Source organism: Formivibrio citricus, from assembly GCF_900115065.1.
GTDB classification, from domain to species: domain Bacteria; phylum Pseudomonadota; class Gammaproteobacteria; order Burkholderiales; family Chitinibacteraceae; genus Formivibrio; species Formivibrio citricus.
Genome location: NZ_FOVE01000012.1, coordinates 1 through 101351 on the forward strand (window position 1 = coordinate 1; position 101351 = coordinate 101351).

Sequence of the window (101351 nt, forward strand, 5' to 3'; positions counted from 1 at the left end):
GCGCTGGTGGCCTGGGTTGAACAAGGCAAAGCGCCGGATGCGATTGTCGCCACAGCACGAGGCAAAGGCTCCAACCTGCCCAACCCGGAAGTGCCTGCATCCTGGTCTCCCACCCGTACCCGTCTGCTTTGTGCCTACCCGCAAGTCGCCCGCTACGACGGCAAAGGCGATCCCGAAAAAGCAGCCAGCTTCAACTGCGTAGCACCTTGATGCAATCCAAATCAAAGGAGTGAGGTCATGAGCAAGGAACAAGGTATGCGAGAAAAGGGCATGGATCGCCGCAGTCTGTTGCTTGGCGGTGTGGGGCTGGCTGTTGCTGCGGGCTCTTTGTCTGCCGCTGAGCCTGTCGCTTCAAAAGTCAAAACACCCACATCAGACAGGATTCCAATGTATCTCCCCCGCACTGAGTTTGTGCTGGAAGCAATCGTGGATATAGGCAGGAACTCGGCCTTGGGTAATGGCCCGCTGGGTGAACGCCGCATGGTGGAGATCACTGGCGGAACCTTCGAAGGCCCCGGCTTGCGCGGAAAGGTCATTCCGTATGGCGGCATGGATCGCCAATTGATCCGCCGAGACGGCATCAAACGGATGGATGCGCTTTATGAGCTGCAAACGGATGATGGTGCTGTGCTGACTATCCGTAACCAAGTCATCGTCGATGATGGCAAAAAGCCGCGTTATGCCTTTTCTGCGGTCGAAATCTCTGCGCCGGATGGCCCCTATGCCTGGTTGAACCGGGTGCAACTGGTCGGCATGCATGCCGGCAGTTTGCGGCCGGAACGACAGGCTGTCGTGATCCGGGTCTACAAGCTGGTTTGAGGTCCATCTAGGCCTCTCTAACCAGAGATCCCCAATTAAGCCCAAGGGAACTGCTCCGCTGCCAGCCGGATTGCCGGCTGCAGCGGGTAGGGGCTTGTTCGCGCCGTTTTTTGGCGTTGTTGTTGAGAAGGTGAAGTTGAATTTATTTCAAGTGATTGTTTCTTTTGATATTTAGGCGAGGGTAAATCTCATGAGTAGAATTCTGGCAGTCGCCGTGGCGTCGGCGTTTGTTGTGCCGAGCGCAATGGCAGAAGTCACCGTATACGGTTCTTTGCGTACGTTTGTCGAATACGCGAAGATCTCTGACAACGGGACCAACGATCTGACCCGTACCCGCTTGGGGCCGGATGGCAATTCCCGTCTCGGCTTCAAGGGGACTGACAAGCTGGACAACGGCTTGCAACTCTATTGGCTGGTTGAAAACCGCGTTCAGATCGGCGAGCCCAATGCGATGAATGGTTTCAATTCCCGCGATACCTATGTCGGTGTGCGTGGCAATTTCGGCGAACTGCAGGTCGGCAAACAGAGCGATCTGGGCGATTCGTTCCCGAGTGCCATAGCGCCCGCCTTTACCCGCTGGAATGCCAACGGTGCCGATCCGTATCCTTTCCTCGTGAGCGGCGACTCAACCCGCTTGAATAATGCAGCCAAATATTCGTCGCCGGTTTTCCTGGGAGGGCTCCAGGCTCTTGCCCTGTATGACTTCGGCGCCAAGACTTCGACGTACAACTACTATGGCTATCAGGCGTCGCTGATCTACAAGTCGCCGATGTTCCGCTTGGGCGCCGTTTACAAGCGCAATGACGATACCAATGTCATGGGGGGGACGAATGTCGCCGGTTCTTCTGCGACCGGCTATGCGCCGACCGCAGCCTTTGCGCCGGAAGCGTTCTACAAGACATATCGCCTTGGCGGCAACCTGACGCCGGTGGAAGGGGTGGATATTTCGGTATTGTGGAACCGCTATGTGCGACGTGCCAGCGCGACGGCAACTGAAGTCAAGCAAGATTCGTGGGGTTTGGGGGCCGGATACAAAACCGGCAAGCATCATTTTACTACCCAGTATGTCAAACTCAACGATCGCAAGGATAATGGCCAGTCCCAGAGCGATACCGGGGCTTATACGGTCATTGGTCAATACAAATACAGCCTTAGCAAGCAGACCAGCGCCATCTTGACGTTGAGCCGCGTGAAGAATGACGGTCAGGCTACCTACAATCTTGATCATCCTTCGGCGCAGATTGGAACAATCAATAAAGGTGCGTCCATTACGGCAATTGCCGCAGGGATTCAAACGGACTTTTAAGTCACCTTCATTGACAAAGCCCTCATCCACATTGTGGATGAGGGCTTTGCGCTGGTTTGAACAACCTGTTGGAAGCTGATTATCTGTGCCTGTTGTGCCAGAAGCGTTTTTCCGCCTCCACTGCAAGCAAAATCAAGACACCCGCGATGACCACCCTGATCCAGCTTGCGCCATCCAGATCGTCGGTTCCGAACAGGTCTTGCTTGAACGGCAGGTGCGTGATGGAAAACTGCAGAACCATCAGCACAGCAATGGCCTGCAGTGCATAGCGGTTGCCCAGAAAACCTTCCCGCGAAAGGACGGGCGCAGTCAGGCGCCGGCAGTTGAAGAGGTAGAAAATCTGCCCCATGACCAGGGTGTTGACGGCCGCCGTGCGGGCAAACTCCAGTTCCATGCCGCGATCGAGTTCCCACAGGAACATGCCGAAGGATGTGGCCACCAGAAGGGTGGTGACAAACACGATCCGCCACAGCATGAATCCGTTAAGCAGCGGTTCTTTCGGATCGCGCGGCGGGCGTGCCATCAGGCCGGGCTCGGGGCGCTCGAACGCAATGGCGAGCGAAAGCGTGACGGCAGTGACCATGTTGACCCACAGAATCTGCACGGGCGTGATCGGCAACGTCATGCCCGAAAGCACGGCAATCAGCACCATCGTGGCCTGGCCGATGCTGGTCGGCAGCACATAGACCACCGCCTTGCGCAGGTTGTCGTAGACGGTTCGGCCTTCTTCGACCGCGGCGGCAATCGAGGCAAAATTGTCGTCGGCCAGAACCATTTCCGCGGCCTCCTTGGCGGCTTCGGTGCCCTTGTTGCCCATGGCAACGCCGACATCGGCGCGCTTGAGTGCCGGGGCATCATTGACGCCGTCTCCTGTCATTGCAACCACTTCGCCGTTGGCCTGCATGGCTTCCACGAGCCTGAGCTTGTGTTCGGGGCTGGCCCGCGCGTAGACATCGACTTCCTGCACGATTTGCCGCAGTTGCTCATCGCTCATGGATTCGATTTCGGCGCCGGTCAGCGCGCGTCCTTCGCCGGTTGCCAGACCCATGGCGCGAGCGATGGCTGCGGCTGTCACTGCATGGTCGCCGGTGATCATTTTGACGCGGATGCCGGCCGAATGGCAGGCCGCAACGGCCCGTTTGGCCTCGTCGCGCGGCGGGTCCATGATTCCGGCCAAGCCGAGCAAGGTCAGCCCGGTTTCGACGTCGCCAAAGGTGAGCTCCCGTTTGCCTTTTTCTACGGGCATGCATGCCAGTGCCAAGACACGGAAGCCACTGGCTGCCAGCGTTTCGACCTGCGCTTGCCATGCCTGGGTTTCCAGAGGCTTGTCTTCGCCCCCGGAACGCAGCCGGTTGCACATGCCGATGACTCGCTCCGGCGCGCCCTTCACGAACACCATGGCGTGCCCGGCATGGTCATGATGCAGGGTGGCCATGAAGCGATGATCCGATTCAAAGGGGATCACGTCGACTCTCGGCAGCCTTTCGGCTTCAAGATGCGGATTGAGCCCGGCCTTGAATGCCAGGGTCAACAGCGCGCCTTCCGTGGGGTCGCCTTCGAGCTTCCATTCGCCCTCATGCTCTCGCAGGGTGGCGTCGTTGCAGAGCAGGGCAATACGGGCGAGATCGGTCAGCTCGGCGGGATCGACATCCTTTCCGTCGGAGACGAACCCTCCGTGCGGGGCATAGCCGACTCCGGTGACCTCAATCGCTTGCTCTGCCGTGACCAAGCGCTGTACGGTCATTTCGTTTTTGGTCAGCGTGCCGGTTTTGTCGGAACAGATGGTGGTGACGGCTCCGAGCGTTTCAACGGCCGGCATGCGCCGGATAATCGCATTGCGTCCGGCCATCCGTTGTACGCCGATGGCCAGCGTGATGGTCATGATGGCTGGTAAGCCCTCAGGAATCGCCGCCACGGCCAAGCCCACGGCCGCCAGAAACATCTCGCCTGCCGGCTGGCCATGCACCAGCATCCCGAACAAAAGCGTGAAGCCTGCCAGCACGACAATGCCGCCGGTCAGCCAGTGCCCGAAGACCGACATCTGTTTGAGAAGCGGGGTTTCAACCGTATCGACTTCGGCCAGCAGGCGGCCGATCCGGCCGATTTCGGTGGCATCCCCCGTGGCGGTAACCACGCCGCGTCCCTGACCAAAAACGACCAGGGTCCCGGAATAGGCCATGCAGGTTCGATCGCCGATCGGGGCTTTGTCGGGGACTGCTTCCGGGGATTTTTCGACCGGCTCGGATTCTCCGGTCAGCGCGGCTTCTTCGATGCGCAGGGAGCGGGTTTCCACCAACCGAAGGTCTGCGGGCACTTTGTCCCCCGAAGCCAGCAGAACGATATCTCCGGGTACCACCTCGGCGGCATCGATTTCCTGTCTCCGGCCATCGCGCATGACGGTGGCTCGCTGCGAGAGCATGTTGCGAATCGCATCCAGCGATTTTTCCGCCTTGCCCTCCTGGATGAACCCGATCACGGCATTGATGAATACAACCCCAAAAATGATCAGCGTATCCACGGGTCGGCCCAGCATGGCCGTTACGCTAGCCGCGCCGAGCAGGACATAGATCAGCACGTTGTGAAACTGCAGCAGAAACCGCAGCCAGGCGCTTCTCTTTTTGGGCGGAGTCAGGCGATTCGGGCCGTGGCTGGCCAGGCGTTTTGCCGCTTCACCGGCAGAGAGCCCGCCCTCTGTTGTGGCATGCTTTTCAAGAGCGTCTTCAGGTGACTGAGAGTGCCATCTCGCATCGGTCATGGTTGTTCACCTCGTTGAGTGCAGAACGGTCATAGGGTGCCGCTTTCACTATAGCAACATGAGGCTTTGTTGTGGTAGTGCAAATCATTATCGTTTGGCGTTTATTGTTTTCTATACTGCGAGAAGATGCCGGGTGCTGTGAGAACCTGTTCACGATCTGTCGCGAGAAGCCGTCAGCGGGGCGAAGAGCAGCGCAGGAACCGGAGTTTATGCGGATAAATGAGGATTCCGAGCAGCACATGAGCCCCGATCACGGTTTCGCAGCAAGATCGTGAACAGGTTCTTAGGGCTTGCGCCGTGGCAAACCGGACTTTTCCCAAAGGGGATGCAAATGAACCAGAAAGAAACCAACTGCAGGGAAGTCCACTGTGAAGAGCAAGAAGACCGGGTGCTTGCTCTGTCACGAGCAGCAATACGCCACGCAGTGCGGCTTCTTGCCGTATTGATGGTGTTCGTGATCTGGTGGGGGGTGGCGGACGTGATCTATGTGCTGTACAGCCGTATCAGCGCCCATCCTCTTCATTTGCTTGAAATCAGGGATATTTTTGCCACCTTCGGCGCTTTCATGGCTGTTCTGATTGCGGTGGAAGTGTTTGCAAATATTGTCAGTTACCTGAAGGACGAGGGGCTCCAGCTCGAGATCGTGATGGCGACAGCCTATATGGCCGTTCTTCGTAAAATCGTCATCCTGGATTACAAGGAGGTGAGCCCGGAGTATGTGTACGCAACTGCGGCACTGGCGTTGTCATTGGCGATTGGCTATTGGGTAACGGTCAAGTATCCATGCGGGGTTCCCCTGGCGCCCGGCAAAAAAGACATGCCACCCGAATAACGCTCCTGGCAAGAGGTGGATATCCATTTCCATGGTTTACCTGTCTGCCTGTCAAGGCAGAGTGACCGGCGTAACCGGCGCCTTGCCCGCAAGCACTGCAGCCAGATTGTCCAGCGCGCAATAGCCCATCCTGTTGCGCGTTTCCGTGGTGGCGCTCGCAGCGTGCGGGGTCAGGAAGACGTTGCCAAGCTGGCGGAAACGCAGGTCAAAATCCGGTTCGGATTCGAATACATCGAGCCCGGCGGCGGCCAGGCGGCCGGAGCGCAGCGATTCGATCAAGGCTTCCTCGTCCACCAGCGCGCCCCGCGCCGTATTCACGAACACGGCACCTTCCGGCAGCAGCGCGAGCGTTTCCCGGTTGATGACATGGCGGGTTTGCGGGCTGCCCGGTGCGTTGAGCGACAGGAACCCGCAGTGCGGCAGCATCTCGCGGAAATCGGCGAAATAGGTCGCGCCCTGTTCGAGCTCGGACGGCAGGCGGGTGCGGTTGTGATAGAGAATCTTCATGCCGAAGCCGCGGGCGCGCTGGGCGACTTCGCGCCCGATGCGGCCCATGCCGAAGATGCCCAATGTCTTGCCGCTGACCTTGGTTCCGAGCATTTCGCCCAGTCCCAGCCGGCGGCGCCATCCGGCCTGCATCAGGGCGTGGTATTCCGTTGCACGCCGCGCGGCGCAGAGCAACAGCATCATGCACAAATCCGCAGTACATTCCGTCGGCCCCTCGGGCGCGTTGGTCACGACGATGCCGCGCGCTTGCGCTGCGGCGATGTCGATGTGATCGATGCCGGCGCTGACCGTGGCGATGATCCGTACATGCGCCGGCATGCGGGCGATGGTTTCCGAATCCAGTTTGACTGAGGCCCCGATCATCAAGCCTTCCGCTCGGTGGCGGGCAAGGCGGTTGAGAACCTCTTCGGTGTCGGGAACGCAATCCTGCGCCAGCAGGGCATCGAATTCCTCGCTGGCGCGTTGGGCGACGGCGGCGGGCATGGAGCGGGCAACGACGATTCGTGGTTTCATCTTTGTGTTCATGAGGTGACGGAGTCGATAGTGAGAATGCCGGTATCCGGAACGGATGCAAATATCCCGTTTCAATAAAAAATGCCGTTTCCGGCCCGTAAATACGGGCATTTGCACAAAGTTGCGTTGCCAGCCCCAAGGCAAAAACTGGCAAAATCGGAAGATTGCTCCTGGGGCGCTGTTCCCCTTCCCCGAAAGCCAAAATGTCGCGTTTAAGCAGTTCCGGGCCATTCTGGATGGTCGTTTCCTGTTTCAGCTTTTCCACGATGAGCGTGTTCGTCAAGCTGGGCAGCAGCACGCTCTCGACCGCGGAATTGATGTTCTACCGGGCATCGATCGCGTTGCTCGTGCTATTGGCGGCGATCGTGATTCCCGGCGGATATAGCCTGAAGATATCGCGCCCCGTTTTCCGCCTGCACGCAGGGCGCAGTTTTTGCGGCGCGATTTCCATGATGATGGCCACGTATGCCATGGCGCATCTGCCCTTGCCGACGGCCATCACGCTGCAAAACACCACGCCCTTGTTCCTGATGGTGTTGATTGCCGGCCTGCACCGGGTATTGCCCAGCCCGGCTCAGGTGTTCTCGATTGGGCTGGGTTTCATGGGCGTGATCCTGCTGCTGCAACCCACGATTTCTTCCGAGCTCCTGTTCCCGTGCAGCATGGGGTTGCTTTCCGGGCTTTTCAGCGCGGGCTCGATGTTCAACATCCGCGAACTGGGCCGGGCCGGCGAACCGGAATGGCGCGTGGTGTTCTATTTTCTGCTGACGAGCACCGTTTTCTCCGGTATCTGGATGCTGGTGCAGCCCTATGCCATGGCGCAGCTCGACTGGAACAATGCCGGAATCATCGTGGCGATGGGCGTGTTTGCCGGCATCGGCCAACTGACCGTGACTCGGGCCTATGGCAAGGGCAAATCGCTGGTCGTGGCGAGCCTGAGCTACCTGACCGTGGCGTTTACTTCGGTCTACGGCATCCTGATCTGGAAAGATAACCTGCCGCTGCTGAGCTATGCCGCCATGCTGCTGATCGCCGGGGCAGGGATCGTTTCGGCATTGCGTTCAGGCAGATCCTGAATTTTTTCAATATGCACTGATAAACAACGGAAATCCCATGAACCTGGAAAACCTCCCCATCCTGATCATCCTGTTCATCTCCGTGCTGGGCAATAACCACACGGTTTCGATTGCCGCGATGGCGCTGCTGCTGATCAAGTTGCTGGGGCTGCACCGCTGGCTGGATGTCATTGAGGCGAACGGGATCATGGTCGGCGTGACCATCCTGACCGCTGCCGTGCTGGTGCCGGTGGTGACGGGGCGGATGGATGTTTCCGCGTTTGCCAAAGTGTTCAAAAGCCCGACCGGCATACTGGCGCTGGGAATCGGCTTGGCGCTGGCGTGGATCGCCGCGCAGGGCGTGCCCTACATGAAAGCCTCGCCGGAAGCGGTTACTGCCTTGATGGTGGGAACGCTCGTCGGCGTCTGTTTCTTCCGCGGCTTGGCCGTGGGGCCGCTGATCGCGGGTGGCATGGTGGCGTTATTGGTGCGGTTTCTCAAGCTTTGAGCTGGCGTTTCGCGGATTGCATCCGCTCCCACAATCCTTGCAATGACCGCGGGTTTAGCTGCCCGCCATACCTTGAGCGTACCCCGTGCCATCGGCCTTGCGGCGCAACTCTTCCACATCTCGTTTGGGCGGCGCGCCGAAGAGGCGGGTGTACTCGCGGCTGAATTGCGACGGGCTCTCATAGCCGACCTCGAAGGCGGCGCTTGCCGCATCCAGGTCCTCGTTCAGCATCAGGCGGCGCGCTTCATTCAGCCGCAGCCATTTCTGGTACTGCAAGGGACTCATGGCGGTGAGTTGGCGGAAATGCTGATGCAGGCTTGAGGTGCTCATCTGTACATGGGCCGCGAGATCGTCGATGCGCAGCGTGGCGGTGTAATTCATTTTCAGCCAGTCGATGGCCTTGGCGACGCGATGGCCCTGGCTACCCACCGAAGCAATTTGCCACAGGCGCGTCGCCTGATCGCTCATCAGCAGGCGATAGTGGATTTCCCGCTCGATCAGCGGGGCCAGCACGGGAATCGCGCCGGGTTCATCGAGCAAATCCAGCAGGCGCTTGATGGGATCAAGCAAGGCTGGCGTGACCGCGCCAAGGCCTATCCCGATTCCTTTGTCGTTCGAACGCTCCACGGGCAAAGGCAGCCCGCCTTGCGCGATCAATTCCGCAATGGTGCGAAGGTTGAGCTTCAGGAGCAGCCCCAGGCACGGTTTGTCCGGGCTGGCCGTGACTATTTGCGAATTGGCTGGAATATCCAACGAAGTGATCAGGAAGCGGTTGATGTTGTAGGGGTAGGCTTCCCCGCCCACCAGCATTTGTTTCTCGCCCTGGACGACGAGAACGATACTGGGCTCTACCAGGCAAATGCACGGCGGCATCGGCGTCTCGCGCCGAAAGAAAAACAGGCTCGAAATCGGCGTCGCACTATCTGTATTGCCAACAGTCCTGCGCCCGATGCTTTCAACCATGGACTCCCGCAGGGCGTTGAGCATTGCGGCATCCTGCATTCCAAGCGGTTCTTGCGTTGGCATGGCCAATCTCCAAACAAATCCTGCCCGAAGAATATCCGCCCACAGCGCTTGCGCCAACCAACAATCCTCAAGCTTGGAGGATCAGGCAATAAAAACGGAGGATTTGTATATCGATGGGCGGCCCATATCGCGAAAAATACACTTATCGATTCGGTCGGATTTTGTTTGAACTCGTCACCCCGGCGCAGGCCGGGGTCCAGTGGTTTGAGGCAACGTTGTCGCTGGATACCGGCCTGCGCCGGTATGACGGCAAAAATTCAAACATCACTGGGCCGGATCAATAGTCGAACAATTTACTTCGCATTCACAGAGGGCAGCCCCATGGAAAATTTCACCTTCTTCAACCCGACCCAAATCGAATTCGGCACCGGCAAGGAACAATTGATCGGCCAGCATCTGGCCGGGCATGGCATCAAGAAAGTGCTGCTCTGCTATGGCAGCGAGCGCATCAAGCGCGAGGGGCTTTTCGATGTCGCCAGCAAGAGCCTGGCCGAGAAGGGCATCGAACTGGTCGAATTCGGTGGCATCGTCAGCAACCCCGTCATCTCGAAGGTGCGCGAAGGCATTGCCCTGGCGCGGGCGCAGCAGGTCGATGCCATTCTGAGCGTCGGCGGCGGCTCGGTGCTCGACAGCGTCAAGGCGATTGCCGCGGGCGTCCGTTACGACGGCGACGTGTGGGATCTGTTTACCGGCAAGGCCCCCGTTGAATCGGCACTCCCCCTGTTCGCCATTCTGACGCTGGCCGCAACCGGCAGCGAGATGAACCCCGGGGCGGTGGTCACCAATGACGAGACCCAAGAGAAATTCTTCATCTCTGCTGCACCGCTGTTCCCCAAGGTGTCCATCGTCAACCCGGCACTGATGCAGGGCGTCACCCGCGACTATCTCGTCTATTCCGCATCGGATGTCATTGCGCATCTGATCGAAGCCTATTTCACTGCGACCGTGCACCCGAAACTGCAATCGCGCCTGGTCGAATCGCTCATCAATACCGTCATCGAGACGACCGAAGCGCTGCTGGCCAACCCGGCCGACTACGACGCCCGCGCCCAGTTCGCCTGGGCGGCGACGCTGGCGTTGAATGGCCTGACCTATTCCGGCACGGCAGGCTCCAGCTTCCCCAATCACGCCATCGAGCACTCGCTCTCCGCGTTGTTCAATGTGCCGCACGGCGCCGGCCTCTCGGTCGTCGTTCCGGCCTGGATGAAGTGGTACCTCGACCGCAACCCGGCCCAGTTCGAGCGCTTCGCGAAAAACGTGTTCGGTGTTGAGACCGGCGAACAGGGTATTGCCGCGCTGCAGGGCTGGTACGACAAGATCGGCACGCCGACACACCTGCCGCAACTGGATATCAACGAGGCGGACCTGCCGGCCATCGTTGAGAACGTGCAGAAAAACGTGCGCATCTTTGGCATCGCCGACACCTACACACCGGAAGTGGTGACGGCCATTTTGAAGAGCGCGCTGTAACCGCTCGACGATGGATTCGGCCAGATTTTTGTTTGAACTCGTCACCCCGGCGCAGGCCGGGGGCCAGTGGTTTGAAGCAGCTTTGCTGCTGGATACCGGCCTGCGCCGGTATGACGACAAAAATTCATACTTCATTTGGCCGGATCAACATGCCCCACCTGACAAGGAGTAGCCCAAATGCCCCACCTGCTTTCCCGCAAGAAAATCATCCAGGGCGCCATTGTCGCCAGTGCTGCCATATTCGTCGGCGCGCAGCCCGTTCTGGCGCAGACCAACTCCACCGCAACTGGCGGTAATACCCTGCGCCTGACCCAGGAATGGGACAAGACCTTCCCGAAAAGCAATAAGGTTGGCCATCAGAAAGTCACTTTCAAGAACCGCTACGGCATCACGCTGGCCGCCGATCTCTACCTGCCGAAGAATCGCGGCAACCAGCGCCTGCCCGCGCTGGCGGTAAGCGGCGCTTTCGGTGCCGTGAAGGAGCAATCGTCAGGGCTGTACGCGCAAACGATGGCGGAGCGCGGCTTTGTCACGCTTGCCTTCGATCCGTCCTATACGGGCGAGAGCGGCGGCGAGCCGCGCCATGTGGCCTCGCCCGACATCAACACCGAAGACTTCAGCGCCGCGGTGGACTTCCTCGGCCTGCATGCTTCGGTCGACCGCGAGCGTATCGGCATCATCGGCATTTGCGGCTGGGGCGGCCTGGCACTGAATGCGGCGGCGGTGGACAAGCGCATCAAGGCTGTTGTGGCCAGTACCATGTACGACATGTCGCGCGTTATGTCCAAAGGCTACAACGACAGCGTGACTGCCGAACAGCGCGCGCAGACGCTGGAGCAGCTGAGCCGGCAGCGTTGGCAGGATGCGGAAAATGGCGCGCCGGCGATGCTGCCCGAATTCAACGTGCTCAAGGGGGGCGAGCCACAATTCCTGGTGGACTACGCCGACTACTACAAGTCGAAGAAGCGCGGCTTCCACCCGCGCGCCATCAACTCGAACGGTTCCTGGACGATCACCAGCGGCTTGCCGTTCATGAACGCGCCGCTGATGACCAACATCGCGGAAATCTCGCCACGCCCCATCCTGCTGATCCACGGCGAAAAAGCCCACTCACGCTATTTCAGCGAAACCGCCTATGCGGCTGCGGCACAGCCCAAGGAACTCCTGATCATCAAGGGCGCCAACCACACCGATCTGTACGATCAAATGGACAAGATTCCGTTCGACAAGATCGCGGATTTCTTCGGCAAGAATCTGAAGTAATGGACTCCTTGCTTCCCCCTTTGCAAAAGGGGGATTGAGGGGGATTTCAGCAAAGTTGATTATGCCTGTGCCGCAAAATCCCCCCAGCCCCCCTTTGTCGAAGGGGGGGCTTGTGGTTAACGGAAATCTTGAATCATGTTCAAAACCTGGCTTTTTCTGTTTGTCGCCATCGTCAGCGAAGTCATCGCCACCTCGGCGCTGAAATCGAGCGAAGGCTTCTCGCGCCTCTAGCCGTCAGTCCTCGTGGTGGTCGGCTATTTGATTGCCACCGCGTCCGATTTGCGGGGCTGCCAGCCGCCACCAAGCGCCCTGAAGGCGGCGACCGCTGCGCGTGCCGATTCGGTTTGTGCTTGAACCCGCGCATCGGAGGCTCGCAACAAGTTTTCGTCGGCCTGCAAGACTTCAATCATGCTGACGACCCCTTTTTGATACGCTGCAAACGAAGCGCCGCGCGCGCGGCTGAGCGAGTCCACGCCCTGAGTCAGCACAGCAGCCTGCTCTTCGCGCTTGACCAGGGCCGAGAAGGCATTTTCCACGTCCTCGGTCGCCCGGAGCACTGCCAGCCGATACGCAGCCAACATCTCGGCCTCTTGCCCCTTGGCTTGCTCGATCTGCGCGTTGATGCGGCCGAAATCGAACAGGCGCCAGCGCAGACCCAACACACCCGCAGCCTGGCTGGCGCCGCTGGTGAACAGATTGCCGCTCGATACCGATGTCGCGCTGCCGATCAGACCGCTCAAGGAGAGTTTGGGGAAGTACTCGGCGATGGCGACGCCAATACGTGCGTTCGATGCGGCCAGGCGACGCTCGGCCACGATCAGGTCGGGCCGCCGCCGGAGCAACTCACCCGGCGACCCGGTGGCGGCGATCTTCGGTGCGACCGGGATGCTGCCTGCTTCGGTGAGTTCCGCCCGATGCGTGCCGGGCGGCGAACCGAGCATCACGTCCAGCGCGTTCATGGCTGCGTCCAGGCCCGCTTCAAGCTCGGGTACGGAGGCCCGGACCTGCGCAAGCGCGCCTTCGGCCTGCCTGACTTGAAGCTCGGCCGCCAATCCCTTGCCATGCAGAAGCTTGATGATCGAGAGCAGTTCCTGCTGCGTCTGCACCTGTTTTCGAGCCACATCGAGGCGGGCCTGCAATCCCCGGATGCTGATATAGATGTCGGCGGTCTGTGCTGCCACGGCGAGTCGCGTCGCCGCTGCGCCGGCTTCCGAAGCCTGGTACTCGGCGAATGCGGCCTCCCGTCCGCGACGCAGGCCTCCGAACACGTCCAGCTCCCAGCTCGCGCCGGCATTGGCCTCGTAGGCATTGCCGTAGCGCTCGAACCCGGGGGCTGAATTCAGGACTTGCCCCAACGGGGTTTCAACGGACTGGTAGGCTCTGGCAGCTTGGCCGTTGACATTGCCGGAGGGCAGCAAGGCGGCGTTGGCCGCGCCCAGTCCGGCGCGCGCTTGCGTCACGCGTGCCGATGCTTGCGCAAGATCGAGGTTCTGTGCCAACGCAAGCGTCACGAACCGCGTCAGCTGCGGATCGCCGAAACCTGTCCACCATGCGATGAGATCTGCGCTGGCTGTGGCGTGCCGTTGATCTACAGCCGCCTGGGCCATGAATCGTTCACGCATGGGTACGTCGGGCCGGACGTAATCGGGGCCGACAGCGCAGCCTGCAGAGAGGCTGACAGCAATGAGCATGGCAAGAGTGCGTTTTGGCAGCATGGGCTAGTCCCGGAGCAGGAGAAATGAATTTATGTGACTATAATACTAAACAGTCACTCATTGTCAATTCTTGAGACTGGCGGTAAGCTGGAACCCATGAAAAAGACCAGTACTACTTATCCCGTTTCGGCCCGGGGCCCGGCCGACCATGAGGTGCGAGACCAGATCGTCGCCGCAGCCACCGAGCATTTCAGTCGCTACGGCTACGAGAAGACGACCGTTTCCGATCTCGCCAAGGCCATCGGCTTTTCCAAGGCCTACATCTACAAGTTCTTCGAGTCCAAGCAAGCCATCGGCGAGATGATCTGCGCGAACTGCGTGGGCCGGATCGAGACCGAGATCAGGGCGGCCATTGATCAGGCAGATCGGCCGCCCGAGAAGTTGCGACGCATGTTCAAGGCTATCGTCGAGTCGAGCCTGCAGCTGTTTTCCCAGGACCGCAAGCTTTACGAGATTGCCGCATCGGCCGCGACAGAGCGCTGGCAGGTCACGCTCGCTTATGAAGAACACATCCAGAAAATGCTGCGCGAAGTCTTGCAGGAAGGCCGCCAGACCGGCGACTTCGAGCGCAAGACGCCGCTGGACGAAACAGCGATGTCGATCTACCTCGTCATGCGCCCTTATCTGAATCCTTTGTTGTTGCAGCATAGCTTTGACTACACCGAGCAGGCGCCGGCGCTCCTGTCCAGCCTGGTGCTCCGCAGCCTGTCGCCCTGACATGAATTGGTTTTGTGACCATTGACTAATTTAGTCACCAGTACCACAATGAAAGTCCTGAACATTTCGTCAAAGGGACTTTCATGCTCCGGCGTCGCCTCGTTACCCCCATAGTCATTTGCGTCTTGCCGCTGGCGTTGGTTGCTTGCGGCGAAAAGGCATCCACCGATCCACGCACCGAGGCGCCTCTGGTGCGCGCCGCAATCGTCCAGGGCGCAGGCTCTGCGTCACGCACGTTCACGGGAACCGTCGCGGCCCGGGTGCAGAGCGACCTGGGGTTTCGCGTCTCCGGCAAGGTGCTGGAGCGGCTCGTGGATGCCGGGCAAACCGTCAAACGCGGCCAGCGGCTCATGCGCATCGACCCCGCCGATCTGAAGCTCGCGGCGCATGCACAGCAGGAGGCGGTCGCCGCCGCGCGAGCACGGGCACAACAGACGGCGGAGGACGAAGCCCGCTATCGCGACCTGCGTGGAACCGGCGCGATCTCGGCTTCGGCCTACGATCAGGTCAAGGCGGCGGCCGATGCGGCCAAAGCCCAGCTCAACGCAGCCGAGGCCCAAGCCGATGTGGCCCGTAATGCGAGCCGCTACACGGAGCTGGTCGCCGATGGCGACGGCGTGGTCATGGAAACGCTGGCCGAGCCCGGCCAGGTCGTGAGCGCCGGGCAGACTGTGGTGCGCCTGGCCCACGCAGGACGGCGCGAGGCGGTGATCCAGTTGCCGGAAACGCTGCGCCCGGCCATCGGCTCGGTTGCGCAAGCCACGCTGTTCGGCAAAGAAGGCGTTGTCGTTCCGGCCAAGCTGCGGCAGCTCTCCAACTCGGCAGATCGACTTACTCGCACCTTCGAGGCGCGCTATGTGCTGGATGGGGAACAGGCCAACGCACCCTTGGGCACCACAGTCGTGATCCAGATTCCGGGTGGACATTCCCCAGGACAAGACGGTCTGCACGTACCGATTGGCGCCCTGTTCGACGCGGGCAAGGGGCCGGGGGTGTGGGTCATCACCGGTGAGCCGGCCAAGGTTTCCTGGCGTCCCGTCACTGTCCTGCGCCTCGAAGACGATGGCGCGCGCATCACCGGCCAGATCAGGCAGGGTGAACGCATCGTCGCGCTCGGCGCGCATCTGCTGCGCGAAGGCGGGCAGGTCCGGGTGGCCGATCAAGCTGCCGCCACGGCGAGCAAGGAGGTGCGTCCATGAGCGAGAGCCGTTTCAACCTATCTGCGCTCGCGGTACGCGAACGCGCCATCACCCTGTTCCTGATCTTCCTGATCTCTGCCGCCGGCATTCTCGCGTTCTTCAAGCTTGGGCGCGCGGAAGACCCGCCGTTCACGATCAAGCAGATGACCATCGTCACCGCATGGCCGGGCGCGACGGCGCAGGAGATGCAGGACCAGGTCGCCGAACCGCTGGAAAAGCGCATGCAGGAACTGCGCTGGTACGACCGCACGGAAACCTTCACCCGCCCGGGCCTCGCCTTCACCATGGTATCCCTGCGCGACAGCGCCCCGCCTTCGCAGGTTCAGGAGGAGTTCTACCAGGCCCGCAAGAAGATCAGCGACGAAGCCAGGAAATTGCCTGCTGGCGTCATCGGACCGATGGTCAACGACGAATATGCAGACGTGACGTTTGCGCTCTTCGCCCTCAAGGCCAAGGGCGAACCGCAAAGACGGCTGGTACGCGATGCGGAAGTGCTGCGCCAGCAACTGCTGCATGTTGCGGGCGTGAAGAAGGTCAACATCATCGGCGAGCAGCCCGAACGTATCTTCGTCTCTTTCTCCCACGACCGCCTGGCCACGTTGGGCGTCGCGCCGCAAGACATCTTTGCCGCACTCAACGGCCAGAATGTGCTGACCCCCGCCGGCTCGATCGAGACCAAGGGGCCGCAGGTCTTCGTGCGCATCGATGGCGCCTTCGACACGCTGGAGAAGATCCGCCAGACCCCCATCGTCGCGCAGGGGCGCACGCTGAAGTTGTCGGATGTGGCGAGCGTCGAGCGTGGTTATGAAGACCCCGCGACCTTCATGGTCCGCAACGGCGGCGAGCCGGCCCTGTTGCTCGGTGTCGTGATGCGCGACGACTGGAACGGGCTCGATCTGGGCAAGGCGCTTGGGGCGGAAGTCACCCGAATCAACGCGGAACTCCCGCTGGGCATGACGCTGACCAAGGTCACCGATCAGGCCGTCAACATCAGCTCGGCGGTTGACGAGTTCATGGTCAAGTTTTTCGTCGCCTTGCTCGTCGTGATGGTGGTCTGCTTTGTCAGCATGGGTTGGCACGTCGGCATCGTGGTCGCGGCGGCCGTGCCGCTGACGCTGGCGGCGGTGTTCGTCATCATGGCGGCCACTGGAAAGAACTTCGACCGCATCACGCTCGGCTCGCTGATCCTGGCGCTGGGCCTGCTGGTGGACGACGCCATCATCGCCATCGAGATGATGGTGGTGAAGATGGAGGAAGGGTATAGCCGCATTGCCGCGTCGGCCTATGCCTGGAGTCATACCGCGGCCCCCATGCTCTCGGGTACGCTGGTCACGGCCGTCGGTTTCATGCCCAACGGCTTCGCCCGCTCCACGGCGGGTGAATACACCAGCAACATGTTCTGGATCGTCGGCATCGCCCTGATCGCCTCGTGGGTGGTGGCTGTGGTGTTCACACCCTACCTCGGGGTGAAGCTCTTGCCCGACTTCAAGAAAGTCGAAGGGGGGCACGAGGCCATCTATAACACGCCGCGCTACAACCGCTTCCGCCAGGTGCTGGGGCGCGTCATCGCCCGCAAGTGGATTGTCGCCGGTACGGTGATCGGTCTGTTCGTGGTGGCAGTGCTGGGTATGGCGATGGTCAAGAAGCAGTTCTTCCCGACCTCCGACCGGCCGGAAGTGCTGGTCGAGGTGCAGATGCCTTACGGCGCCTCGATCGGGCAAACCAGCGCCGCGACGGCAAAGGTCGAAGCCTGGCTGGCAAAGCAGCAGGAGGCCAGGATCGTGACGGCCTACATCGGCCAGGGTGCTCCCCGCTTCTTCCTGGCCATGGCGCCCGAACTGCCCGACCCTTCATTCGCCAAGATCGTGGTGCTCGCGGGCAACGACAAGGAGCGGGAAGCCCTCAAGTTCAGACTGCGCCAGGCCGTGGCCGACGGCCTGGCGCCCGAGGCGCGGGTACGCGTCACCCAGATCGTGTTCGGGCCGCCTTCACCCTTCCCGGTGGCCTACCGCGTCACAGGGCCGGACCCGGACAAGCTGCGCGAGATTGCCGCCGAGGTCGAGGGCGTCATGCATGCCAGCCCGATGATGCGCACCGTCAACACGGACTGGGGGGCGCGTGTCCCGACCCTGCACTTCACCCTCGATCAGGACCGGCTCCATGCCTTGGGGCTGAGCTCCAGCTCGGTGGCCCTGCAGTTGCAGTTCTTGCTGAGCGGAGCACCGCTGACGGAGGTGCGCGACGATATCCGCTCGGTGCAAGTGGTAGGCCGTGCAGCCGGCGCTATCCGTCTCGACCCCGCGAAGATTGCCGGCTTCACGCTGGTCGGGTCGACCGGGCAGCGCATTCCGCTGTCGCAGGTGGGCAAGGTCGAGGTGCGCATGGAAGACCCGATCCTGCGGCGGCGTGACCGCACGCCGACGATCACCGTGCGCGGAGACATCGCCGAAGGCTTGCAGCCGCCGGACGTATCGACAGCCATGACCAAGGAGCTTCAACCCATCATGGCCAAGCTGCCGAGCGGCTACCGCATTGTGGAGGCTGGCGCCATCGAGGAAGCCGGCAAGGCGACGGTCGCCATGCTGCCGATCTTCCCCATCATGCTGGCGGCCACCCTGCTGATCATCATCCTGCAGGTCCGCTCGATCTCCGGCATGGTCATGGTCTTCCTGACCAGTCCGCTCGGGCTGATCGGCGTGGTGCCGACGCTGATCCTGTTCCAGCAGCCCTTCGGCATCAATGCGCTGGTCGGCTTGATTGCGCTGTCGGGCATCCTCATGCGCAACACGCTGATCCTGATCGGGCAGATTCGAGAAAACGAACAGGCCGGGCTCGATCCATACCGTGCGGTAGTCGAGGCCACCGTGCAGCGCGCGCGCCCGGTGATCCTGACCGCACTGGCGGCGATCCTGGCCTTCATCCCGCTGACCCATTCGGTGTTCTGGGGAACGCTGGCCTACACGCTGATTGGCGGCACGCTCGCCGGCACGGTGCTGACGCTCGTGTTCCTGCCTGCCATGTATTCCATCTGGTTCAAGATCAGACCAGCGGCCTCGCAAGGCTGAGCCCCAACCGGCCCCGACCTTTCAGCCGGTTGCAAGAAGTTTGGGGGGCTTGAAATGCAAGCGTTGGTGTTGTGCTTCTCCCGGCCCATTGCTTGTAGGTGCTGAGAAGAGAAAAGCACAAAAGGATCGGCTCCAAAGAGACAAAGGCCAGTCATTGAGACTGGCCTTTGTCGTTGATGTCGGCAGCAGTTCGGCCGGAGCGGTCACAGGCTCAGTCAGCCCCCAAAGCAGATATACCACTGCAACCAACTACGAAGAAAGCCCAATGGTAGGGCGGCCTCGCCACGAAGTGGCAGCCCGCCGAATTATAGATTGCCGAAGGCAAAACAAAGAACCACCGCAATTCAATTAAAGCGGGTTTGAATATCAAACATTATTCAGCACGGGTTAATCATGCGCTATGCATTCGACGCACTGCGCTACGCTTCGAGTGCGCCTTACGGCCTTGATGCGGCAGCAGTTCGGCCGAAGCGAAAGTTGGCTGGCTTCGCCTAATACTTCCGCTTTGTGCCCATTGCAGACATTAACGCCACGCTCTGCGGCAAATTTGGAGCGCAGCGGGAAATTTGTGATAGCCGCGTTTTGTTAGGCATGTTGCCCATTCTCGCTATCTAAGTCCAATTTCATGACTTCTTCAAAAAGAAAGAGCATTCCCAATAAAAACCGATCGAACTCGGAAGCGTAATCCCCATCATCAATATTTAGCCTTAAGATAGTCTTCTCATACTCCGTACCCTTTCTATGCGCTACGCCAGTTGATCTAACAGATTGAATGTCTTTCAATAGGCTGGAAAGCGCAGGCAAATGTGGCGATTTTAACTTTTCAAGAAGAGCTTCCATTAATGATATGGATTTGATCGACGTATCCGATATTATAAGGTGGTTTCTAAGACACCTTACATTTATAGAGTCTATCGTGATTTTTGTAAGAGCAAGTACTTGTGCATCAAATTCCGACTGCTCATTAGTTAGCATTGATCGCAACGACTCATAAAAATGCTCATCTTTGATAGAGAGAGGTAAGAAAAGAAGCCAGCTGTATTTTTTATTCCAATATTCTTGGATATCTTTGAATTTTTGTTTGAATCTGTGCCCCGGGCTTTCGGCATCGTAGAAATTACCTAGAAAGCTCCGTTCGAAATTTGTTCTGCTAATTTTCCTTCCGTCTGGCATTAAATTAAAACTCTTCCAATAAACTTGTTCTTTGCTTGGCAGGTCTCGACCAAGATCCCCAAGAAATACTGACACATGATTTGGCGAATTGTTATCCAATCTCAAATCCCACGCGCCCGTCCTACATAGGCGCCCATCTGCAATCTCATAGTCAGATGAGCTATAGTATTTCTGCATAACTTCTTTACGAAAAAAAACAGGGGTTAGATAATGTGGGGCATCAGGATTAGCACCAAAATAATTAGCTAATCCATCAGGGTCACACGAAAACATCTCGGGCTCATCGATATCGCCACCAATAATGAAGTCCTGATATGCCTTCTCTTGCTCAAATGGCCATACACCACACTTCTCCACTGTCTCACATTGGATTAGTTTTTTTCCTAATATCCTCGAAAAAGATGTGTATCCATCTGAATAAGAATCTCCTGAATAGATTGTATAAGTAAGTGATTCATTGCTTATGTCATCAGAAAAATTTGTTTTGTCCTTGTAGTGCCGAGTTAGCTCAAAGTATAGAAGCAAGTTCATCTGACGAGCGGCCAAAAAAGAACGTAAGTATCGCCTTCGAACTTTTACTTCATTGCGCTCCACTTTGATCACTTCAACTTCGTCACCGACTTCGTCGAAGCTAATAAATGAACCAGTTTTTTTATCATGATATAGATTGTGAAAAAGGCGAAACTCTTCAAGAATTTCTATGTAGTCCTCTTTTCTTCCATGAAAGTCACGAACTAGAATTAGCCTCAAAAAGTCATAATCTAAATTGGTGTAGTAAGTCGTAATTTCTTCACCAGATTGATATGACTTACAAAAACCTGGCCCCCCACTGCCTATCATCAAGTCCCAGCCAGGACGTTGCATAGCTTGTTCTGTTTTTTCTTTACTAACAAGGGCGCAATACATTACACCATCGTGGTCTGTATCATTATTAGGCTCGTGTTTATAGACGGTAACCCATAGCTCTTCGCCGTGTTTTTTGGATAAAAAATCGATAAAGTCTTCAAATGGATTTTGTGACATAGTTTATCTCGTGAGGTGCAATCACGTAGGATGTAGTTGAGCAAAGCGAAACGCACCGGATATTTATCCGTTTATTACTTCCAGCGCAATACGCTGCGCCCATTGTTACCCACGCCGGCATACGGCTTGTGTCTACAACCGTCCGCTTCTGGCCGATAGCTGTCATGCTAGCACGCAGTATGACCGACCGCTTTGGCCGAACTGCTGCCGACATCAACGACAAAGGCCAGTCTCAATGACTGGCCTTTGTCTCTTTGGTGCCGATCCTTTTGCGTTTTTCTCGTCTCAGCGTCTGCTCAAGCGCCAGGATTCGAGGCGGCACACGCGTCGTATTGGGCTTGCGCGAGCAGCACCGTATCCATGTGCTGTTCGGCCCAATGCGCGAAGGTATTGACCGTCTGAACCAGGGATTGACCGAGATCCGTCAGCGCGTACTCCACGGTGACAGGGACGGTTGCAAAGACACTGCGCGACAGCAGGCCATCGCGCTCAAGCTTTTTCAAGGTCTGGGACAGAACTTTCTGTGAGATCCCCTTGATGTCCCGGCGCAACTGGTTGAAGCGCACGGGTTCATTCTGGAGCCGGGCAAGGATAAGCAGCGCCCACTTGTCGGCCAAGCGATCCAGCACTTGCCGCGCGGGGCATCGATCTTCATAAACGTTGTAGGAGGGGGGCATAGTCAGGGTGTCAATGTCAGGGGTGGTTACCGCAAAGAAACGTGGTAAGGAAAAAGTGCCTTCTTGTGCCGGATTCTACCGCTGATTACTATTGTGTACCTAGTTTCTTTTTGATACCAACAAAGGAGTCCTCCCCATGTCCCAGAAGATCCTCGTTCTCGGTGCCACCGGCAATGTCGGCCAACCCCTCGTGCAAGCCCTGCTGCGCAAAGGCGAGCAGGTCAAAGCAGCCTCCCGCACGGGCAAGCCGGTGGCGGGCGCGGAAGCCGTGGTTTTTGATTATGCCCGGCCCGAGACTTTCCCCGCGGCTTTTGAAGGCGTTGATCGCGCCTACGTCATGCTGCCCGCCGGCTACGTCAATCAGAAGGAGCTGCTGCTGCCCGTGATTCAGGCGGCGGCCGAGCGCCGCGTGAAAGTGGTGTTCCAGAGCGCGTTCGGCGTGGACGCCGATGATTCGATTCCCTATCGCCAGGTCGAGATCGCCCTGGAGAAGTCCGGCACGCCTTACGTGATCCTGCGTCCGAACTGGTTCTCGGATAACTTCCACACCTTCTGGAAGGCGGGGATCGAGCATGGCCAGATCACACTGCCAGCCGCCGAGGGAAAGACGAGCTTCATTGATGTGCGCGACATCGCCGAGAGCGCGGCGGCGGCCCTGACGACCGACCGCTTCGATGGCCAGGCATTCAACCTGACGGGGCCGGAGGCGATCGGCTATGGGCAGGCCGCCCAACTGCTGTCCGAAGTCATCGGCAAATCGGTCGCCTACACGCCCATCGACGACCAGGCATTCATCGGGATGCTCACTGGCGCCGGTGTGTCCGCTGACTACGCCGGCTTTATAGCGTCGATCTTCTACCCGGTTCGGGAAGGATGGGCTGCTGCCGTCACGGATCACGTGCAGATTCTGACCGGCAAGGCTCCCCGCTCCCTGGAGACTTACGCCCGAGACAACGCGCAAGCGCTGCGCTGAGCCTTTTCAGATTGCGTAATAAACCAGCCCGGCGAGAGCCGCCCGCGACTGCGGGTACGGTGATCCGCCGGGCTTGCCTTCGCCTCGCGAATAGTCGCTTGGCCTCAAAGCAAGACATTGGGAGGAATAACAATGAGCAAAGCATTTAATGAAGAACTGGCTGCGATTGAAGCGGGTGCGGTCGCCTACTTGACCGCGTTCAGCCGCGTCGACGTTGCCGCCGTGTTGGCAACATACGCTGATGACGGTGTGCTGATGGCGCCCGGCATGCCTGCGGCCGTGGGCAAGGACGAGCTCGCCGTGGTCTATCCGAACGTCTTTGCAACAGTGGGCTTCGATATGACCTATGAAATCAAGGAGGTTGTGCAAATCAGCGCCGATTGGGGTTTCGTCCGGAGTGCCACCGAGGGTACCGAAACCAACAAGGCGACCGGCGTCGTCGTGCCCGCGGCCTATCAGGAGCTGTTCCTGCTACGCAAGTCGGCGGCCGGAGCGTGGCAGATTGCACGATACTGCACGTCCAAAATTTCTCCTGCGGGTTGAATCGCGCCCAACGGGGTTGCGACTTTTGAGTTGATCGAGCTGTCGGCATTGAGCATGCAGCAATGCCGAGTTGCCCCACTCAGTGGAGACGTCCGTCTCTTGCCCTGGTGGATTCGCGCATCCGTTTGATATCGCGATTTGGCGGCTCCCCGAATAGCCGGCTGTATTCCCGGCTGAACTGGGACGCGCTCTCATACCCGACACGCACTGCCGCACTGCCCGCATCCATGTTTTCGTTGAGCATCAGTTGCCGGGCATCCTGCAAGCGCAGGTTTTTCAGGTACTGCAAGGGGCTCATGCCGGCGACGGCACGAAAATGCTGCCGGAAAGTCGACGGGCTCATGTGCGCTTTGGCCGCAAGATCGTCCATCGGCACGTCCTCCGTGTAGTGCTGCTTCAACCAGGCGATTACCTTGGCAATTTGCTGGCTCGGGGAACCGACCGCAACGAGACGGCGCAGACTGGGGCCATGCCCGCCATTGAGCAGGCGAACGACGATCTCCTGCTGGATCAAGGGGGCGAGGAGGGGAATCAGCGGTGGTTCAGCCAGCAGCCGGACTAAGCGGGTCAGCGCGTCCTGCAGGCCTGCATCCAGTGTCTCGACGGACATTGCCCGCGTCGTTGCAACCTGAAGCGGCGTCGCAAACTCCATCTCTGCCGCCAACTGGGCGATGACTCGGGCATCCAGCTCCAGCCACATTCCGAGGAAAGGTTCGGCGGGGCTGGCGCGGGTGACATACGACACCACGGGCAAGTCCACGGTGGTGATCAGGGATTGCCCCGCCCCGTAGTCGAAGATCTCATCGCCCAGCGTGACCCGCTTGCCGCCCTGCACGATCAGCGCAAGGCCCAGGCCATAGATGCAAGGCATCGGATCGGTGGCAGAACTGCGCCGACCAAGCTTCAGTGCCGGAATCAGTGTGCTGCAATCTCCGTCGATTTGTGCAATGCCGCCGATCAGGCTGGCAAGTTCACCGACATTCGGCTTTGTCTGAATCACCATCCCATATCCTCTTGGATTAACGTGTTTGACTTGGTATTGCGAAGCTGAAGCTTAGCATTGCCGGACGCCAACAGACTCCGTTATTGATTGCATCTCGTCGAATCAGGCAAATATCAAGGCAGTTTTGGCAAACGGGTCCGGGGCATTCAGGGCCACACTGCGTGTCATCGGGCCCAAAACGGCCGCAGACCTTCTTTCCCAACAACGGAGATTCAATTATGACCCAAACCAAAACGAGGTTATTCCAACCTTTGACCCTCAAGAACGGTCTGATCCTGCGCAACCGCGCCGTGATGGCGCCTATGACGACGTGGTCGGCCAACCCGGATGGCACCGTCTCCGACCAGGAGGTGGCTTACTACCGTGCCCGCGCCAACGGCGTCGGCATGGTGGTGACGGGTTGCACGCACGTAACGCCGGACGGCATCGGCTTCGCCGACGAGTTCGCCAGCCATGAAGACCGCTTCATTTCCAGCCTTCGTCGCTTGTCGGAAGCCGCCAAGAGCGGCGGCGCTCCCGCCATCCTGCAGGTTTACCACGCAGGCAACAAAGCCGTGCCCCACCTCGTACCGGATGGCCGCGTGGTCAGTGCCAGCGCGCTGAAGGCGCCTCCCGGCCCGTTCAATGACGGCGAAGTGACCAGCCATGCCCTGACCCGGGAAGAAATCGAAGCGATCATCACAGCTTTCGGCGAGACGACCCGCCGCGCCATCGAGGCGGGCTTCGATGGCATCGAGCTGCATGGCGCCCATGGCTTTCTCATCCAGAACTTCTTCTCGCCCCTGTTCAACCAGCGCAATGATGAATGGGGCGGCTCTCTCGAAAACCGCATGCGCTTCCCGCTGGCCCTGGTGCGCGAAGTGCAGCGGGTCATCGCCGAACACGCCAAGGGGCCTTTCCTGCTTGGCTACCGCATTTCACCGCAAGAGTCAGACGAGGGAGGGCTGCGCATTGGCGATTCCTGCGTGCTGATTGATCGGCTGATTGAGGCTGGTGTCGATTACATCCATGCGTCGCTCTTTGATATTCCGAATGCCAAACCCGTGGGCGATACCGGCGAGCACACGATTGCCGAGCTGCTGGTTAAGCACGTTGGCGACCGTGTTCCCTTGATTGCGGCGGGACTTATCCGCACGCCCGGGGACGCCGAAAAAGCACTGACGACCGGCCTGTCGCTGGTCGCAATCGGGCAGGGCTTGGTGATGAACCCGACGTGGGTCGAACTCGCCGGTGAAGGCCGGGAGGCAGAAATTACCACGGCGCTCGATCCTGAGCGCGTACCGCTACTGGCGATTCCCGACAGTTTGTGGAATATGATCCAGGCTGCAAAGGGCTGGTTTACGCTCGCCAAGGAAGCGGAGGCCGTGGGTTAACTCGTACGGCGGAATCGGAGCGAAGCGACATTCCGCCATTACCCCGCTCATTGAGTAGCTACTCATGCCTCAACGCATCAATCGGATTCAACTGCGCCGCGCGCTTCGCCGGTACGAAACCAAAAGCGACGCCGATGGTGGCCGATACGCCGAATGCGATCAGGTTGATTTGCGCGTTGAACAGATAGGGCATGTTCAGTAGCCAGGTGAGCAGTAGGGACGAGCCTAGTGCCAGCGCTAGCCCAATCGCCCCGCCGAAAGACGACAGCGCCACCGCTTCGATCAGGAATTGCAGTAGCACCTCGCGCTCCAGCGCACCAATCGCCAGCCGCGTGCCGATCTCGCGGGTGCGTTCGGTCACCGAGACCAGCATGATGTTCATGATGCCGATGCCGCCGACCAAAAGGCTCACCGCGGCGACCGCGCCAAGCAGGGCGGTCATGATCTGCGTGGTGCTGGAGAGCGTGTTGGCGATCTGTTTGGTATCGATCACGCTGAAGTTGTCCACTTCGTTGCCCGAGATGTTGCGCCGGGAGCGCATCAGGTTGGCGATGTCGTTGACGACGGTTTCGGTGTTGGCGCCTTCGCGCACCGAGGTCATGATTTCGCCCACGCCTTGCTGGCTTTGCCGCCCGGCCAGCCTGCGCTGGAAGGTCTTGAGCGGCGTGATGACGACGGCATCCTGATCCTGCCCCATCGCCGACTGGCCCTTGGGCGCCAAGACACCGATCACTTCGCAGGACTGGGTTTTGAGGCGGATGCGCTCGCCGAGCGGGTTGCCGCTGTTGCCGAACAGCGATTTGCGCACGGTTTCGCCGATCACACACACGGCGCGGGCCGCGCGCTGTTCGGTGTCGGTAAACAGACGCCCGTTGGCGAGCTTCCAGTTGCCGATCTCGAAGTAATCCGGCGTGGAGCCGAGTACGCGCGTGGTCAGGTTCGATTGCATGTATTGCACGGTGAGCGAGCTGCTCGATGCGGGGGCGACAAGGCGTACGCCGCGAACGCTTTCCAGAATGGCGGCGACATCGCTTTCCTTGAAGTTGGGGGGCGGCGTGCCGCCCCCGCCCGGCCCCATGCGCGTACCGGGGACCACGATCACCAGATTGCTGCCCAGGCTGGAGAGCTGGGTCTTGATCATGGCCGTGGCGCCGTTGCCGAGCGTGACCATGGTGACCACGGCGGCGACGCCGATCACGATGCCGAGCACGGTCAGGAAGGCGCGCATCAGGTTGCGGCGAATCTCGCGCAGGGCGAGCAGGAAGGCATTGAATATCACGCGCAGACCTCTTCCCGGACGGTGTCATTCGCAATGTGGCCGTCGACGAAGCGCACGATGCGCTTGGCGTATTCCGCCATATCCGGCTCGTGGGTCACCATCAGCACGGTAATGCCGTTGTCGGTGTTGAGCTGTTGCAGCAACAGCATGATCTCGCGGCTGCGTTCGGAGTCCAGATTGCCGGTCGGCTCGTCGGCGAGCAACAGCGCCGGCCCGGTGACGATGGCACGGGCAATCGCGACGCGCTGCTGCTGACCGCCGGAAAGCTCGGCGGGCGTGTGGTCTTCCCACCCGTTCAGCCCGACGCGCTCCAGCGCAGCGCGCGCTTGCTTGTGCCGTTCGCTTTGCGATACGCCGCGGTAGAGCATCGGCAGCTCGACGTTTTCCAGCGCAGAGGTGCGCGCCAGCAGGTTGAAGCCCTGAAACACGAAGCCGATGTGATGGCGGCGCAGCAGCGCGCGCTCGTCGCGGCTCATGGTCTCGACGTGCTGGCCCAGAAAACGGTACTCGCCGCCGCTGGGTACGTCCAGGCAACCCAGAAGGTTCATCGCGGTCGATTTGCCCGAGCCGCTCGGGCCCATGACGGCAATGAATTCGCCTTCGTGGATGTCGAGATCGATGCCGCGCAACGCCTGGAAAGCAGCCTGGCCGTTGCCGTAGGTCTTGGTGATGCCGCGCAGGCGGATCAGTGGTTCGCGTTCCATTGGGTTATGTTCCTTTGAATGCATTTTCACCACAGAGGCACGGAGAACACAGAGAAAAACAGATCTCGCGCAACTGGTTTCTCGCAGTCTCTTTGTGGTGCTAGTGGTCTGCTTCGCAAATGAACGAACCGATAAAGCTTGTCTTCGATCCCCTGGCCGCGTTGCTCATCCTCGCAATAGCTACGGCTATTGCTGTGGTTCGCGCCTTGCCAGAAACTCGAATCCCTCGCTTTCTCGTGTCCGCTATTTACGAAGCAGACCACTAGAAAATCAATAAACATCCGTTTCGTCATGCCGGGGTGCAGGGTTCCCCCCTTTGACAAAGGGGGGCTGGGGGGATTTAGCGGCACAGGCATAAAACAGCATTGCCCAAATCCCCCTCAATCCCCCTTTTGCAAAGGGGGAAGCAAGTCGCACCCGCCCCCCGTTTTGGGCCACGCTTTGCCAAGCCATCGCGGGGATTTCTTCGCGCATCACAACGGATCAATGATGGCCGGCGCAAATCAGGATGGCTTCTTCACACTCGCCGTATCGGTGATAACCGCGTCGCCTTCCTTGATCTCACCGGATTCGATCTCGGTGTATTTGCCGTCGCTCAAACCGGTCTGGACGGTCACGGCGCGCGGGCCGGTTGGGGAGTCGATCCAGACGCGAGCCGCTCCTTTGCTGCTGCCGGCTTTGGCGGGCGCGCTCGCAGTGCGCGGCGCTTGTGCCGGCATGGGCGGGCGTGGCATCAGGAAGCTCAATACGCCGCCGCCGGGTTTGGCGCTGGGCGCAGCACCGGGCTCAAAGCGCAACGCGGCGTTGGGAACGCGCAATACGCCTTTTTTCTCGGCGGCCAGAATGTCGGCGGTCGCGGTCATGCCCGGCAACAGCGCCAGATCCTGGTTGTCGACCGCAAGCACGGTCTGGTAGCTCACCACGTTGTCGACGGTCTTGGAGGCCACGCGCACCAGCTTGATCGTGGCGGGGAAGGGCTTGTCAGGATGGGCATCGACGTTGAATTCCGCAGCCTGCCCGGCGCGGACCTGCCCGACATCGGATTCGGCGACCGAGACCACCAGTTCCATCTTTTTCAAATCCTCGGCGAGCGTGAACAGCGTCGTGACCGACAGCGAAGCCGCCACGGTCTGGCCCTTGCTCACGGCACGGCTGAGTACCACGCCGTCAATCGGGGCGCGGATGGTGGACTTGGCGAGATCGGTTTCGTTGGACTGCAAGGAGGCGCGCGCCTCGGCGACGGCGGCCAGCGCGCTGTCGAGATCGGCCTGGGCGCGCGCCAGCTTGGCACGGGCCGCATCCATTTCCGTGGGGGCCGGCACCTTGCCGCCGGAAAGGCGCGAGACTTCCTCGTAGCGTTTGACCGTGGCGCCGGTTTCGGCGACGGTGGCGCGGTTCTGGGCGATGCTGGCTTCGGCGGCTTTCAGTGCGGCCTGCGATTTGGCGATCTGCTGCCTGAGCTTGGTGGTGTCGAGCTCGGCTAGAACCTGGCCCTTTTTTACCCGGTCGTTGTAATCGACCAGGACGGCCGCGATGGTGCCGGAAAGCTCGCTGCCCACGTCGACCGAATTGGTCGGGCTCAAGGTGCCGGTCGCGGAAACCTTGAGCGCGATGTCGCCGCGCCCGACGGGTTCGGTCACATATTGCGTATCGCTTCGGCCGTGCTGGCTCCAGGCATAGCCGCCGCCCAGCAGCGTTGCCGTCAACAGGGCTCCGCTCCCCAGCTTGGCGAGCTTCAACCAGCTTGGCGCTGGCCGGATTTTTGAAAGAAAGGTGTCTTTGTTCGGCATGATGTCATCGCTCATGGTGAAGCTTTGTTGTCGGTCGGTCAGCAAGTAGCCCGGATGAAACAACGTGAAATCCGGGGCTTTCGTTGGAGGGCCACAAACCCGGTTTGTCTTTGAACCCGTGTTCCCGGATTCCGCTGCGCTACATCCGGGCTACCCGCTTGATACATTGCCCCCGCAAGGGGCGAGGGGAAACCAGGAAAGTGCGATTACCCCGGCGTCCACCCCCCGCCCAACGCCTTGTAGAGCTGGACCAGCGCCTTGGCGCGGTCTGCAGCGGCGCTCAGGCGGGAATCGTCGGCGCTGAGTTGGGTGCGCTGGGCCTCCAAAAGCGGCAGGAAGTCGATCAGTCCGGCCTGGTAACGGGCACGGGCCAGTGCCAGCGCCTCGTTCGCGGAAGTGTCGGCGGCTTGCAGGCTGGTTTCGCGTTCGCGGGTCTTGTTCAGCGCGACCAGCGCGTTTTCCACGTCGGCCAGTGCCTGCAACACGGTTTTTTCGTAAGTCGCCAGAACTTGCTCCTGTTGCGCGGTCTGGATGGCGATGTTCTGGCGGATGCGGCCGGCATCGAAGATCGGCGCAGTCAGCCCGGCGGCGATGCTGCCGGCCATGGCGTCGGCACTGAAAAGCCGCCCGGCGCGCAGTGCTTCCAGCCCGATTGAGCCGGAAAGCGTCAGGCTCGGGTAGCGCGCGGCTTCGGCTTTCTTGACGAGCGCTGCCTTGGCGAACAGTTGTTGTTCCGCGGCGCGCACGTCCGGGCGCTGGCGTAGCGTATCGGCGGGGATGCCGATGGCGAGCGAGGCGGGCGTTTGCGGAATGCTGCCGGCCTTTTCCAGTAGGGCTGCGAGCCTGGTCGGCGTCAAACCGGCCAGCACCGCCAGGCTGTTGCGCGTGCTTTCCAGCGATTTTTCGAGCGCTGGAATCGCCGCTCGTGCCTGTTCGACGCTGGTGCTGGCTTGCGCCACGTCCAGCTCGGTCACGAGCCCGGCCTGCTGGCGCCAGCGCGTGATGGCGAGCGTTTCTTCCTGGCTCTTGAGGTTGTCGCGCGCCACTTGCAGGCGGGCTTGCAGGCCGCGGTAGTCGATATAGCCCTGCGCGGTTTCCGCCAGCAGTGTCACCCGCGTGTCACGCAAACTCTCTATGCTTGCCTGTAGGCTGGCATCGGAGGCTTCGGCTGCGCTGCGCAGCCCGCCGAAGAGATCGAGCTCCCAACTGGCGTCGAGCCCTGCGGAGAACTGGTTGCCGGTCGCTCCGGAGCCGGTTTCCTTGCTGTTCTTGCTGCGGCTGGCGTTGGCCGTGGCGTTGAGCGAGGGCCAAAGGTTGGCATCGCTCACGCCTTTCTGCGCACGCGCCTCGCGTACCTTGGCTGCGGCCAGGCGCAGATCGGGGCTGTTCTGCAATGCGGATTCGATCAGTTGGTCGAGCACCGGATCGCCGAGCGTTTTCCACCACTGCGCGGGATCGGTTGGCTGGGCGGCGGCTACTGCGGCGGGATTGCTTTTCCAGAGGGCGGGAATGTCCAGCGTTGGCATCTTGTAGGGCAGACTGCCTGCGCAGCCTGCCAGCAGTAAAGCCATGGAGAGCACCAGAAGCTTGGTTTGACATGAACGGCGCACGGCTTGCTTTGCTGAAGGCATCGGGTGTTTGCATCGCTATGAAACGGGACTGGCGCAGTATCCGGCAGCTGCGTGTAAAACGCTCAAAGCGGCATGTAAAAAACAGTAAAATTTTGACGTAATTTTTTGTCCGATCCGGCAGAGACCCACTGCCTGCATTGCAGAAAACCTGCCGCAGGCCGATATTGGGCGGCGGCGGACCCACTTTGGCAGACCATGCACTCACCCAGACAGCACAACCCCTTTTTCGTCCAATGGTTGATTTTCGTTGCGGCGGTACTGATCCTTGGAGCCAGCACCGGCTATGAAATCTGGCGGGACCGTGTACGTGTCGAACGGCACGAACAGGAACGCTTGCTGGCCATGTCGCGCGTGGTTCAGATCAACGTCGAAAAAAACCTCGAATCGACCAATGAGGCCCTGGCCGAGCTGCGCAAGGATGTCGTTTCCGGTCATGTGGGACCGGATTTGAATGATCGTCTGCGTTTGCTGGTAGAAGCCATGCCTGGCGTGCGTACCCTGACTATCCTCGATGCGTCGGGGCGGATATGGGCCGCAAGCCGTCCTGAACTTCTTGGCCGAAGCGAGGATTTCAGTCAACGCGAGTATTTCCGGGTGCCGCAACAGCATGCCGACCCGGATACGTTGTACGTTTCGCCACCGTTTCGTACCGTGCTCGGCGCCTATTCACTTGTCGTGACGCGCATGATTCCCGGCCCACACGGGGAGTTTGGCGGAATCGTTGCCGCAACGTTGGCCCCGACCTATTTCAATCCTTTGCTCGATTCCGTGAATCATCTGCCGGACATGTTTGCTTCGCTGCAGCATGGCGACGGGGTCGTGTTCCTGGCCGTGCCGTCTTTCAGCCGGGATGTTGTCGGCATGAACCTGGCGCAGCCAGGCTCGCTTTTCTTGCGTCATAGGGAGAGCGGGCAGCCGGTCACGGTCTTTTCCGGAATGGCCTTGGCGCGGGAAGAGAGTCTCATGCTTGTCCAGCGCGATATCCGGCCAGCGGTTTTGAAGATGGACAAGCCGCTGGTCGTTGCGGTATCGCGTCCTTTGAGCGAAATCTATCGTGACTGGAATCGCAATGCCCGGATGACGGTCGGTATTTTTTTTCTGGCTACGATGCTCTTCGCTGCCGGGCTGTATGTTTGCCAGCGCCACAGTCGCCAGTTTCTGCAAAGGGAAGAGCACGCGGCCCGGCGGTTGGCCGACAGCGAGCAACGGCTGAAGACGATCGTCGATACCGAGCCGGAGTGTGTGAAGGTGCTGACATTGGATGGTGTGCTCGAACAGATGAACCGTGCCGGCCTTGCCCTGATGGAGGCCGATTCCGAAGAGCAGGTAACTGGCGCCAAGGCAGTCGATCTCGTCGTCCCCGAATGCCGGGCAGCATTCTCTGAGGCAGTCTTGCGAGCCGGACGGGGCGAGTCGGCAGTGGTTGCTTACGAGGTGGTTGGCTTCAAAGGGGCGCATCGCTGGCTGGAGATGTATGCCGTTCCCATGCGCGATGTGGACGGCGGGATCGTAGCCGTGCTCGGTGTTTCCCGTGACATCACCGCGCGCAAAAAGGCCGAAGCCCGTCTACAGCTCGCGGCAAGCGTATTCCTGCATGCACGCGAAGGTATTGCTATTACCGATCTCGACGGCACCATTCTGGATGTCAACGAGACTTTCACGACCATCACCGGCTACAGCCGCGAAGAAGCCATCGGCAAGAATCCGCGCATCCTTAAATCCGGACTGCACGATGCCGAGTTCTATGCCGACATGTGGAGGGCCCTGATCGAGGGGGGCTACTGGGCCGGCGAAATCTGGAACCGGCGCAAGAACGGTGAGATTTACGCCGAGCTCAACACCATCACTGCCGTGTTCGATGAGGCGGGTGTGCGGCAGCATTATGTCGTCTTGTTTGCCGACATCACTGAAATCAAGCAATACCAGCTCCGGCTTGAGCATCTGGCTCATTTCGACGTGCTGACGGGTTTGCCCAACCGCATGCTGCTTGCCGACCGCTTGCGCCACGCGATTGCCGAAGGCCAGCGCAATGGCAAGACCGTCGCCGTAGTCTACCTGGATCTGGATGGCTTCAAGGAAGTCAACGACCGCTACGGTCACGAGGCCGGCGACAAACTCCTGATCGCCATTGCACAGCGGTTCACGGGTGCATTGCGTGCGGTCGATACCGTGGCGCGCCTGGGGGGTGACGAGTTCGTCGCCGTGCTCGCGGACCAGGATTCCCCGCAAAGCTGCTTACCTGCGCTGGAGCGTCTGTTACAGGCTGCGGCCGAACCAGTCACTTTGGAAGATGCCGTGTTGCATGTCTCGGGTAGTGCAGGCGTTGCTTGCTATCCGCAGGACGGTGACGAGGCCGATGTCCTGATGCGCCATGCCGATCAAGCGATGTACCAGGCCAAGCAAATGGGCAAGAACCGGTTCTGCATGTTTTCCGGCGGGCAGGACGGGTTTTAACCCGTCATCTCCTGCGCCCGGAAACACTCCATCGACGGCAATGCTGTTCACTGAAGGATTTTCATGCGCCTGCGGCGCAGGGTTTAGGGCCGGTTCCGCCCGGCAAACGGGAAAGGGATTTGTCTCGCCAAATCCCCTTCACCCCTAGGCGAGCCCGCTCCGGCGCCCCTACGGGGTTCCCTGCGATGCTCGCAAGACACGGCGGCTGCGCAACTCGGCCTGCGGCCTCAAACAGTGCTCGCCGAATTCCCGCGCCTTGCTGTGCTTCTCGGCGCCTTCCAGGGCAGGGCGTGCTGCAAGCGATTCTGGTCAATGAAAATGTCGTAAGCGAGTAGCCCGGATGAAACAACGTGAAATCCGGGGCTTTCGTTGTTGGTCGCCACAACCCGATTTGTCTTTGAACCCGTACTCCCGGATTTCGCTGCGCTGCATCCGGGCTACCCGCTGCGGTTTGTTCCCCCCTGTGAGGGAGAAGGAACCATCTGCCGCCAATGAAATCATCCGGGCTCTCCCCCTTCGTTTTTCATCGAATTCCCCGATCAAAAAGATGTGCGTCTGCTCAATTGCGGGAAAACCCTAATAGGGATAGAATCTTGACCCTTTCTCTCGAAAAATCGAGAGGAAACAACGCCTCCGCCGAGTGCGGGGTTGGTTCAGGCTACTACACGGCCTCTGTGATACAAGGGTTGCATGACGATGGACAGACAAAGCTGGTTGCGGGGAACGCTCTATAACCCGCGCTTCGAACAGGATAGTTGCGGTTTCGGTCTTATTGCCCAGATGGACAATAAACCCTCGCACTGGCTGGTTTCCACGGCGATCAGTTCGCTCGCCTGCCTGACCCACCGCGGTGCGGTGGCGGCTGACGGCAAATCGGGTGACGGTTGCGGTCTTCTGTTCGGCAAGCCGGACAGCTTCCTGCGCGCTGTTGCGGCCGAAGCCGGCATTGCGCTGGCCGGTCAGTACGCGGCGGGTCTCGTGTTCCACTCGGCGGAAGATTCGCTGGCGCGCCTGCGTGAGGCCGTCGAGGCACAAGGGCTGGCCGTGGCCGGTATCCGTACGGTGCCGACCAACAATGACGCCTGCGGCGAATACGCGCTCAAGACGCTGCCGCTGTTCAAGCAGGTGTTCGTCAACTGTCCGGAAGGCATGGACGACCTGAGCTTCGAACGCAAGCTCTTCCAGGCTCGTCGTCTGGCAGAAAAGGCCAACGCTGCGGACAAGTCCTTCTACATCCCGACGCTCAACCCGCATGTGATTTCCTACAAGGGCCTGGTCACGCCGGACAACCTGCCGGTGTTCTACCCGGACCTGAGCGACAGCCGCTTCGAATCCGCTCTGGCTGTTTATCACCAGCGTTTCTCGACCAATACCTGGCCGCAGTGGAAGCTGGCGCAGCCGTTCCGCTTCCTGGCGCACAACGGCGAAATCAACACCGTTTCCGGTAACCGTCTCTGGGCCAAGGCACGTGAAGCGATTCTGGAAACCCCGAATCTCGATATGGATTCCGTGCGCCCGATCGTGCAGACCGACGGCTCCGATTCCATGAGCCTCGACAACATGCTCGAAGGCCTGCTGCAGGGCGGCATCGACATCTTCCGCGCGCTGCGCATGCTGGTTCCGCCGGCTTGGCAGAACGTGGACAGCACCGACCGCGACCTGCGTGCGTTCTACGAATACAACTCGCTGCACATGGAGCCGTGGGACGGCCCGGCCGGCATCGTCTGGACCAACGGCCGCTATGCCGGCTGCATGCTGGACCGCAATGGCCTGCGCCCGGCGCGCTATGTGATCACCAAGGACCGCCACCTCACCATCGCCTCCGAAATCGGCGTGTGGGATTACAAGCCGGAAGACGTGGTCAAGAAGGGCCGCGTCAAGCCAGGCCAGATCGTGGCGGCCGACCTCAAGACCGGTGAATTCCTCGATACCGAAACCATCGACAACCGTCTGAAGGCCGCGCATCCGTACCGCCAGTGGATCAAGCGTCATGCCATCCATCTGGAAGAAAGCTCCGATCCGGGCGTGGTGCGGCAGTGGAGCAAGAACGATCTGCTGGCCTACCAGAAGCAGTTCCTGCTGTCGTTTGAAGAGCGCGACCAGGTGATTCGCGTGCTGGCCGAATCCGGTCAGGAAGCGATTGGCTCGATGGGTGACGACACGCCGATGGCCGTGCTGTCGCAGAAAGTGCGCTCGCCGTTCGACTACCTGCGTCAGCAGTTCGCGCAGGTGACCAATCCGCCGATCGACCCGATCCGCGAAGCGATCGTGATGTCGCTCAATACCTGCTTCGGTTCCGAGCGCAACGTATTCCTGGAAGAGGAATACAACGCCAAGCGCATCGAAGTGCGTTCGCCGGTCCTGTCGGCGAAGAAGTTCGCGGTCCTGACCGAACAGATCGATCCGGACTACAAGAGCCGTTTCTTCGAACTCAACTACGATCCGGCTCAGGAAAACCTCAAGCAGGCGCTGCTGCGCTTGCAAGCGGATGTTGTTCGCGCCGTGAGTGAAGATGGCGTGGTGATCGTAGTGCTGTCCGACCGCAACATCGCCAAGGGCAAGCTGCCGGTCCACGCGCTGTTCGCTACGGGCGCGGTGCAGCATGCGCTGATCAATGCCGGTTTGCGTTGCAAGACCAACATCGTGGTCGAAACTGCGACCGCGCGCGATCCGCACCACTTTGCCTGTTTGCTCGGCTACGGCGCGACCGCTGTTTACCCGTACCTTGCCTACCAGACCGTCAAGGAGCTGATCGAACTCGGTCAGGTCGAATACACGCTGGACAAGGCTTGCGCCAACTTCCGCAAGGGCATCGACAAGGGCTTGCTCAAAATCCTGTCGAAGATGGGTATTTCCACCATCGCGTCCTATCGTGGCGCGCAGTTGTTCGAAGCCGTGGGCGTGAACGAGGAAGTCGTCGATCTGTGCATGGCCGGTACGACCTCGCGCATCTCCGGTGCTAGTTTCGCTGATTTCGAAGCCGATCTGCAGCAGCTCAACAAGCTTGCCTTCAACCCGATGCGCCCGATCTCGCAAGGTGGCCTGCTCAAATACGTCCACGGCGAGGAATACCACGCCTACAACCCGGACGTGGTGATGCAACTGCAAAAGGCGGTGCAGGGCGGCGATTACGCCGAATACCGGAAGTACGCCGAGCTGGTGAACCAGCGCCCGGTCGCCATGCTGCGCGACCTGATGGCGCTGAAGATCGATCCGGCCCAGTCCATTTCCATCGACGAAGTCGAGCCGGTCGAAGCCATCCTCAAGCGTTTCGATTCCGCCGGCATGTCGCTCGGTGCCCTGAGCCCCGAAGCACACGAAGCGCTCGCCGAAGCCATGAACCGCCTTGGCGCGCGTTCCAACTCCGGCGAGGGCGGTGAAGATGCCAGCCGCTACGGCACGGTCAAGATGTCCAAGATCAAGCAGGTGGCCTCCGGCCGCTTCGGCGTAACCCCGCATTACCTGGTCAATGCCGAAGTGCTGCAGATCAAGGTGGCGCAGGGCGCCAAGCCGGGCGAGGGCGGCCAATTGCCGGGCGACAAGGTGTCGCCGCTGATCGCCAAGCTGCGTTGCTCCAAGCCGGGCATCTCGCTGATCTCCCCGCCGCCGCATCACGATATCTACTCGATTGAAGACCTGGCCCAGTTGATCTTCGACCTGAAGCAGGTCAACCCGCAGGCGCTGGTGTCCGTGAAGCTCGTGGCCGAGCCGGGCGTGGGCACGATTGCCGCCGGCGTGGCCAAGGCTTATGCCGACCTGATCACCATTTCCGGCTACGACGGCGGCACCGGTGCTTCGCCGATTGCCTCGGTCAAGTATGCCGGCACGCCGTTCGAACTCGGCCTGACCGAAGCCCAGCAGGTGCTGCGTGCCAACGGTCTGCGTGGCCGCGTTCGCGTGCAGGCCGACGGTGGTCTCAAGACCGGTCTGGACGTGGTCAAGGCCGCGCTGATGGGCGCGGAATCGTTCGGTTTCGGTACCGGCCCGATGGTCGCGCTGGGCTGCAAGTTCCTGCGTATCTGCCATCTGAACAACTGTGCGACCGGCGTCGCGACTCAGGAACTGAAGCTGCGCACCAAGCACTTCATCGGCCTGCCTGAGATGGTGATGAACTACTTCACCTTCATCGCCCGCGAAACCCGCGAGTGGATGGCCAAGCTCGGCGTGCGCAGCATGGAAGAGCTGATCGGCCGCGCCGATCTGCTGCAAGTCATCGAAGGCGCGACCGAGAAGCAGCAGAAGCTGCAACTCGACGTGCTGCTGGCCCAGGGCTCAGTGCCCACCAGCGAGCCGCGCTACTGCGTCGAAGCCTCCAACCCGTCCTTCGACAAGGGCGAGCTGGCCGAGCAGATGGTCAAGGATGCCATTGCCGGCATCAAGGCCAAGACCCCGCAGGTGCTCGAATATCCGGTGCAGAACATTCACCGCTCGATCGGCGCGCGCCTCTCCGGCGAGATCGCCAAGGCGCACGGCGCCGACGGCCTGCCTGCCGATTGCCTGACCGTCAAGCTCAAGGGCTCGGCCGGCCAGTCGCTCGGCGTGTGGAATGCCAAGGGTCTGACCATCGAGCTCGAAGGCGATGCCAACGATTACGTGGGCAAGGGCATGTCCGGCGGCCGCGTGGTGGTGTACCCGCCCAAGGGCAGTGAGTTCGCTTCGCATGAAGCGGTCATCGTCGGCAACACCTGCCTCTACGGCGCGACCGGCGGCGAGCTCTTCGCTGCGGGCATCGCGGGCGAGCGCTTCGCCGTGCGCAACTCCGGCGCCACGGCGGTGGTCGAAGGGGTGGGCGATCACGGTTGCGAATACATGACCGGCGGCTGCGTGGTGGTGCTCGGCGATACCGGCTACAACTTCGGCGCAGGCATGACCGGCGGTTTTGCCCTGGTCTACGACCGCCAGCAGAAGTTCGCCTATCGCTACAACAACGAACTGATCGACATCAGCCTGATCAACTCCGAAGGCATGGAAGAACACCGCCAGTTCCTGCGCGAGAAGATCGAACAGCATGTGAAGCTCACCGGCAGCGAAATCGGCCGCCAGTTGCTCGAAGATTTCGATATGGCAGCGGATTACTTCTGGCTGGTGAAGCCGAAGGCCGCCACGCTCGACAGCCTGCTCAAGCAGTAAAGGAATACCAAGATGGCCAATGACGTCTTTCAATTCATGAATCTGGCCCGCGACGCGGGGGCGAAAGCCCCTGCCGAAACGCGCAAGCTCGTGTTCAAGGAAATCTACGCCCCGCTCGCCACCCCGGAGGCGCAGGAACAGGCCGCTCGCTGCCTGGGCTGCGGCAACCCGTACTGCGAATGGGAATGCCCGGTGCACAACTACATCCCGAACTGGCTTCAGCTGGTGAAGGAAGGCAAGCTTTTTGAGGCCGCCGAACTCAGCCACAAGACCAACAGCCTGCCGGAAATCTGCGGCCGCGTCTGCCCGCAAGACCGCCTGTGCGAAGGTTCCTGTACGCTCAACCAGGGCGATTTCGGCGCCGTAACCATCGGCGCCATCGAAAAGTACATCACCGATGAAGCCTTCAAGGCTGGCTGGCGTCCGGACATGTCCAACGTCGTGAAGACCGGCAAGAAGGTCGCGATCATCGGCGCCGGCCCGGCGGGCCTGGGCTGTGCCGACATCCTGGTGCGCAACGGCGTGACCCCGGTGGTGTTCGACCGCTATGAAGAAATCGGCGGCCTGCTCACCTTCGGCATCCCCGAATTCAAGCTGGAAAAAGACGTGGTCGTCCGCCGCCGCAAGGTGATGGAAGAAATGGGCGTCGAATTCCGCCTCAACACCGAAGTGGGCAAGGATGTCTCGTTCGAGAGCCTGCTCGCCAACTACGATGCCGTATTCATGGGTATGGGCGCGTACAAGTACATGAAGGGCGGCTTCGCTGGCGAAGACCTGCCCGGCGTGCTCGAAGCGCTGCCGTTCCTCATCAACAACGTGCGCAAGTGCATGGGCACGCTGCCTGCCGGCGAAGAATACCAGTCGATGCAAGGCAAGCGTGTGGTAGTGCTTGGTGGTGGCGATACCGCAATGGATTGCACCCGCACCTCGATCCGCCAGGGCGCACAAAGCGTGATCTGCGCCTACCGTCGTGACGAAGCCAACATGCCCGGTTCCAAGCGCGAAGTTGCCAACGCCAAGGAAGAAGGCGTCGAGTTCCTGTGGAACCGTCAGCCGGTCGGCGTGGAAAAGCTCGCCGACGGCAGCCTGGGCCTCAAGCTGGTGACCACGCAACTGGGCGAGCCGGATGAAAAGGGCCGCCGCAAGCCGGTGGTGGTTGAGGGTTCCGAAGAAGTGGTCGAATGCGACCACGTCATCGTCGCCTTCGGTTTCCAGGCTGAAGCTGCACCGTGGTTTACAGCCAACGGCATCGCCGTGGACACCGGCAACCGCACCGTCGCCCCGGCCTGCCAGCGCTACAAGTACCAGACCGGCAACCCGAAAGTGTTCGCCGGCGGCGACCAGGTTCGCGGCGCCGATCTCGTAGTGCGCGCCGTCTTCGAAGGCCGCCAGGCCGCCGAAGGGATGCTGGAGTTTCTTGGGGTTTGGTGATCCTTGCTCCTCTGCTGTCGATTGAACAACGCCCGCTATTGCGGGCGTTGTTGTTTTTCATCGACCTGAGCGCTATCGAGGGCTGGGATGTAAAACTTTCCTTATGGGGTTGAGCAGGTTGCTGCGTTCAATCCAGTCCTGAAGAGGGTTTGTTCTGATTGGGTCGCGAGCAGTTTTTCCGTGCCAGTGATGTCTAGTGGACGATGGAAGAAATATCCCTGGAACAGATGGCAGCCGTTTGTGCGCAGAAATTCAAGCTGTTGAGCGTTTTCAACGCCTTCTGCCACAATCGACAAATCCAGTGAATGTGCCAGCGAGAGGATGCCGTGGATGATTTTTTCACGGCGAGAATCCCCAGGAACGTCCTGCACGAATTCACGGTCGATCTTGATGGCATACACAGGCATGTATGCAATTTTGGAAAGCGAAGAATAGCCGGAGCCAAAGTCGTCAATGCTGATGCGAAAACCCAGTTCTTTCAGCTTGTTCAGGTTGTCCAGCCCCGTTTCTCCATTCACCATCAGCGCAGTTTCTGTAATCTCGAACTCCAGAAGATCAACAGAAAGATCGAGCTGATCCGTTCGCGAAACAACCTCCTGGACAAGGTTCGGAATTGAAAGATCGATGGCCGACAGGTTGATGGCAACAGGCCTGACCGGAATCCCTTTTCCCTGCCAGTTTTTGACCTGACTGGTTACCATCTCTATGACCTGCAGGGTGATGTCATGCACCATGCCACTGTTTTCGGCCACGGGAATGAATTCTGCGGGCGATACGGTTCCAAGCTCCGTACTCTGCCAGCGTACCAAAGCCTCCAGGCCTTGCAGGGTGCCATGACAGTCGACTTTGGGTTGGTAGGACAGGCTCAGGCTGTGTTCGCGCAAGGCCTTGCGCAGACCGACCTCGATATCGATCCTGCGTCGCATGGCGGCTGCCTGGGCGGGGTCGAAATAGACGGGGTCATCCGATTGATCGCTGCGCGCGTTTTGCTGGGCTTGTTCGCTGAAACGGATCAGATCCTCGGCTGTGCCCGCATCCTGGGGAAATGAGGCGGCTCCAATGAAGTAGCTAATCTCAAGGGAGTGCCCGTTGATGACATGCCGCCGTGGCAATTCCCGGGTGTGACGGGCGATATGTTCCTGGGCAGCATTGCTGTCTTGCGGCAGGTTGGTCAGCAAGAGGGAAAACGCGCCGCCGCGTGTTCGTCCAAGCCAGTCCCCGGCAGAAAGCCGTTTATGAATGCAGCGGCCAATCTGGTTGATGAGATTATCGCCATTGATGATGCCGTAACGTGTATTGACGGTATGCAGATCCCGGATCTTGATGTTCAGTACGGCCAGTGGTTTTCCGGATCGTTGAGCTTTTACGATTTGCTCGTTGAGGATTTCAATAAAATGCGACCGGTTAGGCAAGCCGGTAAGACCGTCATGGCGAGCAAGAAAGTGGGCTCGATCCAGGTTGCTGTTGAGTTCGGTACGCAACTGATGGATTTCAGACAGATCGCTCATGGAGATGATGAGATTGCCCGTATGAGCCATCGGGGTCACCTGCAGCAGCACCGGCCGAGAATTTTTTCTTATCTGCCAAATGCCCTCCAGCGTTGAACCTGGCTGGCGTGTCTCTGGTCGATCCAGGGAGGGCTCGGCTGTTTTTTCGAGCAAATCATGCAGGTCAAGTTTTTCAACTTGTGCTGGAAGGCGCCCAAGCAGCCGTGCGGCAAGCCGGTTGCATCGCAAAATGACGCCGTTCTGTTGGCAAAAAAGGGTGGCTGAGCCGCTGTGCTCAAAGACTTCTTCATGGATGGCCAGGCTGGTTTCCAGCGTTTGGTTCATCTGCAGGGCATGGCGAGTCGCACGGCTCAACGAGCTTAGCACTCTGGAAAAAGCCAATGGAATTCCGATGTTGAAAAACAGAAAAATCAGGGACTGAATGTAGGTGTGCGTTCCGGGCAGCGTGGCACTAAGTTGCAAAAAATTCGGAACGGGTTGGTTTCTGATCAGTAAAAAAAACGGAAAAAGATTGAGCCCCATGAAGATTAGCGCGGGCCTGCGCCCCAGCAAGATCAATGCAATCAATGGGGCTGTGTAGATAAAAATGAAGCCCAGCTTGGCGATTTCAACGATGTTGATGGCAGTCAGGATGCAAAACCCTGCGGCATAAACAATCAGGATTAGCGACCAGGAGCCCAGTTTGAGACTGCGGCTGCTCAGGTAGAGGGTGCCACTGATTACCACGAAAAAGAACAGCACCATGCCGATGACATCGTATAGCCCGGCTTGTGCAGCCTCCCAAGCGGTATGCAGGAAAATGGTTGATTCCAGCAGCAATCCAAAAACCAGGATGATCCGCAGCGCGCTCAAACGCCAACGTTTTGTTTGCTCTTCCGGGTGGGCTGCGTCCTGAAGCAGCAGGAAGCCATCAACACGGTCACGCAATGTTTGACTGAGGTGTTTTCTCTTTGACATGGTGCATGCTTGGATATCAGACCCGGGTTTGCGCGAATATTAGCTTTTAATTATATTGTTTTCTGTAAAATAAATACTGGAATTTGTCAGTTTTTACGGTGTTTTTTGGTGTTCTGAGTTTGTTTGTTTCTTGCGTGACGCTAAAATGTTTTATTTTTTAAATTATGAGAAAGAATTTGTTGGTTATTTATAATTTTTTGAAAGAATTTAGGCTTGGTCTGTTGGGGGCGTACGCCATGACCACAGTCTATGGTTGCGCCAATGAATTTCTGGCCCTTTTACCAATATTCCCGTCTCTTCCCGAGAGTACAATCACGGCCCCGATCCGTTTGTCCGGCAAGACCCCGAAACCGACATGAATATCCAGCGTTATCACCCGGTAATCTGCGTTCTCCACTGGCTGCTTGCCGCCATGATCATGGCGGCGCTCGTCATGAGCACCTTCGTGATGGCCCATATCCCCGATACCGATCCGGCCAAGATTTCGGCCATCCTGCGGCATATGAGCGTCGGCGTGTTGATTCTGGTATGCACCGCGCTACGGCTGTTTACCCGCAAGAAAACCGGCCGCCCGACTTCGTTGCCGTCCGGCATGCCTTGGGCCGACTGGCTGGCAGGAATCGTGCACCGTCTGCTCGACGTGCTGGTTTTCATCATGATCGGCAGCGGCATCTGCATGGCCGTATTCTCCAACCTGCCCAAAGCGATTCTGGAAGGACAGAGCGAGTTGCTCGCCAATCTGGATAGCCTGCCTTGGCATACGCTGCATGTGGCGGGGGCCAGGGTGCTGTTCGGCGTTCTGTTGCTGCATGTAGGCGGAGCGCTTTACCACCAGTTGATCCTGCGCGATGGCCTGCTGTGGCGGATGTGCTCCATCCCGCGCCTTGCCAAAAAGAAAAAGCCCTTCTGAGAACCTGCTCACGCTCTTGCTGCGAAACCGTGATCGGGGCTCATGTGCTGCCCGGAATCCTCATCCGCCCGCATGAACACCGGTTCCTGCGCGGCTCTTCACCCCGCTGACGGCGTCCGCGACAGATCGTGAACGAGTTCTGATAGGCGGTGGGCAGGGTTGATAATGAGACCCGCTCTCAGTTTTGATTGCGGCAGGGGCTGCGGGCAGCCACAATGGAAATCCGATCCATTGTTTACATCACGCGGAGATATCCTAATGGCTTCTGTTACCCTTGCAGGCAATCCTGTCAATCTCAATGGTTCCTTCCCCTCGGTTGGGGCGCATGCCAAGCCGTTTTCGCTCGTTGCCAAGGATTTGAGCAATGTGTCGCTTGCCAGCCTGGCTGGCAAGAGGAAAGTGCTGAACATTTTCCCGAGCGTCGATACCGATGTGTGCGCTGCCTCCGTGCGCCGCTTCAATCAGGAAGCCTCAGGTCTCGCCAATACCGTGGTTCTATGCATCTCGGCTGATTTGCCTTTTGCCCAAGCCCGTTTCTGTGGAGCTGAGGGCTTGGACAATGTCGTGACGCTTTCCACCATGCGTGGTCGTGAATTCCTGGCCGATTACGGCGTGGAGATCGCCAGCGGTCCCTTGGTTGGCATTGCCGCACGTGCGGTTGTCGTGCTTGATGAGCAGGACAAAGTCATTCACGCCGAGCTGGTGCCGGAAATTTCCCATGAACCGGATTATGCGGCGGCCCTGAAGGTGCTGGGCAAGTAATCGCCTTCTTCCCTGTTTTACAGCAGCCCCGGAAACGAACCCTGTTTTGTGTTCGTTTCCGGGGCTGTTTGCTTCCTGGCAATGGCCGGTCTAGTGTGACTCTATAAGAACCTGCTTACGACCTTGCTGTGAAGCCGTGTCGGGACTGAGGTGTTGCTCTTCACCCCGCTGATAGTCTCTCGCGACGGATCGTGCGCAGGTTCAAGTCCACAGAGAGGAGCCCCCCATGCCTGCCGTGCAAAACATCCGTACCCTTGCGTTTCTTGGTCATGCCGGAGCCGGCAAGACCACCCTGGTCGAAAGCCTTCTGGCTCTGTCCGGGGCGATCAATCAGGCCGGTTCCGTCGAGAAGGGCACGACGGTCTGCGATTACGACCCGCTCGAAAAAGAACATCAACACACGGCCAAGCTCGCCGCGGCTTACCTCGATCACGGCGACGTTCGCATCCACTTGCTGGATACCCCCGGCTTCCCCGATTTCGCTGGCCAGGCCATGGCCGCGCTCGATGCGGTGGAAACGGTCGCCGCAGTCATCAACCCGCAGAACGACATTGAAATCAGTGCCCGGCGCGCGATGCTCTGGGCGCAGACGCGCAAGCTTTGCCGCGTGGTGGTGGTCAACCGTATCGATTGCGAACGTCTCGAACTCGAACAACTCCTGAGTGACTTGCAGTCCGCATTCGGCCGCGAGTGTCTGCCGCTGAACCTGCCGGCTGCCGGCGGGACAAAAGTCGTCGACTGTTTCTTCAATCTCGATGGCGAGGCTACGGATTTCGGTAGCGTCGAGGCCGCGCACAATGCGATCGTCGAGCAGATCGTCGAAGTGGACGAGGCACTGACCGAGCGCTACCTCAACGGCGAGGAAGTCGCCCCGGAGGAGCTGCATGACGCCTTCGAGCAGGCGCTGCGAGAAGGGCATCTGCTGCCGGTGCTCTTCACCTCGGCGCGTACCGGCGCCGGCTTGCCGCAACTGCTGGATTTCATCGCCAGACTGGCGCCCAACCCGCTGGAAGGCAACCCGCCGCTGTTCGAAAAATGGCCCGGCGGCGATGCCGAGGCGGCCGAACCCTTCAATGCAAGCCACGACCCCGCCGAGCACGTGATTGCCCACGTGTTCAAGGTCGAGGTCGATCCCTATATGGGCAAGATCGGCACCGTGCGCGTATTGCAGGGTACGCTCACACCGGATTCGCTGCTCTACGCGGGAGAGGCGCGCAAGCCGTTCCGCGTGGCGCATCTCTATAGCGTGCAGGGCAAGACGCTCACCGCCATCCAGAGCGCGGGGCCGGGCGAAATCTGCGCAATTACCAAGATCGACGACATCCATTTCGATGCCGTGTTGCACGATGCGCCGGAAGATTCCGTGCTGCATTTTCACCCGCTGCCGCTGCCGCATGCGGTCTACGGTCTGGCGCTGCGCGTGAAGCGTCGCGGCGAAGAGCAGAAGCTTTCCGAAGTGCTGCACCGCATGGCGCTCGAAGACCCGGGGCTGGAAGTGGAAAGCGATCCGACCACGCGCGAGATCGTGATCCGCGGCTTGGGCGAACTGCATCTGGGCCGGGTGCTGGAGCGCATGCGTGCGCAGTACAAGCTCGAAGTCGACAGCCACCCGCCGTCCATCCCCTACCGCGAAACCATTACCGCGCCCGCCGAGGGGCATCATCGTCACAAGAAGCAGAGCGGCGGCGCGGGGCAGTTCGGCGAGGTCTATCTGCGCATTGCACCACTGGCGCGCGGCGAAGGCTTCCGCTTCAAGGATGCGGTCAAGGGCGGCACGATCCCCGGTGTATTCATCCCCGCCGTGGAGAAAGGCGTGCGCGAAGCGCTGGCGAGCGGGGCCATCGCCGGCTTTCCGATACAGGATGTAGAAGTGACGGTCTACGACGGCAAAACCCATGCGGTCGATGGCAAGGAAGTCGCGTTCGTGACGGCGGGCCGCAAGGCGTTCGTCGAGGCGATGCTGAGTGCGAGTCCGGTGGTGCTGGAGCCGTATGTGAACCTGGAAATCACCGTGCCGGACTTTGCGATGGGCGACGTTTCCGGCGAATTGTCTTCGCGCCGCGGCCAGGTCACCAACACGGGCGGCGGACGGGCCGGTATGCTCTCGATCAGCGCACGCGCGCCGCTCGCCGAGCTCTCCGATTTCCAGACCCGCCTCAAGTCGCTGACCGGAGGGCAGGGCAGTTACACGCTGGAACTGGCGGAATACGAGGAAGTGCCGCCGCAGGTGCAAACCCAGTTGAGCGCAGCGTTCCGCCCGCACGTGGATGAACAGTAGTTATTTCTGCGTTTTCCCCAAGGCCGTTTAGCCGCTTGCCAGGCTTGCGGCCTTTTTTCATTGTGCGTAATAAAATAAAGGGTAGACTCTTCGGTCAATCCCAATGGGGCGGATGTTCATATGCAAAAATTTGTTCTGCTGCTTTTGCTGGCATTGTCCTCAAGCTTTGGCGTGGCAGGGTCTCCTCGAGTGGTGTGTGCGGACATTGCTCCATACTGTTTTGTGTCTGATGGTGTTCCTCAAGGCTTTGCTTATGAAGTGGGGAAAGAAATCGTGCAGCGGCTGGGTTATGAAACGAAAATCGAAATCATGCCGTTGGCGCGGGCGCTGCATACGGTGCAGACCGAAGACAATGTGATTTCCCTGTGGGTTGGGCGAACCCCGGACAGGGAACGAACGGTGCAGTGGGTTTCGTTGCTGTTCACTGATGGCTTCTATGTGTACACCCTTAAAGGCAAGCCGGACGGGTCTACTTTGGAAAAAGCCCGCTTGCTCAAGGTGTTGGGCGCCAACATTGCAGCCGCCAATACTCAAGCGGCCCGAAAACACGGGTTGAATTCAATCGAGGCCATATCCTCGAATGACAACAACGGGCGAAAATTGTTGGCGGAAAGAATCGATGGCTGGGTGACGACGCAATCGGCCGCTGAATATTTCATCAATCGACACGCGATTGACCCATCCCTGCTGATTCGTGGCGTAATGCTGGATGATTATTTGGCATATGTAGCGGCATCGTTGGGTCTGGAGGCTACAGAAGTCAATCGGTGGCGTAATGCGCTTCAAGCCATGAAGCGCGATGGAAGTTTGGCCCGCTTGAAAACAAAATATCGAATCCGCCAGTAGTCAGTTACCCTGGTTTGCGTGACTGACTGCCAAATGCTTTATGAAATGCTTTTTGATGATGTGTGAATTGAAAGGAAACAAATGAGCTGGGATCCTGCGCAATACCTCAAATTCGGCAACCAGCGGCTGCGGCCGGCGCTTGACCTGCTGGCGCAGATTCCGCTCGAATCGCCCGCCACGGTGGTCGATCTGGGCTGCGGGGCCGGCAACGTGACGTGTTTCATTGCCGAACGCTGGCCACAGGCGCATGTCATCGGCGTGGACAATTCGGCAGCCATGCTGGCCAAGGCGCACGCTACCCTGCCGCAGGCGGATTGGGTGGAATCGGGTATTGCCGACTGGCAACCGGAGCAGCCGGTCGACCTGATCTATTCGAATGCAGCGCTGCACTGGCTGCCCGGCCATGAAACATTGTTCTCCCGGCTGATGGGATTCCTGAAACCGGGCGGGGTGCTGGCCGTGCAGATGCCGCGTAATTTCGCCGCGCCTTCGCATACCTCGATCGACGCGGCGCTCGATGCCCTTGAATTGCCCGCTGCGGTGCGGGCCGGCATCGATGCCAACAAGCTCAACAGCCCGGTTGCCGAACCGGAACAGTACTACGACTGGATCAAGCCGCTCGCCGCCAGCGTCGACATGTGGGAAACGCTGTATTCCCACGTGCTGAATGGCGAGAATGCCGTGGCCGAATGGGTCAAGGGTACGGCGTTGATCCCGGTGCTGAACGGACTGCTGGCGGCGGAAGATGCGGGGCAGATCGCGCCGGGGATGCGCGAGCGCTTCTGGGTGGACTACTGCGCCCGGACCAATGCCGCCTATCCGCGTCGCCCCGACGGTACGACGCTATTCCCCTTCCGGCGGTTGTTCTTCATCGCGATTCGCCAGGCTTGAGCATCTGCCCGATACGGGGGTCGAGCGAGGCCATGAAAGTCTCGACGGCCTCGGTATAGGCGCCGGGCAGGCCAAGGTCGCTATTGATTGCGCCGTGTGTCATTGCCTGAGGCAGCACTTCCACACGTACACCAAGAGGGCGCGCATGCTCGGCAAACTGCCGGGCTTGTGTGCAGGGCGCATCCGTGCGCTGGCTGGAACAGACCAGCAGCATGGGTGTCGCGGTTTTTGCGAGTTGATGCAGCGGCGAGGCGGCTTGCCAGTAGGCCGCATCCTGGCCGAATGCCCGATCATAGAGGCGCGGATGCTTGCCTTGCATGGTCTGCACGATGTCCATGGCGGCGGTATCGAGCGAGACGGTGCCCAACCAGCGCCGGGCGCCCATTTTTAGTGCCAGCCCCGGATTGGCTGTCAGCAAATCCACCAGATGCGCGCCGGCGGAATGGCCCATCAGGATAAAGCGGTTCGGGTCGGCGCCCCAGCCAACGGCTTGGGCCTGAGCCTTGGCTAGCGCTTGCGCGACATCGCTGGCCTGCTGCAGCGGATCGGCTTGGGGCAGCAGGCGGTAGTTCACTGAAATGAAAACAAAGCCGCGTGCGACCCAGCGCTGGACCTTGTTCTGGATAACGCGGGACATGGCCTTGTCGCCGATGCGCCATCCGCCGCCATGTGCCATGAAAATGACCGGCGCATTTTTCGCGCGGGCCGGCAGGTAGACATCCATGCGCTGCTTGGGATCGGCTCCGTAGGCTACGTCGCGCAACAGGCGCGCGCCTTGTGGCAAGGATTGAGCCGATGTGGTGTTTCTTCCCCGCTCAGCTTGCCGCTCGCCGCGATGCGCCTCAATGGCATCGCGGAGCGGGCCGGAGCTGGCCGTCTGGCTCAAGGCAAGCAGGATCGTCCAAGTGGCCAGACGGCTCATGGTGTCATTCGAACGGTTGGGCTATGACCAACCAATGCGATGGCCGGCCCGGTTTCGCAATTACCGATCATCGTCATGCCCGCGCCGATCTGGCCGGCGCCTCTCATCCTGTCCGGAACGGTATTTCCCGTCCCTGTCGGCACGGGGCTGGTTTTCATTTTCCTGCCGCTGGGGGGCGGCAACGGGAGTTTGCCGGCTGTCCCGTTCCACCCTCGCGGGCCGGGAGTCGTGCCTGATGGCTGGCGCGCTTTCGTAACGCGGCGGGGCGTTATGCTCTACGCGCGGTTTTACAGGAGCCGGAACATGCTGCGGCTGGGGGCGAGGCTGAGGTTGGGGCCGCGTATCGCGTTCCCAGCGTCCGCCGTGCGGGCGCCAATGGTCGCCGCTGCGCTCCCAGCGATGCGGAACATAAATGTAACCATGGCGCGGCGCTTCCCAGCGCCCCGGAACCCAGACGTGGCGCGTGCCGACCCAGTTCCAGTAGCCGCCAATCCAGATGTAACCGACTACCGGCGGCGGTCCGGGATATTCGACGCGCAACGGTGGCGGCGCGACTCGAACTGTCTCGACATAGTAGGGTTCCCCGCCCGTGGTGACCACGCATCCGCCCAGGAGTGCCGATGTTGCTACGAGTGTGGCCAGCAAGATTCTTTTCTTCATGATGCAGTCCTTCCCTCTCGGAAGATGACAATCGTATCTGCAGTATAGATACAGATGTCCGGATGTCCGGTGAAATAAGCCAATCTCGGATTGGGTGCGCCAATGCCGGTTTAGCATGCTACGTTGAAATGACAGGCTGCTTCCGGCTTGGCCAACCTGCATTGCGTAGCCCGGAGATTTTTCAGGATGGAATCAGACAACCCGACTTACAACACGCTGTACAACTACACCAAATCCTTGTCTGTCGCGCTGGGCTATCGGGATTTGATGACGCGGCTGCATTCGGAGAGGGTGCGCGATATTGCCCTGGAGCTGGGAATGCAATGCGGCCTGAACAAACAGGAACTGCTGATTCTGAGAATCAGCGCATCTTTTCATGACGTTGGAAAAATCGGCATCCCGGACAGTATCCTGCTGAAACCGACTCAGCTTGACGATGCCGAGTGGGAAATCATGAAGCGGCATGCGGAAATCGGCGAGCAAATCATGAAGTCGACCGAGCTTGAAGGTTCAGGGCAGGCAGCGCTGGAAATTCGTCACCATCACGAACGCTACGACGGGCATGGCTACCCGGACAGCCTTGCCGGCGAGGCCATCCCGATCGGCTCCCGCATCATTTCCATTGCCGACAGCTACGATGCCATGGCGGTGACACGGTCCTATCACCGAGCCAGGGCACACGCGGAAATCATGGATGTTCTGCATGCCGAAAACGGGGGCAAGCATGATCCGGAGCTCATGCGTGTTTTTGGCGGAATCATCGAAAAAAGCCGGCTCAAAGCGGCTTGCTGATCCAAGTGAAGTTTGAATGGCATGCCTGGCATAGCCCGGTATCCAGCAATAAAGCCGTCTCGAAGCACTCGACCCCGGCCTGAACCGGGTGGGCGAGTTCAAACAAGATCAGGGCTTGGGAAACAACTCATTCAGTTGGTTGTCGATCTGGTTGAGCCGTTTGTCGTCGGAGCAAAGGGAACGGGCATGCTGCAGGGTCTGTCGGGTCTCGTTCAGCAATGCTTCGTTGGCTCCTTGCTGCTTCATGCAGGAAATCGCGATCTGGGCGAAGTTGAGCAACACGCGCAGATTGGATGGCAGCAGCTTCTTGGCGTTGCGCATGGATTCGACGGCTTCTTCCAGTTTCCCGGCCTGGGCCAGCAGTGCCCCGGCGTTCATCAATTCCAGTGCTTCCTGGCGCGATAGCGCCACGAGTTGCGCGCCTTCTTCGTGCATGCCGGCCTGGTCGAAAATTTCCCCGACCTGGTTTGCCAGCTTGCGATCTTCGTGGTTGTTCATGACGAGTTTGTGCAGCAGTTCCGTCGCGGATTCCTTGTTGCCCGTATTGAGCAACAGCTCGGCGGCCTCAAGCCCGGCGGCGCCTTCGGGAATGGCGCCGGAAGTGGCCAGCAGGGCATCGAGTGCCTTGGCGGCTTCCCTGGCTTTGGCAGGCTGGTTGTTCTGCAGGTAGACCATGCCTTCCATTGCCTTGGCGCGCACCGTAATCTGTTCGCCATCGAAGTGTTTCTGCATGCTGCCCAGCGTTTTCAGCGCCTCTTCCGGTTGCTGCTTGTTGCTGCACACGCGCGCCAGCCCCACGTAGGCATCCGCGGTTTTCATGATCGAATGCTCGCCGACCGCCATGCTTTTGCGGAAGGCTTTCTCGGCAGCATCCAGATTCCCGAGTTTCAGCGCCAGTTCGCCCAGATCCTTCTGCCTTTGCGGCGAATTGGGCGAGAGCTGTACGGCCCGTTGCAATACCTGCTCGGCGGCTTCCAGTTCTTCAAGCTGTTGCAGGGTCTTGGCGAGCCAGTCATAAGCCTCGATGTTGGCGCGGTTTTCGTTGATGACTTGCTGCAGCAGATCGCGCGCGGCGACATAATCGCCCTGCATGAACAGGACTCTGCCCAAACCGACCTTGGCCCAGGGCTGATCGCGTTCGGCCAGTACCGCCTCAAGAAGCTGCCTGGCCTCGGCCAGTTCGCCGATGGCCAGCAGGAACTGGTATTTCAGGCGCTGCAATTCTGGGGCATTCAGCCTGTCCGTTGCCATTTGTTGGTCGCACAGCGCGATGGCGCGGGAATAGTCTTTTTTCCCCAGCGCGTTGTTGATGTCGATGAAGGTGCGTTTGCGCGCCCAGATCTTGGTCAGCCGGTTTTGCAGCAGGGCTGTCGTCAACGGTTTGATCAGGTAGCTGTCCGGCAGGTATTCCAGTGCGCCCATCACCGTTTCCAGCGATTTTTCCGCCGTGATCATGATCCAGGCGCAGGCCGGACCGACCCACTGGCGGAATTTGGCTTCCTCCAGCAATTGCTGGCCGTTCTTGCCCGGTCCGAGGTTGAAATCGCACAGCACGACGTCGTATTTGCTGGAAGACAGCAGCTTGATCGCATCCTGGCTGCTGCCGGCAGAGTCGATACGGGTGGCACCGCATTCGCGCAGCATGTCGCGCAACATGCGCTGCATGCCGTGGAAATCGTCGATTATCAGGAATCTGCGCTGGGAAAAATCAGAGAAAGTGTCTTGCAATCCGGCCATGGCGTTTGTGTTCCTGTGAATTTTTTCAGGGCTTGTTCATGGTCTTGCTGCGAGGCTCGCTCGCTACTGACTTTGAACCGGTTCTCAGGGGAGTTGCAGGATGCAGCAGCCGCCACCGTAGCAACCACCGTTTTCCAGGCGCAACCGTCCGTGGAGTCCCTTGTTCCTGTGCATTGCCGCAACCGTGCGGCCAAAATACAGGCCGAGCCCGGTGCTGCCGCTGCCGAAGCTGATGCCGCGTTGCTCCGATTCGATCGCCTGCAGCATGCTTGCAGGATAGCCGGCACCGTTGTCCTCGACGCGGATTTCCAGCATGTCGCCGACTTGGGCTGCGGACAGCCGGATTCGATCCCTCGTGTACTGGCTGGCATTGTTGATGGCCTGACCGATCACGCCGTTCACCAATTCTTCGTCGAAATACCAGATCAGATCGTCAGGGCAGCTTGTTTCCAGTTCGATCAGGCGCGAAGCCAGGAGCGGGCGGCATTGAGCTTCCATTTCATGCACGAAATCGTTGAGCAGGAACGGTTGGGGATCGAAGGGGTAGAGGTGGTTGCCAACCTTGTAGAGTGCAAGCAACTGGATCAGGTTGTGGTTGACCCGCTTGGTTTCATACAGCATCTGCGACAGGTCTTCGTAGCCGGGAAAGCTGTCCGGCGTGAGTTCGCCCAGAAAGTGCTCCATCCGGTTGCTGAGCAAGCTGAGCGAATTCTTCATGTCATGCACGGATGAAGCCAGAAAAAACGACATGTCCGGCAGGGAGTCTTTTTCTTCCATGACATCTTCCCGTTTGTTGGTCGAAGGGAAAACTGCTATGCGCCAATCTTGCCGGCGGCGTCTAAAACCATTTCTTGCTAATGGGCATTCGCCCTGAAACGAGCGAATTTTAGCATTTTCTTAAATACTATTTGTTATTGTTTTTATTGCTGGGACGGTTGGCACCAAATTGATTTTTAGGCGATCTCTATGATCGCAGCACGGTTTTCTGCCGGACAGGATGGTAAAGATACCATTACGCAGCCGGGACCTTGCTGCACAATTCCGTGCATGCAATTCACCGCCCGGAGCGTTATTCCATGAACATCCTCATCGTGCTGGCTCATCCGAAAACCGGCAGTTTCAACCATGCCCTGGCCAACAGCATTCGCGATGTGCTTCAAGCGCGTGGCGACCAAGTGACGCTACGCGACCTGTACGCGGAAAATTTCGATCCGGTGATGACGCCCGAAGAGCTGGAGCGCGACAACGTGGCGCCGCCCGTGATCCGCGAACATGCCGATGCCGTGCTGGCGGCCGACGGCATCGTGATCGTGCATCCGAACTGGCGCAGCCAGCCGCCGGCCATTCTCAAAGGGTGGATCGACCGGGTGCTGCGGGCCGGGGAGGCTTTCCGCTTCGTAGTGGATGAAAACGGCAAGGGGAAGGTTGTCGGCATGCTCAAGGCGCGCGCTGCACTGGTGATCAATACCTCCAATACGCCGGAAGAGGTCGAACGCGCGGTTTATGGCGATCCGCTGGAAACGTTGTGGAAAAACTGCACCTGGAGTTTCTGCGGTATTCCGAAGGTGGAGCGGCGCAATTTCAACCCGGTGATCGTCAGTACGCCGGAAACCCGCCAGGCTTGGCTGGAAGAGGCTGCCACCCTGGCGCTGGAAGCTTTTGTCTAAGAACCTGTTCACGCTCTTGCTGCGAAGCCGTGATCGGGGCTCATGCGCTGCTCAAAATCCTCATGTACTACTTGTACACTCCGGTTTTTGCGCTGCTCTTCACCCCGCTGACGTCTTCTCGCGACAGAGCGTGAACAGGTTCTAAAGCCAATGAACAACGCCCCTCGCGAAGAGGGGCGTTGTTGCGATTGTCGGTCATGGAACAAAGGCAGTATTCAGGTCAGAAAACGGATCAATACTTCGGGATGCCAATCCCAGCCAGCGAAAGCGGCGACGGTAAATGCCAGACCGCATGTGCCGGTGCCGGCGGAGGTCAGCAACATCCAGCGCTGGCGCGTGATGGCAGTGATACCGGCCAGGGCGATGGCGATGGATAACAATGCCTCGGCCAGATCGAGCTGGTCGTCGCGGATGTTGAGTTCCTCTGCTTTGCGCTCATGGCCGCGCGCAGCTTCTTGCAGGCCGGCCGCTTCCTTCGTGTAGCGGGCCACTTCCTTTTCCAGCGTGGCAATGGAACCACGGGTGTGCCCGGTCTGGGGCAGCGATTTCAGCAACAGGATATTGTTTTCTGCCAAGTGCAACTTGAGTTTCTTGGCCTGGTATTCATTCCAGGTGTCCACTGCCTGGATCTTGGATTGCTGGATGCTCTGGACGATGTTGTCATCCTTGATCTTGCCGAATGCCATGACGACGGACAGCAACAGCACGACCAGACCCACCATGTTGTTGAGGCGGGTTTCCTGCTGCTCATTGGCCGGGGTATTTTCCATTTCGCAATCCTCCTGACTTTCTCAATAGTGCGGCGGGATTTCCTGCGCGGGTGTACCGCGCGCGGGTAATTCGATGGTCTGGAGGTACTGGCACAGCGCCCGCAATTCCTGCTGCAACGCGATGATCTGCTTCTGCTGGGTGGCCACGGTGCGGTTGAGTTCGTCGAGCAGGTCGTCCTGCAGCGCTTGCCTGATTTCGAGTTCGGTGAGACGCGATTCCATGTGATTTTTCCCGGTCTGTATTGCGATGTCTGCCAAACCCGCAGTTTACTTGGCTTTGCATTTTCCTCTGTAGGAATTTTCCTACATCGTCATTCCTTCTCGCCTACATGAAAATCCGCCGTTGCTGATACCGGTTGCTTACGGGGCGGCCGATCATGGAACCCATGTTGCGGAGATCGATCCGCAGGCCAGAGAGGAATGCACCATGACTAGCCAGACTTTAGCCAAAGCCCCGTCGTTCAGCTTCCGCAGCATGTTCATGCGCGATGCCGAGCCGGGACTGAAGACTTCGGGCAACGAAGAATCGTTGTCTCCCGATGCGCCCGCAGCGGATTCGGATACGCTGGTCAGCTTCCGCCAAGTGCAGAAAAGCTACGACGGCGATTCGCTCGTGGTCAAGAACCTCAATCTGGAAATCCGCCGCGGCGAATTCCTCACCATGCTCGGGCCGTCCGGTTCGGGCAAGACCACCAGCCTGATGATGCTGGCCGGTTTCGAAGTGCCGACCTCGGGCGAGATCCGCCTCGACGGCAAGCTGCTCAACAACGTGCCGCCGCACAAGCGCAACATCGGCATGGTATTCCAGAACTACGCGCTGTTCCCGCACCTGACCATTTTCGAGAACGTGGCTTTCCCGCTCAAGGTGCGCAACGAAGGTTTTCGCGAGATTCGCTACCAGGTCGACAAGGCGCTGGAGATGGTGCAACTGGACAAGTTCGCCCAGCGCTATCCGGCGCAGCTCTCCGGCGGCCAGCAGCAGCGCGTGGCGCTGGCTCGCGCGCTGGTGTTCAAGCCGCAACTGGTGCTGATGGACGAACCGCTGGGCGCGCTCGACAAGCAATTGCGCGAACACATGCAGATGGAAATCAAGCACATCCACCAGCAACTGGGCGTGACCGTGGTGTACGTGACGCACGACCAGAGCGAAGCGCTGACGATGTCCGACCGCGTGGCGGTATTCAACAACGGCATCATCCAGCAGATCGACAAGCCCGAGGTGCTCTACGAGCGCCCGGCCAATTCCTTCGTCGCCAACTTCATCGGCGAGAACAACCGCCTCACCGGCAAGCTGCTGAGTCGCGACGGCGAGCAGTGCGTGGTCGAGATGCCGTACGGCGAGAAGGTGATCGCCAGTGCCATCAACGTCGGCGAGATCGGCGATCCGGTTTCGCTCTCGATCCGCCCCGAGCGCGTGGTGCTCAACGATGCCGCGCTTTCGGTGCAAAACCGCTTCAACGGGCAGATTCGCGAGTTCATCTACCTTGGAGACCATGTGCGCATCCGTATGGAAGTCTGCGGCACGCACGATTTCATCATCAAGATGCCTACCAGCCAGTTTGACAGCCGCTTGCGTGAGGGGGATGTCGTGCCGCTGGGTTGGGCGGCGGAATACGCTCACGCGCTCGATCCTGTTTGAACCATTGCTGCGAAGGCGCATGACTGCGTCGCGCGGTGCTCGGAATCCTCATGTGCCCATCCGCACATTCCGGTTCCTGCGCTCCGGGCTCCTTGTCCTGCACCTTCTCGCTGCTGGTTCTCTGTTTTAAATGCTTTGCCATTGCTGCGAAGGCGCATGACGAGGTCTTTCGCTGCTGGCCCCTAGTTGCAAATGCTGTGCCATTAAAACTCTACAAAGGAAACCTGCCATGAAACGTTTTGACATGAAACCGCTCGTTGCCGCACTGATCTGCCTGTCGCCGCTGTCCGCCTTCGCCAAGGATCTCACCGTGATTTCCTTCGGCGGCGCCAACAAGGATGCCCAGGTCAAGGCTTTCTACGAGCCGTACAAGAAGACCACCGGCAACAAGCTGATCACCAGCGAATACAACGGCGAAATGGCCAAGATCAAGGCCATGGTGAAAGCCAGGAACGTCGACTGGGATGTGGTTGAAGTCGAAACCCCGGAACTGATCCGCGGCTGTGAAGAAGGGCTGTTCGAGAAACTCGACTGGAGCAAGATCGGCAACAAGAAGGATTTCGTTCCGGCGGCCGTCAGCAACTGCGGCGTCGGTTTCTTTGTCTGGTCCACGGCGCTGGCCTACAACTCGGCCAAGCTCAAGGGCACGCCGACCGGCTGGAAGGATTTCTGGGACGTCAAGAAATTCCCCGGCAAGCGCGGCCTGCGCAAGGGCGCGAAGTACACGCTGGAATTCGCCCTCATGGCCGATGGCGTGAAGCCGGGTGATGTCTACAAGGTGCTGGCCACCAAGGCCGGTGTGGATCGCGCCTTCAAGAAGCTCGACCAGCTCAAGCCGCATATCCAGTGGTGGGAAGCCGGCGCACAGCCGCCGCAATTCCTGGCCTCCGGCGACGTGGTCATGAGCTCGGCCTACAACGGCCGGATCGCCAACGCCCAGAAGGACGGCAACAAGAGCCTGAAGATCGTCTGGACCGGCAACATCTACGACGTGGATTCCTGGGCCATCGTCAAGGGTTCCAAGAACAAGGATGCCGCGCACAAGTTCATCGCTTTCACCAGCAAGCCGGAAAACCAGAAGGTCTACTCGCAGAACATCGCCTACGGCCCGACCAACACCAAGGCCATCGGCATGCTCGATGCCAAGGTGGCCTCCCAGTTGCCGACCGCACCGGCCAACCTGAAGGATGCGCTGGCGATCAACGTGCAGTTCTGGGTGGATAACGGCGAAGAACTTGAACAACGCTTCAACGCCTGGGCCGCCAAGTAATAGCGCCCATTCATTAGGCGGCTGCGCCTTCGCATCTTGCAGTCGGGCGGTGCTCGGAATCCTCATGTACTCGCGTGTACATTCCGGTTCCTGTGCTCCGTCCTCCTGCAACCTGCTTTGGCTCGCTCGCCTACTGAACGGGCGCCAGCTGGGTACGGCCTGGCTCATTAACACCCTTCACCTATTTTTGGCGGAAGACCATCATGACCGACACGACTCTTTCTGCGCCACCCTTGCTGACGGTGGATGGCACCCCCCTGAAAACCCGGCTGCGCCACATCGAGCGCCTGAACCAGTTCAAATCGCTGCTGCTGATCCTGCCGTTGATCGCGTTCCTGGTGCTGACCTTCCTGGCCCCGATTGCCGCCATGCTGGTGCGCAGCGTGGACAACCCGGAAGTCGCGCCCGTGCTGCCGAAGACGGTGGCCGCCATCCAGCAGTGGAACAAGAAATCCCTGCCCGGCGAGGAAGCTTATGCGGCGCTCGCCAGCGATCTCACCGCGGCCAAGGAAGACCCGAGCCAACTGGCCGAAGCCGCCAAGCGGCTCAACATGGAGATCCCCGGTTTCCGCTCGCTGGTGCAGAAGACCGCGCGCAATCTGCCCATGGAAACCGAGCCGGAATCGTACAAGACGGCGCTGGTCGAACTCGACGAGCGCTGGGGCGACCCGGCCTACTGGCATGCGATTGAACGCAATGCTTCGACCAGCACACCGTTCTATCTCCTGTCCTCGCTCGACATGAGCGTCAACGACGAAGGCGAGATCGCCAAGGCCGAGCCGGACAAGGCCATCTATCTCGAAGTCTTTGCCCGCACCTTCTGGATCAGCGCGGTGGTGACCGTGGTCTGCCTGTTCCTCGGCTTTCCGCTCGCCTACCTGCTGGCGACCTTGCCGACCCGCCAGAGCAACCTCTTGATGATCCTGGTGTTGCTGCCGTTCTGGACTTCCGTGCTGGTGCGGGTGGCAGCGTGGATCGTGCTGCTGCAGTCGGGCGGCTTGATCAATGGCGCGCTGGAAACGGTCGGGCTGATCGACGAGCCGCTGGAACTGGTCTTCAACCGTACCGGCGTCTACATCTCGATGGTCCACATCCTGCTGCCGTACATGATCCTGCCGATCTACAGCGTGATGAAGGGCATCTCCCCAAGCTATATGCGCGCCGCCATCTCGCTCGGTTGCCACCCGATCCGCAGCTTCTGGAAAGTATATTTCCCGCAATGCATCGCCGGTGTCGCTGCCGGGGCCTTGCTGGTGTTCATCCTCTGCATCGGTTACTACATCACGCCAGCGCTACTGGGTGGCCCGAAGGACCAGATGGTGAGCTACTTCGTGGCGTTCTACACCAACACCACGATCAACTGGGGCATGGCCACGGCACTGGGCGCGCTGCTCTTGCTGGCTACCGTGGTGCTGTACGCGATCTATAACCGCCTCGTAGGCGCCAACAACCTGAAACTCGGCTAAGGGGAAAATCATGCCAGTCTACGCAACCCTGATCGAACGCATCTGGTTCTATGCTTTCCGCGTGCTTTGCGGCGCCGTGCTGCTGTTCCTGATCCTGCCGATCCTCGTGATCATTCCGCTGTCCTTCAATGAAGGATCGCTGCTGGTGTATCCGCTGACCGGCTTCTCGCTGCAGTGGTACCGCGAATTCTTCCTGGCGCCGGAATGGACGATGGCGCTGAAGAACAGCATCATCGTCGCGCCGGGGGCCACCGTGATCGCCATGACGCTGGGCACGCTGGCTTCGATCGGCCTGACGCGCGCCGATTTTCCCTTCAAATCGACGCTCATGAGCATCCTGATCTCGCCCATGGTCGTGCCGATCGTGATCGTCGGCGTGTCGAGCTACCTGTTCTTCGCGCCGCTGGGCTGGACCAACAGCTATCTGACGCTGATCGCCGTGCATGCAGCGCTGGGCGTGCCGTTCGTGATCATCACGGTCTCGGCCACGCTGCAGGGCTACAACAAGAACCTGAGCCGTGCAGCTGCGAGCTTGGGGGCTGACCCGATTACCACCTTCTTCAAGGTGACGCTGCCGCTGATCGCCTCGGGCGTGACCTCCGGCGGGCTGTTCGCTTTTGCCACGTCGTTCGACGAAGTGGTCGTCACCCTGTTCCTTGCCGGCCCGGAACAGACCACGCTGCCGCGCCAGATGTTCGGTGGCATCCGTGAAAACATCAGCCCGGCCATTGCCGCGGCGGCCACGATCCTGATCGTGTTCTCGGTGGTGATGCTGTTGACGCTGGAGTATTTGCGCGGCAAGGCGGAGAAACTACGTACCAGTGTGCCGGAGTAGGTTGCAGACGGGATAACAAGCGCGTTCCGTCGCAGGAAAACACCCCGCCGTATTTCAGTACGGCGGGGTGTTTTTCTTCCAAACGTAGGGTGCGCCGTGCGCACCGTGAACAGCATTTTTCTTGATCAGCACCGTATGCAGCACGCTCTGCCCTGGAAGGCGCCGAGAAGCACAGCAAGGCGCGGGAATTCGGCGAGCACTGTCTGAGGCCGCAGGCCGAGTTGCGCAGCCGCCGCGTCTTGCGAGCATCGCAGGGAACCCCGCAGGGGCGCCGGAGCGGGCTCGCCTAGGGGTGAAGGGGATTTGGCGAGAGAGACAAATCCCTTTCCCGTTTGCCGGGCGGAACCTGCCATAAATCCTGCGCCGCAGGCGCGTAAAAATTCTTAAGCACGTAGGTGCGCCGTACGCACCGTTCATCCCGGTTATTCTCCCGCGAAAGCGAAAGAACCCCGCCCCTGCGATTTGGCCGCATACATGGCCGCGTCCGACGACATGAGCAGCCTGGTTTCGTCGCCGGCATGCACCGGATAGAGCGAGATACCGATACTGGCGCTGGATTCGATGTTCCGCCCCTCCAGGAAAAAGGGCGGCTCGAAAATGGCGATGATCTTGCGGGCGATGTTTTCCGCGCTCTTGCGGCTGGAGAGATTGGGAAGGAGGATTGCAAACTCGTCCCCTGAAAGCCGGGCGACCGTATCTGATTCGCGTACGCATTTTTTCAGGCGCAGCGCCACTTCCTGCAGCAACAGATCGCCGGCATGGTGCCCCAGTGTATCGTTGACGTACTTGAAGTTGTCGAGATCGATGAAGAGCAGGGCGACCAGCTTCCTGTTGCGCCGCGCGTGCGCGAGCTCCAGTTCAAGGCGCTTTGAGAGCAGTACGCGATTGGGCAGGTTGGTCAGGGCGTCGTGGTGCGCCATGCGGTCGAGAATTTCCAGTTGCTCGCGGATCTCGGTCAGGTCCGTATAGGTATTGATATGCCAGAGCGGCTCACCCTCGCTGGTCGTGACCTGTGCAGAATCCAGCAGGACCGGAATGAGTTTGCCGCACTTGGCGCGGCGCAAAGCCTCTCCTTTGCAGAATTTGTGAAGACAGACGCGTTCATGCACCTGCTTGGGAGAAAGCTTGCTTCGAGCGTTTCCATCCGCCAGGATTTCCGTCGATTGGCCGATGATTTCATCGGGCCGGTAGCCGAAAAGATTGCAGAAGGCCGAATTGGTGTAGCGGAAGCGGTTTTCCCCGTCTACCAGGGCAATGGCCTTGTTGCTTTGCTTGAGTGCCTCGCTCATCACGCGCAACAACCCCTCCCTTTCTTTTTGTTCGGTGATGTCGATCAGGGTCGAGATTGCGCCGGTTACTTCGCCGGATTGGGAAAACAGCGGTGCATTTTGTCCGAGAATCCAGCGCACGCTACCGTTGCGGTGTATTCGCCGGTATTCCAGACGGCAGGGGTGCCCTTTCATGTTCTTTTCCATGCCGTCGAGCATGTTGCTGCGGTCGTCTGGATGGATGCTGTCAAACCATCCCATGCCCCGGACCTCTTCGAAGGTTCGCCCGGCAATGGCTTCATAGGTCGGATTGACGAAGATGCATTCCCCCTCAGCATTGCTTTCGATGACGCCCACCGGTGTCGCTTTCAACAGCGCTTCGAAGTGTTGCTTGCTGGCAAACAGTGCTTGCTCGGCTTCCTTGCGGCTGGTGATGTCCCGTCCTTCGGCCAGCAGGTAGTGGGGCTTGCCTGCTGCATGGCAAACGGGGCGCAGGTGGAATTCAACGTGCACAATCGTGCCGTCGTTTTTCAAATGCGTGGCCTCGAAGGTGTCGCTCAGACCTGCCTGGCAGCGCAGGAGGGCTGTCTTCAGCCGGGATCGTTGGGCCGGGTCATGGCTCCACCATGGCGTCTGTTCGAGCGGCTGGCCGATCACCTGTTCCGGCTTGGCGTCGATGATCTGCAGTGCGGCTGCGTTGGCTTCGAGCACGACCCCGTTGTTGTCCAGCAGACCGAGAAAAACCTGCGTGCTGTCCAGAATGGCTTTGCGTCGGGCCTCGGATTCACTCAGGGCCGCGGCGTCGGCGCTCATGCGCGCATGCAGGTCGCGAATGTGTTTCGCTTCCAGCAGCGTTTCAATTTCGCTGGCACCGATGATGCCGACCATCCGGCCGTCGTCGTCTGTCACGACCAGATGGGAAACGCCGAAACTGAGCATGGCCCGGAACGCATCGGGCAATGACGTATGGATGGGGATGCTCTGGATGGGCGGGATCGATATCTCGGCCACCGTGGTTTTTTCCGGGTCTGGATGCCGGAACTGCAGACGCATCAGGTCATCGGGAGAAAGCAGGCCGAGCGGGTGTTCCTGATCCACGACGATCACGCAATCGTTCTGCTCGTCGGAAAGGATTCGAGCCGTTTCTGCCAGCGTTGTTGCCGGAGAAACGGTCGGGATGTCGGGGCGCACGAATGCCCCCAGTTTTTGCAGCGGGGAGAGCAGGCTCGCGCCGAGCAGGCGGCACAGATCGCGCTCGCTGAGCGCTACCGGATTCTGTGCCATGCCGTCCGTGACGATCAGATGGCTGGCGGATTGTTCGGACAACTGGTTGTAGGCTTCGCGCCAATCGCTGTCACCGCATACGCATGTCACGGGAGTGTGCATCAAGTCGCGAACGGGGGTGAGCGGGGAGAGACCGCGCGCCCAGGCGAGCAATGCATCGCGTTCCGACAACACCCCAACGGGAACACCCTCGTCCAGAACAAGGGCCGTATTGGCATGAAGACGCAGCAGATTTTCGGTCAGAAAAGCCAGTACGTCGCCGGGGGCTATGTGGATTGCTTTTCGGGTAGATCGTTTAGCCAGCTCGGATATGCGCATGACTTCCCCTTGTACCTGCTCCTTTGGGTCAAGCAGGTCCGCGTTTGTTTTTTGCCGGCGGACTGGGTTCCCCAGTTTCTGCGGGCGATATTTTTATAACAACGGGGGTGGGGTTGTTTGACGTCTGCGGCGGGGATTGGGGCGCAAACCTTGGGTTAATTTACTTGAAGATTAAATATCTTTGCAAGGGGGTGTTGTCTGGCACCTGCTTAGGTTGACTAATTGCAATTGGTGACGATTTCCTGAGCGACTTCGTTGACCTTGCGGCGCTGGTTGCGTGCCTTGGCGCGCAAGTATTCGAACGCCTTGTCTTCGCTCACCCCCAACCGTTCCCGCAATACGCCGATGGCGACCGCGATATTGCGGCTGCTTTGCAGGGCGGTTTCAAGATGGAGGTTCTTCTCCCGCAGGCGCTGCATCGATGTGCCTTGCGCCAGGGCCATTTCGATGGCCGGGATGATCTGTCCGACTTTCAAGGGCTTGACGAGATAAGTCGCCGCGCCCAGCTTCTTGGCGGATTCCAGGAGATCGGAATCGTCATAGGCGGTCAAAAAGATCAGCGGGATATCGGCGATGGCCAGAATTCTTTTCGCCAGTGCAATGCCATCGAGTCCGGGCATACGAATGTCCAGCAGGGCAATGTCGCAGGTGTCTTGCTGGAAAATGGCCCACGCCGCCTCACCGTCGTCGGCGCAAATCACTTCGTAGCCAGCGGCCCTGAGCCCTTCGGCAAGCGTGTACTGGATGATGCGTTCATCCTCTGCCAGGAGGATTTTCGTTTTCTTTTCGGTCATGAATCGGTTATTTTATTACTGGATTGGTAATCGTTAGGTCAGCAATTGTTTTATTGCCACGGGCGATTATATCCAGTTTTGCACCTTTTCTGGGCAGCAATGCATGTGCCAGCTCCAGCCCGGTTCCATGGACGATCGGGGTTGATCCCGAGCGCTCGTTTTCGATACGGATGGCAATGGCATTTTGTCCGCCTCGGACAAAAAATTCGATGCTCCCCTGCTCGCGTCGACAATGCTTGATGGCGTTGGCAAGCAATTCGTTGATGATGAGTGCCAGCGGGGCGCTTTCCTCTTCCGCCAGGAAAAAATCGCGGGCCATGTCGATTCGCAGATCCAGCAGTACTTGGGGAGCCTCAGCATGCAGCCTGCGTTTGGCGAGAACCAGAATCTCCGACAACAGAAGATTCAGTGAGCAGCGGTTTTCTGTCTGGCCAGCCTGCAGCCCGTGAACGGAGGCGATGCATTCCAGTTGGGCGATCACTTCTTCGACGATCGTTCCCAATGCCGGGTTCTGGTTCGCATAAGGCCCCAGCCTTCTCAGCAGCAGCCCGACTGTTTGCTGGATATTGTTCTTGATCCGGTGGTTGACCTCGCGCACCAGCGCGCTGCGTTGCTCCATGATGCGCTGGTTTTGTTGCTGCTCGGCCTTCTTTTGATCGGAAATGTCCTCGATGATTGCCGCGATGTATTTTGTTTCCGAATTGTCGTCACAAATTTTGGCCGCCGTCAGTTTGGCCCAAAGCGTGCTACCGTTTTTGCGGCAATAGCGTTTTTCCAGATGGTATTCCCTGAGCGTCGTGCCCAAGAGTTTTTGGGAAAAATACTCGCCGGCCTCCCGATCGGCCGGGTGTGAAAGCTCCTGAAACGTCTTGCCCAGCAACTCGTCTTCGGAATAACCCAGCATGTTGCAAAAAGCGGCATTGACCCGGATCAGGTGGCAATCGCTGTCCGCAATTGCAAACCCCAATGGAGAGTGGTCGAACAGCAAACGCAGCAGCGCCTCGTTCTCCTGAACCTGGTCCAGCGCCGTATGCAATGCCTGCGTGCGAGCCTGTACCTTGCGCTCGAGTTTCTCATTATGGAGCCGGACCCTGTCGATAAGATGGCTGAAGGTGGTTGGGCCATCCAGTTCAAGCTGCCGCGCAGCCTTTTTATGATGCGGACGGAAAACAAGATTTTTGATGAAACGGATCATTTGTCATGAGGCCGGTGGTTTTGCCGTAGCATTTTACCCGAGTGGTGATCATGCAGTGGCGAGCGCAGGTTTATACCCAATAGGTGCCGTGCCATAATTGCAGACATGCGCCGACGCCCCAATTCCTGCCGCCGGCAAATCAGGAAATCCCATTCGCAACACAATAGGGGGCAGGGGTGCCAATAGCCGTTCCACAAGTCAATCCGCATTATCTTGACCGCATGATCGACAAGGGGCAGTCATGTGACATCGAAGCGGGCGAGGATATCTTCAGTGCCAGCGGCATCAAGTTGGTGGCAAAAGGGGTGCGCATTTCGGACGCAGTGCGGGAGCGCTTGCTGGTTCACAAATTGCGCAAGCCGCTCGAAAAATGCGTGGCTGTCCGCTGTGGCGTGAACCACAACTATCTGCTGACCCAGGCTGAAATATTGCTTGATGAATGCGCCGAGCTGCGTGCCTTGCTGGATAGCCGTACTTTGTTGAACCAGATTGCAGCCATTCCGCTGAATGCCGTGCTCAACGGGTTTTTATCGCTGGCCGACAACGAAGAGCAGATATTCCAGCATGGTTTGCTGGTAGCGCTGACCGCAGTAGGCTTGGGGCATAAATTGCAATGCCCCGACGATGAGCTGAAAACCATTGCCACGGCAGCCTTGATGCATGATTTGGGCGAGCTTTACATCGATCCCCGTTTCCTCGATAGAAAAAGACCATTGTCTCCCAAGGAGTGGCGGCATGTCTCTGTTCACCCGGTGATCGGTAGCAAGCTGGCGCGCGAGTTGTGCGGCATGAGTCAAGCCGTGAGCCGGGCCATTCTGGAACACCATGAGCGAGGCGATGGTTGTGGCTATCCGCGAGGGTTGCCGCTGGCGCAGCTGTCCTGGCCTGGCCACATCATTGGCGCGGCGGAGACTATCGCATCCATGGCGCGTCTTTTTGATCATCCCCTGGAGCGTGCTGAACTGGCCCTGCGATTGATCCCCGGCGAGTTTGACCGGCGGATCATATCCGCGGTGCGTGAAACGACAGCTCCGGCGGGCAGGAAAGAACGTCATCCAGCTGCGGCGATGGTCGATGAAACGGCCTGTCAGATGTATGAAAGGGTTTCGACCGCATTCGAGCTTCTGGAGAGTGCGCAGGACGATCTGGATCAATTACCGAAATCTACTCAGTCGCTGATCGGGCGTGTTGCCATGCGTTTTGGCCTGATCAAGCGCATTTTTTGCAGCACGGGCCTGGATCATCCTCTGGAAGACTTTCAATGCGGGAGTCTTTCCGAAGAGGAAGATGAACTGCTGATGCACGAGATCAATCTGATCCTGCACGAAATCCAGTGGCGTCTGGGTGAGCTGGCGCGGGATGTGTCCTGCCGCGCGAGTCAGTTGGCGGGCGTGGACAAATCTGTTTTTGATCATCTTTTATCCATTTTGAGTGGTGATGATCAGGGAAAACCCGTAGGCGCTGCGGATCAGGCAATATAATCTGGATACGCATCGGGTATGAGCGAACAAGAGAGGCTTTCTTGCCTCCGGCGGCACGACGCAGCTTGCAATTTGTATTAACAACATCTGCAAGGGAGAAAAAATGGCTTTTTTCAATTGGACCAACGATCTGGCTTCCAGCAATCCACAGATCGACAGCGACCACAAGCACCTCATTGATCTGCTGAACCAGCTGCACGATGCCATGAGTTCGGGCAAGGGCAACGCGGTGCTGGGGAATATTCTTGACGAGCTGATCAAGTACACCGCTACCCACTTCAAGCGCGAGGAAACGCTGATGCAACAGATCGGCTATGTGGATTACGTATCGCACAAGGCCGAGCACGACAAGTTCGTTGGCGAGGCGCTGGCGCTGCAGAACCGTTTCAAGACTGGCGCGGCCATGCTGACGGTTAGCGTGTTCAACTTCCTCAGCAACTGGCTGCGCGATCATATCAAGTCGCGCGACGTGAAGCTGGGTCAGGCCCTTCTGGCCAAGAAATGATCCTTCCTGCTTGGGCAGGAGCAAACAAAAAGGGCTTGCAATCTGCAAGCCCTTTTTTGTCGCGTGTGAGGCGGATTACTTGCCGGCCTTCATCGAAACAGCCTGGATCGCAGTCAGTGCGATGGTGAAGACGATGTCGTCCACCAGCGCGCCGCGCGACAGGTCGTTCACCGGCTTGCGCAGACCCTGCAGCATCGGGCCGACGGAAACTACGTTGGCGCTACGCTGAACGGCCTTGTAGGTGGTGTTGCCGGTATTCAGATCCGGGAACACGAACACGGTGGCTTGGCCGGCGACCTTGGAGTTCGGTGCCTTGGAACGGGCTACGTCCATGACGGAGGCAGCGTCGTACTGCAGCGGGCCGTCCAGTGCCAGTTCCGGAGCCTTTTCCTTGGCGATGCGGGTGGCTTCGGTGACCTTTTCCACGTCGGCGCCAGCGCCGGAAGAACCGGTCGAGTAGCTGATCATGGCGATCTTCGGATCCACGCCAAAGGCCTTGGCGGAGTCGGCCGATTGCAGGGCAATGTCTGCCAGCTCGGCGGCGGTCGGATTCGGGTTGATCGCGCAGTCGCCGTAAACCAGAACCTGGTCCGGCATCAGCATGAAGAACACCGAGGACACAATCGATTGGCCCGGAGCGGTCTTGATCAGTTGCAGAGCCGGACGTACGGTGTTGGCGGTGGTATGCACGGCGCCGGAAACCAGACCGTCCACATGATCCAGAGCCAGCATCATCGTGCCCAGAACCACGGTATCCTGCAGTTGGTCGCGAGCCTCGGTCTGGGTCAGACCCTTGCTCTTGCGCATTTCGCACATCGGATCGACATACTGTTCGCGCACTTCGTCCGGATCGACAATTTCCAGGGTCGGCGGCAGGATCACGCCCTGGGCCTTGGCTACGGCTTCGATGGCGTCGCGCTTGCCGAGCAGCACGCAACGGGCGATGCCCTTTTCTTCACAGATCGCGGCGGCCTTGACGGTACGCGGCTCGTCGCCTTCCGGCAGGACGATGCGCTTGTTGGCGGCGCGGGCTTTCTGGATCAACTGGAAGCGGAAGGCCGGCGGAGACATGCGGGTGGTGGCCGGCAGCTTCACGGTGGTCATGACGGAATCAATGCTCAGTTGTTCCGCAACGCTGTCCAGGACCGTACCCATGCGGGCATCGTCATCGGCAGCGACGGCGGTCGGCAGGCGGCTCAGTTGCGCAGCCACGGTAAAGGTGTCGCCCTTGGTGCGCAGAATCGGCAGGTCGCTCTTGAAAGCGCGCGGAGCGAATTCGATCAGCTTTTCGCTGATGAAGCTGTTGTGCGTCAGCAGCAGGCCGGCGAGTTGCACGCCGTTGCTGGCGGCCAATGCGGTGGCAAGGATCGCGTCGTCGCGGTCGCCGGCGGTCACAACCAGTGCGCCCGGCTTCAGGTTGTCGACCATTTCATTGGCCGAACGGGCAGCAATCACGGTGTCGAGTACGCGGCGGTTGGCGATGTCGCCTTCAACCACGATATCGGCCTTGAGGTGACGGGCGATATCCAGGGTGCGCGGCGCTTGCAGTGCCGGATCGAACTTGATCAAGCCCCACAGAGGGATGTCGCCCAGTTCCTTGATGGCGGCTTCCTTGTCGAAGTTATCCTGGGCCTTGTTGATGATCACGCCGGCCACGCTGCGGCCGTCGGCCTTGAGCTGGTTGGCTTGCAGTTTGGCTTCGGCAATCGAACCTTCGGCCGGCTTGGTCACGAGGATCATTTCAGCCTGCAGGCTGCGGGCGATGTCGGAATTCAGGCGCGTGGCAAAAGACTGGCCCGGCTCGTTGTGCAGACCTTCGATCACCAGGACGTCCATGCCTTCTGCGGCTTCCATGCACAGGCGGACCACGTCTTCCAGCAACTCGTCGTTCTGGTTGGCGGAAATGCGGGCCAGCACGTTATCGATGTCCAGCGGGTTCGGGCTGTCGATGCTGCAGAGCACGCGCGCGAAGTGCGCGGAACGCTCGATGTGCGAAAGATCTTGCGGAACAGGCTTGACGAAGCCTACGCGCAGGCCCTGACGTTGCAGGGCAGTGACGACACCCAGTGCTACGGAAGTAAGACCCACGTTTTGCCGGGTCGGGACAAAGAAGAGAGTTTGCATGGTCATTTGAGTCCGGTTGGTTGAGCCGAGGCCGCAATGGAAATCACGGCTAAAAAACTGCGCGATTTTACCATTGCGCGCTGCAGCAAGGGACCGGTGATTTCGATATATTTTGATCGTGGTCTGTTTGTAAGCATGGTAATTTTTGCGCTTGCAACGGGCCGTAACATTGCGAGTATTCAGGGCAAATACACAAAACAATGTCAGAATGCATCCATGATTGAACAACAGTATATCGACCAGGCGCTTTGGCAGATTGCCGTGGATTTGTCCACGTCGATGCCGGGCGACGTCCAGTTCCAGCGGCTGGTATCCGTGATCGGCACCGTGCTGCCTTGCGATGCCGTGGCCCTGTTCCGTCTGCAGGATGACGTGTTGGTTCCCGTGGCTTGCCACGGCTTGGCGCCGGAGCTGATCGGGCGGCGTTTCGTGCCGAACGAACACCCGCGCTTGTCGGCCATCCTTTCCAGCAAGGCGCCGGTGCGTTTCCCGCCCGATTCCGATCTGCCTGATCCCTTCGACGGCCTGCTGGCCTGCGACGGCGAGCGTTCCTGCCCGGTGCATGCCTGCATCGGCTGCAGCCTGCATATCGACAACGAACTGGTCGGCGCGCTGACCTTCGATGCGCTGGACCGCAACGCCTTTGCCTCGCTATCCGATTCGTCGGTGGCCGCGTTTGCCGCGCTGGCGGCGGCCACCTTGCGCAACGTGGCGCTGATCCAGGCGCTGGAACAAGCCAGCGAGCGCCAGCATGCAATTGCCAGCGACCTGATCCGCGAAGCGCGCCGCCGCGAAGGCGATCTGGTCGGAAGCAGTGGCCCCATGCAGATTTTACGCCGCGACATCGCCATGGTGGCCACCACCGATCTGGCCGTGCTCATCACCGGCGAAACCGGTACCGGCAAGGAGCTGGTCGCGCGCACGATCCACGCCCAGTCCTCGCGTGCCGAGCAGGCCATCGTGCAGATCAACTGCGCAGCGCTGCCGGAATCGGTGGCCGAGAGCGAGTTGTTCGGGCACTGCAAGGGCGCGTTTACCGGCGCGGTGGCCGACCGGGCCGGCAAGTTCGAACTCGCGCACGGCGGCACCTTGTTCCTCGACGAAATCGGCGAACTGCCCCTGAGTCTGCAAGCCAAACTGCTGCGCGCCCTGCAGCAGGGCGAAATCCAGCGCATCGGCGCGGATTACCCGATCAAGGTCAACGTGCGCCTGATCGCCGCCACCAACCGCGATCTGGAAAAGGAAGTCGAAGAAGGGCGCTTTCGCGCCGATCTTTTTCACCGCCTGCATGTCTACCCGATCCACGTTCCGGCCCTGCGCGAACACAAGGAAGACCTCGCCGGCCTGGCCGGGCATTTCCTCGAAGCCGGGCGCTACCGGCTCGGCGTGCGCCAGATCGACCTGCACCCCCTGGCGCTCATGGCCCTGCAAGGCTACGACTGGCCGGGCAACGTGCGCGAACTGGAACACCTGCTGCTGCGCGCCAGCCTGCGCGCCTGCCAGAGAGATCGGCAGCGCGTGATCGTGCGCGAAGAAGATTTGGGATTGCCTGCCGAAGAAGTCGTGCCGACCAAGGCCGCAGAAATTGCACAGGCCCAAGTCTTGCCGGAAGAAGGGTTGCGCGAGGCAGTCGATGATTTCCAGCGCCAGATGATTCAAGCTGCATTGCGTGTCAACGACGGCAACTGGACGCGCGCCGCCCGCCAACTCAAGCTGGACCGGGCCAATTTGCAACGACTGGCACAGCGGTTGGGGGTGTAGGGCTGGGTGTGTGTAAGGAATCGGAGCGAAGCGACATTCCGCCATGGCTTCGTTCACCGGGACGGAGCTTGGCGGATTGCTTCGCGAATCCGCCTTACGGGTTAATAGTCTTGGATGGTTCCCCGGAGACAAGGGCGTGGCCGAGGCCTGATATGCGCAGTGAATCGCAAGCTACTCTTCGCAATAATTGGCAATGACTCTGTTTCGTCCTGTAGCCTTTGCCTTGTAAAGTGCGGCATCCGAAATTGCCAGGACCTCAGATAAGCTCGAATGTTTCGATGAGCGCTCAGCCACCCCAATGCTCACGGAAACACTCAATGAACCACGTGGCGATAAGATTGTGGTGTTTTCCACAGACCGGCGCAGCCGTTCCGCAACTGCCATCGCTTTGTCCATCGTGGTGTTGGGAAGCAAGGCGATGAATTCTTCTCCACCATAACGGCACCAAATATCATTTGTTCGCAATGCCGCCTGAGCAGACTTCGACACTTGAACCAGAGCAACGTCACCAGTCTGGTGGCCGTGCTGATCGTTGAAGTGCTTGAAGTGATCAATATCGACCGTAAGAATCGAGAGCGGATAGCCATGACGCACGCTTCTTGCCCATTCCATGTCGGAAAACTCGATAAAGGCACGGCGATTGTAGGCTTGCGTCAATATGTCATGACGGGCTTGAGCGTGAATTTCCTCCTGAAGCCTTTGCGATGTATGCAAAGTCAGTAGCACCGTGATCATCGGGAAGCTGATCAGTGACGTTGCGATCCAAAGCAGGCGCGGTAGTGTTGGCGACAATGAGAACGTTAGATCAAAGACCCCGCCCGCCACCCGCCAAACGTTGGCTATTACCAGAACGATAAACAGAATTCCAATTATCCGGAACGTGTAGTTCCCTTTGGTTGTTCTCGCCCTCAAGCAGGCGTAGGCGGTATATAGGTCAAGCGTCAGAAACACCAGGTTTTGAGTCAACACGCTAGCCGGGTAATTCGGCGACACTAAGGTAAACCATGCCAAGAATCCATTGGCCACAGCACATAGCGCCAGTCCAAAATTGAACGGTGGTTTTCGGTCGGCGGCTTTGACAATTCCAAAATTGAAGAGCAGCAAGCCCGGTAGCAGGAATAGATTCGAAACGATCTCGGTCAGTACAACCGACGCCTGATTGCGTAGTGCGAACAAAAACAAACCGATGGCAAACATCAATGATCCGATAGCCCAGTCTTTTGCTGGTGGATAGTTTCGCTGAACACTCCACAAATAGACTAGTACCGCCGCCTGTCCGATATTAATGCCTACATAGATCAAAACCAGTGTTCTTATGTCAAGGACGGCGGGCATTCTTGTCTCTGGATCAGAAGAAATACTGAAGTTTATACCGAGATTGTCCGATCAGTTGTTAAGGGGTGGCACTTTTCTCGATCGCCGGTTTCGTGCCGTGATACCCTTGCAATATTCCCGATTTGCCAGAAGAGCAGGGCATGCACATCAAAACAGTTGCCGGCCGGAGCAGCAAAAAAGCTTGCTATCTCACTCAGCGATTGATGGTCGGTGCCTTGCTGCTGGCTTCGCTGTCCACCGCTGCTTTGGCGAGTGACCAAGGCTACTATCCCGTGCAGGAATTGCTGGTCACTGGTGAGACCGTTGCCGGCGAGAAGATCAAATACCCCACCACCGGTGCGCCCAAGATCACCGTTGCCGTGGTGACGGTCGCTCCCAACTCCCAAGCCGGCTTTCATCGCCACCCGGTACCGCTGGTCGCCTACATTCTGGAAGGCGAACTCACCGTCGATTACGGCGAAAAGGGGGTGAAAACCTTCCGCAAGGGCGATGCGGTAGTCGAGGCGATGAATTTGCCGCATCGCGGCATGAATCTGGGCAGTGGTGTCGTCAAACTTCTGGCCGTGTATGTCGGTGCGGAAGGCTCGGCCAACGCAACGCTGGAGAAGTAGCCATAATCCGGCCGAAGCCGGAGTTGGTTCCCCGATCAATCACAAACTTGGAGTGGTCAGGATGGACGATTTCATGCAAGCCGCGATAGCGGAAGCTCAAGCCGGCCTGGCCGAGGGCGGCATTCCGATCGGCTCGGTGCTGGTTCATCGCGGCGTGATCATTGGCCGCGGTCATAACCGTCGTGTCCAGCAGGGTAGCGCCATCCTGCACGGCGAAATGGATGCTTTGGAAAACGCCGGCCGGCAGTCGGCACAGGTCTATCGCGAGTCGGTGCTTTACACCACCTTATCGCCTTGCGCGATGTGTTCCGGTGCGATTCTGCTCTACGGCATCCCCAAGGTCGTCATCGGCGAGAACGTTACCTTCACCGGGGAAGAGGACCTTTTACGTTCGCGCGGTGTGGAGATCGAACTGCTTCAGGATGGCACCTGCATTGCCCTGATGCGCGAGTTCATCTCGCAACATCCTGCGCTCTGGCAAGAGGACATTGGGGAAACGGCCTGAAGCACCGCGTACGGTGCAAAACCCGTAAGGGAATCGGAGCGAAGCGACATTCCGCCATGGCTTTGTTCGCAAAAAACACGGTCTGGCGGATTGCTTCGCGAATCCGTCTCAGGCGTGCTTTTGTTAAACGGACAAAGTTTGATCAAGAACAATCCGCTGCGCGGATTCGTCGTTCATCCACCAGCCGGATCAAGCGCTGGTTCGCCGAGCCGCGCCAGGGTAGGGTGGTCGGCTGATCCTGCAGGTAGCGGCCGTCGATCAGCACATCTACATCCTGCAGTAATTCCAGATGCTGCACTTCTTCATACAGATACCCGGTCCACAGCCAGATGTCCTTGTGCGGATAGCGCTGCTTGAACGCACGGCACAGCGCGGCAATATCATCCCGATTTGCCGGTAGCAGCGGATCGCCGCCGGAGAGGCTCAGGCCATCGTGGTCCGCGCACAGGTCCAGTACGCGTTCGCGAATCTCGTCTGTAAAGGGCTGACCGGAAAGCCGATCCCAGGTGGAGCGGTTGTAGCAGCCCGGGCAGGCGTGGGCGCAACCGGTTACGAACAGGGTCACGCGCAGTCCTTCGCCATTGACCACGTCGCAGGCGTAGTAGCGGTCGTAGTTCATGCTGGTTCGGTTTCGAGCGGCTCGGGCTGTTTGATGCGGGGTGCCACCTCGGGCGACTGCGTAGCGAGATGCTTGACGCGACGCATCACTTCTTTCTGCTTGCCCGCATTGAAGGGGCGCGCATTCGGGCTGCCGAGGTAGCCGCACACGCGGCGAGTAACCGAGAGGCTGGCGCTGTCGTGATTGCCGCATTCCGGGCAGGTAAAACCGTCGGCGGTGGCCATCGCTTCGCCCATGAAGCCGCACTTGCCGCAGGAATCCACCGGGGTGTTGGTGCCGAAATAAGGTACGTGCTCGATCGCGTAATCCCAGATGCGTTCCAGCGCCTTCAGGTTGTGGCGCATGTTGGGCAGCTCGACATAAGTGATATGCCCACCGGAGGCGGAATCTGCAAACCCTTTTTCGAACTGGATCTTCTCGAAAGGACTGACCTTGCGCACGACGTCGAGGTGGAAGGAGTTGGTGTAGTAACCCTTGTCGGTCACGCCGGGCAGCTCGCCATAGCGGGCGGCATCGAGCTTGCAGAAGCGGTGGCACAGCGACTCACTCGGCGTCGAATAGAGCGAGAAGCCCCAGCCGGATTCCGCTTTCCAGCGCTGCGTGGTTTCCGCAAGATAGGCCACTACGCGGCGCAGGAAGGCTTGCAGCGCTTCATTGTCGAAGGGGTGTTCGCCGCCGGACATCAGCAGGGCCACTTCATGCAGGCCGATATAGCCGAGTGAGATCGAGGAGCGGCCGTTCTTGAACAGCTCCAGGATCTCGTCGTCCGGCTTCAGGCGCACACCGAAGGCCCCTTCGGTATAGAGGATGGGCGCAATGTTGGCCTTCACGCCTTCGAGCCGCTGGATGCGCGACATCAAGGCTTTGTGAGCCAGTACCAGACGTTCGTCGAGGATCTCGAAGAACCGCGCTTGATCCTGCTGTGCTTCGATGGCGATGCGCGGCAGGTTGATACTGACCACGCCAAGGTTGTTGCGCCCGGCCAGCACTTCGCGACCGTTCTCATCTTTCCATGCCGAGAGGAAGCTGCGGCAGCCCATCGGCGAGACGGGGGAGGAGGAGCCGGTCAACTGGCGATTGAGTTTCGCCGAGATGATATCCGGATACATGCGCTTGGAAGCACACTCCAGCGCCAGCTGTTTGATGTCATAGTTCGGGTCTTCCGGCTTGAGGTTGAGCCCCTCTTCAATGAAGAACACCAGCTTGGGGAAGACGGGCGTAATACCTTCCTTGCCCAAGCCCTTGATGCGCACCTGCAGGATGGCGCGTTGTACGGCACGTTCCTGCCAGCTGCGGCCCATGCCGAAAGAGAAGGTCACGAAGGGCTGTTGGCCATTGGAGCTGAACAGCGTATTGATCTCGTATTCGCAGGCCTGGATACCGTCGTAGGTTTCCTTTTCGGTGCGTTCGCGCGCATAGCGTTCCGGCTCGGTTATGCCGTATTGATGCGCGACTTCCAGGTTCTTCTCGTAGCTCTCCTGCACATAGGGCGCGAGCGTCTGGTCGATGTTCGGGATCGTTGTGCCGCCATATTGGTGGCTGGCCACTTGGGCGATGATCTGGGCGGTCACGGCACAGGCCACGCCAACCGATTTCGGGCTCTCGATGCCGGCATTGCCAAGGTGGAAACCATGTTTCAGCATGCCTTCCAAGTCAACCAGGCAGCAGTTGGTAAAAGGCAAAAAGGGTGAATAATCCAGATCGTGATAATGCAGGTCGCCACTGTTATGGGCTTGCAGAACATCCTTGGACAGGAAGTTGCTGGCGAACTGCTTGGAGACGATGCCCGCCATCAAATCGCGCATCACAGGGAAAACATTGGCATCCTTGTTGGCATTCTCAGTCACGGTTTCTTCATCGGTCTTGTCTACCAGGCCCATGAGCTGGGCATGCAAGACCGAGCCGCGCACGCGGATGCTGTCGCGGTCGTGCCGATATTCGATGTAAAAACGCGCCACTTCCGGGTACGAACGCATGAGCGTGTCTTCCACATACTGCTGGATGGTCGGGATATCAAGCGAAGCCCCACCATGCTGCCGGCACAGGGATTCCACCTCGGAAGCCACGGTAAGCGCAACGGCACTGGGATTGGGGCTCTGGGCGGCGGTGGCAGCCTTCTGGCAGGCTACGGCGACTTTCATGATATCGAAAGTCGCGCTCGTGCCGTCGCGCTTGAGAACATGCAGCATGGACATCTCCACGGAAATTGAATTTCAAAAGGGTGCGGATCATAACCGCCAAGGTGCGGTAGTGGCAAATACTATATATGGTGTTTTTTAAACTATATATGCACTACATGTGGTTGTTTTTGAGCGCAGTCAAATCTGGTGGTGATCCTGAGCCCAGGCAGGAGAAAATTGCACCAAGGCTATCATTGAAAGTGAACGGAAGAGGTCCGTGTCAATTTGCATATCCTGCGCCGGGCCGCGGCAGGGTTTGGCAAGTCAAAATGACGCACAGAGTCTTTTTGACACAAATCCCGCCGCGTCGATTTGACATGGTTTTTATGGTGTAAAATAATAATTGTTTATAAAACAACGAGTTGTATTCTGGCACACTTTTCGCTATCAAGGAGACAGGAAGTCATATCTCTCAATGAAAAGGAGCCTCACCATGTTTTGCGTACAGTGCGAACAAACCATCCACACCCCCCAAGGCGCCGGTTGTACTTTTGCCAAGGGCATGTGCGGCAAGACCGCCGAAGTATCCGATCTGCAAGACATGCTGGTGCATGTGCTGCAGGCCGTTTCGATCTATGCCAAGGCCGCCCGTACGGTGGGGATTGTCGATGCAGAAGTCGACGCCTATGTTCCGCAAGCCTTCTTTTCCACGCTGACCAACGTCAACTTCGATGCCGCGCGCATTCTTGACTTCACCAAGCGCGCCCAAGCCTACCGCGATCAACTGAAAGCCCGTTACGAAGCCGCTTGTGCCGAGCGCGGTGTTGCTCCGGCAACCCTCTCCAAGGCCGCCAATTACCAACTGCCGGAAAACAAGGCCATTATTCTTTCCGATGCCATGAGCATGGCGCTGAATCGCGACAAGGCCAAGATCGGCGAAGACGTGCTGGGCCTGCGCCTGTTGTGCCTCTACGGCCTGAAGGGCGCCGCCGCCTACATGGAACACGCCCGCGTGCTCGGCCAAACCGATGCCGACGTCGCCGCCAAGTTCCACGATTTCATGGCCTTCCTGGCTGAAGACCCGACCGAAGTCGCGCCGCTGTTCCAGTGCGCGATGGATATTGGCCACCTGAATTACCGCATCATGGAAATGCTCGACAAGGGCGAGACTGATACCTTCGGCCATCCGGTGCCGACCCGCGTCAACATGCGTCCGGTCAAGGGCAAGGCGATCCTGGTTTCCGGTCACGACATGCATGATCTGGAGCTGATCCTGCAACAGACCGAAGGCAAGGGCATCAACGTTTACACCAACGGCGAAATGCTGCCGGGGCATGCCTATCCGGCCTTCAAGAAATACACGCACCTCGTCGGCAACTACGGTACCGCCTGGCAGAATCAGCAGAAGGAATTCGCTGCCTTCCCCGGCCCGATCGTGATGACCTCCAACTGTATCATCGACCCGAACGTGGGCCAGTACGCAGACCGCATCTACACCCGCTCCATCGTCGGTTGGCCGGGCGTCACCCACGTTGAAGGTAGCGATTTCTCGGTCGTGATCGACAAGGCGCTGTCCATGCCGGGCTTCGTTGCGGACGAAACCCCGCACTACACCACCACCGGCTTTGCCCACAACGCGCTGATGCAGGCTGCCCCCGCCGTGATCGAACAGGTCAAGGCCGGCAACATCAAGCACTTCTTCCTGATTGGCGGTTGCGACGGCGACAAGAGCCAGCGCAGCTACTACACTGACTTGGCCAAGTCGGTACCGAAGGATAGCCTGATCCTGACGCTGGCTTGCGGCAAGTACAAGTTCAACGATCTGGAGTTCGGCGATATCAACGGCATCCCGCGTCTGTTGGACGTCGGCCAGTGCAACGATGCCTACTCCGCGATTCAGTTGGCACTCGCCCTGGCCAAGGAATTCAACTGTGGCGTGAACGACCTGCCGCTGTCGCTGGTGCTGTCCTGGTTCGAGCAGAAGGCCATCGTGATTCTGCTGACCCTGCTGGCGCTGGGCGTGAAGGATATCCGTGTCGGGCCGACCGCGCCGGGCTTCCTGACCGATAACCTGATCGGCATCCTGAACCAGCAGTTCGGTTTGAAGCTGATCACCACGCCGCAGCAGGATCTGGAAGAAATTTTGGCCGCCTGATTCCCGTTCCACTGGGCGGCTGCGCCTTCACATCTTGCAGTCGGGCGGTGCTCGGAATCCTCATGTACTTGCGTGTACATTCCGGTTCCTGCGCTCCGTCCTCCTGCAACCTGTTTCGGCTCGCTCGCCCATTGAAACGGGAACCTGAGTGAACCTGATTTGCCCGAACGCCGTCCATAACCAGACGGCGTTTTGTCCTTGAAAAGGAAAACATCATGAACAGCATCACCGATACGGGCTTGCTCCCGCTCTGGCAGGGTGAATCGCCGTTGCGCTGCATCGGGCGGCACGAGGAAACGCCGGACAGCGCAACCTTCGTCCTGGCTTCCGACCAACCCGTGCGCTTTGCCTATCGCCCCGGCCAGTTCATCCTGGTCAACGTGGAAATCGACGGCAAGAAGCATTGCCGCGCCTATTCGCTGTGCTCCAGTCCCAGCCGGCCGGACAAGCTGGCGATCACGGTCAAGCGCGTGCCGGGCGGGTTGGTCTCCAACTGGCTGCTGGATCATTTGCAGCCGGGCCAGCTCGTTGCCGCCGGCGCGCCGGCGGGCGAGTTCTACCTGCAGACCGAGGCTGTGCCGCAGGAGGTGGTGCTGCTTTCTTCCGGTTGCGGCATCACGCCCATGCTGTCGATGAGCCAATGGCTGCTGGATAACGGCGGCCGGACCACAATTCGCTTCATCCATAGCGCGCGCGATCTGGAGAACGTCATCTTCCGCGAAGAATTGCTGTCGCTGGCGAGCCGCTACGAGAACTTCCATCTGGAACTGGTGCTGTCGCGCGGCGGCCCCAATCCTTCCCGCCTTACGCAAGCGCGGCTTGCCGAGTTGGTGCCGAACGTCCAGGGTGCGCAAGCTTACCTGTGTGGCCCGCAGGAATACATGGATCAGTCTGCAGACTGGCTGCAGCAGATGGGCTTTCCGGCGGACCAGATATTCAAGGAGGATTTTTCGCCCGCCGCGGCCCAATCCTGTGCCGTGACGGATGCCTATTTCCAGCTTGAGGTGCCGAAGTTCGGCAAAAATACGACGATCAGCGAAGGCGAAACGCTGCTCGATGCGCTGGAGCGCGAAGGGCTGCCGATCATCGGCGCCTGCCGCACCGGCGTGTGCGGCGCCTGCAAGTGCAAGGTGACTTCGGGCCAGGTGACATCGACCAGCGAGTCTTCGCTGACCCCGGACGAGATCGCTGCCGGTTACGTGCTGGCGTGCAGTACCAGGGCGAAGAGCGATCTGAGTGTGGAGTTGTAGGTTTGAACTGTCGCCCCGGCGAAGGCCGGGGTCCAGGTTATTGAGTGGCGCAGGCATTGGATACCGGCCTGTGCCGGTATGACGGCAAAAGAGCGAGCCAGCGCCGGTGTTGTAGGACGGGATTCATCCCGTCGCGCCTTTGACCAAGGCTGCCATGACGGGATGAATCCCCTCCTGTGCTCAGCAGGTGGCACCTTCCCTGTCAGGAATTCTCCGGTTCCTCGGCGAAATGCGCCTGGATTTCCCGCACCTTTTCCATGTTGCCGACCAGCGCCTGCACGCAGTCGCGGTCCAGTTTTCCCGCCTCGGCCATTTCCAGCAGCACCGCGCAGGCTTTCTCGTTGCTCCATGCGGGTTTGTAGGGCCGCTGGTTGGTGAGCGCATCGAAGATGTCCGCCACCGCGCAGATGCGGGCTTCGATTGGAATTTCCGCGCCCTTCAATCCATGCGGGTAGCCGCTGCCGTCCAGCGCTTCGTGGTGGAATTCGACGATGTTGCGCAGCATCTCGATATGCAGGAAGCCGGAGAAGGCAAATTCCTTCACCATGTTGTCGATGATCTCGCGGCCGATGCCGGAGTGACCTTTGATCATGTCGAATTCATCGGGATCCAGCTTGCCGGGTTTGGACAGGATGTGATCGGGAATCGCGATCTTGCCGATGTCGTGCATGGGCGCGAACAGGTGGATGTATTCGATGAATTCGTCGTTGAACTTGTTTTGCTCGGCCAGCGCGGCAGCGATCAGCCTCGAATAGTGCGCCATGCGCTGCAGGTGGCAGCCGGTTTCCTCGTCCTTGTGTCGCGTGATGTTCTGCGCAGTGCGAATGGCCGCCGTCATGGTATGGACGAAGGTCGTCTCCCGGATGATCTGCGAAGCGACCACCTGGCTGAACAGGTTCAGCAGATCCAGCAGGGCCGGCGTGAACACGTTCTTCTGCCGGGAGTTGAAAAAGATGAAGCCGAACAGCGTGTCGTCGTGATAGACCGGATAGGTCAGGCTGGCGTGATAGCCATGCGCCAGAAGCCGGCGGCTATGCAGGCCGGGCTTGGCTGACTGTATTGCCAGGTCGTTGAGTACGCGCGGTTCCCCTTGCCGTGCTACGACCTGCAGCGAGGGCACCTCTTCCAGTTTGATCGAGTAGTTGAGCAGCGGGCTTTTTTCCGAGCTGCTGTACAGGAAGGTGGAGAGCTGGTCGGTTTTCTTGCTGTAGAGCGCAACCGCAATGCGATGAATGTGCGGCGAATGGCGCTTGATCGCTTCGTGGATGAGCGCGAGCTTCTGCTCAAGCGGAATGTTCCGGTCCAGCTTGCGTTGCAGGCTGGAATGTTTGTGGGCGGCAATATGCGGATGGATCATGATGGTCGGCAATGCAAAGTGGCTTCACGCGCCTTTTGTTTTGCGAGGACAAGCGTGCAGAAGAACAACCAAAGCATAGGCCGCCGGCATCGAATGGTAAACAGCTTACAAAGGGCGCCCTGTTCCAAATCAAGCGCGATCGATGTTGCAAGGCATCGGTTTCCGGAGTTCAGTGCGGTTTTACATCCACCCAGAAATCTGCGGTAAGGATTGTTCCGCCGCGATTGAACTGCCCCCAGAGCTTGTACAGGCCGGGCCGCGGAAAGCGCGTCATGAACTGGACGGCCGCCCCATTTCCCTCTTTCAACGCATGCGCGTGGATGTAGTCGGCGCCTGAGAGGGGGCTTGATTGCTTGATGATCACCAGATGCCCTTTTTCACCCAGATACGGCTGCAAATCAGCGACCGGCTGTCCGTTTTCCTTCTGCCGCAGATCAAATGTGACAAGCGTATCGGTAGCGGCCTTCAACTGCGCGGGAGATACCCCGAGGGTGACCGTGGTTTGGGCAAAATGTTTCACGGTTGTTGCCGTGTCGATGGCGGGGGTAACGGGCATGGCTCCGGGAACCGCCAGCTTGAGTACGGAAACCTGTTCGGCCCGGCCAGCCGGCTTGTAATCGCAGAACAGGGTGTATGCGCCCGGCGCGGGGAAGCGGGTCGTGACTTTGAAATTCCCGTTGCCGTCATGTTCGGGGTGAAGGTGGTTGAAGAACCGCAAATCGTCGCTGACGACGATCATGTGCATCAAGGCTTCCTGGAAGCGCTCGTAGGCGGTTATTCGCTGCCCTTGGGCATCCTGAACCTGAACGGTCAGCGGAACCTGCTGGTTCGGCCGGATTGAATCGGGGGCGGAGAGCTTGGCCTCTATGCGCTGACTGGCGCCAGCGGGCGCCGGTGCCCCGTGCTGGCCGTGCGCGTCGTGATCCTGGCTCTGGACGGGTGAGGCGAGGGTCAGCCAGGCGAATATTGCACCGATGGCGATCACAAATCCTTGGTTCGATTCTTTTGCCGGCATGGGAATTTCCTTTGCGAATGGTGACAGATCCCATCAGACCATGAACAGGTTCCAAGTGAAGTATAGTTGCCAGTCACGCAAATTCTGCGCTGTTCCGCATCCCCATGCGCCGGGCCATCATCCTCGCCGCAATACCGCCTGCGCAGCCATCACACCGCGATACTGCGCTTCTTCGAATATCGACAAGCCGGAAAGATCGGCATGGGCCAGCAGGATCGGCGCCTTGCCGGCGCTTGCCAGCTGCTGGCGAGCTGCACCGTGGACGAAGCCGACCGTGGGCCGGACCATGGCGTGGCCCCAGCGCCAGATGTCGCAACGCGTGACGAGTTGCGGCAGGTCTGCGTGGGCGGGGGTCAGGTCGGCCATCACTTGCCGTGCCAGGCTGGTGTAGTCGGCGGCGAGCAGGTCAGCGCGGGCGGCGGAAGGCGGTCGGTCGGACAGCGCACGGTAGTAGGTGAAGACGGTCGGCCCCTTGCGCACCTGCAGGTTCTGGTGGGTGGCGTTGATGTAACCCAAGCCGGGGCTGTTGTAGAGCACGTTGTCCCAGGCCATTTCCGCGCCGCCGTCGCTCGCCGGGTGAGCGGAAAGCGTGAGGTTGGCAATCAGCCATGGCGCATGGGTGAAAGCGCGCGCGCTGTGGCGGACTGCTTCCGGGGCGTCGGTCCAGACATAGGGTAACAGGAACATCGGCCCGGCCCAGATCAGGCGTTCGGCGTGGTAGCGCACGCTGCGATTTTCCTGCGCCAGATACACATCGGCCCAGGCGCGGCCGTTGTCCGTGCCGATGCGCCAGACCCAGTGCCCGGTGCGGATATGGGGGGCGACTTTTTCCTGCAGCCGCGTGGCCAGCCAGCCGTTGCCTTCCGGCCAGGTCAACACCGTTTCATGTTCGGCGTTGGACGCCTCGCCGGTGCGGGCGCAGAAATAATGCAGCCCGGCCCATGCGGAGGCTTCCTTGTGATTCGTGCCGTAATCGTCTCGGCAGGCATAGTTGGCGTACCAGTGCACCGCCGGGCTTTTCAGGTTGTGCGACATCAGCCAGTCGTGCATTGAAATGCGGTCCAGCGCCAGAATGTCCGGATCGCGCGAGGACAGCGCCATCGGCAGGGCGAAAGCGCGCTTGCCGTCGCGGCCCTTTCTGGCTCGCCAGCCACGGATCAATTCGTCGAAACGCGCGAACTCGGCGCGCTCGCTGCTGGGAACACCGTGTTGCGGCGTCAGCCCCTCCTGCCAGCGGCCATGGATGAACAGCCGCTCGGCCGGCGCGGCGCAGAGATAGCGTTCCTCGTATTCCGGTTTTGGAGCGCGCGGGTCGCCCTTGATGACGCCGAGTTCAGCCAGCAGCAGGCGCGTGTATTCGGCTTCCACGCCCGGAATCGGCAGGTAGTGCGCGGCCCACGGGTAAGCCGATACGGCGTTCTTGCCGCTGCGCGAATTGCCCCCGGCTTCGCGCTCGCCCTCTAGCAGCAGAAAATCGCTGAAGCCGTTGCGTTGCAACCACCATGCCGCTGAAAGCCCGGCAATGCCACCGCCGGCAATCAGCACCGGTACGCGCTTCTCTTCTGTTGGGGGCGGCATTGATCCATCGCGCAACTTGTGGCCCAGCGTGGCATCCTGCCCCAGCAGTTCGCCGGGCGGCAGGGGCGGGGCGGTGTTGCGGCAGGCGGTGGCGAGCAGCGTGGCGCCAGTCGCGGCGAGGAATTCGCGGCGGTTCATGCGTTTTGAACCACAGAGGCACAGAGGCACAGAGAGAAAAGCATCAAATCAGACATCCGGGTTTTATCATCGAGAGGCCAGCCCTTTGCCGTCATACCGGCGCAGGCCGGTATCCAGCAACGACGCCACTTCAAACCACTGGACCCCGGCCTGCGCCGGGGTGACGAGTTCAAACAAGAATTGACCCAATTTATAAGTTCGTGGCTGCATGCTGAATAGGGCCGTCTGTTTTCTTGGTGTTCTTCGTGGTGAAAGTTTTTAATTTAACGGATCACCTGCCGCCATTCGCTTTCAAACATCCGCACCAGTTGCTGGTTGTCCAGCCGGTTGACCTCGGCCGGCACGCGGCTCATGTCGGCGGGGAAGGTGAAGAGCGCGGGCCACAGTTCGGGTGTGATGAAACGTGTCGGCACCGGGATGCTCGCGGGTGGCGCGGCGAGCTTTTCCTTGCTGTCGCGCCCGACCAGGATATAGCCCCATTCGCCGAAGGACGGCACCAGTACATGATAGGGCGCGGCATTTAGCCCGACGCTTTCCACGGTCGTGACCACGGTCCAGAATGCCTTGCGCGCATAGAGCGGCGAGGTGGACTGGATGATGGCGCGCCCCTGCGCGACCAGATGGCGCTCCAGCAGGCGGTAAAAGAGGTTGGTGTAGAGCTTTCCCAATGCGTAGTTGGTCGGGTCGGGGAAATCGACCACGATGAAATCGAAGGTTTCTTCGGGGTGAGTATCCAGCCACTTGAAGGCATCGGCTTCGATCACCTTGACCTTGGGCGAGTGCAGCGAATCCTGATTGAGGCGGCGCAGGATCGGCGCATCGCGGAACAGCCGCGTCATGGCCGGGTCGAGATCGACCAGCGTCACCGACTGAATGTTGGGGTATTTGAGAATCTCGCGCACCGCCAGCCCGTCGCCACCACCGAGCACCGCAACCTTGCGCGCCCACGGCAGGCTCGCCAGCCCCGGATGCACCAGCGCCTCGTGGTAGCGGTATTCATCGCGCGAGGAAAACTGCAGGTTGCCGTTGAGGAACAGCCGGTAATCGTCCTTCCAGCGTGTGACCACGATGCGCTGGTAGGGCGTGGTTTCGGCCAGGATCATTTCATCCTGGTACAACTGGTGCTCGGCCAGATGCGTGAGCTTGTCTGCCCCGGCAAAACCACCCAGCAGCAAAACGGCCGACCCCAGACACAGCGCCAGCAGGTAGCGCGGGCGCGAAACCTTGGTTCGGAACAAAGTCCAGGACCAGATTGCCACGGCGATGTTCAGCAACCCGAACAGCAGCGCCGTGCGTGCCATGCCCAAGCGCGGCGCGAGTACCAGCGGGAACAGCAGCGATACGGCAAGTGCGCCGAGGTAGTCGAAACTCAGCACCTGCGAAACCAGATCCTTGAAACGAATCTCGCCCTCCAGCAAACGCATCACCAGCGGAATCTCCAGCCCGACCAGAATGCCGATGAGCATAACGAGTCCGTACAGAATAACCTTGAACGGTGCGGCGCTGGAGGCATAGGCCAGGAACAGCCCGCTGGCGGAAAAACCGCCCAGCACGCCGACCATGACCTCGATCTCGATAAAGCGGGCGGGCAGGTCGCGGGTGATGTACTTGGAAAGCCACGAGCCCACGCCCATCGCGAACAGGTAAACGCCGATCACCGTGGAGAACTGCGTGATCGAATCGCCGAGCAGGTAGCTCGACTGCGCGGCGGCAATCAGTTCATAGGCCAGCCCGCAGGAGGCGACGACAAAAACCGAAACGAGCAGGGCAAAGCGCATGGTGAGTGGTCCGAAAGCAATGGCGTGATTGTAGCCGCGATTTCAGGTTTTTCTCTCTGTCTTGCTGGTCATTCCGGCGAAGGCCGGAATCCAGAGATTTTTATGTGCCAGCGATGCGGCGCATGCAGGGCTCCCTCTCCCTTCATGGGAGAGGGTTGGGGTGAGGGTGGGATGTTTTCGTTGCCGTGGCAAGTCAAAAGCGGGTTTTCAGCGCCTGTGGCGCAGTGTTTTTGATGCGGGTTTCCGCCCCGCCTACGGGAAAGGGGAATTGTCTCGCCAATTCCCTTTCATCCCCAAGGCGACCCCGCCTTGGAAACCCCTGAACAATTGCTGCGAAGGCGCATGGCGGCGTCGCGCGGTGCTCGAAATCCTCATGTATACCCACATACATTGCGGTTTCTGCGCTCCGGGCTCCTTGCCCTGTACCTTCTCGCCGACTTGTTCAGCGTTTCCCTTGCGGCCCTCCGGGCTACCCTCGGTCGGTCGCGAGCCCGGGTCTCGCTCCGCTTCCTCGGCGCTGGCTGAGGGGATGAGGAAAGTCGTCTGCCATGGCGAGGGTCTGTGGGAGCGGATGCAATCCGCGAAGGAGTTGTTCAATAAAACAGCGCGCTGCCGAGGCGCATCCATGCCCTATCGCTTCAAGTGTTTATCAAGAAAATCCAGAATTTTGGCCGCGTTTGCAGGTGCGTCGAATTTCGGGCCGCCATGTCCTGCGTCAAGTGTTTCGAAAACAACTTTGTCCTGACCAATGGTGGAGACGAGCTTTTCGGCCAGCTGTTTTGATTGCGTAATCGGCACATTGCGGTCGGCTGCGCCATGCTGGATATACATCGGTGGAGTTTTTGCTCCAACATGGGTGATCGGATTGGCGAGAGCGGCAAGCGGTTGCGCTTCGGGTGTGCCCACGGTTTTGCCAAGGTATCTCGATTCAAACGAATTTGGTGAACTCGTCAGTCCCATCACTCCCGATGTGCCCTGCGCTGCGAATTGCGCATCCATGGTTGTGAAATCCAATGGGCCAAACCAATCCACTGCAGCCTGTACCGCATCGGAAACGTCAGCATGGCCCAATGCAGGATCCGTGAGTGCTGCGACACCGGCAGAAGTTGCTGCAAGCGCAGAAAGGTTGCCACCCGCCGAACCGCCCCAGGTTGCAAAACGATTCGAATCCAACCGGTACTGCGCGGCGTTGGCTCGCAGGAAGCGTATTGCTGCTTTCACATCATTGATGGCCGCCGGGAATTTTGCTTCGCCGCTCAGACGGTAATCGATGGATGCTACGGCATAGCCACGCTTCAATCCCTCCAGCATCGGGGCGATGTTGCCCGATTTCTTGCCAAGCGCAAAACCACCGCCGTGTATTTCAATGATCAAAGGGAACGGTTCGGCGCCTTCGTTAGGCAGGTAAAGGTCAAGCTTTTGCGAAGGCGATGTTTTTGCATAGGCAACATCAAGATGTTGGGTCTTGATCCATGAGGTGTCGGCCTTGACTGGTCTCGTCGGCATGACGCCCTGTTCTGGCAAAGGGGGCAGATTGCTGCTCGGGACTGTACACGCGACAGAGATGCATGCGACCGAAGCCAGCAAAAACATCGGGGGGATTTTTTTCATTTTTTCCATTCCTGTATTTTTTGAAAAATGTACCAGTAAAAACAGGACAGGAAACAGGCCCGTGGTGGAGATTTTCAGTTTTTTACGAATCCCTCTGAATAGCCGCCGAAAAGCAACCCAGCGCCTGCCTCTACACTCTCAACAACGCCTCCCGCCCCGGCAGCCAGCGGTCCAGATGCCGGATCGCGATTTCCGGCGCATGGGCGAGCAGGTGTTGGGCGGTTTCGCGGGCGGCTTCCAGCAGGTCGGTGTCGGCTTCGAGGTCGGCGAAGCGCAGCATGGCTGCGCCGGATTGGCGTATGCCGACGAGTTCGCCGGGGCCGCGGATTTGTAAATCCTGGCGGGCGATTTCGAAGCCGTCGGTGGTGTCGCGGATGACCTTGAGCCGGGTTTGGGCGAGTTCGGAGAGCGGGGCGGCGTAGAGCAGCACGCAGAAGGATGCATGCTGACCGCGCCCGACCCGGCCGCGCAACTGGTGCAGTTGCGCCAGCCCCATGCGTTCGGCGTGCTCAATCACCATCAGGCTGGCGTTGGGGACATCGACGCCCACTTCGATGACGGTGGTGGCGACCAGTACCTGGATTTCGTTTTTCTGGAAGGCGGCCATCACGGCGGCTTTTTCGGCGGGTTTCAGGCGCCCGTGTACCAGCCCGACCCGGATGCCTTCGAGTTCTTCCGAAAGCTGCGCATGGGTATCGACGGCGGTTTGCAGTTGCAGCGCTTCCGATTCCTCGATCAGCGGGCAGACCCAATACACCTGCCGCCCTTCCTGAACCTTGGCGGCGATGCGGCTGATGATCTCGTCGCGCCGCGCATCCGATACCAGCTTTGTGACGATGGGCGTGCGGCCGGGCGGGAGTTCGTCGATTACGCTGACATCCAGATCGGCGTAGAAGCTCATCGCCAGCGTGCGGGGAATCGGCGTCGCGCTCATCATCAATTGGTGCGGGCTGCCGCCCTTGCTGCGCAGGGCCAGGCGCTGCGCGACACCGAAGCGGTGCTGTTCGTCCACGATCACGAGGCCCAGCCGCTCGAATGCGACCTCCTGCTGGAACAGCGCGTGCGTACCGACGATGAGTTGCGCGCGGCCTTCAAGCGCATCGGCGAGCGCGGCTTTCTTGTCCTTCGATTTCAGACTGCCGGTCAGCCAGGCCACCTGGATATCCAGTGGCGCGAGCCAATCCGCGAGCTTGCGGAAATGCTGTTCGGCGAGGATTTCGGTCGGCGCCATCAGGGCCACCTGCCAGCCTGCTTCGATGGCGGCGCAGGCCGCGAGTGCGGCAACCACCGTCTTGCCCGCGCCCACGTCGCCTTGCAACAGACGCTGCATCGGGTGCGGCTCTCCCAGGTCGGCGTTGATCTCGGCCAGCACCTTTTGCTGCGCGCGGGTCAGGCCGAAGGGCAGGGCAGCGAGCAGTTTCGCAGCCAGTTCGCCCTTGGCGCGGATCACCGGCGCGTTCTGTTCGCGCCGCGCCGCGCGGGCCATGCGCAGGCTTAATTGTTGCGCCAGCAGTTCGTCGAATTTCAGCCGCCGCCAGGCCGGATGTGTGCGCTCGCGCAGCAGTATTTGCGGTACATCGGGCGGCGGGTTGTGCAGCAGGCGCACGCTGCCGGCGAAGTCGGGCAGGTTGAGCGGGTCGATGACCGAGGCGGGCAGGGTATCGGCCAGGTTGCAGCTTTTCAGTGCCTGGCCGATGTATTTGACGAGCTGGAATTGCGGCAGGCCGGCGGTGGTCGGGTAGACCGGCGTCAGTGATTCGTTGAGTTCGTTGTGCTTGCCGACCACGCGAATCTTCGGGTGCACCATCTCGTCGCCCCAAAAACCGCGCCGTATCTCGCCGAAAAGACGCACACGTTTGCCAACCGCCAGTTGTTTGGCTGCACTCGGGTAGAAGTTGAGCAGGCGCACCACCAGCGTGCCCGAAGCATCGGCCACGCGAGCCACCAGTTGCTTGCGCGGCTTGTACTGCACCTCGCAGCTTTGCACTTCGCCTTCGACCAGTACCTGCGTGCCGACCGGCGCATCGGTGATCGGCCAGAGGTGCGTTTCGTCCTCGTAGCGCAGCGGCAGGTGCAGCACAAAATCAAAAGCCCGCCCGATGCCGATCTTGGCGAGCTGGCTTTGGAGCTTGGGAGTAAGGGCAGCAAAATCCATGGATGGCGATTAGAACGATCGTTCTTGTTGCTGCCACTGTAGCGGGTTTGGCGGGAGATTGCCAGTGTTTCAGGTGTTGGGTATTGGGCGCAATGCGCCGCGCATTTATTACTGCCGGGCTGGCTTGGCCGGGCGCATGCCGTGCTTTTCCAGAATGGCTTTTACTTTGCCTTCCTTGATCAATGCCTTTACCGCGTTGTTGAACTGGATGGCCTGTTGTTCGCTGACTTTCTTGCGCGATAATCCGATGGTGAACTGTATTTTTTGCAGATCGCCAACCAGCTTCAAGTTCGTGATTTTTTCTTCTTTGAGCAGCGACAGGCCTACTTCACGGTTGACCAGTACCAATGCTTTATCGCCATACCGACCGCCAATCAGCTTTTTGATGGCTGTCAGGTTGGCTACTTCGATAACGATGTTGGTTTTTCCTTGTGCGACGTTTTCCAGGGCTTTGGATGTGGCTGATGGCCCGTATACGCCTACCGTGTAGCCATTCAGATCCTCAACTCGCTGGTAACTGAATTGGCTCGAAACGGGCGCAAAAAACGAATAGGCGGTGTCGAGGATGGGTTCGGACAAATAGAAGGCTTTTTCCCGTTCCGGTGTTTTTGCAACGCCGAACAAACCGCTGACCTGGCCTTCTTCAGCCATGCGCAGTGCGCGCCGCCATGGAAAAATTTCCATCGTGCATTCGACTTTTAGCCTGTCGCACGCAGCCTGGACTATGTCTGCAAAAGGCCCTGCGACCTTGCCGTTTTCCTTGTAGCTGTATGGATGAAACGGCTCGGTCACCCAGAGCATGGGGGCAGCTATCGTGCTTGAAGAGCAAACCAGACCAAGCAACAAACCCGCCAGATGTTGTCGTTTCACGAGGTAGACCCTTGTCGAAATTTGCACCGGAAGATGTGCGCGGCTTTATCGCGCAATTTACTACTTACCGCCCCGCCAGCATCTTCTGTTTTTCTTCCATCTTGCGTTTGATCTCCGGCAGCATTGCCAGCACGGCTTTTTCGCCTTCAAGAATCGCGACATTTTTCTGGTCGAAGTCCGCCGAGCCGATCTTGCCGACCTTGGGGCGGATCACGATGTCGGCGCGGGCGAGTTCCTGCTCTCCGAGCTTCTGGCCCATGATGGCGATGGACTGGTTGACGGTGCCCAAGAGGTTTTTGGCGTTGCCGTCGGCAGCCTTTTTCGAGATATCCACGGCGATCACGAAATCCGCGCCCATTTCGCGCGCGGAATCGACCGGGACCGGGCTGACCACGCCGCCGTCCACGTACTTGATGCCGTCGATCTCGACCGGCTCGAATACGCCGGGGATGCTGGACGAGGCGCGTACGGCTTGTCCGACGTTGCCGTGGTTAAAAGCGATGCGCTCGCCGTTGTCGAGCCGCGTGGCGACTGCGGCGAAAGGTTTGCCGAGTTTTTCCAGCGTGCGGTCATGCAGCAGCTTGTTCACGTAGTTCTGCAGTTTTTCGCCCTTGATGATGCCGCCGCTGAAGAGGCGTACGTCGCGGATCTGCGCTTCGTCCAGGCCGAAAGCGCGCTCCTGCAGGGCGAAGGCATCCATGCCGCCCGCGTACAGGCTGCCGACCACGCTGCCGGCGCTGGTGCCGGTGACCACGTCGGCCTGGATACCGTGCGCTTCAAGCATCTTGATCACGCCGATGTGGGCAAAGCCCTTGGCTGCACCGCCGCCCAGCGCCAGCCCGACCTTGAGCTTGGGCAGCGGTTTGGCTTGCTGCTGGGGCGGGTTGGATACGCAGGCGCTCAGCAGGAGCAGCGGCAGCAGGGCAGTGAGGAATAACTTTTTCATGGTTCTATCAACTCCAGGGCGGTGACGATGGCGGTCTGGCCGTCGCAACGCCATTTCACGTCAAAATCATACAGCCGCACGCCGTACAGGCGTTGCGGATCGTCGGCATACGCCGGGCGCGGGTCTTGCGCCAATACTTCCCCGATCAGCTCGATCAGGTGGGGGTAACGGGTTTGGGCGGCTTGGCAGGCGCCCATGGCCTCATCGCTGAAGGTCACGGCCAGTTGTTGCGGTGGCCCATCGACAAACCCGCCGCGCGCTTCCGGCTGGCTTTCCACGAAGGGAATGTAGGGCTTGATGTCGAGGATCGGCGTGCCGTCGACCAGATCGACACCCCTGAAGCGCAGCACCACGCCGTTGGCGGTGTCGACGCCGTCGAGTTCGACCAGCGAGAGGCCGATGGGGTTGGGGCGGAACGGCGCGCGGCTCGCGAACACGCCGACGCGCTTGTTGCCGCCCAACCGCGGCGGACGTACGGTGGGGCTCCAGTTGCCCACGGTTTCGTGGAATACGAACGTGAGCCAGACATGTGAAAACGCCTCAAGTCCGCGCACGCTCTCCGGCCGGTCGAACGGCGGCAACAGGCGCAGTTCGCCCACGGCATGCGGCGCAAGACGCGGCTGGCGCGGAATGCCGAACTTGTCCGGAAACGGGGTGGACAGATAGCCGATGGGCGGAAAGGTGAACGAGTCAGTCACGGGCGGGCGGGGCGGAGGGTGTTGCGCAAAAATGCAATTGTGCCAAATAGTTGGCATCTTCCCAAGGGTATTCGTGACGATGGCTTGCCAGATGCCCGCCAAGGCCGGAAACTACCGGCCTCTTGTTTTGACTGGGCGAAGATCATGGCTTTCTATATCCGTTCCGAAAACGTCCCCGAACTGGCAGGGCTTTCCAAGTGGGAGCGCCGCGTGATGCTGCGCGGGACTTTCATGAAGGAGCGCGCGCTGTCCACGCTGGTGCTGCTGGGTGTGGTGCTGGTTTCGGTGAGTTACCTGTTCAACCCGTTGTTGCAGTCCTTCGCGCCGCAATTGCGCAACAATTCCTTCCCCTACATGGTGATCCTGCTGGCTTGGCTGTTCCTGCTGATGTGGGTGCGCGACGTGGTGATGATGAACCTGCTGCGCCGGAAGATCGCCGCCAAGCGGGCGGTGCAGGCTGCAAAGCAGCAATCTGGATCGGATACCACAGAGTAACGCGATATAATTCGCGATTGACCGAAATTTAATTGGCAGGACACTCTCATGCGCACTTCGCAACTTTACCTTTCCACGCTCAAGGAAGCCCCGGCCGAGGCCGAGCTGATCTCCCACAAGCTGATGCTGCGCGCCGGCATCATCAAACGTCTGGGGTCGGGCCTGTATACCTGGATGCCGCTGGGTCTGCGCATCCTGCGCAAGGTGGAGAACATCGTGCGCGAGGAAATGAACCGCTCCGGCGCGCAGGAATTGCTGATGCCGGCGGTGCAGCCTGCCGAGCTGTGGCAGGAAACCGGGCGCTGGGAAGTGTTCGGCCCGCAGATGCTCAAGATCAAGGATCGCCACGAGCGCGATTTCTGCTTCGGCCCGACGCACGAAGAAGTGATTACCGACATCGCGCGCACCGAGCTGCGTTCCTACAAGCAGTTGCCGATGAATTTCTACCAGATCCAGACCAAGTTCCGTGACGAGATTCGCCCGCGTTTCGGCGTGATGCGCGCACGTGAATTCATGATGAAGGATGCCTATTCCTTCCATGCCAATTTCGAAAGCCTGGAAGCGACCTACGCGGTCATGCACCAGACCTACAGCGCCATCTTCAGCCGTCTGGGCCTGAAGTTCCGCGCCGTGGCGGCCGATACCGGCGCGATTGGCGGCTCCGGCAGCCATGAATTCCATGTGCTGGCCGATGCGGGCGAGGATTTGCTCGCCTACTGCCCGGATTCCGATTACGCCGCCAACGTCGAGCTGGCCGAGGCGCTGGCTCCGGATCACCTGCGTGCCCGCGCGCTGGAAGAAATGCACGAAGTCGCCACGCCGGGCAAGATCGCCTGCGAGGATGTCGCCGAATTCCTGGGGCTGCCGCTGGACAAGACCGTCAAGGCGATTGCCGTGGTCAACGATGCCAACGTGTTCCACCTGCTGCTCTTGCGCGGCGATCACAACCTCAACGAAGTGAAGACCAACAAGGTCGAAGGGCTGGCGACGTTCCGCTTTGCGACCGAAGCCGAAGTTGAAGCGGCGCTTGGCTGCCGCCCCGGTTACATCGGCCCGGTCGGCATTCCGGAAACGGTGCGCGTCGTGGCCGACCGTACGGTGTTTGCCATGAGCGATTTCGTCTGCGGCGCCAACAAGCCGGGCTACCACCTCAAGGGCGTGAACTTCCTGCGCGATTTGCCCGATCCCGCAGTCGTGGCCGACATCCGCAACGTGGTCGCCGGCGACCCGAGCCCGGACGGCAAGGGCAAGCTGGAGCTGTGCCGCGGGATCGAAGTGGGCCACATCTTCCAGTTGCGCACCAAGTATTCCGAATCCATGAACTGCCTGTTCACCGATCAGGATGGCCAGCAAAAGGTCATGGAAATGGGCTGCTACGGCATCGGCGTATCGCGTGTCGTCGCTGCAGCCATCGAGCAGGGGCATGACGACAAGGGCATCAAGTTCCCGTCCGCGCTGGCACCGTTTACCGTCTGCATCGTGCCGATGGGCTACCACCGTTCCGAGACCGTGCGCGCTGCTGCCGATGCGCTGTACCTGAAGCTGGTGGCTGCCGGCGTCGACGTGCTGCTCGACGACCGCAACGAGCGCCCCGGCTCGATGTTCGCCGACATGGAACTGATTGGCATCCCGCATCGCCTGACCATCGGCGACAAGGGCCTGGCCGAAGGCATGATCGAATACGTGGCGCGCAGCGGTGGCGACATGGAAAAGATTGCGCTGGATACCGCGGTCGATTGTGTCCGCGGAAAACTGGCCGCCTGATCCCGGATGAAAATTAGCAGGCTGATTGCAGGAAGCCTGCTCCTCCTGTTTGCCGCACTGGCCCATGCCGGTGCGCAAAAGGAGGAGGCGCTTTCCTCGTCCGTGCAAACCGCGATGCAGCGCTCGATCAACGATGCGTTGCAGCCGAAACTGATGTTTGCGAACGAGGCCGAAGGCCAGGCCTGGCTGGAGGCGATGTCTGCGCGCATTGCCAAGCGGGTGCCGGACGCATTCATGCGCAAGCGCCTGCTGACCGCCATTCACTACGAGGCCACGCGGGCCGGGCTCGATCCGCAACTGGTGCTGGGTCTGATTTATGTCGAGAGCGGTTTCAACCGCTATGCCGTATCCAGTGTTGGCGCTCGCGGCCTGATGCAGGTCATGCCGTTCTGGGTGCGCCAGATCGGTCACAGCCGGCACAATCTCTTCGACGTGCATACCAACCTGCGTTTCGGTTGCACCATCCTGCGCCATTATCTGGACATCGAAAACGGCGATCTTTTCCGTGCCTTGGGCCGTTACAACGGTAGTCTTGGACGTGCCGAGTATCCCAACGCCGTGCACGCGGCCTGGAAAAAGTTTTTTGCCTGGGACGGGCAGGGCAAATCCTTGCCATTGCGCTGAGTCGCTCGGTTCAGGTCTTTTTCACGTTGTGGTATTGCGGGCATCTTTTGTATCTTGCGGGAGCAAAAACCACTTCGTTTCGCTAAGTTTGGTCAAGAAAACTTTAGCTTCACGACAGCTTTCACGGCTTCGGGCGGATAATGCCGCATCCGGACAAAGAAAAAGAAAAAACGATGATTTTGCAAAAAACCAAATGGTGGGGCGGGTTGCTGCTGATTTCTCTTCCCCTTGCCTTCGGTGCCTGGCTGGTGGGATTCCCCGCTGCCTTTCTGGTTGGCGCGATGGTCGGCGCCATCGTTTACAGCCTTACCGTTGCGACCAAGGTCCGGGTGCCGCGGCCGGTTTTTGTCTGTGTGCAGGCAGTGCTCGGCTGCGCCGTGGCGCGTGCCATCACTTCCTCGTTTCTGGATTCCGTTACCCGCAGCGGCGCGATCATGCTGCTCGTGGTTCTGGCCACGATCATGGCCGGTGCGCTGGTGGGGTGGGTGCTGGTGCGTTACGGCGCGTTGCCGGGGACTACGGCGGCCTGGGGGTCTTCTCCGGGCGGTGCTTCCGCGATGGTGGCCATGGCAGAAGAATATGGCGCCGATACCCGTCTGGTCGCGTTCATGCAGTATCTGCGCGTGGTCATGGTCGTGCTGACGGCCACGCTGGTTTCCCAGTTCCTGCTGGGGGCGACGGCTGCTTCCTCTTCCGCGCCGTCCTTCTCTTCCCTGTTCGCCGCAACGCCATTGGTACCCACGCTGCAAACGCTGGGGATCGCCGTGGCGGGCGGCTTGCTCGGCAAATGGTCGAGGATTCCTTCCGGGGCGCTGCTGGTCACCATGCTTCTGGGTGGGGTTCTGCACGCCATGGGGGTGGATATCGTCCTGCCCGCCTGGCTGCTTGCCCTGGCCAACGTGGCGCTGGGATGGTATGTCGGCCTGGGGTTCGATCGCAGCATCCTGCGTTACGTGTTCAAGGCCATTCCCCAATTGCTGCTGTCGACTTTTCTTCTGATCGGCATGTGCGGTTTTTCGAGTTGGGTTCTGACGAGGTTCGTCGGCCTTGATCCGTTGACTGCTTTCCTCGCTACGAGCCCCGGCGGGCTGGATTCGGTCGTGGTGATTGCGCTTGGAAGCAAGGTGGATTTCTCGTTCATCGTGGCAGTGCAGACCCTGCGCCTTTTCATGGTGATCCTGATCGGGCCGTTCATTGCCAAATGGCTTTGCCGGTTTGCTCGCTCCCCGTCCGCGCATTGATCCCGGCTTGTTTTTGCCGGATAACGTTCCATACTGAATTGTCCTTGGCAGGCTGGGGGAAAAACAGCCTGAGCATCGTTCTATCCGGTACGGCCGGGAGAAACGCATGAAAATCAAAAATACCTTTTTGTTTGCTGATGCTGTTTCGCGTCAGACGTTGCCTGATGCTTGATTCGGATAGAGTAATCAGCCTTCTCACTACCCAATTAGGAGCGTAATCACCATGTCTACCGTTATGCTGAATGGTATCCCTGTCAGTGTCGGAGGGCGGTTTCCGCGAGTTGGAGATACTGCCAACAGCTTCATGCTGGTCGATACCAGCCTGAAGGATATCCCCCTGTCCAAATTTTGGGGACAACGCAAGTTGATCGCTGTTGTTCCCAGTCTGGATGCGGCCATCGGCCTGACCATAGCCCGCAAACTTGAAGGGCTTGCCAGTGAAATCGACAATCTGGTGGCCATGACCGTATCCGTCGATACGCCCTACGCGCTGTCACGGATTGGCGAAGCAGAAGGGTTTCGCAAGGTTCAACTGCTTTCCACGCTGCGTGGCCGCGATTTCCACAAGGATTACGGTGTGATGATCACCGATGTGCCGCTGTCGGGTTTGATGGCGACTGCACTGATTACGCTCGATGTGAACGACGAGGTGCTTTATGCCGAGTTGGTGACGGATATCAATTCCGAACCCAACTATCAGGAGGCGGTGGAGCCGTTGTTGCCGCCGGAAGAAAAAGCCTGAGAACTTGTCACGATCTTGCTGCGAGGCCGGCTTTGCCGGCCTCGTTTTTTCTGCCGCAATCCGGAAAATCAAGCGTCCCGGTATTGCTTCATCAGCTTCACGTAGTTGTTGGCCGAATAGGCAAAGCCGGCGAGCTCTCCTTCGCTGAGGGGGCGGATTTCCTTGACCGGACTGCCCACATAGAGATAGCCGGAACGCAAAACCTTGCCCGGCGGAACCAGCGAACCGGCGCCGACCATGACCCGGTCTTCGATGACTGCACGGTCGAGCACGATGGCCCCCATGCCGATCAGGCAGTCATTGCCGATGGTGCAGCCGTGCAGGATCACGGCATGACCCACGGTGACCCGGTCGCCGATGATCAATGGCGCGCCGGCCGGATCGCTCTCGCTCTTGTGCGTGACATGCAGCGTAGAGTTGTCCTGGATGTTGCTTTCCTTGCCGATGCGGATGAAGTTCACGTCGCCACGTGCCGCAACATTGGGCCACACCGACGAATTTTCGCCGATGCTGATCTCGCCGATGACCTGCGCGCTCTCATGCACCCAGGCGCCGGATTCCAGTTTGGGTTCGATGTCGTTGAATTTCCCGATTGCCATTGCTGTTCCTTGCTAGTAATTTGCCAACCCTGCACAAATATAGGCTGTAGAGCCATTTTACCCGAGACCCGATAGCCATGACCGAAGTAACCAATCCCCTGCTCGATTTTTCCGGCCTGCCGCGTTACGACGAGATCCGGCCCGAGCACATTACCCCGGCGCTCGATACGTTGCTGGAAACAAGCCGCCAGGCAGTGGCGCAGGCCGAATCCACGGATAACCCGACGTGGGAGAGTTTTGTTGCGCCGGTTGAGGTCGCGCTGGAAAGGCTTGGAAGGGCCTGGGGAATCGCCGGGCATATGGAAAGCGTGGTCAATACGCCTGAGTTGCGCGAAGCCTACAACGCCAACATCGCGCGCATTTCCAATTTCTATACCGAGCTGGGCCAGAACGAAAAGCTCTACGCGGGCTACAAGCTTCTCGCCGCAGCACCGGAGTTCGCGCATTACAGCCAGGCACGCAAGACAATTGTCGAACATGCCCTGCGTGATTTCAGGCTGTCCGGCGCCGAACTCGCCCCTGAGCAGAAAACGCGGTTCATGGAGATTTCCGAGCGGCTTTCCGAGCTGACCAATCGCTTTTCGCAGAACCTGCTCGATGCGACCGACAGCTACGCGGCCTATATCGACGATGTACGCCGACTCAAGGGCCTGCCGCCCGATAACCTCGCTGCTGCGCGTGCGGCGGCCGAAGCCGATCACTTCAACGGCTACAAACTCACCCTCAAGGCCCCGAGCTATATTCCGGCCATGCAGTATCTGGATGACCGGGCCTTGCGCGAACAGCTTTATGTGGCCTATGTCACGCGCGCATCCGAGTTCGACCGCATGAAGTGGGACAACGGCCCGCTGATCGACGAGATACTGAAACTGCGCCAGGAAGGCGCGCAAATGCTCGGCTTCAAGACTTTCGGCGAGGAATCGCTTGCGACCAAGATGGCTGAATCGCCCGAGGCCGTGCTGCAATTCCTGCGCGATCTGGCCGTGCGCGCCAGGCCTTTCATGCTGCAGGACAGGGCCGAGATGTCGGGCTGGGCCATGGAGCGTCTGGGAATCAAGGGGCTGGAACCGTGGGATCTGGCTTATGTGGCCGAAAAGATTCGCGAGGAGAAATATGCATTTTCGGAGCAGGAGGTGAAGCAGTATTTCACCGAGCCGACCGTGCTCTCCGGCCTGTTCCACCTGATCGAAACCCTCTACGGATTGCGCTTCGAAGAAGCCAGCGCGCCGGTCTGGCATCCGGATGTGAAGTATTTTGAACTGAAGAATGCCGACGGTTCGCTGGTCGGCGGTCTGTATCTTGACCTGTATGCGCGCGCCGCCAAGCAGGGCGGGGCATGGATGAACGACGTGCGCGGGCGCAAGAAGCTCGCCGATGGCAGTATCCAGACGCCGGTGGCGCTGGTGGTCTGCAATTTCGCATCGGGAGTGGACGGCAAGCCGGCGCTGTTGCCGCACGACGACGTGATCACCCTATTCCACGAATTCGGCCATGCGCTGCATCACCTGCTGACCGAAGTCGATGAGCTGGACGTATCCGGCATCAGTGGCGTGGAATGGGATGCGGTCGAGCTGCCCAGCCAGTTCATGGAAAACTTCTGCTGGGAATGGAGCGTGCTGCCCAAGCTGACCAGGCATGTCGAAACCGGCGCGAGCCTGCCGAGGGAACTTTTCGGCAAGATGCTGGCGGCGAAGAACTTCCAGAGCGGCAGTGCCATGCTGCGCCAGCTGTATTTCTCTATTTTCGACATGGAACTGCACCAGAGCACCGAAGCGGTGGCCGTGCAGAAGCTGGCCATCGCCGTGCAGCGCGAGCTGGGCATCCCGCTGCCCCCGTTCTATAACCGCTTTCCGCAAAGCTTCAGCCATATCTTTGCCGGTGGCTACTCGGCCGGGTATTACAGCTACAAGTGGGCGGAAGTGTTGTCCGCCGATGCCTATGCGGCTTTTGAGGAGGAGGGCGTGCTCAATCCGGAAACCGGTGCGCGCTTCAGGCATGAGATTCTGGCGCGCGGCGGTGAGCGCCCGGCGCTGGAATCGTTCAAGGCTTTCCGCGGCCGTACTCCGCAGATCGATGCGCTGCTGCGGCATAACGGCCTGAGCGCGTGATGATCGAACGCAAAAGTCTGGAGCTTCTGGCCCCGGCCAAAAATCTGGAAACCGGGGTTGAGGCCATCAACCACGGTGCCGATGCGGTGTATATCGGAGGCCCGGCGTTCGGCGCACGCGCTGCGGCCGGCAATCCGGTGGAAGACATCGAAAAACTGGCCGCCCATGCGCACCGCTTTTCGGCTCGCGTGTACGTGACCTTCAATACCATCCTGTTCGATCACGAACTGGCCGAGGCCGAGCGGCTGGTGCGCCAACTGTACGAAGCCGGCGCCGACGCGCTGATCGTGCAGGATATGGGTTTGTTGCAGCTCGATCTGCCGCCGATCGCGCTGCATGCCAGCACGCAGACCGACAACCGCACGCCGGAGAAAGTCCGCTTCCTGCAGGATGCCGGGTTCTCGCAGGTGGTGCTGGCGCGCGAACTGTCGCTGGCGCAGATTCGCGAGATCGCCGACCAGACCCGGGTCAACCTGGAATTCTTCATCCACGGTGCGCTGTGTGTCAGTTACAGCGGGCAGTGCTATATCAGTCATGCCCAGACCGGGCGCAGCGCCAACCGCGGCGAGTGCGCCCAGCTCTGCCGTTTGCCGTGGACGCTGCTCGACGAAGCCGGGCAGGTGTTGGCGCAAGACCGGCACCTGCTTTCGCTCAAGGACATGAACCAGACCGCCAACCTGCGTGCACTGGTCGAAGCCGGCATCAGTTCGTTCAAGATCGAAGGGCGGCTCAAGGATGTTTCCTACGTCAAGAACGTGACCGCACATTACCGGCAGCAACTCGACCGCATTCTGGAAGACTTGCCGGACTATCGCCGCGCTTCCTGCGGGCGCTCCGAATTCTTCTTTACCCCGCAGCCGCAAAAGAGCTTCAACCGCGGATTCACCGATTATTTCCTGAACGAGCGGCAGACCGGAATCGGCTCGTTCCTGACCCCGAAGTTTGCCGGAGAGCCGGCGGGCAAGGTGGTACGGTTCGGGGCGGACTGGCTGGAAATCGACAGCCCGCTGGAATTCCATAACGGCGACGGAATCAGCTTCTTCAATATCAAGGACGAACTGGTTGGCGTGCGGATCAACCGGGTTGCGGGCGGGCGCTTGTACCCGGCAGAACCGGTGCCCGGCCTGCAAGCGGGCACGGCCATTTACCGGAACCTGGATCACGAATTCGAAAAACTGCTGACCGGGAAATCGGCGGAACGGCGCATCGATGTCGATTTGCGTCTGAGCGATACGGCAGACGGTTTTGTCTTGACGGTCACGGACGAGGAGGGCATTGGAGCGACAGCCTCAATGACTTGCCTCAAGGAGCCCGCCCGGGACGAAGCGCGTGCGCGCACGACGATTGCCGAGCAACTGTGCAAGCTTGGCAACACGATGTTCCGGGCAGGAAACATCCATCTGGATATTGCCTGCGGCTGGTTCATCCCGGTTTCTGCGCTCAACGCCTTGCGCCGGCAGGCTGTGGAGGCGCTGGAAGCGGCGCGGGCGGCTGCATATGTTCGCCCCGCCAAAGCAATGGCGCTTTCTCCCCCCGTTCGCCATCCGGAAAAGATGCTTTCCTGGCAGGGCAATGTCAGTAACCAGGCGGCACGAAGCTGGTATCTGGAGCATGGCGTCAACGAGGTAAGCGATGCCTACGAATGCAATCGCGAAACCGGGCAAGTCCCCTTGATGGTGACCAAGCATTGCCTGCGGCATGATTTCGGGGCTTGCCCCAAACAGGCAAAGGGCATTCGTCCGGAGCCGTGGCGGCTTGTGCGCGGGCAGGATGGCTATGCCTTGCGTTTCGACTGCAAGCGCTGCGAGATGCAGGTGCTGGGTGAACTGAAGAAGGTTCGAAGCAAGAAACACTGATATATAGCGTTATTTTTTGCGTGTCCAAGTAAAAACGGCCTCCCAGTTGGGAGGCCGTTGATTTTGCAGAATTATCTGCGCCGTTGTTTAGACGGTGAAGTGGATATGACCAAGCGCGAGGGCGGTCATGAGCCAGATGGCCGAGATACCGATGGCCGGGAGGATGGCGAACTTCTGCAGATCGCCGAACTCGACCTTGCCCAGACCCACGAGCAGGTAGGTGGAAGGCACCAGCGGGCTCAACAGGTGGGAACCTTGACCGATCAGGGCAGCGCGAGCCATTTCTTCGGCCGGAACGTTGTAGGCTGCAGCAGCCTTCACCAGCACCGGCAGCACGCCGAAGTAGAACGCATCGTTGGTCAGGAAGAAGGTACCCGGCAAGCTGATCACCGCAGTAATCACGGCGAAGTGCGGACCCCAGGCAGTCGGAATCGAAGAAATGATCACCTTCGACATGGCATCGATCATCTTGGTGCCAGCCATGATGCCCATGAAGACACCAGCCGCGAAGATCAGGGACACCACCGGCATCGCGTTGGCGCCGTTGGCGACGATGCGAGCACCTTGTTCCTTGGTCTTGTAGTTGATCATCAGGGCCAGAGCGGTA

79 protein-coding genes and 1 pseudogene are annotated in these 101351 nt (G+C 59.5%); 43 read left to right on the plus strand and 37 right to left on the minus strand.

Going from position 1 to position 101351, the window contains the following annotated elements:
• The 3 genes from BMZ36_RS08760 to BMZ36_RS08770 all read left to right on the plus strand — a co-directional run.
• Positions 1-210 (plus strand): tannase/feruloyl esterase family alpha/beta hydrolase (locus BMZ36_RS08760; RefSeq protein WP_143086012.1); only part of this gene is annotated, 210 nt, incomplete at its 5' end.
• Between the two features lie 27 nt (positions 211-237).
• Positions 238-819 carry a DUF3237 domain-containing protein gene (locus BMZ36_RS08765; RefSeq protein ID WP_091194706.1) on the plus strand — a complete coding sequence of 194 codons (582 nt, stop codon included), beginning with the start codon at positions 238-240 and terminating at the stop codon, positions 817-819.
• Between the two features lie 190 nt (positions 820-1009).
• The gene (locus BMZ36_RS08770; protein WP_091194710.1) at positions 1010-2125 is read left to right on the plus strand and encodes a porin; all 1116 of its coding nucleotides are present in this window, start codon (positions 1010-1012) and stop codon (positions 2123-2125) included.
• Between the two features lie 79 nt (positions 2126-2204).
• Here BMZ36_RS08770 and BMZ36_RS08775 read toward each other — a convergent pair whose 3' ends face one another.
• On the minus strand, positions 2205-4880 hold the full coding sequence (locus BMZ36_RS08775) for a cation-transporting P-type ATPase (protein WP_091194714.1): 2676 nt from the start codon (positions 4878-4880) through the stop codon (positions 2205-2207).
• A 331-nt stretch (positions 4881-5211) separates the two neighbouring features.
• On the opposite strand from BMZ36_RS08775, the gene BMZ36_RS08780 reads away from it, so the two are divergent.
• Positions 5212-5712, plus strand: coding sequence for a phosphate-starvation-inducible PsiE family protein (locus BMZ36_RS08780; protein ID WP_091194939.1), 501 nt, complete (start codon positions 5212-5214; stop codon positions 5710-5712).
• 51 nt (positions 5713-5763) lie between these two features.
• Here BMZ36_RS08780 and BMZ36_RS08785 read toward each other — a convergent pair whose 3' ends face one another.
• A complete protein-coding gene (locus BMZ36_RS08785) occupies positions 5764-6732 on the minus strand; it encodes a 2-hydroxyacid dehydrogenase (RefSeq protein WP_218142680.1) in 969 nt (322 codons plus the stop codon).
• Between the two features lie 203 nt (positions 6733-6935).
• Between BMZ36_RS08785 and BMZ36_RS08790 the strand changes: the two genes are divergently transcribed.
• Entirely contained in the window at positions 6936-7808 is an 873-nt protein-coding gene (locus BMZ36_RS08790; protein ID WP_091194724.1) for a DMT family transporter, read from the plus strand.
• Between the two features lie 37 nt (positions 7809-7845).
• Positions 7846-8295, plus strand: a complete 450-nt coding sequence (locus tag BMZ36_RS08795; RefSeq protein ID WP_091194728.1) for a DUF441 domain-containing protein — start codon at positions 7846-7848, stop codon at positions 8293-8295.
• A 54-nt stretch (positions 8296-8349) separates the two neighbouring features.
• Here the strand turns inward: BMZ36_RS08795 and BMZ36_RS08800 are convergent, their stop codons facing one another.
• The gene (locus BMZ36_RS08800; protein ID WP_091194732.1) at positions 8350-9321 is read right to left on the minus strand and encodes an AraC family transcriptional regulator; all 972 of its coding nucleotides are present in this window, start codon (positions 9319-9321) and stop codon (positions 8350-8352) included.
• A 321-nt stretch (positions 9322-9642) separates the two neighbouring features.
• Between BMZ36_RS08800 and BMZ36_RS08805 the strand changes: the two genes are divergently transcribed.
• The 3 genes and pseudogenes from BMZ36_RS08805 to BMZ36_RS08815 form a co-directional block, all read left to right on the plus strand.
• On the plus strand, positions 9643-10791 hold the full coding sequence (locus BMZ36_RS08805) for an iron-containing alcohol dehydrogenase (RefSeq protein ID WP_091194738.1): 1149 nt from the start codon (positions 9643-9645) through the stop codon (positions 10789-10791).
• A 177-nt stretch (positions 10792-10968) separates the two neighbouring features.
• A complete protein-coding gene (locus BMZ36_RS08810) occupies positions 10969-12054 on the plus strand; it encodes an alpha/beta hydrolase (protein ID WP_091194742.1) in 1086 nt (361 codons plus the stop codon).
• Positions 12055-12189: 135 nt separating this feature from the next.
• Positions 12190-12282: pseudogene (locus BMZ36_RS08815) on the plus strand (SMR family transporter); the annotation flags it as partial.
• A 26-nt stretch (positions 12283-12308) separates the two neighbouring features.
• Here BMZ36_RS08815 and BMZ36_RS08820 read toward each other — a convergent pair.
• Positions 12309-13769 (minus strand): efflux transporter outer membrane subunit, encoded by a 1461-nt coding sequence (locus BMZ36_RS08820; RefSeq protein ID WP_091194746.1) that lies wholly within the window; start codon positions 13767-13769, stop codon positions 12309-12311.
• A gap of 96 nt (positions 13770-13865) precedes the next feature.
• Here BMZ36_RS08820 and BMZ36_RS08825 point away from each other — a divergent pair, with 96 nt between their 5' ends.
• The 3 genes from BMZ36_RS08825 (at position 13866) to BMZ36_RS08835 (ending at position 18750) form a co-directional block, all read left to right on the plus strand.
• Entirely contained in the window at positions 13866-14486 is a 621-nt protein-coding gene (locus BMZ36_RS08825) for a TetR/AcrR family transcriptional regulator (protein WP_091194751.1), read from the plus strand.
• Between the two features lie 83 nt (positions 14487-14569).
• The gene (locus tag BMZ36_RS08830; protein WP_091194754.1) at positions 14570-15685 is read left to right on the plus strand and encodes an efflux RND transporter periplasmic adaptor subunit; all 1116 of its coding nucleotides are present in this window, start codon (positions 14570-14572) and stop codon (positions 15683-15685) included.
• On the plus strand, positions 15682-18750 hold the full coding sequence (locus BMZ36_RS08835; RefSeq protein ID WP_091194757.1) for an efflux RND transporter permease subunit: 3069 nt from the start codon (positions 15682-15684) through the stop codon (positions 18748-18750). The genes BMZ36_RS08830 and BMZ36_RS08835 overlap by 4 nt, the downstream gene beginning before the upstream one ends.
• A gap of 585 nt (positions 18751-19335) precedes the next feature.
• Here the strand turns inward: BMZ36_RS08835 and BMZ36_RS08840 are convergent.
• On the minus strand, positions 19336-20946 hold the full coding sequence (locus BMZ36_RS08840) for a hypothetical protein (protein ID WP_091194760.1): 1611 nt from the start codon (positions 20944-20946) through the stop codon (positions 19336-19338).
• A gap of 296 nt (positions 20947-21242) precedes the next feature.
• Complete coding sequence (locus tag BMZ36_RS08845; protein ID WP_218142682.1) at positions 21243-21563, minus strand: winged helix-turn-helix transcriptional regulator; 321 nt, start codon at positions 21561-21563, stop codon at positions 21243-21245.
• Between the two features lie 196 nt (positions 21564-21759).
• Here BMZ36_RS08845 and BMZ36_RS08850 point away from each other — a divergent pair, with 196 nt between their 5' ends.
• Both BMZ36_RS08850 and BMZ36_RS08855 read left to right on the plus strand, forming a co-directional pair.
• Positions 21760-22596, plus strand: coding sequence for an SDR family oxidoreductase (locus BMZ36_RS08850; protein ID WP_091194766.1), 837 nt, complete (start codon positions 21760-21762; stop codon positions 22594-22596).
• 132 nt (positions 22597-22728) lie between these two features.
• Positions 22729-23139 (plus strand): YybH family protein, encoded by a 411-nt coding sequence (locus tag BMZ36_RS08855; protein ID WP_091194770.1) that lies wholly within the window; start codon positions 22729-22731, stop codon positions 23137-23139.
• A 79-nt stretch (positions 23140-23218) separates the two neighbouring features.
• On the opposite strand, the gene BMZ36_RS08860 is transcribed toward BMZ36_RS08855, so the two are convergent.
• Complete coding sequence (locus BMZ36_RS08860) at positions 23219-24142, minus strand: AraC family transcriptional regulator (protein WP_091194774.1); 924 nt, start codon at positions 24140-24142, stop codon at positions 23219-23221.
• Positions 24143-24360: 218 nt separating this feature from the next.
• Between BMZ36_RS08860 and BMZ36_RS08865 the strand changes: the two genes are divergently transcribed.
• Entirely contained in the window at positions 24361-25515 is a 1155-nt protein-coding gene (locus tag BMZ36_RS08865) for an NADH-dependent flavin oxidoreductase (RefSeq protein WP_091194778.1), read from the plus strand.
• Between the two features lie 58 nt (positions 25516-25573).
• Here BMZ36_RS08865 and BMZ36_RS08870 read toward each other — a convergent pair whose 3' ends face one another.
• From BMZ36_RS08870 to BMZ36_RS08885, 4 genes are all read right to left on the minus strand, one after another.
• Positions 25574-26794 (minus strand): ABC transporter permease, encoded by a 1221-nt coding sequence (locus tag BMZ36_RS08870; RefSeq protein WP_091194781.1) that lies wholly within the window; start codon positions 26792-26794, stop codon positions 25574-25576.
• Positions 26791-27498 (minus strand): ABC transporter ATP-binding protein, encoded by a 708-nt coding sequence (locus tag BMZ36_RS08875; protein ID WP_245747857.1) that lies wholly within the window; start codon positions 27496-27498, stop codon positions 26791-26793. The genes BMZ36_RS08870 and BMZ36_RS08875 overlap by 4 nt, the downstream gene beginning before the upstream one ends.
• 503 nt (positions 27499-28001) lie before the next feature.
• Positions 28002-29288 carry an efflux RND transporter periplasmic adaptor subunit gene (locus BMZ36_RS08880; protein ID WP_091194942.1) on the minus strand — a complete coding sequence of 429 codons (1287 nt, stop codon included), beginning with the start codon at positions 29286-29288 and terminating at the stop codon, positions 28002-28004.
• Positions 29289-29494: 206 nt separating this feature from the next.
• The gene (locus BMZ36_RS08885; RefSeq protein ID WP_218142683.1) at positions 29495-30859 is read right to left on the minus strand and encodes an efflux transporter outer membrane subunit; all 1365 of its coding nucleotides are present in this window, start codon (positions 30857-30859) and stop codon (positions 29495-29497) included.
• A 255-nt stretch (positions 30860-31114) separates the two neighbouring features.
• Here BMZ36_RS08885 and BMZ36_RS08890 point away from each other — a divergent pair, with 255 nt between their 5' ends.
• From BMZ36_RS08890 to BMZ36_RS08900, 3 genes are all read left to right on the plus strand, one after another.
• Positions 31115-33373, plus strand: a complete 2259-nt coding sequence (locus BMZ36_RS08890; RefSeq protein WP_091194792.1) for a diguanylate cyclase domain-containing protein — start codon at positions 31115-31117, stop codon at positions 33371-33373.
• Positions 33374-34069: 696 nt separating this feature from the next.
• The gene (gene gltB / locus BMZ36_RS08895) at positions 34070-38503 is read left to right on the plus strand and encodes a glutamate synthase large subunit (protein ID WP_091194944.1); all 4434 of its coding nucleotides are present in this window, start codon (positions 34070-34072) and stop codon (positions 38501-38503) included.
• A gap of 12 nt (positions 38504-38515) precedes the next feature.
• Positions 38516-39934, plus strand: a complete 1419-nt coding sequence (locus BMZ36_RS08900) for a glutamate synthase small subunit GltD family protein (RefSeq protein WP_091194795.1) — start codon at positions 38516-38518, stop codon at positions 39932-39934.
• A 101-nt stretch (positions 39935-40035) separates the two neighbouring features.
• Here the strand turns inward: BMZ36_RS08900 and BMZ36_RS08905 are convergent, their stop codons facing one another.
• Entirely contained in the window at positions 40036-42399 is a 2364-nt protein-coding gene (locus tag BMZ36_RS08905) for a putative bifunctional diguanylate cyclase/phosphodiesterase (protein ID WP_091194798.1), read from the minus strand.
• Between the two features lie 355 nt (positions 42400-42754).
• Here BMZ36_RS08905 and BMZ36_RS08915 point away from each other — a divergent pair, with 355 nt between their 5' ends.
• The 5 genes from BMZ36_RS08915 (at position 42755) to BMZ36_RS08935 (ending at position 48086) form a co-directional block, all read left to right on the plus strand.
• Positions 42755-43309, plus strand: a complete 555-nt coding sequence (locus BMZ36_RS08915) for a cytochrome b (protein ID WP_091194802.1) — start codon at positions 42755-42757, stop codon at positions 43307-43309.
• Between the two features lie 258 nt (positions 43310-43567).
• Positions 43568-44071 (plus strand): thiol peroxidase, encoded by a 504-nt coding sequence (tpx, locus tag BMZ36_RS08920; RefSeq protein ID WP_091194805.1) that lies wholly within the window; start codon positions 43568-43570, stop codon positions 44069-44071.
• Between the two features lie 226 nt (positions 44072-44297).
• Complete coding sequence (gene fusA, locus BMZ36_RS08925) at positions 44298-46349, plus strand: elongation factor G (protein WP_091194808.1); 2052 nt, start codon at positions 44298-44300, stop codon at positions 46347-46349.
• A gap of 120 nt (positions 46350-46469) precedes the next feature.
• Entirely contained in the window at positions 46470-47195 is a 726-nt protein-coding gene (locus BMZ36_RS08930; RefSeq protein WP_091194812.1) for a substrate-binding periplasmic protein, read from the plus strand.
• A gap of 81 nt (positions 47196-47276) precedes the next feature.
• On the plus strand, positions 47277-48086 hold the full coding sequence (locus BMZ36_RS08935; RefSeq protein ID WP_091194816.1) for a methyltransferase domain-containing protein: 810 nt from the start codon (positions 47277-47279) through the stop codon (positions 48084-48086).
• On the opposite strand, the gene BMZ36_RS08940 is transcribed toward BMZ36_RS08935, so the two are convergent.
• Entirely contained in the window at positions 48064-49008 is a 945-nt protein-coding gene (locus tag BMZ36_RS08940) for an alpha/beta hydrolase (protein ID WP_091194819.1), read from the minus strand. The genes BMZ36_RS08935 and BMZ36_RS08940 overlap by 23 nt on opposite strands.
• 60 nt (positions 49009-49068) lie before the next feature.
• Positions 49069-49668, minus strand: coding sequence for a YXWGXW repeat-containing protein (locus tag BMZ36_RS08945; RefSeq protein ID WP_091194822.1), 600 nt, complete (start codon positions 49666-49668; stop codon positions 49069-49071).
• A gap of 186 nt (positions 49669-49854) precedes the next feature.
• Here BMZ36_RS08945 and BMZ36_RS08950 point away from each other — a divergent pair, with 186 nt between their 5' ends.
• Positions 49855-50460, plus strand: coding sequence for an HD-GYP domain-containing protein (locus BMZ36_RS08950; RefSeq protein WP_091194825.1), 606 nt, complete (start codon positions 49855-49857; stop codon positions 50458-50460).
• Positions 50461-50568: 108 nt separating this feature from the next.
• On the opposite strand, the gene BMZ36_RS08955 is transcribed toward BMZ36_RS08950, so the two are convergent.
• Together BMZ36_RS08955 and BMZ36_RS08960 are read right to left on the minus strand one after the other, a co-directional pair.
• Complete coding sequence (locus tag BMZ36_RS08955; protein WP_091194828.1) at positions 50569-52197, minus strand: tetratricopeptide repeat-containing response regulator; 1629 nt, start codon at positions 52195-52197, stop codon at positions 50569-50571.
• 84 nt (positions 52198-52281) lie between these two features.
• Positions 52282-52974: a sensor histidine kinase gene (locus tag BMZ36_RS08960; protein ID WP_091194830.1), complete on the minus strand. Its 693-nt coding sequence runs from the start codon at positions 52972-52974 to the stop codon at positions 52282-52284.
• A 299-nt stretch (positions 52975-53273) separates the two neighbouring features.
• Between BMZ36_RS08960 and BMZ36_RS08965 the strand changes: the two genes are divergently transcribed.
• On the plus strand, positions 53274-53864 hold the full coding sequence (locus BMZ36_RS08965) for an NAD(P)H-dependent oxidoreductase (protein WP_091194833.1): 591 nt from the start codon (positions 53274-53276) through the stop codon (positions 53862-53864).
• 215 nt (positions 53865-54079) lie between these two features.
• On the opposite strand, the gene BMZ36_RS08970 is transcribed toward BMZ36_RS08965, so the two are convergent.
• Together BMZ36_RS08970 and BMZ36_RS08975 are read right to left on the minus strand one after the other, a co-directional pair.
• Positions 54080-54634, minus strand: a complete 555-nt coding sequence (locus tag BMZ36_RS08970; protein ID WP_091194836.1) for a DUF4337 domain-containing protein — start codon at positions 54632-54634, stop codon at positions 54080-54082.
• A 21-nt stretch (positions 54635-54655) separates the two neighbouring features.
• Positions 54656-54856 carry a SlyX family protein gene (locus tag BMZ36_RS08975; protein WP_091194839.1) on the minus strand — a complete coding sequence of 67 codons (201 nt, stop codon included), beginning with the start codon at positions 54854-54856 and terminating at the stop codon, positions 54656-54658.
• Positions 54857-55061: 205 nt separating this feature from the next.
• Between BMZ36_RS08975 and BMZ36_RS08980 the strand changes: the two genes are divergently transcribed.
• The 4 genes from BMZ36_RS08980 to BMZ36_RS08995 all read left to right on the plus strand — a co-directional run bounded on the left by BMZ36_RS08980 (position 55062) and on the right by BMZ36_RS08995 (position 59844).
• Entirely contained in the window at positions 55062-56273 is a 1212-nt protein-coding gene (locus BMZ36_RS08980) for an ABC transporter ATP-binding protein (protein ID WP_245747859.1), read from the plus strand.
• A 229-nt stretch (positions 56274-56502) separates the two neighbouring features.
• On the plus strand, positions 56503-57543 hold the full coding sequence (locus tag BMZ36_RS08985; protein ID WP_091194842.1) for an ABC transporter substrate-binding protein: 1041 nt from the start codon (positions 56503-56505) through the stop codon (positions 57541-57543).
• Between the two features lie 203 nt (positions 57544-57746).
• Positions 57747-59009 carry an ABC transporter permease gene (locus BMZ36_RS08990; protein ID WP_091194845.1) on the plus strand — a complete coding sequence of 421 codons (1263 nt, stop codon included), beginning with the start codon at positions 57747-57749 and terminating at the stop codon, positions 59007-59009.
• Positions 59010-59019: 10 nt separating this feature from the next.
• On the plus strand, positions 59020-59844 hold the full coding sequence (locus tag BMZ36_RS08995) for an ABC transporter permease (protein WP_245747861.1): 825 nt from the start codon (positions 59020-59022) through the stop codon (positions 59842-59844).
• Between the two features lie 422 nt (positions 59845-60266).
• Here the strand turns inward: BMZ36_RS08995 and BMZ36_RS09000 are convergent, their stop codons facing one another.
• From BMZ36_RS09000 to BMZ36_RS09010, 3 genes are all read right to left on the minus strand, one after another.
• Positions 60267-62714 (minus strand): PAS domain S-box protein, encoded by a 2448-nt coding sequence (locus BMZ36_RS09000; RefSeq protein WP_091194854.1) that lies wholly within the window; start codon positions 62712-62714, stop codon positions 60267-60269.
• Positions 62715-62932: 218 nt separating this feature from the next.
• A complete protein-coding gene (locus tag BMZ36_RS09005; RefSeq protein WP_091194859.1) occupies positions 62933-63508 on the minus strand; it encodes an ANTAR domain-containing response regulator in 576 nt (191 codons plus the stop codon).
• 7 nt (positions 63509-63515) lie between these two features.
• Positions 63516-64703, minus strand: coding sequence for a PAS domain S-box protein (locus tag BMZ36_RS09010; RefSeq protein WP_091194862.1), 1188 nt, complete (start codon positions 64701-64703; stop codon positions 63516-63518).
• A 221-nt stretch (positions 64704-64924) separates the two neighbouring features.
• On the opposite strand from BMZ36_RS09010, the gene BMZ36_RS09015 reads away from it, so the two are divergent.
• Together BMZ36_RS09015 and BMZ36_RS09020 are read left to right on the plus strand one after the other, a co-directional pair.
• Positions 64925-66184 carry an HD-GYP domain-containing protein gene (locus BMZ36_RS09015; RefSeq protein WP_091194865.1) on the plus strand — a complete coding sequence of 420 codons (1260 nt, stop codon included), beginning with the start codon at positions 64925-64927 and terminating at the stop codon, positions 66182-66184.
• Positions 66185-66287: 103 nt separating this feature from the next.
• Positions 66288-66689, plus strand: a complete 402-nt coding sequence (locus tag BMZ36_RS09020) for a bacteriohemerythrin (RefSeq protein ID WP_091194870.1) — start codon at positions 66288-66290, stop codon at positions 66687-66689.
• A gap of 75 nt (positions 66690-66764) precedes the next feature.
• On the opposite strand, the gene pta is transcribed toward BMZ36_RS09020, so the two are convergent.
• Positions 66765-68813 carry a phosphate acetyltransferase gene (gene pta / locus BMZ36_RS09025; RefSeq protein ID WP_091194950.1) on the minus strand — a complete coding sequence of 683 codons (2049 nt, stop codon included), beginning with the start codon at positions 68811-68813 and terminating at the stop codon, positions 66765-66767.
• A 216-nt stretch (positions 68814-69029) separates the two neighbouring features.
• Here pta and norR point away from each other — a divergent pair, with 216 nt between their 5' ends.
• Positions 69030-70574 (plus strand): nitric oxide reductase transcriptional regulator NorR, encoded by a 1545-nt coding sequence (norR, locus tag BMZ36_RS09030; protein WP_091194953.1) that lies wholly within the window; start codon positions 69030-69032, stop codon positions 70572-70574.
• A gap of 171 nt (positions 70575-70745) precedes the next feature.
• Here the strand turns inward: norR and BMZ36_RS09035 are convergent, their stop codons facing one another.
• Positions 70746-71909 carry a GGDEF domain-containing protein gene (locus BMZ36_RS09035; protein ID WP_091194875.1) on the minus strand — a complete coding sequence of 388 codons (1164 nt, stop codon included), beginning with the start codon at positions 71907-71909 and terminating at the stop codon, positions 70746-70748.
• A gap of 140 nt (positions 71910-72049) precedes the next feature.
• Between BMZ36_RS09035 and BMZ36_RS09040 the strand changes: the two genes are divergently transcribed.
• Both BMZ36_RS09040 and BMZ36_RS09045 read left to right on the plus strand, forming a co-directional pair.
• A complete protein-coding gene (locus tag BMZ36_RS09040) occupies positions 72050-72520 on the plus strand; it encodes a cupin domain-containing protein (protein WP_091194879.1) in 471 nt (156 codons plus the stop codon).
• Positions 72521-72581: 61 nt separating this feature from the next.
• On the plus strand, positions 72582-73025 hold the full coding sequence (locus BMZ36_RS09045; protein WP_091194882.1) for a nucleoside deaminase: 444 nt from the start codon (positions 72582-72584) through the stop codon (positions 73023-73025).
• A gap of 142 nt (positions 73026-73167) precedes the next feature.
• Here the strand turns inward: BMZ36_RS09045 and nrdG are convergent, their stop codons facing one another.
• Positions 73168-73644, minus strand: a complete 477-nt coding sequence (gene nrdG, locus BMZ36_RS09050) for an anaerobic ribonucleoside-triphosphate reductase activating protein (RefSeq protein ID WP_091194886.1) — start codon at positions 73642-73644, stop codon at positions 73168-73170.
• Positions 73641-75833: an anaerobic ribonucleoside-triphosphate reductase gene (nrdD, locus tag BMZ36_RS09055; RefSeq protein ID WP_091194891.1), complete on the minus strand. Its 2193-nt coding sequence runs from the start codon at positions 75831-75833 to the stop codon at positions 73641-73643. The genes nrdG and nrdD overlap by 4 nt, the downstream gene beginning before the upstream one ends.
• A gap of 424 nt (positions 75834-76257) precedes the next feature.
• On the opposite strand from nrdD, the gene hcp reads away from it, so the two are divergent.
• Positions 76258-77919 (plus strand): hydroxylamine reductase, encoded by a 1662-nt coding sequence (gene hcp / locus BMZ36_RS09060; protein ID WP_091194955.1) that lies wholly within the window; start codon positions 76258-76260, stop codon positions 77917-77919.
• Positions 77920-78134: 215 nt separating this feature from the next.
• The gene (locus BMZ36_RS09065) at positions 78135-79169 is read left to right on the plus strand and encodes an FAD-binding oxidoreductase (RefSeq protein WP_091194894.1); all 1035 of its coding nucleotides are present in this window, start codon (positions 78135-78137) and stop codon (positions 79167-79169) included.
• A gap of 202 nt (positions 79170-79371) precedes the next feature.
• On the opposite strand, the gene BMZ36_RS09070 is transcribed toward BMZ36_RS09065, so the two are convergent.
• The 10 genes from BMZ36_RS09070 to tsaA form a co-directional block, all read right to left on the minus strand.
• Positions 79372-80526, minus strand: a complete 1155-nt coding sequence (locus BMZ36_RS09070) for an HD-GYP domain-containing protein (protein WP_091194897.1) — start codon at positions 80524-80526, stop codon at positions 79372-79374.
• Between the two features lie 169 nt (positions 80527-80695).
• Complete coding sequence (locus tag BMZ36_RS09075) at positions 80696-81541, minus strand: DUF8832 domain-containing protein (protein ID WP_091194900.1); 846 nt, start codon at positions 81539-81541, stop codon at positions 80696-80698.
• A gap of 117 nt (positions 81542-81658) precedes the next feature.
• Positions 81659-83257, minus strand: a complete 1599-nt coding sequence (locus tag BMZ36_RS09080) for an FAD-dependent oxidoreductase (protein ID WP_091194903.1) — start codon at positions 83255-83257, stop codon at positions 81659-81661.
• Between the two features lie 66 nt (positions 83258-83323).
• Complete coding sequence (locus tag BMZ36_RS14815; protein WP_281242229.1) at positions 83324-83446, minus strand: hypothetical protein; 123 nt, start codon at positions 83444-83446, stop codon at positions 83324-83326.
• 74 nt (positions 83447-83520) lie between these two features.
• Positions 83521-85035, minus strand: coding sequence for a polyamine aminopropyltransferase (locus BMZ36_RS09085; RefSeq protein WP_091194906.1), 1515 nt, complete (start codon positions 85033-85035; stop codon positions 83521-83523).
• Positions 85036-85665: 630 nt separating this feature from the next.
• Positions 85666-86646: an alpha/beta hydrolase gene (locus tag BMZ36_RS09095; protein ID WP_218142684.1), complete on the minus strand. Its 981-nt coding sequence runs from the start codon at positions 86644-86646 to the stop codon at positions 85666-85668.
• A 130-nt stretch (positions 86647-86776) separates the two neighbouring features.
• On the minus strand, positions 86777-88801 hold the full coding sequence (gene recG, locus BMZ36_RS09100; RefSeq protein WP_091194913.1) for an ATP-dependent DNA helicase RecG: 2025 nt from the start codon (positions 88799-88801) through the stop codon (positions 86777-86779).
• 108 nt (positions 88802-88909) lie between these two features.
• Positions 88910-89671 (minus strand): substrate-binding periplasmic protein, encoded by a 762-nt coding sequence (locus BMZ36_RS09105; RefSeq protein WP_143086013.1) that lies wholly within the window; start codon positions 89669-89671, stop codon positions 88910-88912.
• 64 nt (positions 89672-89735) lie between these two features.
• Positions 89736-90617 carry a patatin-like phospholipase family protein gene (locus BMZ36_RS09110; RefSeq protein ID WP_091194917.1) on the minus strand — a complete coding sequence of 294 codons (882 nt, stop codon included), beginning with the start codon at positions 90615-90617 and terminating at the stop codon, positions 89736-89738.
• Complete coding sequence (gene tsaA / locus BMZ36_RS09115; RefSeq protein ID WP_245747863.1) at positions 90614-91315, minus strand: tRNA (N6-threonylcarbamoyladenosine(37)-N6)-methyltransferase TrmO; 702 nt, start codon at positions 91313-91315, stop codon at positions 90614-90616. Before tsaA ends, BMZ36_RS09110 begins: the two co-directional genes overlap by 4 nt.
• Positions 91316-91459: 144 nt before the next feature.
• Here tsaA and BMZ36_RS09120 point away from each other — a divergent pair, with 144 nt between their 5' ends.
• The 5 genes from BMZ36_RS09120 to tpx (BMZ36_RS09140) all read left to right on the plus strand — a co-directional run bounded on the left by BMZ36_RS09120 (position 91460) and on the right by tpx (BMZ36_RS09140) (position 96181).
• Positions 91460-91810, plus strand: coding sequence for a hypothetical protein (locus tag BMZ36_RS09120; protein WP_091194920.1), 351 nt, complete (start codon positions 91460-91462; stop codon positions 91808-91810).
• 48 nt (positions 91811-91858) lie between these two features.
• Complete coding sequence (locus tag BMZ36_RS09125; RefSeq protein ID WP_091194923.1) at positions 91859-93574, plus strand: proline--tRNA ligase; 1716 nt, start codon at positions 91859-91861, stop codon at positions 93572-93574.
• Between the two features lie 6 nt (positions 93575-93580).
• Positions 93581-94198, plus strand: a complete 618-nt coding sequence (locus BMZ36_RS09130; protein WP_091194925.1) for a lytic transglycosylase domain-containing protein — start codon at positions 93581-93583, stop codon at positions 94196-94198.
• Between the two features lie 173 nt (positions 94199-94371).
• The gene (locus BMZ36_RS09135) at positions 94372-95439 is read left to right on the plus strand and encodes an AbrB family transcriptional regulator (RefSeq protein WP_091194962.1); all 1068 of its coding nucleotides are present in this window, start codon (positions 94372-94374) and stop codon (positions 95437-95439) included.
• Positions 95440-95662: 223 nt separating this feature from the next.
• The gene (gene tpx / locus BMZ36_RS09140; RefSeq protein WP_091194927.1) at positions 95663-96181 is read left to right on the plus strand and encodes a thiol peroxidase; all 519 of its coding nucleotides are present in this window, start codon (positions 95663-95665) and stop codon (positions 96179-96181) included.
• 68 nt (positions 96182-96249) lie between these two features.
• Here tpx (BMZ36_RS09140) and BMZ36_RS09145 read toward each other — a convergent pair whose 3' ends face one another.
• Complete coding sequence (locus tag BMZ36_RS09145) at positions 96250-96780, minus strand: gamma carbonic anhydrase family protein (protein ID WP_091194930.1); 531 nt, start codon at positions 96778-96780, stop codon at positions 96250-96252.
• A 77-nt stretch (positions 96781-96857) separates the two neighbouring features.
• On the opposite strand from BMZ36_RS09145, the gene BMZ36_RS09150 reads away from it, so the two are divergent.
• Complete coding sequence (locus tag BMZ36_RS09150; RefSeq protein ID WP_091194932.1) at positions 96858-98888, plus strand: M3 family metallopeptidase; 2031 nt, start codon at positions 96858-96860, stop codon at positions 98886-98888.
• Entirely contained in the window at positions 98888-100744 is a 1857-nt protein-coding gene (locus BMZ36_RS09155) for a peptidase U32 family protein (RefSeq protein WP_091194935.1), read from the plus strand. The genes BMZ36_RS09150 and BMZ36_RS09155 overlap by 1 nt, the downstream gene beginning before the upstream one ends.
• Before the next feature lie 87 nt (positions 100745-100831).
• On the opposite strand, the gene BMZ36_RS09160 is transcribed toward BMZ36_RS09155, so the two are convergent.
• On the minus strand, positions 100832-101351 hold a 520-nt coding region (locus tag BMZ36_RS09160; RefSeq protein WP_281242230.1), incomplete at its 5' end, for a transporter permease.

Bases quoted from the DNA above. Each gene is read 5' to 3' on its own strand.
- BMZ36_RS08765 (WP_091194706.1), top strand. From the start codon at position 238: ATGAGCAAGGAACAAGGTATGCGAGAAAAGGGCATGGATCGCCGCAGT.
- BMZ36_RS08770 (WP_091194710.1), top strand. From the start codon at position 1,010: ATGAGTAGAATTCTGGCAGTCGCCGTGGCGTCGGCGTTTGTTGTGCCG.
- BMZ36_RS08775 (WP_091194714.1), bottom strand. From the start codon at position 4,880: ATGACCGATGCGAGATGGCACTCTCAGTCACCTGAAGACGCTCTTGAA.
- BMZ36_RS08780 (WP_091194939.1), top strand. From the start codon at position 5,212: ATGAACCAGAAAGAAACCAACTGCAGGGAAGTCCACTGTGAAGAGCAA.
- BMZ36_RS08785 (WP_218142680.1), bottom strand. From the start codon at position 6,732: ATGAAACCACGAATCGTCGTTGCCCGCTCCATGCCCGCCGCCGTCGCC.
- BMZ36_RS08790 (WP_091194724.1), top strand. From the start codon at position 6,936: ATGTCGCGTTTAAGCAGTTCCGGGCCATTCTGGATGGTCGTTTCCTGT.
- BMZ36_RS08795 (WP_091194728.1), top strand. From the start codon at position 7,846: ATGAACCTGGAAAACCTCCCCATCCTGATCATCCTGTTCATCTCCGTG.
- BMZ36_RS08800 (WP_091194732.1), bottom strand. From the start codon at position 9,321: ATGCCAACGCAAGAACCGCTTGGAATGCAGGATGCCGCAATGCTCAAC.
- BMZ36_RS08805 (WP_091194738.1), top strand. From the start codon at position 9,643: ATGGAAAATTTCACCTTCTTCAACCCGACCCAAATCGAATTCGGCACC.
- BMZ36_RS08810 (WP_091194742.1), top strand. From the start codon at position 10,969: ATGCCCCACCTGCTTTCCCGCAAGAAAATCATCCAGGGCGCCATTGTC.
- BMZ36_RS08820 (WP_091194746.1), bottom strand. From the start codon at position 13,769: ATGCTGCCAAAACGCACTCTTGCCATGCTCATTGCTGTCAGCCTCTCT.
- BMZ36_RS08825 (WP_091194751.1), top strand. From the start codon at position 13,866: ATGAAAAAGACCAGTACTACTTATCCCGTTTCGGCCCGGGGCCCGGCC.
- BMZ36_RS08830 (WP_091194754.1), top strand. From the start codon at position 14,570: ATGCTCCGGCGTCGCCTCGTTACCCCCATAGTCATTTGCGTCTTGCCG.
- BMZ36_RS08835 (WP_091194757.1), top strand. From the start codon at position 15,682: ATGAGCGAGAGCCGTTTCAACCTATCTGCGCTCGCGGTACGCGAACGC.
- BMZ36_RS08840 (WP_091194760.1), bottom strand. From the start codon at position 20,946: ATGTCACAAAATCCATTTGAAGACTTTATCGATTTTTTATCCAAAAAA.
- BMZ36_RS08850 (WP_091194766.1), top strand. From the start codon at position 21,760: ATGTCCCAGAAGATCCTCGTTCTCGGTGCCACCGGCAATGTCGGCCAA.
- BMZ36_RS08855 (WP_091194770.1), top strand. From the start codon at position 22,729: ATGAGCAAAGCATTTAATGAAGAACTGGCTGCGATTGAAGCGGGTGCG.
- BMZ36_RS08860 (WP_091194774.1), bottom strand. From the start codon at position 24,142: ATGGTGATTCAGACAAAGCCGAATGTCGGTGAACTTGCCAGCCTGATC.
- BMZ36_RS08865 (WP_091194778.1), top strand. From the start codon at position 24,361: ATGACCCAAACCAAAACGAGGTTATTCCAACCTTTGACCCTCAAGAAC.
- BMZ36_RS08875 (WP_245747857.1), bottom strand. From the start codon at position 27,498: ATGGAACGCGAACCACTGATCCGCCTGCGCGGCATCACCAAGACCTAC.
- BMZ36_RS08880 (WP_091194942.1), bottom strand. From the start codon at position 29,288: ATGCCGAACAAAGACACCTTTCTTTCAAAAATCCGGCCAGCGCCAAGC.
- BMZ36_RS08885 (WP_218142683.1), bottom strand. From the start codon at position 30,859: ATGGCTTTACTGCTGGCAGGCTGCGCAGGCAGTCTGCCCTACAAGATG.
- BMZ36_RS08890 (WP_091194792.1), top strand. From the start codon at position 31,115: ATGCACTCACCCAGACAGCACAACCCCTTTTTCGTCCAATGGTTGATT.
- gltB (WP_091194944.1), top strand. From the start codon at position 34,070: ATGGACAGACAAAGCTGGTTGCGGGGAACGCTCTATAACCCGCGCTTC.
- BMZ36_RS08900 (WP_091194795.1), top strand. From the start codon at position 38,516: ATGGCCAATGACGTCTTTCAATTCATGAATCTGGCCCGCGACGCGGGG.
- BMZ36_RS08905 (WP_091194798.1), bottom strand. From the start codon at position 42,399: ATGTCAAAGAGAAAACACCTCAGTCAAACATTGCGTGACCGTGTTGAT.
- BMZ36_RS08915 (WP_091194802.1), top strand. From the start codon at position 42,755: ATGAATATCCAGCGTTATCACCCGGTAATCTGCGTTCTCCACTGGCTG.
- tpx (WP_091194805.1), top strand. From the start codon at position 43,568: ATGGCTTCTGTTACCCTTGCAGGCAATCCTGTCAATCTCAATGGTTCC.
- fusA (WP_091194808.1), top strand. From the start codon at position 44,298: ATGCCTGCCGTGCAAAACATCCGTACCCTTGCGTTTCTTGGTCATGCC.
- BMZ36_RS08930 (WP_091194812.1), top strand. From the start codon at position 46,470: ATGCAAAAATTTGTTCTGCTGCTTTTGCTGGCATTGTCCTCAAGCTTT.
- BMZ36_RS08935 (WP_091194816.1), top strand. From the start codon at position 47,277: ATGAGCTGGGATCCTGCGCAATACCTCAAATTCGGCAACCAGCGGCTG.
- BMZ36_RS08940 (WP_091194819.1), bottom strand. From the start codon at position 49,008: ATGAGCCGTCTGGCCACTTGGACGATCCTGCTTGCCTTGAGCCAGACG.
- BMZ36_RS08945 (WP_091194822.1), bottom strand. From the start codon at position 49,668: ATGAAGAAAAGAATCTTGCTGGCCACACTCGTAGCAACATCGGCACTC.
- BMZ36_RS08950 (WP_091194825.1), top strand. From the start codon at position 49,855: ATGGAATCAGACAACCCGACTTACAACACGCTGTACAACTACACCAAA.
- BMZ36_RS08955 (WP_091194828.1), bottom strand. From the start codon at position 52,197: ATGGCCGGATTGCAAGACACTTTCTCTGATTTTTCCCAGCGCAGATTC.
- BMZ36_RS08960 (WP_091194830.1), bottom strand. From the start codon at position 52,974: ATGGAAGAAAAAGACTCCCTGCCGGACATGTCGTTTTTTCTGGCTTCA.
- BMZ36_RS08965 (WP_091194833.1), top strand. From the start codon at position 53,274: ATGAACATCCTCATCGTGCTGGCTCATCCGAAAACCGGCAGTTTCAAC.
- BMZ36_RS08970 (WP_091194836.1), bottom strand. From the start codon at position 54,634: ATGGAAAATACCCCGGCCAATGAGCAGCAGGAAACCCGCCTCAACAAC.
- BMZ36_RS08975 (WP_091194839.1), bottom strand. From the start codon at position 54,856: ATGGAATCGCGTCTCACCGAACTCGAAATCAGGCAAGCGCTGCAGGAC.
- BMZ36_RS08980 (WP_245747859.1), top strand. From the start codon at position 55,062: ATGACTAGCCAGACTTTAGCCAAAGCCCCGTCGTTCAGCTTCCGCAGC.
- BMZ36_RS08985 (WP_091194842.1), top strand. From the start codon at position 56,503: ATGAAACGTTTTGACATGAAACCGCTCGTTGCCGCACTGATCTGCCTG.
- BMZ36_RS08990 (WP_091194845.1), top strand. From the start codon at position 57,747: ATGACCGACACGACTCTTTCTGCGCCACCCTTGCTGACGGTGGATGGC.
- BMZ36_RS08995 (WP_245747861.1), top strand. From the start codon at position 59,020: ATGCCAGTCTACGCAACCCTGATCGAACGCATCTGGTTCTATGCTTTC.
- BMZ36_RS09000 (WP_091194854.1), bottom strand. From the start codon at position 62,714: ATGCGCATATCCGAGCTGGCTAAACGATCTACCCGAAAAGCAATCCAC.
- BMZ36_RS09005 (WP_091194859.1), bottom strand. From the start codon at position 63,508: ATGACCGAAAAGAAAACGAAAATCCTCCTGGCAGAGGATGAACGCATC.
- BMZ36_RS09010 (WP_091194862.1), bottom strand. From the start codon at position 64,703: ATGATCCGTTTCATCAAAAATCTTGTTTTCCGTCCGCATCATAAAAAG.
- BMZ36_RS09015 (WP_091194865.1), top strand. From the start codon at position 64,925: ATGATCGACAAGGGGCAGTCATGTGACATCGAAGCGGGCGAGGATATC.
- BMZ36_RS09020 (WP_091194870.1), top strand. From the start codon at position 66,288: ATGGCTTTTTTCAATTGGACCAACGATCTGGCTTCCAGCAATCCACAG.
- pta (WP_091194950.1), bottom strand. From the start codon at position 68,813: ATGCAAACTCTCTTCTTTGTCCCGACCCGGCAAAACGTGGGTCTTACT.
- norR (WP_091194953.1), top strand. From the start codon at position 69,030: ATGATTGAACAACAGTATATCGACCAGGCGCTTTGGCAGATTGCCGTG.
- BMZ36_RS09035 (WP_091194875.1), bottom strand. From the start codon at position 71,909: ATGCCCGCCGTCCTTGACATAAGAACACTGGTTTTGATCTATGTAGGC.
- BMZ36_RS09040 (WP_091194879.1), top strand. From the start codon at position 72,050: ATGCACATCAAAACAGTTGCCGGCCGGAGCAGCAAAAAAGCTTGCTAT.
- BMZ36_RS09045 (WP_091194882.1), top strand. From the start codon at position 72,582: ATGGACGATTTCATGCAAGCCGCGATAGCGGAAGCTCAAGCCGGCCTG.
- nrdG (WP_091194886.1), bottom strand. From the start codon at position 73,644: ATGAACTACGACCGCTACTACGCCTGCGACGTGGTCAATGGCGAAGGA.
- nrdD (WP_091194891.1), bottom strand. From the start codon at position 75,833: ATGCTGCATGTTCTCAAGCGCGACGGCACGAGCGCGACTTTCGATATC.
- hcp (WP_091194955.1), top strand. From the start codon at position 76,258: ATGTTTTGCGTACAGTGCGAACAAACCATCCACACCCCCCAAGGCGCC.
- BMZ36_RS09065 (WP_091194894.1), top strand. From the start codon at position 78,135: ATGAACAGCATCACCGATACGGGCTTGCTCCCGCTCTGGCAGGGTGAA.
- BMZ36_RS09070 (WP_091194897.1), bottom strand. From the start codon at position 80,526: ATGATCCATCCGCATATTGCCGCCCACAAACATTCCAGCCTGCAACGC.
- BMZ36_RS09075 (WP_091194900.1), bottom strand. From the start codon at position 81,541: ATGCCGGCAAAAGAATCGAACCAAGGATTTGTGATCGCCATCGGTGCA.
- BMZ36_RS09080 (WP_091194903.1), bottom strand. From the start codon at position 83,257: ATGAACCGCCGCGAATTCCTCGCCGCGACTGGCGCCACGCTGCTCGCC.
- BMZ36_RS09085 (WP_091194906.1), bottom strand. From the start codon at position 85,035: ATGCGCTTTGCCCTGCTCGTTTCGGTTTTTGTCGTCGCCTCCTGCGGG.
- BMZ36_RS09095 (WP_218142684.1), bottom strand. From the start codon at position 86,646: ATGAAAAAAATCCCCCCGATGTTTTTGCTGGCTTCGGTCGCATGCATC.
- recG (WP_091194913.1), bottom strand. From the start codon at position 88,801: ATGGATTTTGCTGCCCTTACTCCCAAGCTCCAAAGCCAGCTCGCCAAG.
- BMZ36_RS09110 (WP_091194917.1), bottom strand. From the start codon at position 90,617: ATGAAAAAGTTATTCCTCACTGCCCTGCTGCCGCTGCTCCTGCTGAGC.
- BMZ36_RS09120 (WP_091194920.1), top strand. From the start codon at position 91,460: ATGGCTTTCTATATCCGTTCCGAAAACGTCCCCGAACTGGCAGGGCTT.
- BMZ36_RS09125 (WP_091194923.1), top strand. From the start codon at position 91,859: ATGCGCACTTCGCAACTTTACCTTTCCACGCTCAAGGAAGCCCCGGCC.
- BMZ36_RS09130 (WP_091194925.1), top strand. From the start codon at position 93,581: ATGAAAATTAGCAGGCTGATTGCAGGAAGCCTGCTCCTCCTGTTTGCC.
- BMZ36_RS09135 (WP_091194962.1), top strand. From the start codon at position 94,372: ATGATTTTGCAAAAAACCAAATGGTGGGGCGGGTTGCTGCTGATTTCT.
- tpx (WP_091194927.1), top strand. From the start codon at position 95,663: ATGTCTACCGTTATGCTGAATGGTATCCCTGTCAGTGTCGGAGGGCGG.
- BMZ36_RS09145 (WP_091194930.1), bottom strand. From the start codon at position 96,780: ATGGCAATCGGGAAATTCAACGACATCGAACCCAAACTGGAATCCGGC.
- BMZ36_RS09150 (WP_091194932.1), top strand. From the start codon at position 96,858: ATGACCGAAGTAACCAATCCCCTGCTCGATTTTTCCGGCCTGCCGCGT.
- BMZ36_RS09155 (WP_091194935.1), top strand. From the start codon at position 98,888: ATGATCGAACGCAAAAGTCTGGAGCTTCTGGCCCCGGCCAAAAATCTG.